The following is a 115343-nucleotide window of genomic DNA, read 5'->3' as shown; positions in this document are numbered from 1 at the left end:
TTCAGCCCTACAGCACCGAGCAGCTCATGGCAACCGACCACTGGCACCGGATGGCCGCGGAAAAAGGCGTCTGGATCACCCTCGACGGCGAGCATATGGGCGTCGGCGGCGATGACTCGTGGACACCAAGCGTGCTGCCGCAGTGGCTGCTGCTCGGGACCCGGTGGCAGTACCAGCTCTCACTGTCTTTACGCTAAACCCTCAACGGGGGCTCTCGCCCCTTTTAAAACGGCTATACCCGCATATTCGGGATGCACCGTGGCGGAAATGGGCAGAATTCGGGCCGAAGCCCAGGGATGGCGAGTATCACCAAGGGAACAGCGTGCCGCCAGGATCAGGCAGCTGGAATGATGACGAGTATAATAACACTGGAACATCTCTATGAAATTCTCTGAACTGGCGCCACGCGAACGGCATAATTTTATTTATTTCCTGCTGTTCTTTTTCTTTTACTACTTCATTATGTCGGCCTACTTCCCGTTTTTCCCGGTATGGCTGGCGGACGTAAACCATTTAACTAAAACGGAAACCGGGGTTGTCTTCTCTGCTATTTCGCTGTTCGCCATTATTTGCCAACCGATATTTGGCTTGATATCCGATAAGCTAGGGCTGCGTAAACACCTGCTGTGGACCATCACCATCTTATTAATTCTGTTTGCCCCGTTCTTTATATTTGTCTTCTCACCGCTGTTGCAGGTCAATATTATCGCCGGGGCGCTGGTGGGTGGACTCTATCTGGGCATTGTCTTCTCCAGCGGTTCCGGCGCGGTCGAAGCCTATATCGAGCGAGTCAGTCGCGCCAACCGTTTCGAATACGGCAAGGTCCGCGTTGCTGGCTGTGTCGGCTGGGCGCTCTGCGCCTCAATCACCGGCATCTTGTTTGGCATTGATCCCAATATCACCTTCTGGATCGCCTCCGGCTTTGCACTGGTGCTCGGGGTACTGCTGTGGTTCTCCCGTCCGGAAAGCAGCAACAGCGCCCAGGTTATGGATGCCTTAGGCGCAAACCGTCAGGCGTTTTCTCTGCGCGTCGCCGCCGAGCTGCTGCGAATGCCGCGATTCTGGGGATTTATTATCTATGTGGTCGGCGTTGCCAGCGTCTATGACGTATTTGACCAGCAGTTTGCCAATTTTTTTAAAGGCTTTTTTGCCGACCCGCGGCGCGGAACCGAAGTCTTTGGCTTCGTCACCACCGGCGGCGAATTGCTGAATGCGCTGATCATGTTCTGCGCCCCGGCTATTGTGAACCGTATCGGGGCGAAAAATGCGCTGCTAACCGCCGGGATGATTATGTCCGTACGTATTCTCGGATCTTCATTCGCCACGACGGCGGTCGAGGTGGTTATCTTAAAAATGCTGCATATGTTTGAAGTTCCGTTCCTGCTGGTCGGCACCTTTAAATATATTTCCTCAGCATTTAACCCGAAACTGTCCGCTACCCTGTTCCTGATCGGTTTTAACTTATCGAAGCAGCTCTCTGGCGTCGTGCTGTCGGCATGGGTTGGCCGCATGTACGACACCGTCGGCTTCCATCAGGCTTATCTGATTCTGGGTTCGATTACCCTGGGCTTTACCGTTATCTCGCTGTTCACCTTGAAAGGCAGTAAAACGCTGCTGCCGACCGCCGGCTATAACAACGCCGCGTAAACCGCAAATTCGCGGCCCGTTGCGTAAGACGGGCCGCGAACATTATCCGGACGCTGCGGCTTTGATTCGCGTCTCGCCGTCGCTGTTTTCCAGCTCGTATATCCGGCTCTCGGCCTGTGAGGAGATAAGCGCCGCCAGCTCGGCAGAGTGGCTGGTCAACCAGATTTGACTATAGCGGGAGGCCTCGACAATCAGCCGGGCCAGCGCCGGAAACATCTGTCGATGCAGGCTGTTTTCCGGTTCGTTAATTGCCAGGAATGCCGGCGGGCGCGGGCTCAACAGCGCTACCGCCAGACATAAAAAACGCAGCGTGCCGTCAGACATTTCCGCCGCCAGCAGCGGGCGAAACACGCCGTTGCGCCGCATCTTAATCGAGAAACGCGAGTTTTCATTTTCGCAGAAGAACGCGCACTCCGGAAAAGCGGCGGCCAGAATCTCGTGCAGCAACTCTTCGGCGCCAATTTCGACAATCGTCTGAAAAGCGGCGGCAAGATTATGCCCGTCGCTGTCGAGGACCGGTGAACGATAACCTACCGTCGGATGCCGCAGCGCCGAATGTCGGCTGATGTTAAATTCGTGGTAGAAACGCCACTGGCGCATAGTTTCCCGAACGCGAGAAACTTCCGGGAAGCGGTGCGGCTCGCCCAACTGGCCAAAGATCGACTCGTTTTCATAAATCGTATCGGTGAAGGTATTTTTCTCGCCGTTGACATCGAGCAGGAACGCGGCCTGGTTTTTGCGCTGCAAAACCCTGGCGGAAGGTCGACGGGAGAATCCCGCCAGCCAGATGGACTCCTCTTTGACAATCGGGTCGAGCATAAACTGGGTGGGATAAGGCAGCTTTTCCGGGAAACCCACCTGGAGCTCGTAGTCAAACTCGGCGGTCAGACAGGAAATTTGCAGCCGACGCGGGTGGCGCGCCGTCGCGGCCGTTCGCCCTGACCACATCACATTTTCCAGGCCGCCCTCCTCACTGATATAGCCTGAGAACTTGCCGTCCGCGGAGGCGGTTAACAGGTGAATGGCTTTGTAAATGTTGGACTTGCCGCAGCCATTCGGCCCAAACACGATGTTGAGCGCGCCCAGTTCCAGCTCGATATCCCTGACCGATCTGAAATTTTGTATGCGGATATGGTGAATCATGGTGCTCCCGATGAAAAAACTCCGCGCTGCGGCAGTGGTAAACAAGGGGAATGATAACACGGTCAGGCCGGACGAAGGTCAATCGTCCGGCAAGGACGCACTCAGCGGAGAGACTTTTTCATGCCTCGGGTCAGGGCCACGCGTTTGAGCTTGTCGGCATCGTCATGGGTTTCGCTAAACACGCCGAAAAAATAGCGTTCGTCATCGATCGTTTGCGAAACAATCCGATAGCTCAGCGGATTGCCAGATTTCGCGCCATACTGCGCGGCGGTGACGGACAGTTCCGTCGCCGTGCCGGCGACGCTGACCAACAGGCCATCCGCCTTTCCCCCCACCAGCATGACCTTGATTAGCGGGTCCACCATGTTCCTCCCGGATGGATCAATGGTTAATATGTGATCGCCGACGGCGTAGAGCATTTACACAACCTTCAGTACATTCTTATAGTTCATACCAGCCCGAATGAAAAAAACTCTTTCATATACTGAGCTAAGCATTGATTATTACTGGTAAAAGCTGGCAGATGATGAAGGAAAAAAGAGAAATTGTGAATCTTCATAACTCTTATTTGTCTTTATTTTTTTGTTTATTTTCCGCGACGTCCACAAAACCCGCCAGATCGACTTGTGTACCACAACCCCAGGGAACCATTCCGCTATGCGTCAATATCGATTCGCCCTTCTCCCATTGTTAGCCGCCCTGGCGCTCCCCGGTTGGGCGCATCAAGCTACGGTGACGACGGTTAAACAAGCCGAAAGCCAGCTTCAGGGTCGGGTCGGCTACGCCGAACTGGATTTAGCTTCCGGGCAACTGCTGGCCGGCTATCGTTCTGACGAACGGTTCCCGATGATGAGCACTTTTAAAGTTCTGCTCTGCGGCGCAGTCTTGTCGCGTGTCGATGCCGGTGAAGAACAGCTCGATCGCCGTATCCATTACCGGCAGCAGGATCTGGTGGAATATTCGCCGGTGACGGAAAAGCATCTTACCGATGGGCTCACCGTGGGCGAACTGTGCGCTGCCGCCATTACCCTGAGCGATAATACGGCGGCAAACCTGCTGTTGACCACTCTCGGCGGCCCGCAGGGGCTGACCAGCTTCCTGCACCACAGCGGCGACCAGACTTCGCGGCTTGACCGTTGGGAAACGGAACTCAATGAAGCGCGGCCGGGCGACGTGCGAGATACCACAACTCCGCAAGCGATGGCCAGGACACTGCGAAATCTGTTGACCGGTCGCGTGCTTTCCAGCGCCTCGCAGCAGCAGTTGCAACGCTGGATGGTAGAGGACAAAGTTGCGGGGCCGCTGTTGCGATCGGTGCTGCCGGCGGGCTGGTTTATTGCCGATAAGACCGGAGCCGGCAATCGCGGCTCGCGCGGGATCATCGCGGCTCTCGGTCCGGACGGTAAAGCTGCGCGCATCGTGGTGATTTATTTGACCGGGACCCCCGCCACAATGGATGAACGCAATAAACAGATTGCGGCCATCGGCGCAACGCTGGTCACGCACTGGTCCGCAGACGAGAACAGACCCTAGCCGCGCCGCGGGCGGTCTCGAACAGGAACTCCCCGGACAATGCCTCCCGGACGTAAAAAAGCCTCGCAAACGCGAGGCCTGACGTGGAGACAGCGCAGCGATGGAGGATTAGTTTTCTTCGTAACCTTCGAGAGCATCCTGAATGGCATCGGCTAAGGAAGCGACTTCCTGAGCCACATTACGTAAATCCATCTGGCTACGAATACCGGAATTTGCGGTTGATGAAGAGACGGCGGCTTTTGAAATTTCTAATGCTGCCTGAACTGCGAGCAAACGTTTATGTTTCTCGATAGCCGCGTCGCCACTATCACCATCAAATTGAAAGTATTTTTCTAACATAGCGGATCCTTTTCAGCCATTTCATTATCGGGGAGGATATTCTCGTCTAAGCGGAGGCAAATAAACAGCAAAAAAAATATTAATTACAAAGAGTTAATATTTACCTGTTTAACAACGCCGTTCCGGGCGCAGGGTGTCACTGAGGACAACGCCGGAAGAGGTCTGCAGGTTGGAAAGAGAAAAGCCGGGCGATTTTCTTTGCAGACATCGGGATACGTTTAAACATCGGGTCTTTTGCTGATGAACTGTTTGACGGTTACGCGAGCGGCGCACGAGAAACAATCGCGGCATCGCACGATTGACCTTCACGGCGTCCACTCAACTTGATACTGTATGCAACCACAGTAAAAATATCGTCAACAATTAACGCAGAGGGATGAAATATGTTTGTGGAACTGATTTATGACAAGCGGAACTTTGAGGGACTACCCGGTGCGAAAGAGACGATTGCAGCTGAATTATCGAAGCGAATTCACCGTATATTTCCCGATGCCGATGTGCGTGTAAAGCCGATGATGACCTTACCGGCAATTAACACCGATGCCAGCAAGCACGAAAAAGAACAAATCAGCCGTGCTGTGCAGGAGATGTTTGAGGAGGCTGATATGTGGATGGTAGAGGACTGATGGAGAGAGAAAGTGTCATTGCCTCTGGCGTGTGAAGCTATCCGCCTCCGGACAACATTTTACCGCCGCCGCCGACATTCAGCAGAGATTTTGGGGAAGGAAAAACTGATAAAAAAACCGGGCCGCAAGCCCGGTTCTGTTTCCGACACAAAGTTGCCCTACTCACTCAGCCCGCGGTTTTCCAGCATCGGCTCAATCTGTGGATCATGCCCGCGCCACTGGCGATAAAGTTCTGCTAAATCAGTGCTATTGCCGCGAGATAAAATCGCCTCGCGGAAGCGTTGACCGTTTTCGCGGGTCAGGCCGCCGTGCTCAACGAACCATTGGTAGCCGTCGTCCGCCAGCATCTGGGTCCACAGGTAGGCGTAATAGCCCGCGGCATAGCCGCCGCCAAAAATATGTGAGAAGTAGCTGCTACGGTAGCGCGGCGGCACCGCGGCCAGGTCCATCTGCTCCTGACGCAACGCCAGCGCTTCGAAGCTATCGACATCGCGCGGAATATCTGCCGACGAGAGGCTATGCCAGTGCATATCCAACAGCGCCGCCGCCAGCAGCTCGCTCATGTCATAACCCTTATTAAACTTCGCCGCGCGTAACATACGCTCACGCAGCGTATCCGGCATCGCTTCCCCGGTCTGATAATGGCGCGCATAGTGGGCGAACACCTGCGGTTGACTGGCCCAGTGCTCATAGATCTGCGACGGAAACTCGACAAAATCACGCGGCGTATTGGTCCCCGACAGACTGGCATAACGCTGACTGGCAAACAGCCCGTGCAGCGCGTGACCAAATTCATGGAATAAGGTGATGACCTCATCCCAGGAGAGCAGCGCGCTGTGGCCGGCCTTCGGTTTCTGGTAATTGCAAACGTTGTAAATCACCGGATGCTGCGCGAGCAGCGTGGATTGTTCAACGAAGACGTCCATCCACGCCCCGCCGCTTTTCGAATCCCGGGAAAAGTAGTCGCCGTAAAACAGCGCCAGACCTTCCCCGTTGGCGTCAAAGATTTCCCATACCCGGACGTCCGGGTGGTAAACCGGAATATCAAACCGTTCGACAAAGCGCAGGCCAAACAACTGCGATGCCGTCCAGAACACGCCATCCTCTAAAACGCGGTCGAGGGAGAAATAGGGTTTTAACTGTGCTTCATCGATGGCGAATGTCGCCCGGCGCACCTGTTCGCCGTAGTATAACCAGTCCCAGGCCTCGGCTTTAAAGCCGCCGCCCTCGCTATCAATCAGCTGTTGGATATCCGCCAGCTCGCGTTCCGCTCTTGCCCGGGCGGCCGGGGCTATCCGGCGCATGAACGCAAATGCCGCCTCGGGCGTTGCCGCCATTTGGTCGGCCATCGACCAGCTGGCGTAATCCGTCACGCCCAGCAGTTCGGCTTTACGGGCGCGAATCTCCGCCAGGCGAAGCACCAGCTCGCGAGTATCATTCGCATCGCCTTTCTGATTGCGTTTCCAGCCGGCGGCAAACAGATTCTCACGCGTCTGGCGACGGCGTAAGGCGAGTAACGCCGGCTGTTGAGTGGTGTTCAACAAAGGCAACAGCCAGCGGTCGCTTAGCCCTTTTTCCCGCGCGGCATCTGCGGCTTCAGCAATCTCTTCATCGCTGAGTCCCGCTAACTGCGCCGGGTCGTCAACCACCAGACCGCCGGATTTAACCGCCGCCAGCAGGCGCTGCTGAAACTGACTCTGTAAAGCCGCAGCCTGGGTATTCAAAGCCCGCAGCTCCGTTTTTTGCGCGTCAGCCAGGGTCGCGCCGGCCAGCGTAAAACGCTGCCAGGTGATCTCCAGCAGCCGGCGGGACTCGCTATCTGGCGGCAAGGTGTCACGCTGCTGCCATACCTGCTTCACGCGCTGGAACAGCGCTTCGTTAAGCCAGATATCATTTCCCAGATCCGCCAGCTCAGCAGAGAATTGCTCATCAAGCGCCTGCAGCGTCGGGTTGGTATGCGCCCCGGCCATGGCAAAAAACACCCGGGTGACGCGCGCCAGCAGCTGCCCGCTCTGCTCGAGCGCGACCAGCGTGTTGGCAAAGTCCGCCGGCTGCGGATTATTCACTATCGCGGCGATCTCCTCCCGCTGACGGCGAACGCCTTCATCAAATGCCGGTCGGTAATGGGTATCGTCAATCAGATCAAACTGAGGTGCCTGATAAGGCAACAGACTGACGCGCAAAAAAGGGTTATTGTCGGCCATCATCATCTCCTGGACTCGGTAATCCAGTAAGATTAGGCAACTCATTGATTGACCGCAATCATTTCCGCCGGCTGGCGAGCGGCGCTAGCCGAACACGGTCATAACAAAAAAAAGACAACGCTGGTCAGCAACAGCGCGCCCGTTACGCCAAGAATATCGATTGCCGTGCTGATTATGGTGGCGTGGGTCGGAATGCTCTCTTCTTCTTCCCATTCGTTCATCGGAACCCTCCTCAGGCAAAAAAGCGCCGACGCAAAAGGCCGGCGCGACAAGGATTTAAGTGTCAATCCTGCGCGCATCTATGGTGTGGCGGCAGAATAACAATCCCCATAATGCGTCGATGATCAATTCATGCCATGAATACATTCTTGTTTATTTTTCCACAAGGTTCGCATCATTGGCCAGCCGGCCACCTCTTTTCCCGCTAGCCAAAAGCGCCAGACCGCCCACTCTTGCCATAGCGATGTTTATCCCGGCGGAAGTCGCTTTCCCCCCGCTCACCGTCGCAATTACCTGTTTTGGAAACGTATTGCTTGTTCCACGGAGGTAGACTCTCTTTTCTTTTGTAGCTACAGTGCTGGTAACGAGCGGTTATCGTCATTGCTTAATCTTTTTGTGTTGTCCCCTGGCGCGCAGCAATACGCCGGCGGACCGTTTTTACGAAAAATATTAAGCAAGACGGTATTGAAATCCCCGGCATGAGACGGTTGGGGCATGATGAGAACATTGACAGGAGCGATGATGATTATTCTGATTACCGGTGCAACAGCAGGTTTTGGTGAAAGCATGACTCGCCGTTTTATCGCTAATGGTCACAAGGTGATCGCCACCGGGCGTCGTGAAGAGCGCCTGAAAACATTGCAGGATGAGCTGGGCAACAATCTCTACACCGCGCAACTGGATGTACGCAACCGCGCCGCGATTGAAGAGATGATTGCCGGGCTGCCGGCCGAGTGGCAGGCCATCGATGTGCTGGTCAATAACGCCGGTCTGGCGCTGGGCCTTGAGCCGGCGCATAAAGCCAGCGTTGAAGACTGGGAAGATATGATCGACACCAACAACAAAGGACTGGTCTATATGACCCGTGCCGTACTGCCGGGTATGGTTGAACGCAACCGCGGTCATATTATTAATATCGGTTCCACCGCCGGCAGCTGGCCCTATTCCGGCGGCAACGTTTACGGTGCGACCAAAGCCTTTGTGCGCCAGTTCAGCCTGAACCTGCGGACCGATCTGCACGGTACAGCCATTCGTGTGACCGATGTTGAGCCCGGCCTGGTCGGCGGTACTGAGTTCTCTAACGTGCGTTTTAAAGGCGACGATGCTAAAGCGGGTAAAGCCTACGAGAATACCCAGGCGTTAACACCGGAAGATGTGACCGAAGCGGTATGGTGGGTCGCTAACCTGCCTGCGCATGTCAATATCAACACGCTGGAAATGATGCCGGTCAGCCAAAGCTTTGCTGGTCTGAGCGTCCATCGCGCGGGTTAAAACCGACAGCCTGGCCGCTTTGCGGCCGGGTATGGGCGAATGGACAAATAACGCGTAAAATAGCGCATACCCCCCAATAAAAGTAACCATCAATGGCCGCAGAATTGCAACTTAATCCGACACAGCCTGTAAACCAGCAAATTTATCGTATCCTTCGCCATGATATCGTGCATTGTTTGATCCCGCCGGGTACCCCGCTGTCTGAGAAAGAAGTGTCTGTGCGTTTTAGCGTTTCCCGCCAACCGGTGCGTGAGGCTTTTATCAAACTGGCTGAGAATGGTCTTATTCAAATTCGTCCGCAGCGCGGCAGCTATGTCAATAAGATCTCACTTTCTCAGGTTCGCAACGGATGTTTCGTTCGCCAGGCTATCGAATGCGCCGTGGTGCGTCGTGCCGCCGGGATGATCACCGCCGAACAAATCTATCAGCTTGAGCAAAATCTTAACCAGCAGCGTATTGCCGTTGAGCGTCAGCAATTAAATGATTTTTTTCAGCTGGATGATGAGTTTCACCAAAAACTGTCGCTGATTGCCGACTGTCAGCTGGCGTGGGATACCGTCGAGAATATTAAAGCGACAATTGACCGGGTCCGCTACATGAGCCTCGATCACATTACGCCTCCGGAGATGCTGTTGCGCCAGCACCATCAAATTTTTCAGGCCCTGGAAAACCGTGATGCCGATGCGGTCGGTACCGCGATGAATATTCACCTGCATGAAATCAGTGAATCGGTATTATTAATTCGTCAGGAAAATCGCGACTGGTTTAGTGAAGAGTAAATGATTCCGGCGGCAGCCAAATTAACAGCAACACTGCCGCCCTGATTGATAAATACGCTAACGAACAACCAGCACCGGTATTTTTGCGTAGCGCAGGATAGATTCGGCGTTTGACCCGAGAAGATGGGTGGAAAGGCCCGGCGTGCGTGAGCCCACGACAATCACATCGAACTCGTCGGCATTACCGATAGCCAGTATTTCATCGCGAACATTGCCAAATACTACCCGGGTATGAATTCGCGCAGCGGGAATCGAGAACAGACGAGACAGCGTCTGCATTTTCTTTTCCGATTCCGCTTGCATAAAAGTTTCGAATTTCTGAATATCCGCAGCGAATCCGCGTAAAACCGAACGACTGCTGTTTGGCAATACGTTTAATAACGTAATTTCGCCCTCTTCAGCCGACGCCAGGAACTCAGCATGACGTACCGCTTTATCACTCAAATCCATTTCAAACACATCGACGGGCAAGAGAATTTTCTTGTACATGTTCGACTCCTTTTTTCGAGGCACTTAATTTCACTGCGCACATCATGACATATTTATTTTCAGTTCCACACCGCTAATAACCCTGTAATCTGGCATATTCATTAAAATAAACATCAATTATATATAGTTAACTCTGGATAGCTAAAGTTATGTATATTCAATGTCCTCGATCAATATTTTATAAAATATTCAATAAATATTTTTATATTCCAGAAAAAAAGCGACCCGGATGTTAACAGACGCGGATTGCAAAAAATAAGACACCCAAATGGGTGTCTTAATATCAGGTCGACTGGGCGGGATAATGCTAGTGGGTCTGAGCCCAGGCGGCAACGGTCGCCTTCGCGCCCCGCTCTTTCAACGACAGCCAGGCGTTCGTCACGGCATCGACAAAACGGCCGTTCTGCGGCAAATCGTGGCCAAAGATGGCTTCGATACCCAGCAACGCTTTCACCCGTTCCGGCCCCTCCGCGCTGTTCTGGACCGCCTGCTGAATCACCGGCAGCAGCGGATCGCAGATCTCAATCGCCTGCCCCTGCTCATCAACGCCGCCGACATAGCACATCCAGCCCGCGATCCCCATCGCCAGCAGGCTGAAGTCGGTGCGCTGCGCGAGATGCCAGCGCACGGAATCCAGCATCCGCTGCGGCAGTTTCTGGCTGCCGTCCATCGCAATTTGCCAGGTGCGGTGCTTCAGCGCCGGGTTGCTGTAACGGTCGATGAGAAGCCCGGCGTAATGTTCCAGATCAACCCCCTGGACTTTCAGCGTCGGCGCCTGTTCGTTGAGCATTAAAGTGCGCGCCGCACGGCGGTAATTCTGATCCTGCATACAGTCATTGATATGCTGATAACCGGCCAGATATCCCAGATAGGCGAGGAAAGAGTGGCTGCCGTTGAGCATACGCAGCTTCATCTCTTCAAAAGGCACTACGTCAGCGACCAGTTCGGCCCCCGCCTGTTCCCACGCCGGACGACCCGCCACAAAGTTGTCTTCAATCACCCACTGGCGGAACGGCTCACAGGCTACGCCCGCCGGATCGCGCACCCCGGTCAACTGCTCGATTTTATCCAGCGTGTCGGCCGTCACGGCCGGCACAATGCGGTCAACCATCGTCGACGGGAAGGTCACCTGTTGCGCAATCCAGTCGGCGAGATCGCCGTCAATCGCACGCGCCAGGGCACAAACCACATTGCGCGTGACATGGCCGTTCTCCGGCATATTATCGCAGGACATCACGCTGAATGCCGGTAAGCCTGCGGCTTTGCGCCGAGCAAGGGCTTCAACGATAACGCCTGGCGCAGATTTCGGCTGGTGCGGATTCAGGATATCCGCAGCGATCAGCGGGTGTTCCAGCTGTATCTCGCCGGTGGACGGCGAGTGGCAATAGCCTTTTTCGGTAATCGTCAGGGATACAATCGCCACCTGAGGCTCACACATCTTCGCCAGCACGCTCTCCAGGCCGTCGACCTCTGCATGCATTGCTTGCTTAACCACGCCGACCACGCGGGCCGTCCAGGCATCCGCCGACATTTCGGCAACGGTATACAGGAGAGCCTGTTTCTGCAGATCGGCAATCTGCTGTTCGCCGCCAATCAGGTTAACTTCGGTGTAGCCCCAATCGCTCCCCTGTTCTGCCGCCAGAATATCGGCATAGACCGCCTGGTGTGCGCGATGGAATGCGCCAAAACCCAGATGGACAATGCGCGAAACCAGTTTGCTGCGATCGTAGGAAGGAAGCGTTGCCTTGGCTGTTAAAAGCGTGTTTTCCATGGTGACTCTCATTTTTATGATTACTGATCAACCATTCTCGAGGAGAATGCCTCTGTGAGGTGAACCATCTCATGCAATTGGTATAACATCTTTGATTTCCATCAACTACCATACAAGAAGATTTCACCATTCACAGTCTGTTTCACTAAGCGTGAGTAGAGGAAATAAAAAGCCGGGTTGCGCACCCGGCCAGCTTGCACGTCAGTCAGTCAACCGATCAGGTTAACTGACCGCTTCTCACCGCGCGATGTTGAGGAGTGGCATCCGCCGCATCGTCCAGCAAGCTCAGATCGCGGTCGCGCACTTCCGGCATAAGGAGAGCGGAGAGCAAACCAATAGACGAGTAACAAATCAGCATGGCGACAATCGGCCACCATGACCCCGTCATATTACAGAAAATACCTGCCAGCACCGGGCCAAAACCCACAGCAACTAATCCACCGGTTTCTTTTGAAATCGCCATTCGCGTAAAGCGGTTACGCGAACCAAAGATTTCCGCCATCGTGATATTTTCCAGCGCGAACAGACCCAGCACGGCAATATTATGGATGACAATCAACGATGCCATAATTGCACCGACGCTGTAGCTCTTATCAACAATAATCGAGACCATCGGATATGCCAGTAAAATGGCGGTGATATTCACGATAATATAAGGTACGCGGCGACCGATTTTATCGGATAACCACCCGAGGAGAGGGATGGTGATAAAACCGATCCCGGAACTAATCATTAGGGCATCGGTTGGAATGGCTTTATCAAATAATAAGGTCTGTACCAGATAGCCGGCCAGGAACGTTTGCAATAACCCTGAATTACCCGCCTGACCAAAGCGTAACCCGGTTGCCAGCCAGAAGGATTTACTTTTCAGCATCGCGCCAAAGGTAGCCTCCCGATCCGCAACGCCGGTTTGCAGCTCGCTTCCCTCGTTGACCTGTTCAAATACCGGACTTTCTTTAAGGTTCAGACGCAGCCAGATAGCGAATATCATCACCACTGCGCTGGCCAGGAACGGGATTCGCCATCCCCATGCCACAAGCTCTTCACGGTCAAGAAGGAAAAACATGATTGCCCAGATAGCCGTTGCGCTCAGCGTACCGCAGTTGGTACCCATTGCCACCAGCGACGAAATGATGCCGCGTTTCCCCTTTGGCGCATATTCGGCCAACATGGTACCTGCTCCGGAGATTTCAGCCCCGGCGCCCAGCCCCTGGATAATACGTAAAGTCACCAGCAACACGGGCGCAAAAATGCCTACCTGCGCATAGGTAGGCAACACCCCAATCAGGGTGGTACAAATGCCCATCATCGTAATAGTGATAAAGAGAACTCTTTTACGTCCGATCTTGTCCCCCATCCGGCCAAAGATAAAAGCACCGACGATTCGCGCAATATATCCCGCACCATACGTCCCCATTGCCAGAATGAGCGCCATGGCGGCTGATTGCTCAGGAAAAAAGATTTCATGAAAAACCAGCGCTGCCCCTAAAGAATAGAGTTGAAAGTCCATGAACTCCAGAGCGGTCCCTAACCATCCAGACACAGCCGCACGGATGAGATCGGCCGTTGTTCTCTCATTATTTACTGTAGTCATCATTATTTTCTCTAATTGTTAGAAGTCGAGCTTGCATTTATTATTAGAGTCAAAAGGTCAATAAAACCTTACAACAGCTCTTTCTGTCTTTTTCAAAAATTTCGATAGCGTCAACAATATTCTGATATTCAAAAGCATGGGTAATAAGTGCTTCAGGATCAATTAACCCCTGCTCTAACCATGCTAATACAACGGGGAATTTATGCGCATTCAGCCGCGATGAAAATATAGACAGTTCTTTACCGGTAATACCTTGCTGGGCAACCTGAGAGGGTTCAGTTGAGAATCCCATGAGCACAATTCTGGCCGCCGGAGAGGCCAGCGTCACTGCCTCCTGAAAAATTGACGGGTGACACGCCGCATCAATAATCAGCGTCGGTTTAATACCTTTATCCTGCAGGCATTCAGCTAATGACGTCTGACCGTTGTTGATAGTCCAGTCGGCACCATTGCGCTTCGCCATTTGCAGGCGTTCGTCGATCTGGTCAGTCACAATCACCTGCTTAACCCGATAGACCCGCTTTAGCACCTGAATCGTTGTTAAGCCCATCGGCCCGGCGCCGAATACCAGCGCGATGTCCTGATCCGTCGGTTTAACCTGTCCGGTGACGTTGGCAGCAATGGTGAAAGGCTCAACCATTACCGCGTGCCGATCGGGTACCGTGTCCGGCACTAGCCAGCAATTTTGAGCCGGCACAACCACATACTCGCTAAAACCGCCATCCCGGTGGACACCGAGAACCACCAGAGAAGTGCAGACGTTAGGTTTCCCCACTGAGCAAGGATAGCAATGACCACAGCTAATCACCGGGTCAACGCTCACCCGCTGGCCGACCTTCCTGTCCGTCACCCCATCGCCAACGGCGTCGATAATGCCGTAGAATTCATGGCCAATAACGCGGGGATATTTAGCAAAAGGATTATGCCCGCGGTAGATATGGCTATCGGAACCGCAAATCCCCGCCAGCTTAACCTTTACCCGCACTTCTCCCGGTGCAGGTTCCGGCCGCGCGCGTTCTTCGATGACCAGGTCATCAGGCCGACGAATCACAATACTCTTCACATTTCTCTCCTTACCAGTTCCACAAGTCTTCACTTCCAGTCCGGCCACAGGCAAACAGGCTGGTTCATACGGGATTTCGCAACCCGTTTTTCATCAAACACGATGCCCGGCACGGCTTTCTCCCGCAGACATATAGCCGTCGCAGCAGGTCCATCTGTGTGGTAAATCGCCATCAATTGATCAAAATTAAAACATCAGACCTACTACCATACAAGTATAAAGTTAAAAAAAGACGCGTTGTGTCACACTCTTACGGCGACGTGAAGGAGATGAGTGAGGTCCGCTGTAGCGCCGGAGACGGCAGGAAGCGAGGCGGTGAAATGCGCTTAGCCAGCGGGATTAACGGGACGCCGACGAATCGTCTCACCCACCGCGCTTAGCGAATGAACATCAGCGATATGGCTGTCTGCGTCGATTTTTACCACGCGCGTTAAGCGCGTCCCCAGCCAGCGACAATAATCAACATGCCGCACAGCGCAATCAGCGCCCCCGCCCAGTCATAATGGCTAAGCTTAACGCCATCGACAAAACGCAACCACAGCAGCGCGGTGCAGACATATACGCCGCCGTAAGCGGCATACACCCGCCCGCTTGCTGCCGGATGCAGCGTCAGCAACCAGACAAACATCATCAGCGCCAGACCTGCCGGAATTAACAGCAGCGGCGTTGCGCCGCGTTTTAACCATAGCCAGGGTAAATAACATCCGAGAATTTCACAGAGCGCGGTGGCAAAGAAAAGCAGCGTTGTTTTGAACATTAAAGACACGTAAAGAGAGCAGGTTGTTGGCCCATTTTACGCAATAATCTCCCTCTTCCCCACTCTTTTGTCGGGTATGCCGGCGAAAAGAGATGTAGTAAACTGCCTGCAGATTGCAGGGGCTTCCCCTTTTTATCACTCAAAGGAAACCGTGATGAAAATGACACAGAACACACGTTGCTGCCTGACGGCTATGCTGGCGCTGAGCGCCGTACTTTTTACCGCATCGTCTTTCGCGCAAACCAGCAAGCTGGTGATTGAATCCGGCGATAGCGCACAAAGCCGCCAGCAGGCCACCATGGAAAAAGAGCAGTGGAACGACACTCGCTCTTTGCGTCACAAGGTCAACACCCGCACCGAAAAAGAGTGGGATAAGGCTGACGTCGCTTTTGATGCGCAGGACAACTGCCAGAAGAGCGCGAACGTCAACGCGTACTGGGAACCGAACACCCTGCGCTGCCTCGACCGCCGTACAGGTCGCGCCATTGCGCCCTAATCCGTCACGCATCCATGGCGCCCGCGGGCGCGATATTTAGCTTTTATCGACAGGAACAGCCATGACCGACGCATATTCAATCAAACTTCGTCCGCTCGAGCGTGAAGACTTACGTTTTGTCCACCAGCTCGATAACAATGCCAGCGTGATGCGCTACTGGTTCGAAGAGCCCTACGAAGCCTTCGTTGAGCTCTCCGACCTTTACGATAAACACATTCACGATCAGAGCGAACGCCGGTTTGTTATCGAATGTAATGGTGAAAAAGCCGGGCTGGTGGAGCTGGTTGAGATCAACCACGTCCATCGCCGCGCCGAATTCCAAATCATCATTTCACCGGATTATCAGGGAAAAGGTCTGGCGACACGCGCGGCGAAGCTGGCGATGGACTATGGTTTTACGGTTCTCAATCTGTACAAACTGTATCTCATCGTCGACAGCGAAAATGAAAAAGCCATCCACATCTACCGCAAGCTTGGGTTTATGGTAGAGGGAGAGCTGATTCATGAATTTTTCATCAACGGCGAATATCGCAACACCATTCGTATGTGCCTGTTCCAGCATCAGTATATTAGCGAACACCGCACCCAGGGGCAGTCGCTGCTGAAGCCCACGGCTCAGTAGTATTCGATACTGTTTTTGATGGTATAACGACGGGTCAGCGGCGGCTGAACGCTTTCATCGACCACCTGCAGCTGGCAATCAACCGGGTTATCGTGGCTATCGTAGTCACAGGTTTGACGCACGTTCCCCAGTTGACGATCGTTAAAGGTGCTGGTCGCCGTGTAATCCAGCTTTTTACGCGGATCCGTCGCCGGCGTGGAGACCACCGTAAAACGCTCATTTTTCGCCACGGTGGTTTTACCGGTCGGATACCCCTCGCTGTCATACCGGTAGGTGGCCGTCGTCTCTTTGCCACGCGCGGCCACCACAAAGCCGTTATCATCCGTCTCCCAGGTAATGCCTGCCGACGGCAGTTCCGCAAGCTGGCATTTTCCCTGCAGGCGCAGGCGTTTCTCGCGGGTGCGGGCATCAAGATAGAAGTTGGCATCCAGCATCAGCGTCGCGCCGGTATTATTTTCCCGATCTTCCAGGTCCAACAGATCGAAACAGCCCTCCCTGGACAGGCTTGCACTCACCCGTTTAACCACCTCATCGTGTTCGTCGAACAGCGTCTGGCTAAAATCTTTCACCGGACCACGCAGCGGATCGAACTCGAACTCATTGGAAAAACTCGCCATTTCCGGCGTAAATGCTTCAGGCTTTTTCTGCGCATCGCAGGCGCTGAGCACCATCACCGCCGCTATCAGCAATAACCGTTTTTTCACGCCGAATCCCTTTTGTGTACATTGCAATCATATTAGCAAATACAATTGTTTACACCAGTTCTGCTATGCTTAAATCTGGATAACATTAATAAGGAGTCTATGATGAAACGCTCTCTCTGGCTATGCGCCGCTCTGCTGCTGGGTTCAACCTCGGCGCTGGCCGCTCCCGATTCCTGCGAACGCGTGAAGAACGATATTCAACAAAAGATTGTCAACAACGGCGTGCCGGCCTCAGGCTTTACTTTGGCGATCGTACCCAACGATCAACCCGATCAGCCCGGTGCCCAGGTTGTCGGCCACTGCGCTAACGACACCTTCAAAATTACCTATACGCGCAGCGCCGATTCCGACAGCGAAGTCCGTTAAGCACTTATTTTCATTCGAAGGATATTATCCCTGAGTTGACCAGGGATAATATCCTTCTACCCCACTTTGCGTATGATTGCTCGCCCATACACCGGAAAATGATACCGGCGATCTTTCAGCGGCAACACAACGATGGGGTGAGCCATGTCCAGTCAGGAACATTCTGGCGGCGTCAGCCGACGCACGTTAATCAAATCGTCTGCGATAGGCTCACTGCCGCTCGCCGCCGGTGGACTCTCGCTTCCTTTCAGTCTGCGTTCCGCTGCGGCGGCCGTTCAGCAGGCGACACAAAGTGAAGAGCGCATCGTCTGGGGCGCCTGTTCGGTAAACTGCGGCAGCCGCTGCGCGCTGCGTCTGCACGTTCGCGATAATGAAGTCACCTGGGTAGAAACGGATAATACCGGGATGGATAATTATGGCGATCATCAGGTACGCGCCTGTCTGCGCGGCCGCTCTATTCGCCGGCGAATCAATCACCCGGATCGCCTGAATTACCCGATGAAACGCGTCGGCAAACGCGGTGAAGGCAAGTTTGAGCGCATCAGTTGGCAAGAAGCGCTGGATACTATCGCCGGCAATCTGCAAAGAGTCGTCAAAGACTACGGCAACGAGGCGGTTTACATTAACTATTCGTCGGGGATTGTCGGCGGCAATATGACCCGTTCCTCGCCTTCGGCCTCGCCGGTCACCCGCCTGATGAACTGCTATGGCGGGTCGCTGAATCAGTACGGCACTTACAGTACCGCCCAGATTGCCTGCGCCATGCCCTATACCTACGGCAGTAACGAGGGCAACAGCACCTCAGATATCGAAAACAGCAGACTGGTGGTGATGTTCGGTAATAACCCGGCGGAAACCCGCATGAGCGGCGGCGGCATTACCTGGTATCTCGAGCAGGCCCGCGAACGCTCCAACGCGCGGATGATTGTCATTGACCCCCGCTATACCGATACTGCCGCCGGGCGGGAAGATGAATGGATCCCGATCCGTCCAGGCACCGACGCCGCACTGGTAGCCGGTATCGCCTGGGTACTGATTAACGAGAATCTGGTCGATCAGCCGTTCCTGGATAAATACTGCGTCGGCTACGACGAAACAACCCTTCCCGCCGGCGCCCCGCCAAACGGTCACTACAAAGCCTATATTCTCGGTCACGGCGAGGACGCTACCGCCAAAACGCCGCAGTGGGCGTCGCGGATCACCGGGATCCCCGTCGACCGAATCATTAAGCTGGCCCGCGAAATTGGCACCACCCGACCCGCCTGTATTTGCCAGGGCTGGGGACCGCAGCGCCAGGCTAACGGGGAGCTGGCTTCCCGGGCGATTGCCATGCTGCCGATTCTGACCGGTAACGTCGGCATTAACGGCGGTAACAGCGGCGCGCGCGAATCGACCTATACCCTGACCATTGAGCGCCTGCCGGTGCTGGTCAATCCGGTCAAAACCGCCATCTCCTGCTTTAGCTGGACCGACGCCATCGCGCGCGGCCCGGAGATGACCGCGCTGCGTGACGGCGTCAGAGGCAAAGATAAGCTGGATGTCCCGATTAAGTTTATCTGGAACTACGCCGGGAATACCCTCGTCAACCAGCATTCTGATATCAACAAAACCCACGAAATTCTCAAGGACGAGAAAAAATGCGAGATGATCGTGGTGATCGAAAACTTTATGACCTCTTCGGCGAAGTATGCCGACATTCTGCTGCCGGACCTGATGACCGTCGAACAGGAAGACATTATCCCTAACGACTACGCCGGGAACATGGGCTACCTGATTTTTATTCAGCCCGCGACCCCGGCAAAATTCGAACGCAAACCGATCTACTGGATCCTCAGTGAAGTGGCAAAACGCCTCGGCGATGATATTTATCAACGCTTTACCGAAGGTCGCACCCAGGAGCAGTGGCTCCAGTATCTGTACGCTAAAATGCTGGCCAGAGATCCGGCGCTGCCCTCCTATGAGGCCCTGAAAGCAATAGGGATTTACAAGCGTAAAGATCCGGACGGCCATTTTGTCGCCTATCGCGATTTTCGTGCGGACCCGCTCTCACACCCGTTAAAAACGCCCTCCGGCAAAATTGAGATTTACTCCAGTCAGCTGGCGGATATTGCTGCCCGTTGGCAGTTGCAAACGGATGAAACGATCGACCCGTTGCCGATTTACGCCTCCACTTTCGAAGGCTGGGATGACCCGCTGCGCGACCAGTTCCCGCTGCAGCTTTTCGGTTTTCACTACAAAGCCCGAACCCACTCCAGCTACGGGAACGTCGATGTGCTGCAGGCCGCCTGCCGCCAGGAGGTATGGATCAATCCGCTTGATGCCGGGAAGCGCGGAATTAAAAACGGCGATCTGGTACGCGTCTTCAACCCGCGCGGCGAATTGCATATTCCGGCGAAAGTTACGCCGCGTATCATGCCCGGCGTAGCGGCCATGGGCCAGGGAGCATGGCATGACGCCAGCATGGACGGTGACCGCATCGATCGTGGCGCCTGCATTAATACCCTGACCACCCATCGCCCTTCACCGCTGGCCAAAGGAAATCCACAGCATACGAACCTCGTTGACATCGCCAGAATCGAGGGCCCGGCGTCATGATCTCCCGGAAGCAATGTCACGCAGACGGCCTGACAACACGCAAGGAGATCGTCCATGGGTAGTGGATGGCATGAATGGCCGCTGGTGCTGTTTACGGTGCTCGGTCAATGCGTGGCGGGAGCAACTATCGTCAGCGGCCTGGGATGGCTGTCGCTGACAGATAACTCCGAGGCCCGGCAGCGTCTGGTCAAGCGCATGGTCTTTCTCTGGCTCATGATGGGGGTCGGTTTCCTGGCGTCGGTTATGCATCTGGGATCGCCGCTCCGGGCATTCAACTCTCTTCATCGCATTGGCGCCTCGGCGCTCAGTAATGAAATCGCCAGCGGCGCCCTGTTCTTCGCCGTCGGCGGCTTCTGGTGGTTGCTGGCGAGGCTCGGCAAACTGCCTGCTTCCCTCAGCCGCCCCTGGCTGCTGCTGAGCATGCTGCTGGGCGTCATGTTTGTGCTGGCGATGACCCGGGTGTACCAGATTGAGACCGTCCCGACATGGTATAGTGGCGGCACGACAACATCCTTCTTTCTGACGATGGCGCTGAGCGGGCCGCTGTTCGCCGCGCTATTATTGCGGGCAGCTAACGTCGAGTTCAACGGGCGCTTTTTCGCCTCCTTGAGCGTGCTGGCGCTGTTTGTCAGCGTTGCGCTGGTGATTCAGCAGGGCGTTGAACTCAACGAGATTCAGAGTTCAGTGCAGCGCGCCGGCGCGCTGGTGCCAAATTATGCCGCGTTACAGATCTGGCGCATCGCGCTGCTGGCATCTGGGCTGGGCTGCTGGATCTGCCCGCTTTGCCGGAACCAAACCCCGCGCCCAGGCAGTTTGTTCATCGGACTGCTGCTGGTTCTGGCCGGAGAACTTATTGGCCGCGGTCTGTTTTATGGTCTGCATATGACCGTCGGCGTGGCGATTGCTGGTTAATATTCAGGCGTGGCACCGTCCCGCCTCAGTAAGGAAGCGTACATGATACAAGCTCACTACCGCGACGCCGTCGCGTTGAGCGCCCGCACCCTGGGCGCCCTGTTTTCATTTACCCCGGAAAGCGAGCAGGCCGCACCGCTGGTAGCAGCCCTACGAGACGGCAGCTGGCGGGCGCAATGGCCGTTTCCGGTAGCCGATTCGCTGGCGACCGGGTTCGCCGACGCCAGCGATGAACCGCTCCCCCAGGCCTGGCAACGCCTGTTTATTGGTCCTTGGGCGCTGCCCGCGCCGCCGTGGGGTTCGGTCTGGCTGGATAAAGAGAATGTGCTGTTCGGCGACTCCACTCTGGCATTGCGGGAGTGGATGCGAGCGAACGGAATTGGCCACGCGGCGCAGAGCCAGGAGCCGGAAGATCATTTCGGCACGCTCCTGCTGCTGGCCGCCTGGCTGTGCGAGTCCGGGCAGGAGGAGGCGTTTTCGCAGCTTCTCGCCTGGCACCTGCTTCCCTGGTCCGGCCGCTTCCTCGAGGTGTTTATCGCCGGGGCCGGGCACCCCTTTTATCAATCCCTCGGACAGCTGGCTCAGGTGACCCTCGCCGAATGGCAGCGCCAGCTTCCCATTGCCGTCGCCGACAAACCGCTTTATCGCTAAACGCACCGCCATGTCGGGAAGACTGACATGGCGTTTTTAGTGACAACGTCACGAAGACAGCTTATTTAAGCGCCCGCATCCGCTCGCTGTTTCAGCGTCACCGGCATTTATAGCTTTTGCGTCTAAGCTTATTTCCTATCACAATAAGCTTATGTTTCACGCTAACCGTAACCGCTGATGCACCGTCTGCATAATTATCCTGCTGTTCAGGTCATGTTCCGTCGCCTGCTGATTGCGACTCTGGTCGGTATTCTGGCGGCGCTGGCCGTTGCGTTATTTCACTCGTCGATGGCGATCCTGGAACGGCTCTTTCTCAACGATCATAGCGGGAGTCTGGTTAATGCGGCCGAGGGACTACCCGGCTGGCGACGTCTGCTCACGCCGGCGGCGGGCGGACTGGCAGCCGGCGCCCTGCTCTGGTTCTGGCAATGTCGGACCCGCCAGCGCCCGCATGCGCCCACCGACTACATGGAAGCGCTGGACACCGGAGACGGTCAGTTTGATACCCCCGCCAGCCTGGTTAAATCCCTGGCGTCCTTGTTAGTGGTGACCACCGGCAGCGCGATTGGTCGCGAAGGCGCGATGATTTTGCTGGCCGCCCTGGCCGCGTCGCTGTTCGCCCGCCGCTTTACGCCAAAAACAGAATGGAAGCTGTGGGTCGCCTGTGGGGCCGCCGCCGGGATGGCCAGCGCCTATCACGCACCGCTGGCGGGTAGCCTGTTTATTGCCGAAATTTTATTTGGCACGCTGATGCTTGCGTCACTGGGTCCGGTGGTCATTTCCGCGGTTATCGCCCTGCTGGTCACGCAGTTGATCAACGGTGGCGCATCGCCGCTGTATCAGGTGGAGTTTCATGAGACGCTGACCGCACTCCACTATGCGCTGATGCTCGCTACCGGACTGCTGGCCGGGCTTTGCGGGCCGCTGTTTATCGCGATGATGAGCTACAGCCACCGCTGTTTTTTACGCATGAAGCTCTCACCGCCGTGGCAGCTGGCGCTCGGCGGAATGATTGTCGGCCTGCTGTCGCTGGTCACGCCTGCGGTGTGGGGTAATGGTTACAGCACGGTGCAGCATTATCTGCAGTCACCGCCGCTGTTTAGCGCCATCGCGGTGGTCCTGGTGTGCAAACTGTTCGCGGTGCTGGCCAGCAGCGGATCCGGCGCGCCGGGCGGCGTGTTTACCCCTACGCTGTTCGTCGGGCTGGCGATGGGCATGCTGTTTGCCAGCTTCAGCGGGCTGTGGCTGCATCACGATCAAGAGCTGGCGATTATGATTGGTCTGACCGGAATGGCGACCTTTCTGGCGGCCACGACGCATGCGCCGATTATGTCGACATTGATGATCTGTGAAATGACCGGGCAATACCTGTTACTGCCCGGCTTATTGATTGCCAGCGTACTGGCATCGGTGCTCTCCCGGACGTTACGCCAGGACTCTATCTACCGCCATCACGTCGCCGAGCATGGTTAGGTCTATATACTGGCTCAGCTCACGCTGTTCGGCGCGCGGCAGGTAGGGAAGCTCGCCGATCAGCGGCCCAGGCAGCTTTTTACTCAGCACCTCGATGATTTCGGCGTAATGCGCTAAGCCTGGGTTAATTCGGTTTGCCACCCAGCCAATCATCGGCAGACCGTCGTTGGCAATGGCCTGGGCGGTCAGCAGAGCATGGTTAATGCAGCCTTCCTGGATGCCTACGACCATCACCACCGGAAGCTGCTCCTGCACCACCCATTCCGAAAGCGGACGCAGGTCGTTCATCAGACTCCGCCAGCCGCCGGTCCCCTCAACCACCACATGATCGACCTGCCCGCTCAGGCGCTGAAGACCATCCGACAGCAGCCCATAGTTTATCGGGCAGCTGTGCGCCACGCTGCTCTCATCTTCGCTTAATGCTATGGGATTGACAGCATCATACGGTAACGCCAGCGACGACACGCTTTGTAAAATCAGCGCATCTTTGTTACGCAATCCGTCCGGCGTCTCTTTGCTGCCCTTCGCCACAGGCTTGTATCCCGCGACGCTTTTGCCGCTGGCAGCAAGTGCCTGCAACAGCGCACGAGAAACCACTGTCTTCCCGACAGAGGTGTCAGTACCTGTTATAAAGAAACGCTTAAACATCATTAACCCCACAGTTATGTTGATGATTTATACAGAAGAGAAGGAATAAACTGTGGGAAAAGTCTACGCGAAGCCGCCGGATACCAGCTTGAGATAGCGCAATTTTTGGTGTGACTATGAAAAAATGTTAACCCTGTAACAGTCGAATTAGCAGAGATCCGTTATAGAGGGCATCCTTCACCAGCGCTGCGCCGGCCATCGTTCCACGGTTAGAAAACTGCGTACTTTCAACGGTAATATGCCGGCTGTAGGCAGGCAGGGATTGTTGCCGAATACAATCTGAAATGGCGGGAAATAAGATATCGGCCGCCAGACTAAACGGCGAGCCAATGAGGATTTTTTGCGGGTTGAACAAATTGACCATGATCGCCAGAATCCGCCCGACGTGCTGGCCCACGCCGCTAATAATATCCCGCGCCAGCAAATCGCCCTGCAGCGCCGCCTGGCACAGCCACTCCACGCTCAACGGCTGCTGATGCAGCATCGAACTCATTGATTTCGTCATTCGCACCTGGGCCAGCTCCAGCACGCTTTCGACGCTGGCGATAGTCTCCAGGCAACCGTGGTTACCGCAGTAGCATCGCTTGCCGTAGGGATCGACCTGGGTATGACCGATCTCGACCAGACTGCTGCTGCCCGCATGCAGCAGGCGACCATCGGTAATCACCCCGGCGCCGACGTTATGATCAATCACCACCTGAATAACGTCCCGCGCCCCGCGGGAGGCGCCAAACAGCGACTCCGCCATCGTCCAGGCGCTGATATCATGCTGGATATAGACCGAGACGCCGGTGTGGTTCGCCAGAACCTCGCCAAGGGGCAGATCTTTGACCTCTTCATAAAATGGCATCCGGTGAATCACGCCGTTTTCGGTATCAATGATGCCCGGCATGGTAACGGCGATGGCGGTCAGACGTTCCAGTTTCTTTTGATGGCGGATAAAGAACTGGTCGATATGCTCAACAACACGCGTCAGGAACGGCTGTTCATGCTGGAGCGCCAGCTCAAGCTGCTCCTCAACCACCAGCTTGCTGCTGAGATCGCGTAGCGCAAGGTGAATTTCACCGCGGCTGATTCGCACGGAGAGATAGTGCCAGGCCTCGGTCTCAACCATCAGCCCTACGGCGGGACGCCCGCGACTCCCCGGCTCCTGGATTTCCGTCTCCTGAACCAGATGCGCTTCGAGCATTTCACGCACGATTTTTGTAATGCTGGCCGGCGCCAGTTGCGCAAAACGGGAGAGGTCGATGCGCGACACCGGGCCAAGCTGATCAATCAGGCGATATACTGCTCCTGCATTGGTCTGCTTTATTTGATCGATATGGCCTGGCTGACTGTCCGCTACCACCATTGACTCCCTTTATTTTCGCGCTTCGAAATAAACTTTTAGCTATGGTGAAGCACTTGGGTAGCACTCGTCAAATTTTTACTTAGCCTTGTGATTTACCGCACATTTTTGACTGTTTTTAGTCTTAATTATTCACCGCAGCGGCGGCAAGAAGGTATTCACGAAAGCGTTGCGCCGCCTGGCTCTGTTCATGATGCTTCGACCACACCAGCCACATTTCCGAAACGGCATCCTGTTCTTTGATGGGTAGCCAGCGCATCTCGTTGAGCTGCACCCGCTTAAACGACGCCGGTAATATCGATACCCCCAGTCCGGAAGCCACCAGGCCGATAATCGTCATCGCCTCGCCCACTTCCTGGGCGATCATCGGCGTCTGACCATAGCGTCGCATCAGCCCCAGAATGTCGTCATACAGCCCGGTACCGACGTGCGGGTCAAAAAAGACGAACGGTTCGCGAGCCAGCTCGATCAGGCTTACCGCCTCCTGACGCGCCAGGGGATGGTCGCTCGGCACCATTGCCAGCAGCGGTTCGCGCAGCACCCGTTCCCAGACTAGCGTCTCCGGCAACTGCGTATTGCGCATCAGCCCCAGATCGAGGGCGCCTTCATTCAGCGGCACAATCTGCTCGCGGGTATTGGTTTCCCGGGTCTGGATATGCACGTCCGGGTAACGGCGGCGAAAGGTGGACAGCGTATCGGAAACCGCCTTGATGAACGGCGCGGAGGAGGTAAAGCCGATGTGCAGCTCCCCGGTTTCACCATGATGCAGACGGCTTGCGCGCGCCGCCGCGTCGTCGACCAGGCTGAGGATGTGCCGGCTATCGGCAAGAAACTGCCGGCCCGCCGCCGTCAGGCTCACGCTGCGGTTGGTTCTGGCGAAGAGGCGTGCGCCAATCTGCTGTTCAAGTATCTGAATCTGCTGGCTTAACGGTGGCTGGGAAATGTTCAGCCGTGCCGCAGCCCGACCAAAATGGAGCTCTTCGGCGACGGCAATGAAGTAGCGGAGATGGCGCAGCTCGATATTCATATCTAAAACGTCTTATTTGAGATTATTAATATATTAGACAGAATATTTACATTTTCATACCCTTAAAATGTGATCTGTGATGTTTCCTAACTCTGTGTTCTCAGCAAGGATTTTTCCGTGAGTCGTACAACTACCGTTGACACCGTGCCGGCAAGCGAGGTCAGCGACAATGTTATATCCCAGCCAAATCAGTTTATTAAGCGCGGTACCCCCCAGTTTATTCGGGTCACTCTCGCCCTCTTCTCCGCCGGTCTGGCCACTTTCGCCCTGCTCTACTGCGTCCAGCCGATTCTGCCGGTGCTCTCGAGCGAATTTGGCGTGACTCCCGCCAGCAGCAGCGTTTCGCTGTCGATTTCCACCGCGATGCTCGCCGTTGGCCTGCTGTTTACCGGCCCGCTTTCGGATGCGATCGGCCGTAAACAGGTGATGGTCACCGCGCTGGTGCTGGCCTCATGCTGTTCTTTACTGTCTACGATGATGTCGAGCTGGCACGGTATTTTGATTATGCGGGCGCTGATTGGCCTGTCGTTAAGCGGCGTAGCGGCGGTCGGGATGACCTATCTGAGTGAGGAGATCCACCCCAGCGTCGTCGCCTTTTCCATGGGGCTGTACATCAGCGGCAACTCGATTGGCGGAATGAGCGGTCGTCTGCTGACCGGGGTTTTCACCGACTTTTTCGGCTGGCGCGTGGCGCTGGCGGTGATCAGCTGCTTTGCGCTCGCCTCGGCCATTATGTTCTGGCGAATCCTGCCGGAATCGCGACACTTCCGCCCGAGTTCGCTGCGCCCTAAAACCCTGCTGATTAACCTGCACCTGCACTGGCGCGATCGCGGGCTGCCGCTGCTGTTCCTTGAAGGATTCCTGCTGATGGGGTCTTTTGTCACCCTCTTCAACTACATCGGCTATCGCCTGATGATGTCGCCATGGTCGCTGAATCAGGCGGTGGTTGGCCTGCTCTCCGTCGCCTATCTGACCGGCACCTGGAGTTCCCCAAAGGCCGGAGCGATGACCGCGCGCTACGGCCGCGGCCCGGTGATGCTTGCCTTTACCGCCGTCATGCTGGCCGGGCTGACGCTGACCCTGTTTTCCTCTTTGTGGCTGATATTTGCGGGCATGCTGCTGTTCTCCGCCGGTTTCTTTGCCGCTCACTCGGTAGCCAGCAGCTGGATTGGTCCTCGTGCGCGCCGCGCCCGCGGCCAGGCATCGTCGCTGTACCTGTTCAGCTACTATCTCGGTTCCAGTATTGCGGGGACAGTAGGTGGAGTGTTCTGGCATAACTACGGCTGGAACGGCGTGGGTGGTTTTATCGCGCTGATGCTAATGGCCGCACTGCTTACCGGCGTTTGCCTGCACAAACGTCTGCAATAATCTCTCTTTACGTGGCCTTTATTGGCCACGTCTTTCACCACATGCCCAGTACCGACGACGCACCCAATAACTCTCTGACGGCATCGATAGACAGCAGTGCAATAAACAGCATAGTGAACGGATTCATAATGACTCCCGAACTGCGGCCTGTGCTTCAATAAGTTTAGCTGCTGCTCAAAAAGAATCCGCTATTCTGGCCACATCAATGTGACAATATTGCGATCCTGCCTCCGGCCGGGTGAAAACTGGCGCTATCGTCCGTCATGCCCCGCTCGCGCGTCGGGCCCGCGGCACGGCGCGCCTTGCGTCTCGTGTGGAAGATTAGCGCGGATCAGGATAGTGTAGAGGCCAACGGGCAACGCCTTTCGTTCACTCGCCACAGGCCAAACAAAACATGACTGACAACAAAAACTATCAGCAGCTTACCCGCACTTTCCAGCGTCTTTCTCGCTTCTCGCATCTCGGCGCTATCGCCGGCTGGGATATGTTCGCCATGATGCCGCCGGGCGGCAGCGCCGCGCGAGGAGAGGCGCTGGCAGAACTGGACGTGCTGCAACATCAAATTCTGACGGATAAGAGCGTGGCTGAAGCGTTGCGCAACGCACGCCAGGAAAACCTGAATGACGTTGAACAAGCTAATCTGCGCGAAATGACCCGCCAGTACGAACAGGCGGCGCTGCTGCCGGAAAGTCTGGTTGAGGCCAAATCACTGGCGGGCAGCCGCTGCGAACACGCCTGGCGCAGCCAGCGTCCGGCGAACGACTGGGACGGTTTTGCCGAAAACCTGCGCGCGGTGGTGAAACTGAGCCGTGAAGAAGCGGCGATTCGCGCCGGGGCGAAAGGCGGCTCTCGCTATGATGCCCTGCTGGATATTTTCGAACCGGATATGACCAGCGCGCGGCTTGACGTGTTGTTTGCCGATCTCAAATCCTGGCTGCCGACCCTGCTCGCCAGCGTCGTCGAAAAGCAGTCCCTGAACCCGCCCGTTGCGCCGCAGGGGCCATTCCCGATCGCCGGGCAGCGTGAGCTGGGACTGGAAGCGATGCGGATTCTGGGCTTTGATTTTGATGGCGGGCGTCTGGATATCAGCGCCCATCCGTTCTGCGGCGGCGTGCCGCAGGATGTGCGCATCACCACCCGCTATAACGAAGAGGACCTGCTCAGCGCCCTGTTCGGGGTGATTCATGAAACCGGTCATGCGCGCTATGAACAGAACCTGCCGCGAAAATGGCTCGATCAACCGGTGGCGCTGGCCCGCTCAACGGCGATTCACGAATCGCAAAGCCTGTTCTTCGAAATGCAGCTCGGACGCAGCGATGCTTTCCTGAAACGCCTGCTGCCGGCCGTGCGTCAGCGTTTTGGCGAACAGCAAGCCTTCAGCACTGAGAATTTCATTGCCTGGAACCAGCGCGTTAAGCCGGGTTATATCCGCGTGGATGCTGACGAGGTCAGCTATCCGGCGCATGTTATCCTGCGCTATGAGATTGAACGAGCGCTGATCGATGGTGACATCGAGGTGGAGGATATTCCCGCGCTGTGGGATGAGAAAATGCGCAGCTGGCTGGGACTCTCTACCACCGGCAATTATCGTAATGGCTGTATGCAGGACATTCACTGGACCGATGGCGGGTTTGGTTACTTCCCTTCTTATACCCTCGGCGCCATGTACGCCGCACAGCTGATGGCCGCCGCGAAGCGCGCGTTGCCACAGCTGGAGACCAACATTGCCAACGGTGATTTCTCGACGCTGTTTGCCTGGCTACAGCAGAATATCTGGCAGCACGGCAGCCGGTTTAGCACCTCACAGCTGATCATCAACGCCACCGGGGAAGATCTGAACAGCGACTATTTCCGCCAGCATCTTACCGCGCGCTACCTGTAAAGCCCTCCGTCGCGCCGGGGCACTCCCGGCGCTCAGCGAAATATCCTCGTCTCCGTTTCGGTTGTACATATCGTTACACGCCGATACCAAACACTCACGGAAAGCCAGAAAAGACAGGCATATAGTTCTTTCAACGGCCCCGCAGTGGGGTTCATTGAAAAAACAATTTCGAGGATATCAGAATGAAAAAAGTATTAGCTCTGGTCGTTGCCGCTGCTATGGGTCTGTCTTCTGCTGCTTTCGCTGCTGATGCAGTAAGCACCACTCAGGCTCCGGCTGCTGCAACTCACAGCACCACTGCCAAGACCACCCATCATAAAAAACACCACAAAGCCGCTGCCAAACCAGCCGCTGAACAGAAAGCCCAGGCTGCGAAAAAACACCACAAAGCCGCCGCCAAACCAGCCGCTGAACAGAAAGCTCAGGCCGCGAAAAAACACCACAAAGCCGCTGCCAAACCAGCCGCTGAGCAGAAAGCCCAGGCCGCGAAAAAACACCACAAAGCGGCAACCAAACCCGTTGCTCAGAAAGCCCAGGCAGCGAAAAAGCACCACAAAGCCGCGGCTAAACCGGTAGCGCAGAAAGCTCAGGCAGCAAAAAAACACCACAAAACCACTAAACATCAGGCCGCTAAACCGGCTGCACAACCGGCTGCTTAATTCTTCCGCGAAGTCAGGTTAATCATAAACCGGCGCTGTTTCAGCGCCGTTTTTTTCTGGAGGGCACTTATGCTGCGGCGCTATCGTTTTGAGCTCATCCTGATCCTGTTAATTCTCTGCGCGCTGATTGCGACCCGCTTTTTCCTCTACTGAATAAGACGGCGCGTCATCACGCTGCGCGGCGACTCTCCGGCCCGACGTCTCACCACGCTTTTGCCGTCCACCTTGCTCTCCCTTGCCGTACCGCCTGGATTGAGCGCTGAATACCACATCAAGGCGCTGGTTTTGATCACAAGGCCACTCACTCAGACCGCTGCCCCTCCTGTTGCGGGAAAGCACTAACGAACCGCCAGCAGCCAGCCATGAATCCCCACGCCATACACCCCAAGGATCAGCAAAAAACAGGCGGCAATTGTCGTTAAGCGATGGGTATGCGCCGGGGCCAGCCAGCGTCGAATGGCGAGGATGTAGCACGACAGCACCCCAAGATCGATAGCCACCCAGATGATGCTCAACAGACCAAGGCTCAGGCCGACATCGCTGGTAATGTGGATAAACTGCGGGAAAAACGCGGCAAAGAACAGAATGTCCTTGGGATTACTCAGGGCGGTCACAAATCCGGACCACACGCCGCCTCGCGCGGTCGCCGCGCCAGGCGCCATATGCGGCGCACGCAGCATACTCAGGGCCAGCCACGTAATATAGAGGGACCCCAGCGCCGCCAACAGCAGCAGAATATCGGGATGGATCGCCACGGCGCCGGTCAACATTGCCGCCGCAACGGCCATCAGCACCAGCGACGCGAGATTGCTGCCCATCATCGTACGCAGTGCTGATGAAGTCCCGTCTCTGGCGGCGCAGCCGGTCACCAGGAGCACTACCGGGCCCGGCGTAGCAATCAGCGCCAGCACCGTCATGCTGTATCCCGCCATCAATGCATAGTTCATGATACTGACTCACTCTCTTTTTTTAGGTCAGCGCATTTTCTATTTAGATTTCAGGATTGAAAAACGACAAATGGTGAGTTTGAATGTGAGTTTAACTCAACATAAAAAGCTGACCGCTATGTCGATGCCGCCGCTGTATGCCCTCCGCGCTTTTGAAACCGCCGCCCGCCTTGGCTCCTTTAGCAAAGCCGCCGCCGCGCTGCACGTTACCCCCGGGGCGATCAGCCGTCATATCAGTACGCTCGAGGCCTGGTTTGACTGCCGGTTGTTTACCCGTCAGGGGCCAAAAGTGGAGCTCACCGATGCCGGGAGGCAGCTCGCCAGCGCGCTGGCGGAAAACTTTGCCGCCATCGACAGCGCCTGCCAGACCTTGCGGCATCAGGCGGGCAAACTGCGGCTGAAATCGCCATCGACATTAACCATGCGCTGGCTGCTGGATGTGTTGCAGCGCTTTCGCCAACACCATCCGCGACCGGTAATAGAGATGAGCAGCGTGTGGATGGACAGAGACAGCGTAGACTTCAGCCGTGAGCCTTATGATTGCGCGATTCTGCTCGGCGATGGTCATTTCGGCGAAGAGACCTGTCACCGGCTGTTGTTTGCCGAATGGCTGGTTCCGATCTGCGCCCCGGCCATGGTCGAGGCCGCTCGCCAGGGGTTATCCGCCTGCCCGCTGATTCATCCGACGACCGATCGCCGGGACTGGCGACGTTGGCTACAGCATGCCGGAGCGTTATCGCCGACCGAAATACACCGGGGAATCGTCTTTGATAGTCTGGAACAAGGCACGATGGCCGCCATGAGCGGCCACGGAGTCTCGGTGGGCGATCTCTTTTTGAGTCTGGAAGCCATTCGCAGCGGCCTGCTGGCGCTGCCGTTCCCGCAGGCCGTTGCAACCGGCGAGGGCTATTACCTGGTGTGGCCAAAAAAGACGCTTAATCCACAGCCTGTCGCCCTGCTGTATCAATTTCTACTCGAGCATATCCCGGCGCCGTTCCCTGACGGAATAACCCGCCTGGGCCAGGCGCCAAAGTGACAGCGGCCCTGACGGTTTACATGACATGAACAGCCTGTACCACCAGATATCCCGCCGCGCCCCAGATGAAAACCGACGCGAGAGAAACATAAACTAACGCACGAATACCTTTTTTAGACATACATCCTCCCGAAACCGGAGATAAGAATTAGCTGATATCATCGCCGGGATAACATCTCTGTTTGTTCAACGGCAGAGAGGAATAACAATATTTGCGGTGAGAAAATGTTTCACATTGAAAACAACTGAGAATGATGTAAAGAAGTGCATTTTTCGCAGAGGCGATGTTTACTTTTTATTGTTCATCGTCGCTGTCCACGAAATAAACTCCCGCCCCCTCGGCGCGGCCCTGTCGCTTAATTTTCGTCTGATTTGGTACTTTCCGTAACCCGATTTATGTTGCTTCCGCTAGCGCTTTCTGCGGAAATAACGCTATGGAGAGATGCGCGCTAACCGGTTGAGTTATCTTCATTCTTCCGCATAAAAGAGCCGTTTTGAGGTAATTTTGTCCGCCGTTGGCTTTGATTAAAATTACTCTTAACTTTCATAAACTTAAATCTCCTGCTACTGTCAATATACACAAAATCATCCCGGCGGCTTCACCGCGTGAAGCGTGCGAAAGGATGCAATGTAGAAACATAATTTCTCCCCAGAGAGTGATATGCGTAGAGACGTACTGTTATTGCTGTGTTCATTTTGTTTGTTGTCCCCGTTTGCTCACGCTGATGATGACAGCATGAGTGCGAAAGATATCAAGACGCTTTTTTTCGGTCATGACGATCGCAAACCGGTCAACAATCCGGCGGAGGAACCCTGGGATGCCATTGGCCAATTAGAAACGGCCAGCGGCAATCTGTGTACCGCTACCCTCATTTCGCCGAATCTGGCGCTGACCGCCGGTCACTGTCTGCTGACGCCGCCAAAAGGCAAGCCGGATAAACCCGTTGCGCTGCGCTTTATTTCGCGCAAGGGCGGCTGGGTGTATGAGATTCACGGCATTGAAGGTCGCGTCGACCCGTCGCTGGGCAAACGGCTCAAAGCCGATGGCGACGGCTGGATTGTCCCCTCGGCCGCCGCCCCCTGGGACTTTGGCTTAATCGTTTTACGCTACGCGCCGGGCGGAATCACGCCGATCCCGCTGTTCAGCGGCGATAAGGCCGCTCTCACCGCCGCGCTGAAGGTGTCGGAGAGAAAAGTCACCCAGTCCGGCTACCCGGAAGACCATCTGGATAATTTGTACAGCCATCAGGACTGCATTGTGACCGGCTGGGCGCAGACCACGGTGCTGTCCCATCAGTGCGATACGCTCCCCGGCGACAGCGGTTCGCCGCTGCTGTTGAAAACCGATACCGGCTGGCAGGTCATTGCCGTACAGAGCTCAGCGCCCGGTGCGAAAGATCGCTGGCGGGCGGATAACCGGGCGATTTCGGTGACCGGTTTTCGTGACAAGCTGGAGGCGCTGGCCAGCGAGTAAACCATCAGCCCTGCTGCTGGCGCAGCTGTAGCAATGACGTAATCGGCATCGGTTCGCTGAAGTAAAAACCCTGCAATCGATCGCATCCCGCGCGCCGCAGCAGCGCCAGCTGCTGCTGATTCTCAACCCCTTCGGCCACCACCGTCATTCCCAGCGCTCCGGCGATACGCACGGTCCCGCGAACCAGTTCCGCAGCCTGGGCATCCACATCCACCAGCCCGGCCAGCGATTTATCAATTTTAAGCGTGTCAAAGCGAAAACTGCGCAGATAGCCGATGCTGGAATAGCCAATGCCGAAATCATCCAGCGCCACCGCGGCTCCCAGCGCCTTCAAGTTTTCAATGGCCGCAAGGGCGCGGGCTGGATTTTCCATCACATAGCTCTCGGTCACCTCGATTTGCAAACGGCGGGCCGGAAAATGGCAGCGGGCGAGCACCTGGACGACGCGCGTTTCAAACTCCGGGTCGCGAAACTGTGCGGGCGAGATATTCACCGACAGCATCAATTCCCCGATGGCCTGGAGATCGCAACAGGCCCGATAGAGCGCAAACTGTCCCAGCGCATAGATCAGACCGCTGCTTTCCGCGATGCCGATAAAGACATCCGGCGACAGCGGACCTTCCGGTCGGCGGGGCCAACGCAGCAGCGCTTCGACGCCCTCCATCACCAGGGTATCGGCGTTAACAATCGGCTGGTACCAGACATCAAATTCATCGTTTTCCAGCCCCTGGCGAATGCCGTTTTCGATATTCAGCTGATATTGCCGGGTATCGTTGAGGGTCTCGTCATACCAGGAGGTGCGCCCTTTCCCTGATTTTTTCGAGTGATACATCGCAATATCGGCCCGGCGAAACAGCTCGGTGCTCGAACAGGATGCGGGAGTGCCGCTGGCAATGCCGATGCTGGCGCTGATGTAAATTTTCCGCTCATTGAGCTTCACCGGCGATTTCAGCATCTCCAGCACCGCCCACGCAAAGGCCGATGCGTGATCCACCGCCTGCTCCCCGCTGATGGTCATGGCAAATTCATCGCCGCCCATGCGGGCCAGCAGGCCGTCGCCCGGCACCCGCTCCTGCAGCTCCCGAGCAATATGGGCAATTAGCGCGTCGCCGACATCATGCCCGTAGTTATCGTTGACATCCTTAAACCCGTCGAGATCAATAAACACCACGCACTGGGTCTCATGCTGCGACTTATCGCACTCCTGATTCAACCGCCCGATCAGCGCCCGGCGGTTGGGCAACTGGCTGAGCCAGTCGGTTAGCGCGATTTTGCGCGCCAGCGTCTCTCCACAGGACAGTTTGTACAGCCCGAGGCAGCTGAAGAGAATAAACAGCAGGATCAGGCTGGCGGCCATCAGGGCGATAAGTCGGATACTGCTCGACGCCGCCTCCGCCGCCTCCGCGCCTGGCAGACGCGGCTGCCAGCTGAGATAGCCTATGATCTCCCCGGCATTGGTACGCAGCGGAATACTGTACTCACCGCTCCCCTGCGTCTCATGCAGACCGCTAATCTGAAAAGTATCCCCCAGTTTTTGCAGCATCCCGGCATTGATATGCCGGGTGACCACCAGGTAGCGACGCGTATCATCATGCACCTGTAAGCGCCCCAGCGTCGGGCGAATCAGTCCGATACCAATAAAGGCAATGCCTTCACGGGTGCGGGTAATACCGGCGTAGGCGCCTTTGCCGCTGCGCAACGCTTCAGCATGCCGGGCGATGAGTGATTGCAAGCCGCTGCCAAAAAAGCGCGTGTCGGTTTCGTTAAAGGCCTGGCTGCGAAACGATCCCCACAGCACGCGATAATGCTGATCGAGCACGAAGGTACCGTCGTAAAGATTGTTGATTTTGAAGCCCGAACCCCAGGAGTCATATAGCCAGCCGGCATTCAGCATGGGGGCGTAGGTTTGTTTAACCGCGTCGTCCCAAATCGAGTTATCCAGTACCAGCGACAGGACGCGGTTCACCGATGTTTGCACCGCGCCATCCACGGAAAGAACGGAGCGATGCCTGTCGATTTCATTGGTTTTAATGCTAATCAAATGCTGGGAAAGATAGATTAAAGAAATAACAGAAACAATGAGGCCGATACCGGCAAGGAAGATCATGACCGAAAGCGTTTTGGCCGAGGGAAGATTGCGCCAGCCAGGCAAATTAACCATGCTTTGTCCTCATCACGGCTGAAGGTAAACGCGCCGCCAGTACTCTTTTTTAAAGAATAATACAGAGAACAAATTTTGCCGCCCGCGCAAGCAGGCGGCATCACATTATGCCAGTTTAATCAGCACCATTCCGGTCACCAGCAATATCACGCCGATCCAGCCTTTATGATTTAAGCGTTGGCCGAATAAAATCCATCCTGCCGCAATGGTGGCGGCAATACCGAAACCGCCCCACAGCGCATAGGCCACCGACAGGTCAATTCCCTTCACCGCCTGGGAGAGCGCGCTGAAGGCGCCCAGCACCGCCAGCAGCGACAGTATGCCGTATACTTTACGACGAAAACCGTCTGAAAATTTCAAAAAGACGTTAGCGACAATTTCCAGCACGATGGCCAGCGCCAGCCAGGCGCCGTGAATCCACTCAAACTGTTGCATGGGCCGCCTCCGTTGGCTGCTTCAGCGTTTTTTGGGTACCGGATTTAATTAGTACGATCCCGGCCACCAGCGTCGCCAGTCCCGCCATTTTGACCAACGAAAGCGCTTCATCAAACAGCAGAACGCTGAATAACGTGATCAGTAAAATACCGATACCCTCCCACAGGGCGTAGGCCACGCCGAGGGCGATTTTTTTAACGGCAAAAGCCAGAAATATATAGGAAAGCGCAATCATCACCAGCATTAAAATAAAGCCTGTGTGCCCACCGCTGACGCTGGCCCATTTCATAGAAAGTGTGCCGGTAATTTCAGCAACGATTGCTAAAGCTAATAATATCCAATAAAACATAATCCTTCTCCTGCTAGAGAATATAATCCACCGCGGCTTACAGCGAAGGTAAACCGAAAAAATTCTAAGATTGTTTAGCCGTGCGCAGTGCGCCAGCTCAGGCAGAGAGAAAGGACTAAAGCGCGGAGCGCCAGTGTTGCTCGCCGGCAAAGCGGCAGCCAGGGAAGGAAACTGCAGGGTGAGTCGAAATATACATCCTGAACTGATTGTCCATAAAATTACAATTATCCGCGGTATTGCTTCTCGTCATTGCGGATGAGTATTGTCCTCGGTAGTTATACACAGTAAATTTGTACCATAATGCTACATTATACTCAAAGTCTTTGCACTTCTTTACGTCTGACATTTGATTTTGATTAGCTTTTACTGATGTCAATCGCCATTATGATGGCGCTTCACTATTTTATTTTCGCCACCGGCTTGTTTTCATCACCGTAGACGTTTTAGCAAGGGCGGACATCTTGCCTGAGCGAGGCAATTTTTGCTGATTTTACCCCGGCATTCGGGTCTACACTGTGATGAAAATTCGATCATTTTTTCAGGGACACACATGGCTAAACCCATCATTACGCTTAATGGATTAAAGATTGTCATCATGCTGGGCATGCTGGTCATCATTCTCACCGGTATCCGCTTCGCCGCGGATATTATCGTCCCGTTCATCCTTGCGCTGTTCCTCGCCGTGGTAATTAACCCGGTGGTCCGGCTGATGATGCGCTGCCGGGTGCCGCGCGTGCTGGCCATTTCGTTGTTAATCAGCGCGATTGTCATGCTGGCGGTGGTTTTGCTGGCCTCATTAGGTACCTCGCTGAATGAACTGGCGCGCACGCTGCCGCAATACCGCACCTCGCTCAGCGAGCCGGTGCAAACCGTGACGCCCTGGCTACAGCGATTTGGGTTTACCGTTTCCGTTGTCGAGTTGAATAAATACATCGACCCCAACGCGGTCATGACGATGGTGACCAGCCTGCTTACCCAGCTGTCGAACGCGATGTCCTCAATCTTCCTCTTGCTGCTGACGGTGGTCTTTATGCTGCTGGAAGTGCCCCAGCTGCCGGCCAAGCTGCAACAATTGATGTCCAGACCGGTGGAAGGTATGGGCGCCATACAGCGCGCGATCGACAGCGTCTCTCACTATCTGGTGCTAAAAACCGCCATCAGTCTGGTGACCGGGATGGTGGTCTGGGGCATGCTGGTGCTACTGGACGTTCGCTTCGCCTTTATGTGGGGGCTGCTGGCCTTTGCCCTCAACTATATTCCGAATATTGGCTCGGTCCTGGCCGCCATTCCGCCTATTTTGCAGGTGCTGGTGTTCGGCGGCCTGTACGACGCGCTGGTGGTGCTGGCAGGCTACCTGGTGATTAACCTGGTCTTCGGGAATATTCTTGAGCCGCGGATCATGGGGCGCGGTCTGGGGCTATCGACGCTGGTGGTATTTCTGTCGTTGATTTTCTGGGGATGGCTGCTGGGACCGGTAGGTATGCTGCTTTCCGTCCCCTTGACGATCATTGTTAAAATCGCGCTTGAGGAGAGTCCCGGCGGACGCAGTATTGCCATACTGCTGAGCGATTTAAGTAAATAGGCTTCGTTACGCCGGCGGCGCAATGCCGCCAGCGGCAGGTTCCTCTTCGTCTATGCTTAAACACTCTGTTGCCTGCGGATTTCTCATGACCAACGATCCCGACCTCAAGGTGTTTCTGACATTTGGCACCCCGCCTCTTCCCCCCGCTGTCGAGCAAGGATGGCTGGTACATGACGGGGCGCGCATCTGGTATACCGTCTGTGGCGATGGCCCTGCGGTGATCTTACTGCACGGCGGACTGGGCCACTCGGGTAACTGGAGCTATCAGGCGGTAAGGCTGGTGGAGGAAGGTTATCGCGTGGTGCTGATCGACAGCCGCGGTCATGGCCGCAGCACACGTGACCAACGGCCCTACACCTACGAGAGGATGGCGTCGGACGTACTGGCCGTGATGAACAAACTGGCGCTGGACAAGGCCCGCTTTATCGGCTGGAGCGACGGAGCCTGCACGGCACTCATCTTTGCGGCCCGGCATCCGCAGCGGACTACCGGCGTGCTTTTCTTTGCCTGCAATATGGATCCCAGCGGGACGAAAGAATTTCAGTCTGATCCAACGATAGAACGCTGCTTTTCCCGCCACCGACAGGACTACATGGCGCTGTCGCCCACGCCTGCAGGCTTTGACCAGTTCGTCGCAGCCGTAACGGAAATGATGAGCACCCAACCCAATTACTCTGCCAACGATCTGAAAAAAATCAAGGTGCCGGTCAACGTGGTCCTGGGTGAGCATGACGAATTTATCAAACCCGAGCATGCCATCTATCTGGCCGCCACGCTCCCGAACGCCACGCTGACGATTCTGCCCGGGGTGAGTCATTTCGCGCCGTTACAGCAGCCAGGACTTTTTAATGCCGAGGTGCTTAAGTTTTTGCTCAGAGTGCAGGACGATTAAGCAGCGCCCTGTCTCGGTTCAGGCCCCGGCGTTTACGCCGCAAACCCCGTTAAAACGGAACTCTCCGACCGCCGGGGAGGATTGCTGAAGAGGGATCGGCGGTTTATTGAGACCCGGGTCGGCCCGGCGGCGCTTTGATGTGCTTCATTGGCCGGCGTAAGGCGTAGCCGGCATTTGCGCGTTATCAACGGTGTTCACGCTCATGCCATAAGCTCGATTAACCCGCGCAGCAATGCATGACATCTCCTGCCGTCACGCCATCTCATTTCTGGATATTCCCCTTTATTCCTCTCCTTCCGGCCCCCCTGTAGCCGACACAGCGAACGTCCGCTTCGATCGCCGTCACATAATTGCCCTTACAATTATTACTCTCAGGCTAACAATCCTTTAGCGGGCTTAATTGATGCGCTGCCCGGCGCGTCGCACACTAACTTCCACACCAGGACAATCAAAACGATCTGTCGAATCAGGAGGTTAATAATGAATGCCGAACAAACGCCGGGGCGCGTCTGGAACCGTCGCCGTACGGAAAAGCAGCGGCGACTGGCCGTCGCGAACGTCTCCGGTAAGGTTATCCCCACCGACCAGCTGGTCGATGCGCTGGAACATCTGCTGGCACCGGGCGACCGCGTCGTACTGGAGGGCAATAACCAGAAACAGGCCGATTTTCTCTCCCGCATGTTGGCGGAAGTGAACCCGCAAACTGTCCACGACCTGCATATGATCATGCCCAGCGTCGGGCGCAGCGAACATCTGGATCTCTTTGAAAAAGGGATTGCCCGTAAGCTCGACTTCTCGTTCTCCGGTACCCAAAGCCTGCGGATTTCGCAGCTGCTGGAAGATGGTCTGCTGGAAATTGGCGCGATTCACACCTATATCGAGCTTTACTCTCGCCTGTATGTCGACCTGTCACCCAACGTCGCGCTGATCGCCGGGTATAAAGCCGACCGCAAAGGCAACCTTTACACCGGGCCCAGCACCGAAGATACCCCGGCGCTGGTCGAAGCCGCCGCCTTCCACGACGGGATCGTTATCGCCCAGGTTAACGAACTGGTTGACGACGAGTGCGATCTCCCGCGCGTCGATATCCCCGGCTCGTGGATAGACTACGTGGTGGTGGCCGACAAGCCGTTCTTTATTGAACCTCTCTTTACCCGCGACCCACGCCTGATTAAGCAAGAACATATTCTGATGGCGATGATGGCGATTAAAGGCATCTACGCGGAACATCAGGTGCAGTCTCTCAACCACGGGATCGGCTTTAACACCGCCGCCATTGAGCTGCTGCTCCCGACCTATGGTGAACAGCTGGGGCTGAGAGGCAAAATCTGTCAGCACTGGACGCTTAACCCGCATCCGACGCTCATCCCGGCCATTGAAAGCGGCTGGGTGGAAAGCGTCCACTGTTTTGGCGGCGAACTGGGAATGGAAGAGTACATCCGCGCCCGTCCGGACATTTTCTTTACCGGCGCCGATGGCTCTATGCGTTCTAATCGCGCCTTCTGCCAGCTGGCGGGTCAGTACGCGGTCGATATGTTTATCGGCTCCACCCTACAGGTTGATGGCCTTGCCAACTCCTCTACCGTCACCCGCGGCCGGCTTTCCGGATTCGGCGGCGCGCCGAATATGGGGCATGACCCGCACGGTCGCCGCCATGCGACCCCGGCCTGGCTGAACATGATCACCGAACCGGATCCGATGCAACGCGGCAAAAAGCTGGTGGTGCAGATGGTCGAAACCTTCCAGGCCGGCGTGAAGCCGACCTTTGTGGAAAAACTTGATGCGGTAGAGGTGGCGAAAGCCTCCGGCATGCCTTTGGCCCCGGTGATGATTTACGGCGATGACGTCACCCACGTGCTGACCGAAGAGGGTATCGCCTATCTCTACCGGGCGGAAAGCCTCGAAGAGCGGCGGGCGATGGTAGCCGCAGTCGCCGGCATCACCGACATCGGTCTGGGCGTCGATGCCAGACGCGTCGCCGAACTACGCCATAGCGGCAAAGTGGTCTATCCGGAAGATATCGGTATTCGCCGCAGCGATGCGACCCGTTCCCTGCTCGCCGCCGGCAGCGTTGCCGACCTGGTCGAATGGTCCGACGGTCTTTACAACCCACCTGCCAAATTCCGGAGCTGGTAATGAAACTCCTGTCACAGACTCATGCCGGGCTACAGACCGAGAAGCTGGCGTCGATCGCCCGCGACTGCCTGATCGACGAAGCGCGATTAAGCCCGAAGCCGGGTCTGGTGGACAGCCGGGGAAACGGCGCCCATCACGACCTGTCGTTAGATCTGATGGAGCGCTCGGCGCACAGCCTGACCCCGACGTTTCTGCAACTGGCCCAGCACAGCTGGCTGCGCCCTGCCGACATCGCCCTGCGCGAAACCGTTGGCCGTTTAGGACGTGAAGGCGAACGGCAGATGATGGCGGCCACCGACGGCGTGAATACCCACCGCGGCGCGATTTGGGCGCTGGGATTACTGGTGAGCGCAAGCGCGATGTTAAGCGTCAACGCCAGCGCGCAGCAGATCGCGGACACCGCCGCCCTGCTCGCCCGTCTGCCGGACAGCGCCGCGCCGAAGGTCTTCAGCAAAGGCCTGAAGGCGACGCACCGCTACCGGGTTCCAGGCGCGCGTGAAGAGGCGCAGCAGGGGTTCCCGCACGTGATGAAACTGGCACTGCCCCAGCTCTTGCGCAGCCGCGCCCAGGGCGCGGATGAAAATGCGGCTCGTATTGACGCGCTGATGGCAGTCATGACCTCGCTCAGCGATACCTGCGTTCTTTCACGCGCCGGAATGACCGGCCTCAACGCGATGCAGGCCGGCGCACGCGCCGTGCTGAGTGCCGGCGGCAGCGCCACGGTTCAGGGCAGCAAAGCGCTCGCCGAACTCGACACGCAGCTGCTCACCCTCAACGCTTCGCCCGGCGGCGCCGCCGATTTGCTCGCCGCCACGCTGTTTCTCGACAGGGTCAGCCAGCCCGCGTCTTGCTCAATTTAAAGAGGATGTTATGGAACACATTACATTGTCATTTCCTGCCAGCCGCACCTTCAGCGGTCAAGCCCTGGCAGGCGTCGTTGGCTCCGGTGATATGGAAGTGCTGTTCACCGCGGCAGTCGGCGACACGCTCAACATCGATATCACCACCTCCGTGGACAACAGCACTCACCGCTGGAACGCGCTGTTTGACCGTCTGAATCTGATCAACGGCCTGCCGGCCGGCACGCTGATTATTCACGATTTCGGCGCGACGCCGGGCGTGGCGCGCATTCGCATCGAACAGGTTTTTGAGGAGGTTTCCCATGCGTAACGACCGCAGCTTTATTGAATTACGCGCCCGTGAACGCGCCCGGACGCTGCTGGATGAAGGCAGCTACCGCGAACTGCTCGATCCGTTCGCCGGCATGATGTCGCCGTGGCTCGCGCCGCAGGGCGTCGTGCCGCAGTCTGACGATGGCATGGTGGTCGCTCGCGGCACCATCAACGGCCAGTCCGCGGTGGCGATCGCCATCGAAGGTACCTTTCAGGGCGGCAGTATGGGCGAAGTCTCCGGCGCGAAAATGGCGGCGGCGCTGGAGCTGGCGGCAGAAGACAACCGCAACGGCATCCCGACGCTGGCGGTACTGTGCCTGGAAACCGGCGGCGTGCGTCTGCAGGAGGCCAACCTCGGTCTCGCCGCCATCGCCGACATTCATGCGGCGATTGTCGACCTGCGTCGCTACACCCCGGTGGTCGGCATTATCGCCGGCACCGTCGGCTGTTTCGGCGGGATGTCCATCGCCGCCGCGCTGTGCAGCTATCTGATTGTCACCCGCGAGGCGCGTCTGGGCCTCAACGGCCCGCAGGTCATCGAGCAGGAAGCCGGCATTGACGAGTACGACTCTCGCGATCGCCCGTTTATCTGGAGCATGACCGGCGGCGAAATCCGTTATGCAAGCGGGCTGGTCGATGCGTTGGTCGGCGACGGCATCAACGCGGTGAAATCAGCGATGAATGAGGCCATTGCCAGGGGCGTACCGGCACAAAACCGCAGCGATAAATATGCGGATTACCTGGCCCGCCTGACCCACTTCGATACCCGCCAGCAGGCGGATACCGCGCAGATCAAACAGCTTTTTGCCCGGGAGGAGAAATGATGACTCAGTCCAATAGCCGTGGGGCCGTATGGCTGGAAAAACTGGCGCCGAACGCGCCGCGCATGCACGGCCTGTGCGCCTCCGTACAAGTCGCCGACGGACAGCTGAATGGCGAAAGCGTGCGCTTCATCGCCGTGGTGCCGGATGCCAACAACCACTACCCGCGCGCCGCCCAAGGCGAAGTGGGTCTGCTGGAAGGCTGGACGCTGGCGAAAGTGGTCAATGAAACCCTCGCAGCCGACGCCAACAGCGAGGTGAAACGCCCGATTGTGGCGATCATCGACGTCCCAAGCCAGGCCTATGGCCGCCGCGAAGAGGCGTTCGGTATCCACCAGGCGCTGGCCGGTGCCGCGGGCGCTTATGCGAAAGCGCGCCTGGCGGGCCATCCGGTGATTGGCCTGATTGTCGGCAAGGCGATGTCCGGAGCGTTTCTGGCGCACGGCTACCAGGCCAACCGCCTGATTGCCATCAACGACCAGGGCGTGCTGGTGCATGCGATGGGCAAAGCGTCCGCCGCACGTATCACTCTGCGCACCGTCGAGGCGCTGGAAAAACTGGCGGCGACCATTCCACCCATGGCCTACGACGTCAGCAACTACGCGACGCTCGGTCTGCTCTCCGACCTGCTCAATCTCAGCAATCCGGATGCCCCGTCGGATGCTGACCTGGCGCTGGTGGAGATTACCGTGCAAAAGGCCATTTCCGATGCGCGCAAAGACCCAACGCTGAAAAACCGTCTCGGCGCGGAAAATCGCCGGAGCTCTACCCTGGTCCGCGAACGAATGCGCGCCAGCTGGTAACGAGCAACATCAGAAGTACGTAAAAAAAGACCTGCCGAAAGCGGCTACCGTCGGGCGCAGCATAGCGCCCACGGCTCGCTGCTTTTAGAAAATCAAAAACATCGCAATGAGCCCAATACGCTCAATCATTCACGCAGCCTCAAGGCGGCAACGGAGTCAATCCCCATGAGTTTGCTGGAGTCAGCGACCGGGGGCCGGGAAGCCAGCCAGCGCAGAGGCAGCTTGAAGGACGACGCGTATTTCTTTTTTTATCTACAGGTGATTACTCTATGACTTATGTAATTGTTCATGCCCTGGCGCCGATTTTTCTCATCATGCTGCTGGGCTTCTGGGCCGGCAAGGCCAAAATGGTCGACAACAAAAATGTGTCGCTGCTGAATATCTTTGTGATGGACTTTGCCCTGCCCGCCGCGCTGTTCAGCGCCACCGTACAGACGCCGTGGGCGGGAATCGTCGCGCAGTCCCCGCTGATAGTGGTGCTGACCGGCGCCATGTGGGTGACCTATGCGGCAATCTACTTCCTGGCCACCGGCGTCTTTAAAAAATCACCGCAGGACGCGGCGGTACTGACCCTCACCGTGGCGCTGCCAAACTATGCCGCACTCGGCCTGCCCATTCTCGGCAGCGTGCTGGGCGAGAGCCCGGCCACCTCGCTGTCCGTGGCGGTGTCCATTGCCTGCGGTTCGGTACTGATGACCCCGTTCTGCCTGCTGATCCTTGAGCGTGAAAAAGCGCGCGCCGCCGGTGAAAACAGCGGTTCTACCCTGGCAATGCTGCCGGTGCTGATGTGGCGCTCGCTGAAAAAACCGATCGTCATGGGCCCACTGCTCGGCGTGATCCTTTCGGCTATCGGCATCACCATGCCGGACCTGCTGCTGGCGGCGATCAAACCGCTGGGCCTGTCTGCCACCGCGGCCGCACTGTTCCTGACCGGGGTGATCCTCTCTGCCCGCAAGCTGAAGCTGAACGCGATGGTCGGTATCGCCACCATTGCCAAACTGCTCATCCAGCCGTTTATCGCCTGGGGCATCGTTCTGGCCTTCGGTCTGCACGGTTCGGTGGCGATCACCGCTATCCTGATGATTGCCCTGTCTGCCGGTTTCTTCGGCGTGGTGTTCGGCAACCGCTTTGGCGTCCAGTCGCCGGATGCCGAAGCCGTGCTGCTGTTGAGCTCCGTTCTGTGTATCCTGTCGTTACCGCTATTTATTACTCTGACTTCCGGACTCTGATATGACCTTTACTCCGCGCCCGCACGATTTACTGTGGCTGAACAACGCTAACGCCTTACTGACCGTTGAGGAGCCGTGGGTGGCAACCCAGTGGCACCCCGGTTTGCCGGTGGTAGTGCGCCGCGATGTAAATGAAAACCATGATATTGCGGTGGGCGTGCGCGGCATGAAGCGCGAACAGCGCGCCGCCGGATGGGTGAAGGCAGAGGCGGTTTCCCGCGTGGTGACGCCGGAAGCGCTTACCGAACGTGAACGTCTGCTGCACTCGCCGTTTGTTTCCCAGCCGCCGGTTCAGGCGGCTATTTTACTGACGACCTTTGCGTGGCCGTGGCTGTGGGGCATCACCGGCAGCACCGGCTATGCGCTGGCCAGCGAAATTCCCGTTCTGCACGCCGACAGCGATCTCGATTTGCTGATCCGCGCCCCTATGCCGCTAAGCGAAGAAGAGCTACGCCAGTGGCAGGCGCAGGTTGCGAAGCTGCCGTGTCGGGCCGACACCCAGATTGAAACGCCATTCGGCGCCTTTGCGTTGAATGAATGGCTGCGCGATGGCCGCGTATTGCTGAAAACGTCCCGGGGCGCGCGCCTGACCCACACGCCCTGGCACAGGGAGGAAGCATGAAAATTCTCTTTACCTTTCCCGGTCAGGGAAACCAGCGTCCGGGTATGCTCGGCGTCATCCCCAACCGTGAGGCGATCCTCGCCGAGGCCCGCAGCGTACTCGGCGAGGAGCTCGTCACCTTAGATAGCGTCGAGGCGCTCAGCCACACCCGGGCGGTGCAACTGTGCCTGCTCATCACCGGCGTCGCCTGGGCACGGGAACTCCAGCGCCTGGGTGTCCAGCCGGATATCGTCAGCGGGTTGTCGATCGGCGCCTTTCCTGCCGCAGTTATCGCCGGGGCGTTAGATTTCGCCAGCGCACTGCGCCTGGTGGCGCTACGCGGCGATTTAATGGAACAGGCCTATCCGCACGGTTACGGCCTGACCGCGATTATGGGGCTGACGCGGGATCGGGTGGAGGCCCTGCTGATCGAGGGAGAGACCTACATCGCTAACCTCAATGCCGACACGCAGATTGTCATTGCCGGTACCGATGAAGCGATGGCGCGCGTAGCGCAGAAAGCGCTGGCCATCGGCGCCACTAAAGCACAGCGGCTGGCGGTCAGCGTTCCATCGCACTGCGCGCTGCTGGACGCCCCGGCGGCAGCGCTGGCGCAGGCGTTCACCCCCGCGTCTTTGCAGCGCCCGCGCTGCGCTTATTTGAGCGGTTCTAGCGCGCGGGTGCTGTGGGATCCGCAGCGGATCGCCGACGATCTGGCGATGAATATGGCGCGGACGGTGCGCTGGCAGGATGCTGTCGTCGCCGCCCAGGAGCGCGATGCCCGACTGGCGATAGAGATGCCGCCCGGCGGTGTACTGACCTGCCTCACCCGTCAGGCGGGCTGGCAGGGAGAGAGTCTTGCGCTTGAGAGCAGCGGCGTGGAGGTCGCCCGTCATCTGGCACAGCGGCTTAACGGTTAAGGCTCCGGGCGTACATTCGCCCTTCTGCCGCCAGCGCCAGCAGATCGGCGTCACGTTCACGATGGTGGGCATAGACGATAGAGATCAGCTGGCGCATCTGGTAGGGTTCCGCCAGCTTTAACAGCTGCACATCGTTTTCATACACTTTCTTCATGCGCCCTGGCAGCAGCGCAAAACCGACGCCGGCCTGTACCAGGCTAATCATTGAGAAGATATCGTTTACCCGGGTCACAATTTCGGGTTCGAATGCCGCCACCTGAAAGGCTTCCTGGAACCCGGCATAGGTGGCAAATCCTTCGGCCAGCGAGACAAATTTGCGGTCGGCATAATCGCGCAGGTCGGCAGGCAGTACGGTATCGAGTTTTTCCGTCGCCGGTGCGGCGAGGAAAATATCGTCTTCAAACAGCGGTACCACATCAAAAGCAGAATTGCTGAACTCCCCTTCATTGGTCGCAATCAGAATGGCGTCAAGGGCATCGTCTTCCAGCATATCCAGCAGCATCTGGTTGGATCCCATGGTCAAATCGAGCTCCAGTTCGGGCCGTCGTAGCTTCATCCCCATAATAATTCGCGGCACCGTCTCAAGAGTCAGCGAGTAGAGCGTACCCATGCGCAGACGTCCCTGGCCAACGCCGGCCACCTTGCGCGTCGCTTCCAGCCCGCGGGTCATTAGGCTGGTGACGTCCTGGCAGTACTCCAGCAGCGTCCAGGCCGCCGGTAGCGGCAGTAAATTTCGCCCCTTATGCACAAACAGCGAGCAGCCCACCCCCTCTTCAAGGGTATGCAGCGCCCGATGAACGCTCACTCCGCTGAGCTCCATGGCTTCGGCGGTTCTGGCAATATTTCCCTTAACCATAAACATCATAAATATCGACAGTTTGCGGAAGGTTATCTCCTGATTAATGTCGTCTTTCATCGTTTGCGCCCCGCATTTCCGCTTTTTCTTGTTAATTCAAGCCAGTATAACCACATTCTACGGCGAAAGTTTTAACGGGGCGCACGTTCAGCCACCTGTTCCGTGGTCCCGCGACGAGAACCGCCGCCGGTGAGAAACCTGAACCGACCTGAGGCTATGCGTTTAGTTCATCAAGCCGCGGTGCCGACGGCGTCCAGGCCAGCAGCAGGCTGACAAGCGTAAAGGCCCCCATAATCCATGTCATCGTCCAGGGCGTACCATCATGTAACCCGGCCAGCAGCAGTGAAGAGACGATTCCGCTGCCATATTGCAGTGAGCCGATGAAGGCCGATGCCGAACCGGCAAACTCCCCCGCCTCATCCAGCGCTGCCGCCGTTGAGGTGGCGGCAATCACGCCGTTCATGGAGAAAAAGAGAAACACGCACAGGGCGATCCCGACCAGACCACCGTGATGCAATTTGACGCTGAATGCCATCGCCACCATCGCCAGAGAGGCCACTACCAGCGCCACTTTAAGCAGATCCCCCAATGCGTAACGCTGAACCAGACGGCGGTTAACCAGGCTCATGGTCATCAAGCCGAGAATATTGACCGCAAATAGCCAGCCATAGTGCTGCGGTTCAACGCCGAAATAGCGAATATAGACATCCGGCGAACCGGTAATAAAGGCGTAAGCGGCGACGTAATAACAGGTCAGACTCAGGGTATAACGGATGAAAATGCGGTTTCGCAGCAACTGCCCGTAGTGATGAAACGCCTTCAGCGGCGATCCCTGCTGGCGCCGCTCCGGCGGCAGCGTTTCCGGCAGCCAACGTAGCGCCAGCAGCATCAGCAGGCCAATGCCCGCCAGCAGCCAGAAAATGGCATGCCAGCTGGTGACGCTGATCAGCTGCCCGCCCAGCAGCGGCCCGATAATCGGTGCAATGGCCATGACAATGGTCAGCGTGGAGAGCATCTGCGCGGCGCGGGTCCGGGCAAAGAGATCGCGTACCATCGCTCGCGCCAGCATGGGCCCGGTACAGGCCCCCAGAGCCTGAAAAACGCGCCAGAAAATAATCTGATCGATGCTGACGGAGAGCGCGCACCCCACGGAGCCGATGATAAACAGCACCATACCGATAAACAGCGGCGTGCGACGACCAAGGCGGTCGCCGATCGGCCCCCAGATGAGCTGAGCCACGGCAAAACCGATTAAAAAACCGGTAATCGTCAGTTCGGCGTCCCCCTGCAATTCCGCCGCCATCACCGGCATGGCGGGTAGATAAATATCGGTGGATAACGAAGCGAACGCCATCAGCCCGCTTAAAATCAAAATAAACAGCGGCCCGCTGGCGGCGTTTTTTTGCGGCAAAGTCATGTGAGATATCCGTCAGGAGAGAGTGTTACAGAGCGAGGTATGTTAACGAGAAAGCGCTGACGGATAATCCCCTGTAACCGTATCGAGGTTATGAGTCGCATTCATGAATAGACGGCGCAGAGGGCGCGCAACGAGGATGGCAGGCACAGCCGACGAAAAAAATGCCAGTCGGCGATAAACCAACTGGCATGCTCTGTGGCGGACGTTATGTCAGATTACAGCGCCATATCGTGCTGTGCCGACTCCGCGGGTTTTGCCTCGGCCGGCTTCGCGGTGGTCACCGCAGGCTGAGTTTTGCTCATGTCGATGACCGGCGGTTTCACCAGCTGCAGCGTCGCAGCGGTATCATCCCACACCTGCTGCGTCAGCGCCGGGTTATCGTTCAGCTTCTGTCCGTAGCTCGGGACGATAGCATGAATGCGGCTCTGCCACTGCGCGGAAGCAAACTGCTCCGGGAACATCTGCTTCAGGACGTTAAGGGTGATCGGTGCCGCGGTGGATGCACCCGGTGATGCCCCCAGCAGCGCCGAGATGGTTTTCTGTTGATCGACCACCACTTCGGTACCCAGCTTCAGGACTCCGCCCTTGTCAGCATCTTTCTTGATAATCTGCACGCGCTGGCCGGCCTGGATCAGTTTCCAGTCTTCTTTACGCGCGTCCGGATAGTACTCTTTCAGCGCCGCAAAACGGTCATCATCGTTCAACATCACCTGGCTAATCAGGTATTTCACCAGATCGAAGTTGTCGAGACCCACGTGGGTCATCGGCAGCACGTTATCGGTAGTGGTGGTGCTCAGCAGGTCCATAAATGAACCATTTTTGAGGAATTTGGTAGAGAAGGTCGCAAACGGCCCGAACAGCACCACGCGCTTACCATCGATGAAACGGGCATCCAGGTGCGGAACCGACATCGGCGGTGCGCCAACGGAGGCCTGACCGTACACTTTTTCCAGATGCTGCTGGGTCACGGCTGGATTTTCCGTCATCAGGAAGGAGCCGCCAACCGGGAAGCCCGCATAATTATCCGCTTCCGGAATGCCGGTTTTTTGCAGTAATTTCAGCGCGCCGCCGCCGGCACCGATAAAGACATATTTCGCATCGACCGCCTGCTCCTGACCGCTATTGACGTTTTTAATCGTCACGTGCCATGAATTATCGGCATTACGCTTAAAGCCGGTGACTTCAGAAGAGGTTTGCAGCGAGAAGTTATTATTTTTCTTCAGGCTGCCGATCAGCTGACGGGTTATTTCGCCGTAGTTGACATCGGTACCGACCGGAGTCCAGGTCGCCGCCACTTTTTGTTGCGGATCGCGCCCTTCCATCACCAGCGGCGCCCATTGTTTAATTTGCGCGTGATCGGTGGAGAATTTCATGCCCTGGAATAAAGTGGTCTGCTGCAATGCGGCATAACGTTTTTGCAGATACTCCACATTATCACCCCAGACGAAACTCATATGCGGAGTGGAATTAATAAAGGCGTGCGGATCGTGCAAAATGCCGCGTTTGACCTGCGCCGTCCAGAACTGGCGGGAGATCATAAACTGCTCGTTAATATCCAGCGCTTTGCTGACATCAATGGAACCGTCCGGACGCTCCGGCGTATAGTTCAGCTCCATGTTCGCTGAGTGGCCGGTCCCGGCGTTGTTCCAGCCGTTAGAGGATTCCAGCGCAACGCCATCCAGCTTCTCGACCATCACCTGTTTCCAGTCCGGCTGTAATTCCTGCAGCCAGGTGCCAAGGGAGGCACTCATAATTCCGCCGCCAATCAGCAGGAAATCGGTTTTTTGAGCGGCATCGGTATTCGCATACGACGCGGTGCTGACAAACATCGCCAGTGCGGTCACAGATAAGAGAGATTTTTTTATTGCAGGCATAATAGAATTATCGCATAGCACAATGAAATAAGTGCAAACATGTTAACGCATTTCTATTATATTTTAAAATATCATTTACATTTTCCGCACAGTTAATCAATTTCTGATAAATACTTTTTTAACTTAAAAAAGTAAAATATCGCGTGCGAAACTAAAAGTCAGAAAATAACGGCGGGAATGAAGGGGTTAAATAGTTCTCGCCGGTTAATTTAGTTATTTATCACCACATCACGCTCGCAGCATAACGGCGCGCTATTGCGCGCCGCATCATTCAATTTACGCGACTCAGCGTCGAACGCTTTGTCTCCTGCAGCGCGAGACGCAAACGATCGTTATTTTCCGCCAGCAGATCTCGCGCCTGCCAGGCGTCGAGCCCGGTCATCAGCATCAGGATTGCCGTCCGCACATGCTGATTGCAGCTGGCCAGCGCGGCTTTGGCCTCGCTGCGCGAGCAGTCGGTGGCCGTCATGACGATGGCAATCTGGCGTTCAGTCCAGCGCGGGCTGGTGGCCTGCAGATCGACCCGCAGGTTGCTGTAAACCCTGCCGCTGCGAATCGCCAGCCCGGTGGTCAACATCGTGAGGATCTGCCGCTGCGCCAGCTGCGCTTTCGGGTTACCGAACCCCGCCACCGCTTCTGGCCCGGTTTGCGGCGCAATAATGATATCCGCCAGCTGGGCGGCTTCACTCTCCGCTTGCTGCGTCAGCACCGCAATTGGCGCGCCGAGCGACCAGGCGTGACGCATCGCGCCCCAGACCCACGGCGTTTGTCCGCTAACCGTCAGCGCCAGCAGCATATCGTTGCTGCTGAAACGGATAGCCTGCAGCTCAAGCGTACCGAGATCGTAATCGTTAGCGGCCGTTTCCATCTCCTGTAGCGCGGCTGCCGGGCCACCGGCAATGAGCCCAACCAGCGAATGTTTCTCTTCCGGCGTATACTCGCTGACCGTCTGTAGCGCCGCGCGGCCGGATGCTCCGGCGCCGACAATCACCAGCCGCCCTCCCCGACTCAGGGCTGCGGCGGCATTATCAACGAGACGGGCAACCTCCGGTAAACAGGCCCCGACGGCGTCGGCAATTTGCCGATTGTCTTTGTGCAACAGGGTCAGCATATCGAGGGTGGCGAGCGTGTCGATGTGACGAGTTTCAGGGTGGCGTCGTTCCATCATTGATGCGGTTGGCTTACTGCTCATAAAAACCTCCTTTTAAATAACTCCCTATTCACTATAAGGATATTTATTGCGAGGTCCTGCGAGTGGGGTCACGCTTCCCGGTTCTTTCAGCGTCTTTTTGCTTTTTTACATAGCTTTAAGAAATGGTTACCTTCAGCGATAATGGCCCTTCGCCGAACAGTTCAGGGGATGGTATGAAGGATATCGCGGAGTCAATTCCGCCCGCGCGCAAACGTCTGATGAGGATGAAGCTGAGTACCGCCGTGACGCTCATGATTAGCAGCGTGATTGGTTCGGTACTGCTGCTGGTCTACGCGCTGTGGTTTATACAGATCAGCGACACCACCCGCGACGGCGTAAAAGATACGGCGCTGGCGGTCGCACGCACCTTCTCCGATATGCCGGAAGTGAAACAGGCCCTGGCGCTGCCGCCGCAGAGCGGGCTTATCCAGCCCCTGGCGCTGGCCATCACCCGACGTAACGATCTGCTGTATGCCGTGGTGACCGATATGCATGGCGTGCGCTATTCGCATCCCAACGCCCGGCTTATCGGTAAACGATTTATCGGCGAGGATATTCAGCCTGCCTTTGCCGGCAAAGAGAATGTCGCCGTCAATCACGGGGTGTTGGCTCCGGCGCTGCGCGTCTTTACGCCGGTATTCAACGACCGGCAGCAGCAAATTGGCGTGGTGGTGGTCGGGATTTCACTCAGTAAAGTGGATGAGCAGATCGCCAAAGGCCGCTGGGATGTGCTGTTAACCGTGCTGTTCAGCGCCCTGGTCTGCGGAATCGGTACCTGGAGTCTGGTGCGCGGACTCAAGCGCGTGCTGCTGGGACTGGAGCCGCAGGAGATCTCCACGCAGTTTCAGCAGCGGCAGGCGATGCTCCATTCGTTAAAAGAAGGGGTTGTCGCGGTGGATGTCGAAGGTCGCGTCACGCTGATCAACCCGGCGGCCAGCGAGATCCTGCTTAGCGGCCCCGGCAAAGAGATTGCCCACACCCCGCTGCTGGCGGATCTGCACGAGGTCTTGCAAACCGGCGAGCCGATTTACGACCGCGAGCTCGGCTGCAACGGCTTCCTGCTGATCAGCAACACCGTGCCGGTGCGCAGTCAGAATGCTATCGTCGGCGCCATCAGTACTTTCCGTGATAAAACGGAGGTCAGCCAGCTGTTGCAGCGGCTGGACGGTATGGTTAACTATGTCGATGCGCTGCGCACCACCTCGCATGAATTTATGAATAAGCTGCATGTGATCCTTGGCCTGTTAAACATGAAAAGTTATGACAAGCTGGAGGAGTACGTGCTGCAAACCGCCCATACTTATCAGGCGGACATAGGTGAAATTCAGCACCGTATCAAATCACCGGTGGTCGCGGGCTTCCTGATTGGTAAAATCCAGCGCGCCAAAGAGCGCGGCTTCACGCTTAACTTAGCCGAAGAGAGCCTGGTGCCCGATTGCCCAAATGAAAAGCAGGTGACCGTGCTGGTCACCGTGCTGGGTAATTTGATTGAGAATGCGCTGGATGCCATGAGCGGCCAAAGCGAGGGGGAAGTCGGTCTGCTGCTGCACTATCAGAACGGCTGGCTGAGCGGCGAAGTCAGCGATGACGGGCCGGGCATCCCGCCTGCTAATATTGATGCCATCTTTAATAAAGGCTTCTCGACCAAGGGTGAGAATCGCGGCGTTGGCCTGTTTCTCGCCAGCCAGCAGCTCCGTGAACTGGGCGGCACGCTCGCCGTCGAGTCTGAGCCTGGCGTCTTTACCCAATTTTTTGTTCATCTTCCCTGGGATAGTAAAAGGAAACGTGCGTGATAAATGTATTAATTGTTGACGATGATGCCATGGTCGCCGAACTGAATCGCCTGTATGTGGCGAGAATTCCCGGCTTCCGCTGCTGTGGCACGGCGTCTACGCTAAGCAAGGCCCAGGAGATGATTAACGATAGCGGACAGGAGATCGATCTGGTGCTGCTGGATGTCTACATGCAGCATGACAGCGGACTGGATCTGCTGCCGACCATTCGCGCCTCTGGCCGCCCTATCGACGTGATTATGATTACCTCCGCCGCCGATGCCGCCACCGTGCAAACCTCGATGCACTACGGCGTCGTCGATTATCTGATCAAACCGTTCCAGTTCCCGCGCTTCGAAGAGGCGCTGACCGCCTGGCGCGAAAAACGCAAACTGATGACCGGACAGCCCTATTATGAGCAGGCCGATGTTGACCGCCTGCTCCACGGCAACGCGCCGGAAGCCAGCGACGCGCGCAAGCTGCCGAAAGGCTTAACCGCCCAGACGCTGCGCACGCTGTGTCAGTGGATTGACGCCCATCCGGGTACCGAGTTTTCCACCGATGAACTGGCGGTGGCAGTCAATATTTCCCGCGTCTCCTGCCGGAAATACCTGATCTGGCTGGCGCAGATTAATATCCTCTACACCAGCATTCACTACGGCGCTACCGGGCGTCCCGTCTACCGCTACCGGCTGGTCGCCGAGCAGTACAGCCTGCTCAAGCAGTACAGTCAGTAAGCCGGTAGCTGTCGTCGAGTAAGTGAAAACGAAAGCGGCGCTGTGATGAGAGGATAATGTCGCGATTTTTGGTGACGAAAATCGCCTCGATGTCTTCGCGATGGCGCAGCGCCGCGCAGCCCTTTTCTACGCCAAGACCGAAGATCAACGTGGTCCAGATATCTCCGTCGAGCGAGTCATCTGCAACAATGGTTACGCTCTCCAGCTCGTTATCGAGCGGATAGCCTGTGCGCGGGTCGAGGATATGGTGCCAACGCCGCCCATCCTGCTCAAAATAGCGCTCGTAAATGCCGGACGTCACCACCGACTGGCCGACGACGTCAATACTGCCCACCAGCGCATTATCGGCCGCGAACGGTTTTTTCAGCCCAATCGACCACGCCCCCAGAGTATGCACGTTGCCACCGAGGTTGATCAGCGCCGCGTCCACTCCCTGGCGCTGCAGGTCATCGCGGACCCGGTCCGCTATGTAGCCTTTGGCAATCGCCCCAAGATCGATCTCCATGCCCGGCCGGGCGAGAAAAACGCTGCCGGCGGCGTCATCCAGGATCACATCCTGCGGGCGGGTCAGCGCTAAGCGCGCGGCGATATCCGTCGCCGCCGGAACGCTGTGGCCGTTAAAACCGATGCGCCATAGCTTCACCAGCGGGCCGATGGCCAGATTAAAGGCGCTCTCCTGCACCATGCTGGCCGCTTTCGCGCATTTAATAAGCTGATATACCGGACGGCTGACGCTGACCGGATGGCGACCGGCGGCATGATTAATCGCCATCACCTCCGAGTGTGCGCGGTTGACGGTGAACAGGTCTTCGTAGCGTTTAATCAGTTGAAACGTGCGGGAAGCCAGGGCTTCATCGTGGGAGAACAGTTTGAGCAGGATGGGAGACCCCATCAAAACAGCGGAGTAGCTATAGAGGCGTTGGTCGCCAGAGATGCCAGACATCATTAAAGCTCCTCTGTGTCACCCGGGCAGGCAGACGCCGCCGGGAATGAGCCGGGCGAACCCGGCCTGTTATCACTGAGCGTTAGCCTCTGGCGCGTTTTGCCGCCTGGTGGCCCGCCAGGGTGCCAAAGATAATAATATCCGCTACGGCATTGCCGCCGATACGGTTACCGCCGTGGATACCCCCGACCACTTCACCCGCGGCATAAGCGCCGGCAATCGGCTGATGATGAGTATCCAGTACCGCGGTGTCAGTATTAATGGTCACACCGCCCATAGTGTGGTGAACCCCCGGCGCGATGCGGATAGCATGGAACGGCCCTTCGTTAACCGGCGCGCGCAGCGCGGTGGTACGACCAAACTCTTCATCACGCTGATTTTCAACAAACCCGTTGTAGCGTTCCAGCGTGGCGAGGAAGGCATGGTAATCCATCCCCAGTTTCTCCGCCAGTTCGCGCGGCGAGCTGGCGCTGGTCACCAGACCTTTGGCGATATATTCGTCGGCCGCTTTGTTTTTCGCCCGGACATGTTCATCAAAGACGATGTAAGCATAATGCTCCGGCAGCGCGATGATCGCCGCAGACACTTTATCGCGGGTCTCCATTTCGTTGAAGAAGCGGTTCCCCTGTTGATTGACCAGAATGGCGCCGCCGCCGCGAATCGATTCGGAAATCAGGTACGAGGTGTTCTGCTCAACGGTCGGGTGAATTTGAATTTCGCCCATGTCGACGGTGCCGGCGCCAATCCGTTCCAGCAGCGCAATACCGCCGCCGGTGGCCCCTTTATGGTTGGTGGTGACAAACCCCGCCAGATCCGGACGATATTTTACCACCATCGCGCTATTGGCGCTGAAACCGCCGGTCGCCATCACGATACTTTTGGTTTGCACCTCGATACTTTCCTGCTCATCATTCAGCAGACGTACGCCGCTCACCTGGTCGTGGGTCATCAGGATCTCTTCCACCGACGTATCCAGCATCACATCGATGCCGCGACGAGTGATATTACGCACCAGGCCGCTAATCAGGTATCCTCCGACGGCGGATCCGTCACGCGGACGGTGAGTACGGTCGATACTCATCCCGCCGGTGGTGGTGATGTCATTAAGCATGATCCCGCGACGCGCCAGCCATTCGATGGCCTCCGGGGCATTTTCCACGAACCGACGCAGCAATTGCGGATTGTTTTTATTGTGTCCGCCTTTTAAGGTTTCCTGATAGAACAGCTCTTTGCTGTCCTCAATACCTTTTACCCGCTGGAAGCGTGTTTGCGCGGCGTTCATTCCGGCAGAGGCTTTAATCGTATTACCGCCGATGGTCGGCATTTTCTCAACGATCAGGACGCTTGCGCCTTCATCGTGTGCCTGAATGGCGGCGGCCAGCCCGGCGCCGCCGCTGCCGACCACCACCACGTCATAGCTTTTCGGCGTCAGATCTGCGCCGCCCTCTTCCAGCGCCAGCGCTTTACTTGATTTCAGCATCGCTTTCGACACCGCTTTTTTCACCGCTTCACTTTGGCTGGTGGCGCCAGAAATCGCGTCCACGTGCGGCGTATTGGCGGTCAAAATGCGTTCACGGATCTCTTCGAAGCTGGTAGTGAACTCCACGTTCTGCTGCGGGCCGGCAGCCAGTTCGATATCGGCGATGCGGTCATTTTCCAGACTAACGTTAATCACCAGTTCGTTGGCATCGTCCTGGACGGTTTCCACAAACAGGCCGGGTTTAAACTTCGCATCGCCCATGCTCATATCGCGGATCATGGCTTCAACCAGCGAGAAGCGCCACAGCGGCTGCGGAATATTCAGCGCTTCGCGCTGGGTGCTGTCGATAAACAGCTCGAGATGTTCTCCGCCAGCAATCCGCGCCGCCCAGTCCGGATAAGCAATGCAGGCGCGGCCCACGGCCATCAGATCGTAACCATGATCCAGCCCCTGCTCCGCATCCGCCGCGTTGACCACGCCGCCAACGCCCATCACCGGGATCTGAGCCAGGGTATCAGAGCGCAGCGCACAATATTTTTCAATCAGCGGCGTCGGATCGCTGGTATCGACAATCGAGGGACGCAGAGATGCGCCGACGGAGAAGTGCAGATAGTCGAGACCCCGCGCCGCCAGTTTTTCCAGCAGGTACAGGGTGTCATCAAAACGGATACCCGGCTCTTCCAGCTCTTCCGGGGAGAAGCGATAGCCGATAATAAAGGCATCATCGGCGTACTGGCTCGCCATTTTATGGGTAATGTCGAGGACCGCCAGCGGGAAACGCGCACGGTTATCGCGGCTGCCGCCCCACTGATCATCGCGTTGGTTAGAATTCGGGGAATAGAACTGCTGGATAAGATAGGTGTTAGCGCCGTGAATTTCCACGCCATCAAAACCGGCCAGAATGGCGCGACGTACACCGTCGCCGAATTTGGCAATCATTCCCTCAACTTCTTCGCCGCTCAGCGCACGCGGCATCGCAGCGCCTTCGCGCGGTGCGGCCAGCGCGCTCGGCGCCACCGGTTGACGGCCGCCGATCAGCTGCGGATCGACCATACGTCCGCCGTGATAGATCTGCAGAATGGCTTTTGATCCTTCGGCTTTGATGGCGTCGGCGATTTTAGCCAGACCGGCAATTTTCTCGTCATTATCGATGCCGATGGCGCCCGGGAAAGCCAGACCGTAATCATCAATAAAACAGCACTCAACGATAATGGTGCCAATGCTGCCGGCGCGAGCGCGATAGTATTCCACCAGTTCGCTGGTGACGCTGCCGTCAAAATAGCCGGTGCAGGTGGTCATCGGTGCCATTAACAAACGGTTTTTTAACTCAGTACCATTCGGTAAGGTAAAAGGACGCAATATACGTGGGCTACTGGTCATATTAACACTCCAGATTTTAAATATTGAAAATTCAGAATTGGGTGACGGAATTGTTTTTGGTTGTGTTTCTTAATTCCTGTTGCCATGCCCATAATATATCGCTATTTTTAGTTACCAAACCAATTACGTTAGTTAAAAAACTATTTAATACCACCAATAACATCAATACCTCTATTGTATTATTAATTAAAAATACAATTTTCACACAAAGCAAAAAACCGATAACATGCCAGCCACCTTTGTTAAAAAACAACACATATCAATCACAATACAAAACTCATTAATATCATATACATACAAACATAAAAATCTTGATGTACGTTTGTAAGCCAATTATTTATTAACATTTATCGATATTTTAATCAAATAAGCACCTCACCCGGCAGGGTTATTTTAAAAATAAATAAATACCTCCACACACCGCATTTATTGATCCTGATCAATTGCAATAAAGCAACAAAGCGCAATATATAAATAACCAACGAATTAAATTTAACGCACAGCAAAATGCGTTAAATAACCGTCACGAAAACCAGAAAAACCAAAGATTAATAAGTAAAGAAAGTTTTGAAATTAAAAAAATCACTGGTTATGGCGTGACGCATCGTATTTTCAACTACTCGCAGATACTCATTATGAAAGAGAAACAGACAACCATACCGCCTGCCGGTGCCGCCAGTCCCAAGGCTGCAAATAAAAACCGCCTGCTGATGATGGCGCTGCCCATTATTGTTGCAGTTCTTTTACTCTTCGTGCCGGTGCCTGACGGGTTACCGCCTTATGCCTGGCACTACTTTGCTATCTTCGTTGGCGTCATTGTCGGGCTGATTTTTGAACCCCTGCCGGGCGCCGTGATCGGCATTACCGGGGTGGTGGTCATCGCCCTGTGCAGCCAGTGGCTGCTCTTCAACCCAGCGCAGCTGGCCGACCCCAAATTCAAACTGGCCGGCGCCTCATTTAAATGGGCGGTCAGCGGTTTTGGTAACTCCACCGTATGGTTGATTTTCGGCGCCTTCATGTTCGCCGCTGGCTACGATAAAACCCAGTTTGGTCGCCGTCTGGCGCTGATCCTGGTGAAATATCTGGGCCGCCGCAGCCTGACGCTGGGTTATGCCATTACCTTTGCTGACCTGCTGCTGGCACCGTTTACCCCGTCCAATACCGCGCGCAGCGGCGGGACCATCTACCCCATTATCGCCAACCTGCCGCCGCTATACGGTTCTAAACCGAACGATCCCAGCGCGCGTCGTATCGGCTCCTACCTGATGTGGGTGGCCATTACCGCAGCTTGTATCACCAGTTCGATGTTCCTCTCCGCGCTGGCGCCAAACCTGCTGGCCCTCGCGCTGGTCAAAAGCATCGTCGGCATCAATATCTCGTGGGGTACCTGGTTTATCGCCTTCCTGCCGCTGGGTATCCTGCTGATTCTGGCGATGCCGCTGCTGGCTTACTGGTTCTATCCGCCGGAAGTGAAAGTCAACAATGAAGTGCCGCTGTGGGCCGCTCGCGAGCTGGAAAAGCTGGGCAAGCTGTCACGCAATGAGATCCTGCTGCTGGTGTTCGTCTGCTTCGCCCTGGCCATGTGGATTTTCGCCGCCGAGTGGATTGAACCGGCGCTGGCCGCCCTGCTGGTCATTGTGCTGATGCTATGGACCGGCGTACTTTCGTGGAGCGATATCACCAACAATAAAGCGGCATGGAACACCTTCGTCTGGTTCGCCACCCTGGTGGCGCTGGCCGACGGCCTCTCCTCTACCGGCTTTATCGCCTGGCTGGGTAAAGAAGGCGGAGCGCTGATGAGCGGCATCTCCCCGGGCGTCGCCACTATCGTGCTGCTGCTGGCGTTCTACCTGCTGCACTACCTGTTCGCCAGCACCACCGCGCACACCACCGCGCTGCTGCCGGCGATGCTGACTATCGCATCCACCATTCCGGGTATGAATATGCAGGTCTTCGTCCTGCTGATGGTGACCTCGCTCGGCGTGATGGGCATCATCACGCCGTACGGTACCGGTCCAAGCCCGATTTACTACGGCAGCGGCTACCTGCCGACCAAAGACTACTGGCGCCTCGGCACCATCTTCGGCGCCATCTTCCTGGCCGCCCTGCTGCTGATTGGCTATCCGTGGATGTCCATGATGTTCTGATTCATAACCGCCGGAGGCTCTCCTCCGGCGGTTTTACTCTTAGGGAGCTAAGCTATGTCGACTAAACCGTTTGTTTACCAGGAAGCCTTTCCGCTGGCAAAAGATGAGACTGAATACTATCTGCTGAGCAAAGAACATGTTTCCGTGGCCGAATTTGCCGGCCAGGAGATACTGAAAGTTGCCCCTGAAGCCCTGACCCTGCTGGCCCAGCAGGCCTTCCACGATGCGGCCTTTATGCTGCGCGTTTCCCATCAAAAGCAGGTTGCGTCAATCCTGCTCGACCCGGAAGCCAGCGAAAACGACAAATACGTCGCCCTGCAGTTCCTGCGCAACTCGGAAATCGCGGCGAAAGGCGTGCTGCCGACCTGCCAGGACACTGGTACCGCGATCATCATGGGTAAAAAAGGTCAGCGCGTCTGGACCGGCGGCGGCGATGAAGCGGCGCTGGCCCGCGGCGTTTACAACACCTATACCGAAGATAACCTGCGCTACTCGCAAAATGCCGCGCTGGATATGTACAAAGAGGTCAACACCGGGACTAACCTGCCGGCGCAGATCGATCTTTATGCTACTGACGGCGACGAGTACAAATTCCTGTGCATGGCGAAAGGCGGCGGTTCAGCCAACAAAACCTACCTGTATCAGGAAACCAAAGCGCTGATTACTCCGGCGAAGCTGAAAAACTACCTGGTTGAGAAGATGCGCACCCTCGGCACCGCGGCCTGTCCGCCGTACCATATCGCCTTCGTGATTGGCGGCACCTCAGCGGAATCGACGCTGAAAACCGTGAAGCTGGCCTCCACGCGCTACTACGATGGCCTGCCCACCGAAGGTAACGAGCACGGCCAGGCGTTCCGCGATATTCAGCTGGAGCAAGAGCTGCTGCTGGAAGCGCAGAATCTCGGCCTTGGCGCGCAGTTCGGCGGCAAATACTTCGCCCACGACATCCGCGTGATTCGCCTGCCGCGTCATGGAGCCTCCTGCCCGGTCGGCATGGGCGTCTCCTGCTCCGCTGACCGCAATATCAAGGCCAAAATCAACCGCCACGGTATCTGGATTGAAAAACTGGAGAGCAACCCGGGCCAGTACATCCCGGAAGCACTGCGTGAACAAGGTGAAGGCAAGGTGGTCAGTATTAACCTGAATCAGCCGATGAGCGAGATCCTGGCGCAGCTGTCCGCCCATCCGGTATCCACTCGTCTGACGCTGAACGGCACCATCATTGTGGCGCGCGATATCGCCCACGCGAAGCTCAAAGAGCTACTGGATAACGGCGAAGCGCTACCGCAGTACGTCAAAGATCACCCGATCTACTACGCCGGTCCGGCGAAAACGCCGGAAGGTTACGCGTCAGGTTCACTCGGCCCAACCACCGCCGGGCGCATGGACTCCTATGTCGATCTGCTGCAGTCCCACGGCGCCAGCATGGTGATGCTGGCGAAAGGCAACCGCAGCCAGCAGGTGACCGACGCCTGCCACAAACACGGTGGATTCTATCTCGGCAGCATTGGCGGTCCGGCGGCGGTACTGGCGCAGCAGAGTATTAAGAGCCTGGAGTGCGTGGCGTATCCGGAACTGGGGATGGAAGCTATCTGGAAAATCGAAGTGGAAAATTTCCCGGCCTTCATCCTGGTGGATGACAAAGGCAACGACTTCTTCCAGCAGATTCAGAACAAACAGTGTGCGGGTTGTTCACAGCGCTAATTTTGGCTGATTAACCCTGTTCGGGGCCGTAACGCTGTGCGTTACGGCCTTTTTTACGCTCGCCGCCAGAAGACTAATGGCCGGCTGACGGCGCCCCTGGCCCCCCTGCGCGGCTGAACGGCGGACGGGCAAACCAGATAACCGCGATCAGCGCCATAAAGCCCCAGCCCAGTAGCCAGAAATAGTCGATGGTCGACATCATGTAGGCCTGCTGCTCGATGCTCTTATCAATCAGCGCCATATGCTGCTGCGTGGCGCCGCCCATCTTGTTGATATAGTCCACCGCCGCGGGATTGTAGGCGGAGACGCTTTCGGTCAGGTTGGCATGGTGGAAAACTTCCCGACGCGACCAGATCCAGGTGGTGAGCGACGACGCAAAAGAGCCGCCCAGCACGCGGAAAAAGGTCGCCAGCCCGGAGCCTTCGGCCACTTCCGCGCCGTTCAGGTTTGACAGCACAATCGTGGTAATGGGCATGAAGAAAAACGCCACGCCGATCCCCATAAATAGCTGCACTTCTGCAATGGTGCGGAAATCGACGTCGGTATTGAACTGCGCGCGAATCAGGCAGGAGGCCCCCATCGTCAAAAATGAGAGCGAGGCCAGGATCCGCAGGTCAAACTTGTTGGCGTAGCGGCCGATAATCGGCGTCATCATCAGCGGCAGGATCCCCATCGGCGCGGCGGCCAGTCCGGCCCAGATCGCCGTGTAGCCCATCTGCGTTTGCAGCCACTGCGGCAGAATAATATTGATAGCAAAAAAAGCCGCGTACCCCAGGGTCAGCGAGAGCGTACCAATCGCAAAATTGCGATCTTTGAACAAGCGCAGGTTCACGATCGGATGACGCTCGCCCAGTTCCCAGATAACGAACGACACCAGCGAGATGGCGGAAATCGTCGACATCACAACGATCTGCGAAGAGGCAAACCAGTCTAGATCGTTGCCTTTATCAAGCACCACCTGCAGCAACCCAACCCCGAGCACCAGCAGCGCAATCCCGATGTAATCAATGGGGGCGTGGGTGGTGGTCTCTTCCCGTTCACGCATCTGCGTCCAGACCACGATAGTGGCGAAGATGCCGATCGGTACGTTGATGTAGAAGATCCACGGCCACGAGTAGTTGTCCGTTATCCAGCCGCCGGTAATCGGCCCGACAATCGGCGCCACGACCGTCACCATCGACAGCAGCGCCAGCGCCATACTGCGTTTACTGGCGGGAAAGATAACCAGCAGCAGCGTCTGACACATCGGGAACATAGGGCCGGCGAAAAAGCCCTGTAGCGCGCGGAAGATAATCAGCTCGGTCATACTGTGGGCAAATCCGCACAGGAATGAGGTCAGCGTAAACATCATCACCGAGCCAATAAAGAGCTTTAACTGCCCGAAGCGGCGCGTAAACCAACCGGTCAGCGGCAGCGCGATGGCGTTACACACCGCAAATGAGGTGATCACCCATGTCCCCTGATCCGCGCTGACCCCGAGGTTGCCGGCAATCGTCGGCAACGCCACGTTGGCGATAGTGGAATCCAGCACCTGCATAAACGTGGCCAGAGACAGCGCAAGCACCGCCAGCCACATATTGGGCGGTGTAAAGGCAGCCTTATCGTGCATAACGTCTCTCTTAACGGGTGCCGGCGGCTACCGTTTTGCTGTTGTCATGAAGGATTTTAGCCACCAGTTTGTCCGCTTCTGCCAGCGGGTTTTGATACACGTCCGTGGTGAAACGCGGGCTGCTAACGGTTTGCTGCGGCAGCAGGTGGCCGTCGGCGTCGCGAATATCGACGCTGACGTTCATCGACAGGCCGACGCGCAGCGGGTTTTTCTGCATATCATGGGGATCGAGTACAATACGGACCGGCAGACGCTGGACAATTTTGATCCAGTTGCCGCTGGCGTTCTGTGCCGGCAGCAGCGAGAACGCGCTACCGGTGCCAATGCCCAGGCTTTCGATGGTGCCGTGATACTCGACATCATCGCCGTACAGATCGGCGTTGAGGGTGACTTTTTGTCCGAGACGCATCCCCTTCATCTGGCTCTCTTTGAAGTTGGCATCTACCCAGACTTCGTTCAGCGGCACGATAGCCATCAGCGTGGTGCCGGAATCAACGCGCATGCCGAGCTGTACCGCGCGCTTCGCCACATAGCCGCTGACCGGGGCCACGATGGTGCTGCGGGAATTGTCGAGATAGCGCTGACGGAGGGTGGCGACGGCACTTTTAATTTCCGGGTGGCTGTCGATTACGGTGTCATCCACCATGGCCATATTGGTACGCAACGCTTCCTGTGCGGCCAGAAGATCGCTTTGCGCGCTGGTGACCGCATCGCGATAATGCGCCAGGTCTTCCGCGGCGATCGCCCCGCTCTGGAAGATTTTCTGCCGCCGCGCATAGTCGTTTTGCGCCGTTTGTAACGCCACTTTTTTCGCGGCGACCTGCGCGCGGTAGTTATCCGCGGTGCTGTACAGCCCGCGAACCTGGCGAACCGTATTCGCCAGACTGGCTTCCGCCTGCTGCAGCGCAATTTCGGTATCGCTGGGGTCGAGCAGCACCAGCGGCTGCCCCTTCTGTACGAAGTCGCCTTCATCCACCGTCACCTGAGTGACCGTACCGCCAATCTGCGGAGTGAGCGTCACCTGGTTGCCATTGACATAAGCATCGTCGGTCGTTTCATAGTAGCGGGCGTACAGCAAATACCACGCCACCCCGCCACCGGCGGCCAGAAGCAGAATAATCAATAAAATAATAAAGTTACGTTTGCGCTTGCTGCCGCGCTCAGCCTGTTGTACCGCAGTGGTTTCCATCTTGTCAGGACCTTTTTGAATGCATTAGCGATGAGGGGCGACGATCTCGTCTGGCAACATTTTTGTCATCAGATCGACCAGCTGTCGGGATTCATCGGGAGTGAGTCGGGCGGTGAGTTCGCTGATGATCGATACCAGCGCTTCATTGACAAAGCGCTCGCAAATCAGCAGCCCTTTGTCGGTCAATGCCAGAATCACCTGGCGTTTATCCTGTGGATTGGGGGAGCGACTGATCAACTCACGCTTGACCATTCGATCCACCATTCGGCTCATGGCGCCGGCGTCCATGACCAGGTTTTTACTGATCTCGACCGGACTGTTAAAGCCTTTATAAATACTGATCAGCACCTTGAACTGCGCGGCGGTAATGTCCATGCCGGAGAAGTGCTGGCTAATCAGCTGGTCCTTGAACTGGTTAGCCAGATGGATCAACAAACCTAAGTGAAATTTATTGTTAATAATACCCGGATGGTTATTCATGATATTTGCCTGGTCAGTAATTACAAATGAAACTACTGACCAGGCATCTATTTGTCAACGCAGTGTCAAGAAGATCGCACGTTTTGTCAGCGCAGCGAGACGCCGCGCCCGAGGTTGTTTGCCGGCCCCGCCCTCGATATTCGCGACCTCTCCGCCGCGCTTGTATTCGCTTATCGCTGGTCTATGCTCAAAGCAAGGCCTGGTCAGAAAATGCTGTTGACCACCTGAAAAATAACGATAATTCTCTTTTTTTGGGTGCTGCATATGAACAAAATACAGGCGTTATTTTTGGCCGGCCTCGCGCTATGCCTGGCGTTCCCCCTTTCGGCGGCGGAACCGCGCCAACAGCCCACAGAACGTGAACAGGCCCGTACGGTGAAAATTTTCCACCAGCCGATTGTGATGTTACAGGCGACCTTCGGTCAGACGACGCCCGAAGAGCGGGTGCTGCGAATTCGCAATACGCTACGCGCTTTTACCGAGGCGGATATCAGCCAGCCGCTGCAGGTTGTTCCGGTCACGCGCTACAACCTGCCGGGTCGTTTGTTCCTTATGAACGGTAAACCCATTATGTTACTGAGCCAGGCCGACCTCGACGAAGGTGACGACCTGACCCTCGACCAGGCCAGCCAGCGGGTTCTCGCCCGAATGGAGGCGCAGCGCACCGCGCTTCGTGAACAGTTCAATACATCCTATCTGACGCTGGCGGTCGTTAAAGTGGGGGGTGGCGCGCTGCTGCTGGCGGCCTTTTATTACGCCGCCTGGCGCTCCTGGCGTCGGGTTCGCCGCTATTTTCTGCTGCGTATTCTGCAAAAGCGCGGCTGGATCCCCCAGAACTGGCGGCGGTTTCTCGGCAATATCGAAACCAGACTCTATGCCCTGCTGATGGTTTTGCTGGGCATAGTGGCGCTTTATGCCTGGCTAAGCTGGGCCTTCGGCCTGTTTCCCTGGACGCGCGTGTGGAGCGAATCGTTGGGAGAGTGGTCGGTACGCGTCCTGCAGGAGATTGCCCTGGCAATAGTTTCGGCGCTACCCGGCCTGCTGATTGTTCTGATTATCTTGCTGATCACCTGGTTTATTATCCGTCTGGTAAAGCTGCTGCTCAGTCAGGTGGAAGCCGGTCGTCTGCAAATTCCGGGTCTGCATCCCGAAACGGTAGGCGCAACGCGCAAACTTATCTCGGTGGTCATCTGGCTCTTCGCCCTCTCCGCCGCTTACCCCTTTTTACCTGGCGCCAACTCGCTGGCGTTCAAAGGGATTAGCGTCTTTTTCGGTCTGATGTTAACCCTGGGATCGGCAGGAGTCATGAACCATGCCATGAGCGGTCTGGTGCTGATTTACTCGCGCGCGCTGCGCAAAGGCGATGTGATTCGGATTGCCGACAATGAGGGTGAGGTCAGTGAAATTGGGATGCTGGCCACCAAAATCGTCACCCGGGAAAACTATATCGTGACGGTGCCAAACGCCGTGGTAGTGAGCGGGAAAATCACCAACCTCAGCGCACAAAGCAGCGAAAGCGGCCTTAACCTGACCACCGGCGTCACCATCGGCTACGACACGCCGTGGCGACAGGTTCAGGCGCTGCTGGAACTGGCGGCGCGGCGCGCGCCGGGTATCGACCACCGCCAGCCGCCGCAGGTGCGTCAGCTTGGGCTGATGGACTGGTACGTCGCCTATGAGCTGCAGGTCCTGCTACTGGCGGAAACCTCGCTGGCCGACGGACGAACCGCGCTACACAGCAACATTCAGGATGTCTTTAATGAATTTGGCGTGCAGATCATGTCGCCGAACTTTGTTATGCAGCCGAAGGGAGCCGTGATGGTGGCAAAAGAGGACTGGTACGCCGCGCCGGCGGCGAAAGACCCACAGATAACAGAGAGATAAGTCACGATGCTGGCCGGCGAAAACCGGCCAGCACAACCGCATCAGGCCGGTTTCCCGTCCAGCTCATCAAACACCTGCTGCGCAAGATGCATCGTGGCATTGGCGGCAGGCAGCCCGCAGTACAGCGCGGAGTGCATAATCAACTCTTTCAGCTCATCGCGGGTCACGCCATTATTAAACGCCGCGCGCAGATGCATTTTCAGCTCCGCTTCGCGGTTGAGCGCAATCAGCATGGCGATTGTTATCATGCTGCGGGTATGGTGATCGAGCCCCGGCCGGGTCCAGGTCTCTCCCCACGCATAGCGGGTAATAAAATCCTGAAACTCGTCATTGAGCGGCGTCAGATTGTGCAGCGTGCGCTCCACATGGGCATCGCCCAGCACTTTGCGCCGAACGTTCATGCCCTGCTGGTAACGGGTTTTATCGTCCACGATCGTCCCCTTGCAAAAAAGCCAACAGCGCCGCGCTAAAGGCCTCCGGCGACTCGATACTGGACAGATGGGACGCGGGAACCACCACCACCTGCGAAGAGGAGATCTGCTGATGTAAAAAATGCGCATCGGCAACGGTAGTGACAGGGTCACTTTCACCGGCAATGATCAGCGTCGGCACGCTAATTTGTCCGACTTCGCTGCGCAAATCGGCCGCCGCCAGGGCTTCACAGCACTCGGCATACCCTTCGGCATTGCTATGGGTCAGCTGATGGCACAGCGCCTCGACCACCTCCGGCGCCTTCTGACGGAAAGCGTGCGTGAACCAGCGGTCCGCCGCACCGGCGGCCACTACGTCCATTCCTTCCTGACGCACGGCCCGCGAGCGGGAGAGCCAGCTGGCCTGATCGCCAATCCGCGCCGCCGTGTTGGCCACCGCGATACCGTAAAAACGATCCGCGGCAAAACGCCCCAGCCATAGCCCGGTCAGGCCGCCCATCGAGATACCGCAAAACCAGGCTTTGGCGATATTGAGATGATCGAGCAGCGCAATAACATCTTCACCAAGCTGCGCCAGCGTCACCTTGCCTGACTTTTGGGTTTTACCATGGCCGTGGGTGTCATAGCGCAGCACGCGGAACCGTTGGGTTAAGGCCGCCATCTGCGGCTGCCACATTGCGCGGGTGGTCCCGAGCGAGTTAGAAAGCACAATGACCGGCGCGCCTTCCGGCCCGTCCAGCTGATAATCAAGGTTCATCACGTTGCTCCTTGTAACGCGCCACGACCTGGCGCACAAAACGTTCGGCGCTGCCGGTGGCCGTGGCCGGGTCCAGCAGCTGCGTTAAACGGGGTGGCGAAAGATGCTGGCTGACCAGCGGGTCGTTCTCCAGCAGCGCCTGCAGCGGGCGAGATTCGTCGATCGCCTGGCGGCACAGCGCCTCAATACGGTGATGGGCATCGGCTTTGCCAATAAACGCCGCCAGCGCCAGCGTCACCGCCTCGGCCATAATCAGTCCGTGAGTGATCTCCAGATCGGCCCGCATTTTCTGCGGGAAGACCTGCATCTCGCGAACCAGCGCATCGCTTTGCGCCAGCGCCCCTCCCACCAGCATAATCAGCTCTGGCAGAGTCTCCCATTCCGCCTGCCAGCCGCCAAGGGCGCGTTCATGCTGCTGAATCTGGCTGGCGTAAAGCGTCGCCACCAGTCCTGGCGTGCGCTGGGCTGCGGTTAAAATCGCGCTACAGGCGATGGGGTTGCGTTTGTGCGGCATGGTCGACGATCCGCCGCGCCCTTCCGCAACCGGTTCGCTGACTTCCGCCACTTCGGTTTGCATCAGCAGGGAAAAATCGTTAGCAAATTTGCCCAGCGTGCCGCACAGGCCAGCAAACCAGGCCCCCACTTCCAGCAGCCGGTCACGCTGGCTGTGCCACGGCGTATCCGGCAGAGTCAGCCCGAGCAGGCTGGCCAGCGCCGCAGCAACCGGCGATGCATCGGCTTTCAGCGAATCCAGGGTGCCCGCCGCGCCGCCAAACTGCAGCACCAGCACCCGCGGTCGCATCTCCCGCAAACGCTGCTGCCAGCGCAGCAGCGCATCAAGCGTGCCCGCCAGCTTCAGGCCAAAGGTGACCGGCAGCGCGTGCTGCATCCAGGTACGACCGGGCATGACCGTGTTCTGATAGCGTTCAGCCTGCATGGCGAAGCCGTCAATCAGCTGTTGCAACAGCCGTTCCGTTTCGTCCAGCGCGCCGCGCAGCTGCAAGACCAGCCCGCTGTCGATAGCATCCTGGCTGGTCGCCCCCCAGTGAACATAGCGTGCCGCCCCGGCATCCTGCGTCTTCACCCGGGCGGTGAGCTGTTTCACCAACGGAATCGCCAGGTTGCCCGCGCTGGCGGCGGCCAGCCCCAGGGCCGGAAAATCGATGGCCGAATGCTGGCAGGCGCTGACGATGGGGGCGACGGCATCCGGCGGCACCGTGCCGCAGGATGCCTGCGCGCGGACCAGCGCCGCTTCAAAATCCAGCATCCCCTGCACCCGCTGCGCATCGCTAAACCAGGCGGTCAGCGGACTGCTGCGCAGCATGGGGGTCAACAAACTCATGTTGGCTCCTTAAACACGTTCAATAATCAGCGCAATGCCCTGACCGACGCCAATACACATGGTACACAGCGCATAGCGCCCACCGGTGCGACGTAGTTGATACGCGGCGGTCATCGCCAGACGCCCGCCCGACGCCCCCAGAGGATGGCCCAGCGCAATGGCGCCGCCGTTGGGATTGACGTGGGGCGCATCGTCGGCCAGCCCTAAATCGCGGGTCACCGCCAGCGCCTGTGCGGCGAACGCTTCATTCAATTCAATCACATCCATTTGCTCCAGCGTCAGCCCGGTCTGCGCCAGCACTTTACGTACCGCCGGAGCCGGTCCGAAGCCCATAATCCGAGGCGCCACACCCGCCGTCGCCACGCCGACAACCCGGGCCAGGGGGTGCAGATCGTTGGCCCTCAGCGCCGATTCGCTGGCCAACAGCAAGGCACAGGCGCCATCGTTCACCCCGGAGGCGTTCCCCGCGGTCACCGAGCCGTCCGGGCGCACCACCCCCTTGAGTTTCGCCAGCGCTTCCGCAGAAGTGCTGCGCGGGTGTTCATCGCGGGTAAACAGCAGCGGATCACCTTTTCGCTGGGCGATAGAGACCGTTATCAGCTCATCAGCAAACCGGCCGGCCTCCTGCGCCGCGGCGGTACGCATCTGGCTACGCAGCGCAAAGGCGTCCTGATCGGCACGCGAAACGGCAAAATCAGCGGCGACGTTCTCGGCGGTCTCCGGCATCGAATCCACGCCGTACAATGCTTTCATCCGGGCGTTGATAAAGCGCCAGCCGATCGTCGTATCTTCAATCTGCATGTTGCGGCTGAAGGCATTCTCCGCCTTGCCCATCACAAACGGCGCGCGCGACATGCTCTCCACGCCGCCGGCGATCATCAGCTGAGTTTCGCCGCTTTTGATGGCGCGCGCTGCGACGCCGATCGCATCAAGACTGGAGCCGCACAGCCGGTTAATGGTACTGCCCGGCACCGTTTGCGGTAGCCCGGCCAGCAGCAGCGCCATGCGGGCAACGTTGCGGTTATCTTCCCCGGCCTGGTTTGCGCAGCCGTAAATCACATCATCAATGCGCGCGGGATCCAGCCCCGGGTTACGCGCCAGCAGCGCTTTCAGCGGCAGAGCGGCCAAATCATCGGCGCGCATCGTCGCCAGCGTACCACCAAAACGTCCGAACGGTGTACGCACCGCATCACAGATAAATGCCTGATTCATCATAGGTTCCTTATGCGCTTTCCGCCAGATGTTCGAAGGTCAACGCCACCGGAGTGATGCGCTGCAGCTCCTCAAAAGAGAGGCCGTTGAAAATTTCGCGTACCACCGGGCCGGCCGGCGTGATGTCGATGACTGCCAGGTCCGTGTAGATCCGGCTGACGCAGCCCACTCCGGTGAGCGGGTAGCTGCACTGTTCAACCAGCTTACACTCGCCGTCGCGGGTCAGATGATCCATCATCACAAACACCTGACGGGCGCCGATGGCGAGATCCATCGCCCCCCCCACCGCCGGGATCGCGTCCGGCGCGCCGGTGCTCCAGTTGGCGAGATCGCCGCTGGCGGAGACCTGATACGCCCCCAGTACGCAAATGTCGAGGTGGCCGCCGCGCATCATGGCGAATGAGTCGCCATGATGGAAAAAGCAGCCGCCTTTAAGCAGGGTCACGTACTCTTTACCGGCATTAATCAGCTCGGGGTCTTCTTCGCCCTGCTGCGGCTTGCCCCCCATCCCCAGCAGGCCATTTTCACTGTGCAGAAACACTTCTTTGTCGGTCGGCAGATAGTTGGCGATGCGCGTAGGTAAACCGATGCCCAGATTGACATAGGCCCCTTCAGGAATATCGCGCGCCACTCGCTGGGCCATTTCATCGCGGGTTAGTTTTTGCATGGCTGGCTCCTCAGGCGCGTTGTGCGGTGGTCAGGTGTTCCAGCGAGAACACCCGCTGGACGAAAATCCCCGGCGTGATCACATTTTCCGGGTCAAGGTCGCCAAGACTCACCAGACGGGAGACTTCAACGATGGTGGTTTTTGCGGCGGTGGCCATAATAGGGCCGAAGTTGCGCGCCGCTTTGCGGTACACCAGATTGCCCCAGCGGTCAGCCTGATGCGCTTTGATCAGGGCAAAATCGGCCTTGATCGGGTATTCGAGGACGTAATGACGACCATCGATTTCGCGGCTCTCTTTACCTTCAGCCAGCGGCGTGCCGTAGCCGGTCGGCGTAAAAATCGCGCCCAGACCGGCGCCGGCGGCCTGGATTCGCGCCGCGAGATTACCCTGCGGGACCAGTTCGAGCTCCACTTTGCCGCGACGATAAAGATCGTCAAAAATCTGTGAGTCGACCTGGCGCGGGAAAGAACAGATCATCTTTCTCACGCGTCCGGCCTTCAGCAGTGCCGCCAGGCCAACTTCACCGTTGCCCGCATTGTTGTTGATAATGGTGAGTTCGCGGGCACCCTGTTCAATCAGGGCATCAATCAGGTACGTTGGCTGACCGGCAGGACCAAAACCGCCGATCATGATGGTCGCCCCGTCGTGAATCCCGGCGATGGCATCACTTAGCGTCGACACGCTTTTATCAATCATCAGGTCGCTCCTTTACGTGCGGTAATCGCACTTTTATGCGTTGTTCGCACAAAATGTGACCCGCTTAACGATGTTGGTCAAGGGCGATAATCGAAATATGGTGCGATAATCGAACATCGTATATCTTTAGCGAAAGAATGTGATCGATGGCAAATATGGAGAAGAAAATGGAGAAGCATCCAGACGATTTACTGACGGGCGACAGCGATCCGTTTAAAGGCGATCCGAACTTTATGGCCTCGCTGGCCCGCGGGCTGGAAGTGATTCAGGCCTTCACCCCGCAGCGCCCGGTTCTGTCTATCTCGCAAATCAGTCAGAAGACCGGCATTCCGCGCGCGGCGGTGCGCCGCTGCCTGTATACGCTGGGGAAACTGGGGTTCGTCTATGCGGAAGATGGCAAAAACTTTCAGCTGCGCCCGCGCATTCTGGCTCTCGGCCACGCATGGCTAGCCTCCACGCCGCTGGCGCGTTCGGCGCAGCCTGTTCTTAAACATCTGAGTGAAATGTTGAACGAGTCCTGCTCGATAGCCACCCTCGATGGCGACGATATTCTCTATATTGCCCGCGCCTCCAGTTCGCGGATTATGACCATCGATCTGGATATCGGCAGCCGCCTGCCGGCCTGGGCGACCTCGATGGGGCGCGTGCTGTTAAGCCATCTGCCGGAAGAGAAGCTGAACGATATGCTGGCGCGGGTCACGATGATTCGCTACACCCCGCAAACGGTGGATTCAGTGAACAAGCTGCGCGCGGAGCTGAAGCGCGTCCAGCAGCAGGGTTACGCGCTCAACGATCAGGAGCTGGAAATGGGGCTCCGCTCGCTGGCGGTGCCTTTGTTCAACCCGCAGGGCCAGATACAGGCCGCGCTGAACGTCGGCGTGCATGCCGGGCAGGTCTCCACCCGCGAAATGCTGGAACGGGTACTGCCCGAGCTGCAAAAAGCGGCTCGCGAGCTGACGCTGCTGCTGCGCTAGCGGCTACGTTTGGCGTGGCGCTCCCAGTTTTCCTGTTTCGCCTCGGCGGATTTACGCAACGCGACGTAACACGCTCCGCTGCCGCCATGCGGTGCCGAGGCCACGCAGAACGCCTGCACCTCGGGCAGTTCGACCAGCCAGCGCGCCAGATAGCTACGCACGATATTGGCGTGGGCGTTATCATCCCGCCCTTTCCCGTGGACGATCAGCAGATTGCGCAACCCCTCTTTTTGCGCCTGCACGACAAAGGCAAACAGCATTTGCCGGCACTGTTCGACCGGACGGCGCAACAGATTCAGGCTCGCCTGCGGGTCATATTTCCCCAGCCGCAGCTTATCCAGCACACCGTTTTGCAGCCCTTCGCGTTTAAATTCCAGCGGCGTCGTCAGCGGCAGAATATCGAGATAGCCGGTGGTGAGAAAATTATCGAGCTGCAGGACATCAAGACGCTGCGTCGGGCGCGGGTTGCGTTCAGGATGCCAATGCACGTCATTGCCACGCTTGAGAGGCTGAACGTCCTCCATGGCGCCAAGAAATAGCGATTTGTCGTCAAGATTCATGTGCACTCCTCCGGCTGCTACCGGAGGCTACTATATCCGCCGCGCCCCGCCTCCTCAATGCGTTTGTCGACAACCGGCGACAATTTACCCTCCCGGCTCAGGCGGGAAACTGCTGGCGACTTTGTCGGCGAAACTGGGTGATTAGCGAGGCCGTTAGCGGCGTCTGGCGCGAGTCGCGACGCTGGATCAGGTAATAGGTCGCTTTCGGTAACGTTTCGCTCACCTTGATCATCACCAGCTTGTCGGCAATCATCGGGTCGCTGCCCAGCTCAACCGGTAAGATACTCAGAAAATCACTCTGTACCACCAGACTGATGCAGGAAGAGAAGGTTTCGCACACGATGCCGACATGCGGGATCTGCGCACGGTGGCTAAACAGATCCTGGAGCTGCTTAAAGTAGCTGCCGCGCGGCGTCGGCATGGTCCAGCTGTAAGGCAGCAGTTGTTCAATCGAGGTCGCCTGGGTTGCGGGATGCCCGACGCGGGCGAAGACCGCAAACGGCTTTTCGAACAGCTTCTCAAAGCTGAACTCATGATCGTAAGGGCCGGGATAATAGGTATTGATGGTGAAGTCGAGCTCACCCTGCCGCAGCTCGTTGATCATCGACAGCAGCTGACCTTCCATGATACGCACCTTCACCAGCGGGTGCTGCTGATGAAAACGCCCAATCACCGAGGGCATCAGCGAGCGCGCCACGCTGGCTCCAAGGCCAATATTGATCTGCCCGGTCAACGCCCCCTGGCGCTGTAACAGATCCTCCTGCGCCGCCCGCAGCTCCTCAAGAATCAAACTGGCGTGCTGATAAAAACTTTCGCCATTTTCGGTTAACGATACCCCCTGGCTACGGCGCACGAACAGCTGGGCGGACAGCCCCTCTTCCAGCTCTTTAATCGCCTTGGTCAAGGCCGGTTGCGATAACGCCAGCGTCCGGCTGGCACCGCGAATGCTGCCCTGACGCGCCACTTCGACGAAGGCGCGAATTTGGTGAAATTTGATCTGAAAAGACATCGCCGTAGTGATAACCATTGTTTATCAAACAGAAGAAAATGGCATCTACTGTAATGCAAAGCGTTGTGGCAACGTAAGAATGCGCTGCTGAAAAACCCGTCAGCGATAAGTAAAAGCTATCACACCGTGAACCTCATCACATTTTTAAATATGACAGGACAGGTTATGCCGTTACTCAATGAATACATCCGTCAACTGCTGCCAGAGATGACGCAATGGCGTCGCGATTTACACCATTATGCCGAGTCCGGCTGGGTCGAGTTCCGTACCGCCAGTAAAGTTGCAGAACGATTGCACCAGCTGGGCTACGACCTGACGCTGGGCCGCGACGCGATCGATGCCGATAGCCGGATGGGATTACCGGATGAGGCCACCCTGGCCAAAGCTTTTCAGCGCGCCCGCGAGCAAGGGGCGCCAGAACCGTGGCTGAGCGCGTTTGAAGGCGGCTTCACCGGTATCGTCGCGACGCTGGATACCGGGCGTCCCGGCCCCACGCTGGCCTTTCGGGTCGATATGGATGCCCTCGATCTGAATGAACATAGCGACGGCCACCACCGCCCGTTCCGCGAGAACTTTGCCTCCTGTAACCCTGGGATGATGCACGCCTGCGGACATGATGGTCATACGGCTATCGGCCTTGGTCTGGCCCACGTTCTGAAACAGTATGCCGATCGGCTGCACGGCGTGATCAAGCTGATTTTCCAGCCTGCGGAGGAAGGTACCCGCGGCGCGCGGGCCATGGTCGCCGCTGGCGTGGTGGATGATGTCGATTACTTTACCGCTATTCATATCGGTACCGGCGTACCGGCCGGTACGGTGGTATGCGGCAGCGATAATTTTATGGCTACCACCAAATTCGACGCGGTATTCACCGGCGTCGCCGCCCACGCCGGAGGTAAACCGGAAGACGGACGCAATGCTCTGCTCGCCGCGGCGCAGGCGGCAATTGGTCTGCACGCCATCGCGCCGCATAGCGCCGGCGCGTCGCGGGTCAACGTCGGCGTCATGCAGGCGGGCACCGGGCGGAACGTTGTCCCTTCCGGCGCGCTATTGAAGGTGGAAACCCGTGGTGACACGGAAGACATTAATCGCTATGTGTTTGAACGCGCACAAGAGGTTATCCAGGGGGCTGCCGCGATGTACGGTGCCAGCGTCGACGTGCGTTTGATGGGCGCGGCGACCTCCAGCGCCCCCTCCCCGGCGTGGGTAAACTATCTGCGCGAGCAGGCGGCCCGGGTGCCCGGCGTGGAACAGGCTATCGACCGTATTGCCGCGCCTGCCGGCTCAGAAGATGCCACCCTGATGATGGTCCGGGTTCAACAGCATAATGGTCTGGCCTCATATATGGTTTTTGGCACGCAACTCAGCGCCGGCCACCACAACGAACAATTCGACTTTGATGAGAACGTGATGGCCATCGCCGTTGAAACCCTGGCCCGCACCGCGCTCAATTTCCCCTGGCAACGAGGTGTGTAATGGAGACTCTCTACCGCTACGTTGATGAGGCGATTGCCGCCCGCGCCGGGGAGTTGACCGCCATCGCCGATGCAATCTGGGATCATCCGGAAACACGGTTTGAGGAGTACTGGTCAGCCGAACGGCTGGCGCTGGCCCTTGAAGCAGAAGATTTTCAGGTCTGCCGTGAAGCCGGCGGGATCCCGAACGCCTTTGTCGCCAGCTACGGCAGCGGAAAGCCGGTGATTGCCCTGCTGGGTGAATATGATGCGCTGGCCGGGCTCAGTCAGCAGGCGCACTGCGCGCATCCTGCTGCCGCAACCCCAGGGGCGAACGGCCACGGCTGTGGTCACAATCTGCTGGGCACCGCGGCGCTGGCCGCCGCCATTGCCTGCCGGAGCTGGCTGGCGCAGCACGGCGGTGGTGGGACGATTCGTTTCTACGGCTGTCCGGGTGAAGAAGGCGGTTCCGGCAAAACGTTTATGGTGCGCGAAGGATTGTTTGACGATGTGGACGCCGCGCTGACCTGGCACCCGGAAGCCTACGCCGGTATGTTCAGCACCAGCACGCTGGCCAACATTCAGGCCGCCTGGCGGTTCAGCGGCACCGCCGCCCACGCCGCCAACTCGCCGCATCTGGGCCGCAGCGCTCTGGATGCCGTTACGCTGATGACCACCGGCAGCAACTTCCTCAATGAGCACATTATTGAGAAAGCGCGGGTCCACTATGCCATTACCGACAGCGGCGGTATTTCCCCCAACGTGGTCCAGGCGCAGGCGGAAGTGCTCTATTTAATCCGCGCGCCGGAGATGGCGGATGCGCAGCAAATCTATGCCCGCATCGAGAAAATCGCCCAGGGCGCGGCGCTGATGACGGAAACCTCGGTCACCTGTCGTTTCGAGAAGGCCTGCTCCAGCTATTTACCAAATCGCACGCTGGAGGCGGCGATGTATCAGGCCGTTTGCCACTACGGCACGCCCTCATGGAGTAAGGAAGATCGCGCGTTTGCCGACCAAATTCGTGCAACGTTAAGCGAGAACGACCTCAACAACAGCCTGAAAAATATCGCCGGCACCGGCGGCGAAGAGGGAAAAAACTTCGCCCGCCGCCACCGGGACACGGTGCTGATCGATGAAGTCGCTCCCTGGGCCGCGACGGATAATATCCTGGCAGGGTCAACCGATGTGGGCGACGTCAGCTGGAAAACCCCGGTCGCCCAATGTTTCAGCCCCTGTTTTGCCGTCGGAACACCGCTGCATACCTGGCAGCTGGTGAGCCAGGGCCGCACGGCCATCGCCCACAAGGGGATGCTGCTGGCCGGAAAAGTGCTCGGCGCCACGGCGATCCGCCTGCTCACCGACGGCGCGCTGCTGCAAGCCAGTCAACAAGAACTGGCGCAACAGCTGGCGGAAAGGCCATATCATTGCCCGATCCCGCAAGACGTGACACCGTCACCTTTAAAATAAAAACAATAGCTCACGCAATAAACACCACAACTAACACAACAACGACTGAGGAATGCCCATGAGTATGTCATCCATACCGTCGCCTTCCCCCAACGGGAAGCTGTACAGCTGGGTTGAAAAGATCGGCAACAAGGTTCCACACCCTTTTTTGCTGTTTATTTATCTGATCGTGGTGCTGGCGGTAGCCACCGCCGCACTGTCGGCCTTTGGCGTGGGGGTGATCAACCCGACAGACGGCTCCACCGTGGTAGTCAAAAACCTGCTCAGCATCGAAGGACTACACTGGTTTCTGCCGAACGTCATCAAGAACTTCAGCGGATTTGCCCCGCTGGGGGCGATTCTGGCGCTGGTGCTCGGCGCGGGACTGGCCGAACGGGTGGGTCTGCTGCCGGCGCTGATGGTCAAAATGGCCTCGCACGTCAGCGCGCGCTACGCCAGCTATATGGTGCTGTTTATCGCCTTTTTTAGCCATATCTCATCCGACGCCGCTCTGGTGATCATGCCGCCGTTAGGCGCCCTGATGTTTCTCGCCGTCGGCCGCCACCCGGTGGCGGGATTACTGGCGGCGATTGCCGGCGTCGGCTGCGGGTTCACCGCTAATTTGCTGATTGTCACAACCGATGTGCTGCTCTCGGGCATCAGTACCGAGGCGGCAAAGACGCTGGATGGCTCGCTGCATGTCAGCGTTATCGACAACTGGTATTTCATGGCTTGTTCGGTCATCGTTCTGACCCTGGTAGGCGGGCTTATCACCGATAAGTTGATTGAACCGCGGCTGGGAACATGGGAAGGCCGCAGTGAGGACAGACTTGCGGCGCTGACGCCAGAGCAACGCTTCGGGCTGCGGGTAGCCGGTATCGCGTCATTGGTTTTTATCGCTCTGGTCGCCATCATGGTCGTGCCGCAGAACGGGATTCTGCGCGATCCGGTCACTCATACGGTGATGCCCTCACCCTTTATTAAAGGCATTGTGCCGCTGATTATTTTTTTCTTCTGCTTCGTCTCGCTGGCCTACGGTATTGCCACCGGAAAAATTCGCCGTCAGGCAGATTTGCCGCCGTTAATGATCGAACCGATGAAAGAGATGGCCGGGTTTATCGTTATGGTGTTCCCGTTGGCCCAGTTTGTTGCCATTTTTAACTGGAGCAATATGGGTAAATTTATGGCCGTGGGGCTGACTGATTTACTGGAGCAGGCGGGAATGAACGGGGTGCCGGCTTTTGTTGGCCTGGCGTTACTGTCGGCATTTCTCTGTATGTTCATCGCCAGCGGCTCGGCAATCTGGTCCATTCTGGCGCCGATCTTTGTGCCGATGTTTATGCTACTCGGGTTTCATCCGGCCTTTGCACAGATACTGTTCCGCATCGCGGATTCGTCGGTCCTGCCGCTGGCGCCGGTATCGCCGTTTGTCCCGCTGTTTCTGGGCTTCCTGCAACGCTATCGTTCAGATGCGAAACTCGGCACCTATTATTCTCTCGTCCTGCCCTATCCCCTGATATTCCTCGGCGTGTGGCTTCTGATGCTGGTGATATGGTACTGGCTGGGGTTACCCATCGGCCCAGGAATTTACCCACGCCTGTCCTGACAAAGCCGGGTGGCCAGAATCTGGCCACCCTCCGCTGCGCGCGTGACGACACTTGTCACCACGCGAAGAGGATCTTCGTCTCCAGACCTGCTTTGATTATATCAGCCTTGTCTGAGACGCATTTTTTCGGCATCCAGGGTTGTCTTGCGACATTCTTAAAGATGCCGTTTTTTTAAATGCATCTCTTTCAGCATCTTATATACAGACTCAAGCACAAGAGAGACAGCGTTTAACAATAACCCACTGATAATCAAGATTAAAAGTCCTGTCAGCATATATTGCATATCGATACCTCTAGTGGTTGTAAAAAAAAGCCAACACCGGGGTGCTGGCAAAATAATTGACTCAAGGAATGCCTGTATATTTATTCGCGGCGCCGGGTGCCTCCCGATGAATTAGCCAGTTCTTACTAATCCGCGTGCGTATGACAAACTGCAGAGAAAAACGAACTGAACGCTCCTCCGCACAGGGGAATTCGCCGCCGAATAAAAGTAACAAAAACCCGTCGCCCCCGCGCGGCGCAATTAATACAAAAATAAACATCTCCGCAGACGATATGTCGGCGATTTTATCCGTATCAGCAGCCGTACGCAGATTGAAATCGCGCGTCATTTCTTTCCCCTGTTCCCGGCCTTTATCCGCACAGCGGTGGATTATCTTTCAGGAGTATAGTTGCCAGAACGGCGTGCGTGATATCTTGTCAATAGAGCGCAATAGTTATCTTGCTAATCAGGTAACAAGGAGAAACGATGCTGGTACTGCTTCAGGACAAAATCGACACCCCGCTGGGGCCATTATGGATTCTTTGCGACGAGCAGTTTCGCCTGCGCGCCGTTGAGTGGGAGGAGCATAGCGACCGTATGACGCAACTGCTTGATCTGCACTATCGGCATGAAGGTTATCAACGCATCGATGCCCGCGATCCCGGCGGGCTGAGTCGCCAACTTGACGCCTACTTCGCCGGCGATCTCAGCATCATCGAGACGCTGCCGACGGCAACGGCAGGCACCCCCTTTCAGCGTGAAGTCTGGCAAGCCCTGCGCACCATTCCCTGCGGTCAGGTGATGCATTACGGCCAGCTGGCGGAAACACTGGGGCGTCCGGGCGCGGCGCGTGCGGTCGGCGCGGCCAACGGTTCAAACCCGGTCAGCATTGTCGTGCCCTGCCACCGCGTGATTGGGCGAAATGGCACCATGACCGGCTATGCCGGCGGCGTGCAGCGGAAAGAGTGGTTATTGCGCCATGAGGGGTATCTGCTTCTTTGACGCTACGTGCCTTTTATCGGAAGCATCAGGTAACTTTACAATAAGCTTCCGACCAACATTGTATTGTTTATCAATGAGATAAAAGTGATAAAAGCTTTACCCTTTTAATATTACGTGTTTCACGGGTTCGAGACTTACCTGCTCACCAAAAAGATGTTAAAATTGACCAATATCAATTAAGGCTTGAGCAGACTTATGATCCCGGAAAAGAGAATTATACGACGCATTCAGTCTGGCGGTTGCGCAATCCATTGTCAGGATTGCAGCATTAGTCAGCTTTGCATCCCTTTTACTCTGAACGAGCACGAGCTTGATCAGCTGGATAATATCATCGAGCGTAAAAAGCCAATCCAGAAAGGGCAAACCTTATTCAAAGCGGGTGATGAGCTGAAATCGCTGTATGCGATTCGTTCTGGCACCATTAAAAGCTATACCATTACCGAACAAGGTGACGAGCAGATTACCGGCTTCCACCTGGCGGGTGATTTGGTTGGTTTTGATGCCATTGGTACCGCGCTACATCCGAGCTTTGCGCAAGCGCTGGAAACCTCAATGGTCTGCGAAATCCCTTTCGAAACGCTGGACGATCTTTCCGGTAAAATGCCAAATCTGCGCCAGCAGATGATGCGTCTGATGAGTGGCGAGATCAAAGGCGACCAGGACATGATCCTGCTGCTTTCTAAAAAGAATGCGGAAGAGCGTCTGGCGGCCTTTATTTATAATTTGTCTCGTCGTTTCGCGCAGCGCGGTTTCTCGCCTCGCGAATTCCGCCTGACGATGACCCGCGGTGATATCGGCAACTATCTCGGTCTGACCGTCGAAACCATCAGCCGTCTGCTGGGGCGTTTTCAGAAAAGCGGCATGCTGGCGGTAAAAGGCAAATACATCACCATCGAAAATAGCGACCTGCTCGCTCAGCTCGCTGGTCAGGCCCGCAACGTCGCCTGATCCTCTTTGTCCCTCCGCCAGATCGCTCATTTTTTTCTGATTTGTTGATCTGGCCAGGGTCATCCCTTGTTTCATTTCATCCATATAGGTTATCTTTTAATTACAGACTGTGGTTACAGTTGTAAGGAGACCCTGTATGGCCAAGTATCAGAACATGCTGGTAGTAATCGACCCCAATCAGGACGACCAGCCTGCATTGCGGCGTGCGGTGTATCTACACCAACGGATTGGTGGACGCATCAAAGCCTTTTTGCCGATCTACGATTTTTCCTATGAGATGACAACCCTGCTGTCGCCCGATGAGCGGACGGCAATGCGCCAGGGCGTTATCAGCCAACGTAGCGCCTGGATCAAAGAACAGGCCCGGTTTTATATTGAGTCCGGCGTTCCCATTGAGATTAAGGTGGTGTGGCACAATCGCCCCTTCGAAGCCATTATTCAGGAAATCCTCAGCGACAAACACGATTTGCTGCTGAAAATGGCGCACCAGCATGACAAGCTGGAAGCCGTGATTTTCACCCCGACCGACTGGCATCTGCTGCGTAAATGTCCATGTCCGGTCTGGATGGTAAAAGATCAGCCGTGGCCGGAAGGCGGCAAAGCGCTGGTGGCCGTCAATCTGGCCAGCGAAGAAAATTACCACGACGCGTTAAACGAAAAACTGGTTAAAGAAACCCTCGAGCTGGCGGACCAGGTCAACCATACCGAAGTCCATCTGGTGGGCGCCTACCCGGTCACACCGATTAATATCGCCATCGAACTCCCCGATTTTGACCCCAGTATCTACAACGACGCCATTCGCGGTCAGCATTTGCTGGCCATGAAGGCGCTGCGGCAAAAATTCGGCATTGATGAGAACCGCACCCACGTTGAAAAAGGCCTACCGGAAGAGGTCATTCCTGACCTCTCTGAACACCTGCAGGCGGGGATTGTGGTGCTGGGCACCGTCGGGCGCACCGGACTGTCGGCGGCCTTTCTCGGCAATACCGCCGAGCAGGTCATCGACCATTTGCGCTGCGACCTGCTGGTCCTCAAACCTGAGCAGTACAAAACGCCGGTTGAAATGGATGACGAGGATGACGATTAATCCACCGCGGGTTAATGCTGCGTAAAACACGCTCCCCTGCTTCGGCGGGGGATTTTTTTGTGTTGCCTCCCCGGCAACGGAAAAAACAAAGGGCCTTTCGGCCCCGTCATCGACAACACATATACAGCAACAATGCTTTTAATGGATACCTAAGCGCCAGGCATGATCGATTTCTTCTTTCAGCTCGCTGGAGGAGAGCGACATCAAATCCGCAAATTCCAGCTCAAGAAGTTTGAATTTTTTCAGATACTGCGCGGGGGTTAACGCTGTTGGGTCACGACGCAGAAACTCGATTGCCATTTGCGCCGGGGTTAATTCGGTATCCATAATATCCTCAGAGTGATGAAAAAACAGGCTTAGTATAGCACTCCAGGCTGACGACTTTATGAGCAATTCATGACCTTGCTGTATATATAAAAAAGCCGTCTCAGCAGAGACGGCTTCAGAAGCAAACATTATTTAGGATCGCAAACCATTACAACGCTTTCAGAATTGCGTCGACGCTGGCTTTCGCATCACCAAACAGCATATGGGTGTTCTCTTTGAAGAACAGCGGGTTCTGAACACCGGCATAACCTGTATTCATCGAACGCTTAAAGACCACCACATTTTGCGCTTTCCACACTTCCAGCACCGGCATCCCGGCGATCGGACTCTTCGGATCGTCCTGCGCCGCCGGGTTAACGGTGTCGTTGGCGCCGATAACCAGCACGGTATCAGTATCGGTGAAATCGTCGTTGATCTCATCCATTTCCAGCACCACGTCGTACGGCACTTTCGCTTCCGCCAGCAGTACGTTCATGTGCCCAGGCAAACGCCCGGCAACCGGATGAATACCAAAGCGCACCTTGATGCCGCGGGCACGCAATCTTTCGGTGATTTCCGCCACCGGATACTGCGCCTGTGCGACCGCCATACCGTAGCCCGGGGTGATGATCACGGAGTGCGAGTTTTTCAGCATTTCCGCGGTATCTTCGGCGCTGATTTCGCGGTGTTCACCCACTTCTTCATCGCTGCCGGTAGAGGAACCATCGGTACCAAAACCGCCGGCAATCACGCTGAAGAATGAACGGTTCATCGCCTTACACATGATGTAAGACAGAATCGCACCCGACGAGCCCACCAGCGCCCCGGTGACAATCAGCAGGTCGTTACTGAGCATAAAGCCCGCCGCCGCTGCCGCCCAGCCCGAGTAGGAGTTCAGCATTGAGACCACGACTGGCATATCTGCCCCGCCGATCGAAGCCACCAGATGCCAGCCAAAGGCCAGGGCAATGACCGTCATCACCAGCAGCGCCAGAACCTGAGTTCCTGTGCTGTCGGTGCGAACAAAGGCCACCAGCAGCAGGAAGGATACCACCAGCGCCGCCAGGTTCAGCTTATGGCGATGTGGCAGCATCAGCGGTTTAGACGAAATTTTGCCGCGCAGTTTGCCAAAGGCCACAATCGAGCCGGTGAAGGTCACCGCACCGATAAAGATGCCGAGGAACACTTCCGTCAGGTGAATATTCACCAGGATCTGTTCCATTCCCGCTTCGTGATACAGGTAGCTGTTAAAGCCGACCAGCACCGCGGCCAGGCCCACAAAGCTGTGCAGCACGGCAACCAGTTCCGGCATTTCGGTCATTTCGACTTTCTTGGCCAGGCGAATACCAATCGCGCCGCCGATAACCATCGCCAGGATGATCCACGCCACGTTGCCGGTATCCGGCCCGAGAATGGTTGCCAGCAGCGCGATAGCCATCCCGGCCATGCCGAACAGGTTACCCTGCTTCGAGGTTTCGTGCTTTGACAGCCCCGCAAGGCTAAAAATAAACAGAATAGCGGCAACAATGTATGCAGCTGTAACTAATCCTCCAGACATGTGCTACCCCTTAGTTCTTGCGGAACATTTTCAGCATGCGCTGAGTAACGGTGAAACCACCAAAAATATTAATGCTGGCGATCAGCACCGCGATAAAACTCAGGAAACTGACCCAGCCACCGTGGCCGATCTGCAATAACGCTCCGACAACGATAATCCCTGAAATTGCGTTGGTCACCGACATCAGCGGCGTATGGAGCGCATGAGAAACGTTCCATACCACGTAATAACCCACCACGCAGGAGAGCGCGAAGACGGTAAAGTGACCGAGGAACTCCTTCGGCGCCACGTTGGCAAGCCAGCCAAAGAGAATAATCGCCAGCGCCATCAGCGCGTATTTACGCCACGGGGAGGTCGGTTTTTCAGCTTCTTTCGGCGCATCAACGGGCTTCGCCGCAGCCTGCGGCTGGGCAGAAACCTGAATCGGCGGCGCCGGCCAGGTCACTTCACCTTCACGAACCACCGTCACGCCGCGAACCACTACGTCGTCAAAATCGATGGTGATATTGCCGTCTTTCTCTTTGCACAGCAGCTTCAGCAGGTTGACCAGGTTGGTTCCGTACAGCTGCGAGGACTGCGTCGGCAGACGGCCCGGGAGGTCGGTATAGCCGATGATCTTCACGCCGTTGGCGGTCGTCACCACTTCGCCAGGAACGGTGTACTCACAGTTGCCGCCGTTCTGCGAGGCCAGGTCGACCACCACGCTGCCCGCCGTCATGGAGTCCACCATTTCACGGGTAATCAGCTTCGGCGCCGGTTTGCCCGGGATCAGGGCCGTGGTGACGATGATGTCCACCTCTTTGGCCTGCGCGGCAAACAGCGCCATTTCGGCTTTGATAAAGGCTTCGGACATCACTTTGGCATAGCCGTCGCCGCTGCCCGCCTCTTCTTTAAAGTCCAGTTCCAGGAACTCGGCGCCCATACTCTGCACCTGTTCTTTCACTTCCGGACGCGTATCGAAGGCGCGGACAATCGCGCCGAGGCTGTTCGCCGCGCCGATGGCCGCCAGTCCGGCGACGCCGGCACCAATGACCATGACCTTCGCCGGCGGAACTTTCCCGGCAGCGGTGATCTGACCGGTGAAGAAACGACCAAATTCGTGGGCCGCTTCAACAATCGCCCGGTAGCCGGCAATGTTGGCCATCGAGCTGAGCGCATCCAGCGACTGGGCGCGAGAAATACGCGGCACCGAATCCATCGCCATGACGTTGATGTTGCGAGCCGCTAATTTCTGCATCAGCTCAGGATTTTGCGCAGGCCAGATAAAGCTCACCAGCGTGGTGCCCGGATTGAGTAATGCAATTTCATGTTCTTCTGGTGCGTTCACCTTCAGAATAATGGATGACTGCCAGACTTCAGCGGTGTCTACGACTTCTGCCCCCGCCTGGACAAAGGCTTCGTCATCGAAACTTGCCAGATGACCCGCGCCGCTTTCAACGGCAACGGTAAACCCGAGTTTTAGCAGCTGCTCCACCGTTTTCGGCGTGGCAGCGACGCGGGTTTCATTGGCAAACCGTTCTTTTGGTACCCCGATACGCATAGTTTTCCCTTCCATCGGTTTTTGATGATGGTTTTTCTTTTCTTACAGACGACGGTTAAGCGGCAAAACATGCCGTTTCTTTTCCATTGACTGAAAAAATGAAACAGTAACAAACTTTTTATAACCTACTGAAAATAGCGATTGTGATCTACTGCGATAAAACAGAAATTTTGATTTTATTGGTAAAACGCATCGCGAACCGTGTCAGGCAGCAATATTTACCTTAAATTTATGGTCAGGCCTGATAAATCGCTTAGCTGATGCAGTTATACGCCATTAATCGCCTGCAAGAACATAACATTAACATTACGTTAACTTATAAAAGTGGTATTGATTATCAATTTTGCTGGTCAAGCGGCTGTTTTTTCAACATATCAGAAATTGTTATATTATTGTGACGCACGTTTCGGGCGGTAAGCAAAAAATGACGCAGACAGTTACGCCTTTTAAATGCAATAATCGAGCGTTATCAGTCAACAACAATACCAGTACATGGTTTGCGCAAGGCAAAGGATTATTTTTATGAAGCTTAAGAACTCACTCCTGGCGTCTGCTCTCCTGGCTACGACAGCGTTGTCAGCCCATGCAGCGACCGAGCTGACTCCGGAGCAGGCGGCGGCGCTAAAACCCTACGATCGCGTCGTGATCACGGGCCGTTTTAATGCCATCGGCGATGCGGTAAAAGCTATGTCCCGTAAAGCGGACAAAGATGGCGCGGCCTCATTTTATGTTGTCGACACTTCTGATTATGGCAACAGCGGCAACTGGCGCGTCACGGCGGATTTGTATAAAGACAATGCTCCGCAGGCGGATGCCCCGAAAAATCGCGTCATCAATGGCGTCATGGAGTTGCCAAAGGATCAGGCCGTCGAGCTGGAGCCTTTTGATACCGTGACCGTCCAGGGCTTTTATCGCAGTCAGCCGGAAGTGAATGATGCGATCACCAAAGCGGCGAAAGCCAAAGGTGCCGCCTCCTTCTTCATCGTCCGTCAGGTTGATGCTAACCAGGGCGGCAACCAGCGTATCACGGCTTATATCTATAAAGCCGATGCCCGGAAACGCGTTCTGCAGAGCCCGGATGCGATCCCGGCCGATTCTGAAGCCGGGCGCGCAGCGCTGGCTGAAGGCGGTACCGCTGCGAAAAACGTCGAAATTCCAGGCGTTGCCACCACGGCAGCCGTCGGTTCCGGTACCGGCGTAGGTCGTTTCTTCGAAACGCAGTCATCAAAAGGCGGACGTTACACCGTCACGCTGCCGGATGGCACCAAAGTTGAAGAAGTGAACAAGATCACCGCGGCCCAGATGGCGCCGTTTGACAGCATCAAGTTCACCGGTAATTACGGCAACATGACCGAAATTTCTTACCAGACCGCCAAACGCGCGGCGAAGAAAGGGGCGAAGTACTACCACATTACCCGCCAGTGGCAGGAACGTGGCGGTAACATCACCATCAGCGCAGATCTGTATAAATAATCGCATCGGCACTGAGTAAAAAGGCGGCAATATGCCGCCTTTTTGTTTTTTTTCATCCGCCACCATTGCATGCGCACAAGACACTCCGTAAAATCCCGCGCCTTAGCGTAATCCTCCATTTTTATGCGATTTCGCCAAATAAATATTCTTGATTCACTGCCGTCACCTCGGGAATACAATGGAAAAGAAACTGGGCCTCAGCGCCTTGACCGCACTGGTACTGAGCTCAATGCTGGGCGCAGGCGTGTTCAGCTTGCCGCAAAATATGGCGGCCGTCGCCAGCCCGTCGGCCCTGCTGATTGGCTGGGCGATCACCGGCGTGGGGATTTTATTCCTCGCCTTCGCCATGCTGCTGTTGACCCGCATTCGCGCCGATCTTGACGGCGGTATCTTCACCTATGCCCGCGAAGGTTTCGGTGAACTCGTCGGTTTTTGCTCCGCCTGGGGCTACTGGCTGTGCGCGGTGATCGCCAACGTCTCGTATCTGGTGATTGTCTTTGCCGCGCTCAGCTTCTTTACCGACACTCCGGATACCATTATTTTCGGCAACGGGAATACCTGGCAGGCGATCGTGGGCGCGTCGCTCCTGCTGTGGGTGGTGCACTTTCTGGTCCTGCGCGGCGTCCAGACCGCGGCAGGCATTAACCTGATCGCGACCCTGGCCAAGTTAATCCCCCTCGGCGCATTTGTTATCCTCGCCGTCATCGCTTTTCGCCTGGAGACATTCCGCCTTGATTTTAGCGGGCTGGCGCTCGGGGTACCGGTCTGGGAGCAGGTGAAGAACACCATGTTGATCACCCTGTGGGTGTTTATCGGCGTGGAAGGTGCGGTCGTGGTTTCCGCACGGGCGCGCAATAAACAGGATGTCGGCCGCGCCACGCTGCTGGCAGTCCTTTCCGCGCTGGTGGTTTATCTGCTGGTGACCCTGCTCTCTTTAGGCGTGGTCGCCCGTCCGGAACTGGCCGAAATGCGTAATCCGTCGATGGCTGGCCTGATGGTGAAAATGATGGGCTCATGGGGCGAAGTGGTGATCGCGGCCGGGCTGATTATTTCCGTGTGCGGTGCCTACCTGAGCTGGACCATTATGGCGGCAGAAGTCCCCTGGCTGGCCGCGACGCATAAAGCATTTCCGCGCCGCTTCGCCCGGCAGAATAAAAACAACGCTCCGTCGGCCTCGCTGTGGCTAACCAATATCAGTGTTCAGGTGTCGCTGGTGCTGATCTGGCTGACAAAGTCTGATTACAATACGTTATTGACCATCGCGTCCGAGATGATTCTGGTGCCCTATTTCCTCGTGGGCGCCTTCCTGCTGAAGATTGCTGTACGCCCGCTGCATAAGGCGGTAGGTGTCGGCGCATGTATTTATGGCTTATGGTTATTATATGCATCCGGCCCTGTGCATTTATTGTTGTCAGTGGTACTTTACGCTCCGGGTCTTCTGGTTTTCCTGTACGCTCGCCGTACGCACCAGCACGATCGCATGCTCAAACGCCGTGAATTAGCCTTAATTGGTTTTTTGCTGGTTGCCGCTGTACCGGCAACGTGGATGCTGGTGGGGTAAGCGGTCGCCCTGCTGCTGAACTCAAAGGAGATACCCATGACTGTCCGACAGCCTCGTCCGATTCTCATCACCGGTGGAGGCCGCCGCATCGGCCTCGCGCTGGCGCACCATTTTCTGGATCAGCAGCAGCCGGTTATCGTCAGCTATCGCACGCACTACCCGGCCATTGACGCACTGCGCGACGCCGGGGCCGTCTGTCTTGCCGCCGACTTTAGTACCGATGAACAGATACTGGCCTTCGCCGAAGCGGTAAAACACCACGCCGCCGACGGCCTGCGCGCGATCGTCCATAACGCCAGCGACTGGATGGCTGAAAAGCCGGGCGTTCCGCTCACCACCGTGCTGGCCAGCATGATGCAGATCCACGTTCATGTCCCCTATTTGCTCAACCATGCGCTGGAAACGCTCCTGCGCGGGCACGGGCACGCCGCCAGCGACATTATTCATATCACTGACTATGTCGTTGAACGCGGCAGCGATAAACATATTGCCTACGCGGCCAGTAAAGCGGCGCTGGATAATATGACCCGCTCATTTGCCCGCAAACTGGCGCCGGAGATTAAGGTCAACGCCGTTGCCCCTTCGCTGATCATGTTTAATGAGGGCGATGACGCCGAATATCGCCAGCAGGCGCTGGATAAATCGCTTATGAAAAGCGTGGCGGGCGAAAAAGAGATAGTCGACCTGCTCGATTATCTGTTCACCAGCCGGTTTGTTACGGGCCGCTCTTTTGCCGTGGATGGCGGCAGACACCTGCGTTAGTGGAAGCGGCTCCAGCCGAGGATCAACAGCCAGGCACACAGCCCCCAGCACCCGACTGCGCCCGCCAACGCCAACGGCAGGCGCATCATTCCGGTGAAGTACCAGAGCGACAGCAGATAGACGAAATAGGGAATGATTGACCACATCCCAAAGACGATCGTGGTCCGCAGCGCCTCAAGCCCGCGCTCGCTGGCCACAATATAATGCGCAATCAAAGCAAAGGTCGGAAATAGCGGAATTAAACCAGCAATATAATAATTTTTGCTTTTCGACAGTACGCCAATCAGTATCACCACCAGCGCGCCGATCAGCCCTTTAATCAACAACCCCATTCCTTTAGCCTTAACATATAAACAACCCGTTGATGTAGCATAACGGAAGTACATATATTCACAATATCATTCGAATCCCCCCTGAGCGGCGTAAGGGCGAATGCTCTAAGCCTGGATAACCGGCTGGCCGTTCAGCGCGCGAAGCAAACGCCGGGGCCGCTTGAAGGATGACCCCTTTTTTTATAAAAGAGTAATGGCAGGTAGTCTGGTGGCGGTGTATGTTAATTCTTTTTCCAGTACAAGTAAGATATGAATAAGATCGTTTTTGTTGAGGATGATCCGGAAGTGGGCGCCCTGATTGCCGCTTATCTCGGAAAGCACGATATGGAAGTGGTGGTTGAACCACGAGGCGACCGGGCAGAAGAGGTTATCGCGCGGGAAAAACCCGACCTGGTGTTGTTGGATATTATGCTGCCTGGCAAAGACGGCATGACCCTGTGCCGCGATCTGCGTGGCCAGTGGCAAGGTCCGATTGTGTTGCTCACCTCGCTCGACAGCGATATGAACCATATTTTGTCCCTGGAAATGGGCGCCAGCGATTACATTCTGAAGACCACGCCGCCGGCGGTATTGCTGGCACGTCTGCGTCTGCATTTGCGCCAGCACATCGCCTCTCCCGTGACCAATGCCCCGGCGTCGCTCACGCCGCATAAATCGATTACATTCGGTTCACTGCTCATCGACCCGGTTAACCGTCAGGTATTGCTCGGTGGCGAGAGCGTGGCGCTCTCAACGGCTGATTTTGAGCTGTTGTGGGAACTGGCCACCCACGCCGGACAGATTATGGATCGTGATGCGCTGCTAAAAAATCTGCGCGGCGTCAGTTACGATGGTATGGATCGCAGTGTGGATGTGGCGATTTCGCGCCTGCGGAAAAAACTGCTCGACAGCGCGACCGAGCCTTATCGCATCAAGACGGTGCGCAATAAAGGATATCTGTTCGCCCCTCACGCCTGGGACAATTAACTTACCGTCCGGCCGTCGAGCGCGACAAAAAACCACCTGCGGGTGGTTTTTTGTCGGCGGCGCTCTGTCCCTCCGTCGCCTGCCGCGCATAAGGGGAAAAATCGGCCTCCCCTGGCGCCCGACTTTTCATTTGTCAATCTCTCCCTGTGATCAATCATTTTCCCGCCAGGCAAGACGGTATCCCTGGTCCGCCTTGAGCACGTTGGCAAAACCCAAACTGTCTAAATGCATTCCTGCAACCAGCAGTTTTTCACTTGCCGCCTGGGCCAGGACTTTTTTACGTGTCTCTTCAGCCTGAAGGGGGTCACAGTCAAAAATAATGGAAACGTCCGGCCGTGCTGCCTGGATATGCGGGAAATGGACGATGTCACCCCAGATCAATAAGCATTGATCCCCGGAAGTGATGCGAAATCCAGTATGACCTGGCGTATGTCCTGGCAACCATACCGGGAGAATACCCTCAGTTATCTCCCCTTCGTCAAGCAAGCGCAGCTGCCGGAAGTACGCGTTTAACGTCCGGCGAGCCAGATTAAAATTTCGCTGCCCGCGCTCATTCGCGACGTTAAATCGTTCATCATCGTGCCAGTATTGTGCTTCAAGCGGGTGCAGATGAAGTTCGGCCCGTTGAAAAACAGGTAGCCCTTCTGCATCTAAAAGACCACCAATATGGTCAGGATGGCCGTGCGTCAGTAACACGGTATCGACGTCATTGGGGCTGATACCTGCCGCGCCAAGATTATCCTGGAGCTGCCCGCCGACGTTATTCAGCCCTCCGGCACCGGCATCGACGAGGATAGTCCGCCCCCGCCCCTGAATTAGATAGCCGTTGATATGGATATTGCCGGGTTCAGCGACCCGGGCGTTGCGTTGAATAACCGTTGCTTCAGCTGTTTCAATGCCTGACAGCAAATCCAGGCTGGCGGACATCGTGCCATCGCTAAGCGCGGTCACCAGAAAATCCCCAATCCGACGGGTTGAAAAAGACCGATGGTTCATCGTTACCTCTGGTTAATTACGCGCAAACAGGTGTGATGCAGCAGAGCCAAAACAGCGAATACGCGCCGTAAGGCCCGAGGCTTCTCGAATGGTTCGTTCTAACTCGCGCATAAACTCCGCCATGACTTCTGGCGTACGCTCGCTTGTCAGACGATAAAAAAGTTCGGCATATACCGGATGTCCGCATCCGGGTTTCACCTCAACATAGATGATATGAACATTTTCCGACTCCGCCGCGAGAATGCCGGTGCAGAGCGCACTGCAGGCACGCGTTAAACCGTGGAGGTCAGTCAACCTGCCAGCATGTTGTTGAGAAATATAAAACGTCAGATTCGGCATGTTATAAACTCGCCTCCCATCAGGCTTGAGCTGGATTCGTCAACTGCGGTGTCAGCGGCGCATAGAGGCAGGCGCCGGGCATGTCAGCTAACTGCGCGGCAATTTCCCGCGTCACCACATAGGCAATGCGCCGGGCGGGCATTTTTTCTAGCCCTGACGCCTGCATCTGCAGCGCCGGGTATCCCAGCCCCTCAATAAAGCTCAATGGCTGGGTGCTGAGCAGTAGGATTTCACCACTGGCTACCGCGGGAGCGGTGCCTTTACACTCATACAAGTTACGGTGCCAGTCGGTGATGTGATTTTGCCAGCGTGAAAAATTACCGCCCCCTTTCAGCTGGTACTCCTCACTGGTAAGCACCTCTGCGTACTTCACCGTATGAATGGCGAGATACCGGGGGCCGCCCGGCTTCAGGGCCTTAAAACGCTGGGAAGAGCTAAACCCGGTGACCGAGATAAGCGCAGGCAGCTTTTCCAGGCTGTAAAACGCATTCCACTCCTGCTCGCTTTCAGGGTCGGTATAGTTGCACTCCACGGTATAGAACATCGGTTCACCTCTGCATGAATAAAACGCAGGGCCTGCATGGCCTTGCTTAGTGACTTTTAGTCATGCTATATGCTGTTAATTCGCCAATGAATCGATATTAATTCAAGTATTAGTGACATTATGTCACTAGCGACTCACATCCCCGTCGAATAAGGCAATTTTAATGCGCAGAAAAATTCCCAGCAGTGCTTCACTTCAGGCGTTTGAGGCCGCTGCCAGGCACGGTAATTTTGCCCGTGCTGCCGCGGAGCTATCGCTGACGGAAGGCGCCATCAGTAGACAGATTGCCCGCCTGGAGACTCTGCTCGGGTGCAGACTGTTTGACCGTGCGGGAACCCGGGTCAAGCTTAATCCGGTGGGTTCACGCTATGCCCATCACGTGCGGGAAATGCTCGAGCGCTTAGAGCGGGATACTCAGTACGTGATGGGCATGCCTGAGGGCAGCAGAAGTCTGGAAATTGCTGTCCTGCCAACGTTTTGCAGTCGCTGGTTAATTCCCCGGCTCAGCAGCTTCCAGTCTTTATACCCGGACATCACATTGAATATCGCGGCGAGAACCGATCCTTTCATTCTCACCGGGAGCGGATTTGACGCGGCGATTCATTTCGAGCATCCCGCATGGGCAGGTATGCGCACGCAGGTTCTGTTTGAGGAGAAACTGGTGCCGGTTTGTCGTCCTGACCTGTTAAGCGACAGGAATATCTTTGAACAGTTGAATACACTGCCCCGCATTCACCGGCGGCAGAACCCAGAGGCCTGGCTGCATTATGCCGGGCAAAGTGGGATAGTCCTTGATAACCCGGCACAGGGAGTCCGCTATGATCTGCATGAAATGGCGATAGCTGCCGTACTGGCGGGACAAGGTGTGGCCATGGTGCCGCGCATATACGTAGAAAAAGAGTTAAACCAGGGATTGCTTGTTGCGCCCTGGCCGGACGCCGAACAACTGAGCAAGACATTTTGTTTGGTTAAACCGGTGGAAACAGGAATAAATGAACCCGCTCTGCAAGATTTTGAGCGCTGGTTGCAGGCGGAACCGATGCGCGTGACATGACATAGCGGTTGTCTGCTTTCTGCCAAAAGCGGTAAATAAGCATTACAAGAATCTGCTGCAGTTTAATATTTATAATCCATAAAAGAGCTGTATATGATTAAATATATTGTGTCATTTTCAATTATGATTATGCTGGTCATTATTTTTTTGTTCAGTCGGTTATCTGATTTCGAGCTTGCCGGATACGGGCAGCTGCGTACCCTATCTTTTACGCATCATCAGGATCTCCTCCAGGGTACATTAATTCTGCCGCCAGATAAGGTATATCCTCCGTTCGTGCTTTTAATTCATGGCGACGGGCCTCAGGATCGCTGGTCAGACGGCGGATATATTCCTCTGGTTAACTTCCTTGTATCACAGGGAATAGCTGTTTTTTCATGGGATAAACCGGGCGTTGGTGAAAGTACCGGAAACTGGCTGGCGCAGACGATGTCAGATCGCGCCAGGGAGGCCGTTCTGGCGTTACAAAAATTAAGAGAGCAACCAGAACTGAAAGAAAGTCGCGGAGGTTATCTTGGTTTCTCACAAGCTGGTTGGGTCGTACCCCAGGCAAGCCAATTAACAACAACTGACTTTATTGTGCTGATAGGTCCAGCGATAAACTGGCGGAATCAGGGCATTTACTATACCGAGCAACGGCTTAAAGCCGAGGGTCGCTCCATGTCTGCTCTTCTGGATGCGAAAAAACATGAAGCCGCAGTTTTTGACAGGCAGTTTACAGAAGAAGCGGCTAATCGCCCCTGCAACACCCCATGTACGCGACAGGACTTCGAGCGCAGGAATTCCCGGGCTGATGCGACGAAAGAGATTTCAGGTATAGATACTCCGGTATTCATTCTCATGGGAAAAGATGACCGGAATGTAGATCCTGATGAAACAGTCGCAGTCTGGCGCAAAGCACTACCGGTGGGTACAGCGCGTTGTATCAGGCAGTTGCCGGGGGCAACTCACGGGCTTTTACGCAGCGAATGGTTTGATTATCAACTTGCCTCTCAGTGGCCTTTGTGGAAACAGGGATTGTTTCTGCTGACCGGGCAACACGCCTATTCGCCCGGGGCACTTAATTCTGTCTCATCATGGATCCTTAAGCAGCAATGTGGGAACTGAACTGCCTTCTTACTACCTGCCGAAAGCCAAACAGGGAGTCACAAAAAAAAGCCCCCTGTTTCATAAAACCCGGTGCGTTCATCAAGTCGTGGTCTACCGTTAGAGTTAACCTGACCAGCCATTGTGGATAGCTGTTTTTGTTCAGGAGACACGTCTTCGCTCCTGGCCGTTATCAGTTCTACAATCGCGACGGGAAGCCACTGTACGTAGGGCAAGTATTCGCCGCCGTGCCAATCAACTGCGGCATACTTACGCATGCCAGGTGTTGTCAGCCGGTGCGAACCCTGCTTTTATAGCGAATCAAATCGGGCATTTATCCACGCAGAAATGCTTTTTCACGTATATTCTGCCGGGATAAATGCCCTTGCTAACGATCGGGTTCGTGGCGGAATCAGCGCTCTGGCGGTTATACCAATGCCCATCGTGCCCATGAAGGTAAAAGACAGGTAGTTAACTTTTTGATTTTTAGGTGAGATTTGATGAAAAAGCTGTTTGTGCAGTTTTACCTTCTGCTGTTCGTCTGCTTCCTGGTGATGACCATGCTGGTAGGGCTGGTGTATAAATTCACCGCCGAACGTGCGGGCCGGCAGTCGCTGGACGATCTGATGAAAAGCTCGCTGTATCTGATGCGTAGCGAGCTGCGGGAAATCCCACCGCGCGACTGGAGCAAAACGCTAAAGGAGCTGGATCTTAATCTGTCGTTCGATCTGCATATTGAGCCGCTGAGTAAATTTAAGCTCTCGGAAAACTCGATGCAGCATCTGCGCGCCGGGGATATTGTCGCCCTCGATGATGAATACACCTTTATTCAACGCATCCCGCGGAGCCACTACGTTCTGTCGGTAGGCCCCGTCCCCTATCTCTACTTCCTCCACGAGATGCGTTTGCTGGATGTCGCCCTGATGGCTTTCATCGCCATTTCGCTGGCCTTTCCCGTGTTTATCTGGATGCGCCCCCACTGGCAGGATATGTTGCGTCTTGAGACCGCGGCACAACGCTTTGGCGAGGGGCATTTTACCGAACGCATTCATTTCGACAGTATGTCCAGCTTCGAACGCCTGGGCGTCGCCTTTAACCAGATGGCCGACAATATCAACGCGCTCATCGCCAGCAAGAAGCTGCTGATCGACGGAATTGCCCACGAACTGCGTACTCCGCTGGTGCGCCTGCGCTATCGTCTGGAGATGAGTGAAAACCTGACCGAAGCGGAATCTCAGGCGCTGAACCGCGATATTGGTCAGTTGGAAGCCTTAATCGAGGAGCTGTTGACCTACGCCCGCCTGGACCGACCGCAGAATGAACTGCATCTGACAACACCTGATTTTCCCGCCTGGATAGCGGCGCACGTTGAAGAGATTCAAATGGTTAACCCCCAACGTGATGTGACGTTACAGGAAGTGGTGGCCGGGGATTACGGCGCGCTTGATATGCGTCTGATGGAACGCGTGCTGGATAATCTCGTCAATAACGCTTTGCGCTACAGCAACCGGCAAATTCAGGTCAGGCTCACGCTACAGGGTTCGCGAGCAACCTTGCAGGTTGAAGATGACGGCCCGGGCATCGACCCGGAGGAGCGCGAACGGGTGTTTGAGCCCTTTGTCCGTCTCGACCCTAGCCGCGACCGGGCCACCGGCGGTTGCGGACTTGGGCTGGCGATTGTCCACAGTATCGCCCAGGCCATGTCCGGCGAGGTAAGCTGCGGCGCCAGCTCTCTGGGCGGCGCTCGTTTTTGTTTCAGCTGGCCAATCTATCATCAGCTGCCCAATTTGAGCGCTGCCTGACCCACTTGCGCAGGTGCTGCGGCCTGCGTATAGTTAAAAACCAAACAGTATGTTGTAACTAAGATGGGTGCTATGGCCAGCTACGATCTCGTTGAACGTCTGAATGACACCTTTCGCCAGCTGGAACGCGAGCTACAGATGCTCCAGCAGCGCCTGCGCGCCTGCCGCCTGTTGGCCGCCCGGGTGTTCGAGCTGCCGGCCGTCAGTAAAGAGACGGAACACGACCCGCTGGAGACTATTCAGGTGGTTCAGCACACCGGTCAACCGGCGCTGGAGATGGCGCTGAAACACTACAGCCATCTGTTCATTCAGCAGCAATCAGAAAGCCGCAGCAGTAAAGCTGCAGTCCGCCTCCCCGGCGCCATCTGCCTGCAAACCGATGGCGAGGAACAGGCGGCGTTACTGCAGAGTATTGCCCGCATTAACGCGCTGAAAGCCGCTTTCGAAAAGATTGTCACCGTTGATTCCGGCCTGCCCGCCGCGGCGCGTTTTGAATGGGTCCACCGTCATCTGCCGGGGCTTATCACCCTCAGCGCCTACCGCACCTTAACGGTGCTATGCGACCCGAGCACCCTCCGCTTTGGCTGGGCTAATAAGCACGTGATTAAAAATCTCACTCGTGATCAGGTGCTGCAGCAGCTGGAAAAAAGCCTGCAATCGCCGCGCGCGGTGCCGCCCTGGACGCGTGAGCAGTGGCAAAGCAAGCTGGAGCGAGAATATCAGGATATCGCCGCTCTGCCGCAGCGGGCAAAGCTGAAGATCAAGCGGCCGGTGAAGGTCCAGCCTATCGCACGAGTCTGGTACGCCGGTGAGCAGAAACAGGTGCAGTACGCCTGCCCAGGCCCGCTTATCACGCTGATATCCGGCACTCAGGGGGTGAGCGTGCCGGATATCGGCGAGTTACTGAACTACGATGCGGATAATGTGCAGTATCGCTATAAGCCGCAGGCGCAGTCGCTCAGGCTACTTATCCCGCGGCTGCATCTGTGGCTGGCTAACGAGTAGCCATGCTGCCCACCATCTCTTCCGGACGCACCCAGCTGTCAAATTCCGCCTCCGTCAGATAGCCCAGCGCTAACGCGGAGGCTTTGAGCGTCAGCCCCTCTTTATGCGCCTTTTTGGCAATCTCCGCCGCTTTGTCATAGCCAATATGGGTATTCAGCGCCGTGACCAGCATCAGTGACTCATTGAGCAACTGAGCGATCCGTTCACGGTTCGGTTCAATGCCGGTCGCGCAGTGTTCATTAAAACTCTCCATACCATCCGCCAGCAGGCGCACCGATTGCAGAAAGTTATGAATCACCATCGGACGGTAGACGTTCAGTTCGAAGTTACCGGACGCCCCGCCGATATTGACCGCCACATCATTCCCCATGACCTGACAGCACAGCATCGTCAGCGCTTCGCACTGCGTCGGGTTAACCTTGCCAGGCATAATTGATGAGCCGGGTTCATTTTCCGGAATCGCAATTTCACCAATCCCGCAACGCGGACCGGAAGCCAGCCAGCGCACATCGTTGGCAATCTTCATCAACGAAGCCGCCAGCCCCTTCAGTGCCCCGTGGGCGTGGACCAGCGCATCGCAGGTCGCCAGCGCCTCAAACTTGTTCGGCGCAGTGACGAACGGCTGACCGCTGAGGGCCGCTAGCTCCTCCGCTACCCGTACGGCATATTGCGGATGGGTGTTCAGACCGGTGCCAACGGCCGTACCGCCCAACGCCAGCTCGCTCAGGTGCGGCAGACTCAGCTCCAGATGGCGGAGATTGTGTTCCAGCATCGCTACCCAGCCGGAGAACTCCTGTCCCAGCGTTAACGGCGTCGCATCCTGCAGATGCGTACGGCCAATTTTAACGATGTCGTTGAAGGCAGTAGCTTTGTCGCTCAGCGTCTGTTTCAGCACCCTGAGTCGGGGGATGAGCGCCTCACGCAGGGCGATAATCGCCGCGACATGCATCGCGGTCGGGAAGACATCGTTGGAACTCTGGCTTTTATTAACGTCATCGTTAGGATGAACCTTGCGCTCCATGCCGCGCACGCCGCCCAGCAGTTCACTGGCGCGGTTGGCCAACACCTCGTTCATGTTCATGTTGCTTTGCGTGCCGGAACCGGTCTGCCAGATGGCCAGCGGAAATTCATCGGGATGGTTGCCGGCCAGCACTTCATCGGCGGCTTGAATAATCGCCTCGGCCTTCTCTGCGGTCAGTAACCCCAGATCCTGGTTAACCTTTGCCGCCGCCCGTTTGGTCAGCGCCAGCGCATAAATCAGTTCGCCCGGCATTTTTTCCGTCGAGATGCGGAAATGTTCCAGCGAACGCTGGGTCTGCGCGCCCCATAGCTTATCGGCAGGCACCTCGATAGCGCCCATAGAGTCTCTTTCACTGCGATGCGTTGTCATTACTTTCTCCTTGAATACAAAGTACGTAATTACGACAAAGCTCACCTGCTATAAAGGGTTAAGTATTGGTCAAATTTTTAAGATTATATTGCTCGTTCGTGCCGCTAAACGACATAAAAAAACCGCCCCGGAGGGCGGCTTCGATTATTTCACACAGCGTGTGCACTGCGAGGTCTGGATCTGCTGGAAGAAATCGTTGCCTTTATCATCCACCAGGATGAAGGCCGGGAAATCTTCCACTTCGATTTTCCAGATAGCTTCCATCCCCAGTTCCGGATACGCCACGCACTCCAGGCTGCGGATACTCTGCTGCGCCAGCACCGCCGCCGGGCCGCCAATGCTGCCAAGATAGAATCCGCCGTGTTTGTGGCAGGCGTCGGTCACCTGCTGGCTACGGTTGCCTTTCGCCAGCATCACCATGCTGGCGCCGTGGGACTGCAGCAGATCGACATAAGAGTCCATGCGCCCTGCGGTGGTCGGACCGAGCGAGCCTGAAGCATAGCCATCGGGTGTTTTCGCCGGACCGGCGTAGTAGATCGGGTGATCTTTGACGTACTGCGGCAGCGCTTCGCCGTTATCCAGCAGCTCTTTGAGCTTCGCGTGGGCGATATCGCGCGCCACGATGATGGTGCCGCTGAGCGACAGCCGGGTCGATACCGGGTACTGCGACAGCAGTGCCAGAATCTCGCTCATCGGCTGATTGAGATTAACCTTCACCGCTTCACCTTCACCGGCCTGACGCAACGACTCGGGAATGTATTTGCCCGGGTTGCTTTCCAGCTTCTCCAGCCAGATCCCTTCCCGGTTGATTTTGGCCTTGATATTGCGGTCAGCGGAACAGGAGACGCCCATGCCGACCGGGCAGGAGGCCCCGTGGCGCGGCAGACGCACTACGCGGATGTCGTGGGCGAAGTATTTGCCGCCGAACTGCGCGCCGAGGCCGAGATTCTGCGCTTCCAGCAGCAGCTCTTGCTCCAGTTGAATGTCGCGGAACGCCTGACCGTGTTCGTTACCTTCGGTCGGCAGGCCATCATAATATTTGGTCGATGCCAGCTTCACGGTTTTCAGCGTCGATTCCGCCGAGGTGCCGCCAATCACGAAGGCGATATGGTACGGCGGACAGGCCGCGGTGCCGAGAGTGCGCATCTTCTCAACCAGGTAGCTTTTCAGCTTCGCCGGGGTAATCAGCGCTTTGGTTTCCTGATACAGATAGGTCTTGTTGGCCGAACCGCCGCCCTTGGCGATACAGAGGAATTTGTATTCGTCACCGTCGGTAGCATAAAGATCGATCTGCGCCGGCAGGTTAGTCCCGGTGTTGACCTCTTTATACATATCCAGGGCCGCGTTCTGCGAGTAGCGCAGGTTATCCTGGATATAGGTGTTATAGACCCCCTGCGCCAGCGCCGCTTCATCGCCGCCGCCGGTCCAGACGCGCTGGCCCTTTTTACCGGTGATGATTGCGGTACCGGTATCCTGGCAGGTCGGCAAAATGCCTTTGGCCGCGATATCGGAGTTACGCAGGAACTGCAGGGCGACGTATTTGTCGTTTTCGCTGGCTTCCGGGTCGTTAAGGATATCGGCGACCTGCTGCTGGTGCGCCGGGCGCAACATGAAGGAAGCATCGTGAAAAGCGTGTTGTGCCAGAAGGGTCAGCGCCTGAGGTTCAACCTTCAGGACTTCCTGGCCGGCGAATTCGGCGACAGAGACGTAGTCACGACTGAGGAGATAATACTCGGTGTCATCCTTTTTAAGGGGGAAAGGATCCTGATAAACAAACGGTTTATTCGACATTGTGCTCTCACTTACTGCTGGGCTGATTATATTTCAGGCAGACACTCCATTTGCCTGTAGAAAAGCGAGTCGATCAATTTTACACAAAATTTTAACAAAAACTGAGACAAGGACGACTTTTTCTTTCAGCAGTTGCTTCTCGGCGGTTTGCTGGTTTAATAGAGCGATTATTATCATGTGGAAACAGGGATTGAGAATGCAAAAGCTCATTAACTCAGTGCAGAACTACGCCTGGGGAAGTCACACCGCATTAACGGAACTTTATGGTATCGCCAACCCGGACAACCTGCCAATGGCGGAGCTATGGATGGGCGCGCACCCGAAAAGCAGTTCGCAGATTCTCGATGCCGACGGTCGCCCGCACGCGCTGCGCCAGATCATCGACGGCGACAAGTCCGCGCTGCTCGGCGACAAGGTTGCACAGCGTTTTGGCGAGCTGCCGTTCCTGTTTAAAGTGCTCTGCGCCGCCCAGCCGCTCTCCATTCAGGTTCATCCGAACAAGCAGGCCTCAGAAATTGGCTTTGCCAAAGAGAACGCCGCCGGCATTCCGCTGGATGCCGCTGAACGTAATTATAAAGATCCTAACCACAAGCCGGAGCTGGTCTTTGCGCTGACGCCATTCCTGGCGATGAACGCGTTCCGCGAATTTAACGAGATTGCCGCCCTGCTGCAGCCGGTTGTCAGCGCGCACCCGGCCATCGGTGAATTTCTCAGCCAGCCGGATGCTGAACATTTAAGCCAGCTGTTCGCCGGCCTGCTCAATATGCAAGGTGAAGAAAAAGCGCAGGCTCTGCGTGTGCTGCAAACCGCGCTGGATAACCAACAGGGCGAACCGTGGCAGACCATCCGCCTGATCGCCGAATTCTATCCCGACGACAGCGGCCTGTTCTCTCCGCTGCTGCTTAACGTGGTGAAGCTGAATCCAGGCGAAGCGATGTTCCTGTTCGCCGAAACGCCGCATGCCTACCTGCAGGGCGTGGCGCTGGAGGTGATGGCCAACTCGGATAACGTGCTGCGTGCCGGCCTGACGCCGAAGTACATCGATATCCCGGAGCTGGTTGCCAACGTGAAGTTCGTTGCCAAACCGGCAGGCGAGCTGCTGACTCAGCCGGTGAAACATGCCGCGGAGCTGGATTTCCCGATTCCGGTCGATGATTTCGCCTTCTCCCTGCACGATCTTTCGGCACAGCAATCCACCCTCGACCAGCAGAGCGCGGCCATCATTTTCTGCGTGGAAGGCGAAGCGGTTCTGCGTAAAGGTGAACAGCATCTGACCCTGAAAGCCGGTGAGTCGGCCTTTATTGGCTGTAACGAGTCGCCGGTTGCGGTCAGCGGCAGCGGTCGTCTGGCGCGCGTTTTTAATAAGCTCAAGTAAGTTACTGAACTTTTTAGCCGCGCTTGCTAGACTTTCCCTCATCATGACAACATGACCAGGCGGCTCGATCCGCCTGGTTTTATTTATGGACAAATGCTATGAAGAAATCGCTGGTCGCAGCAGGAATTATCGTGGCGCTGGGCGTCATCTGGACAGGTGGTGCCTGGTACACAGGGAAACAGCTGGAAAGTCACCTCGCCGAGGTGGTGCAACAGGCCAATGCGCAGCTACAGAGCAGCGCGCCGGAAGCGGGCGTCGAGCTGTCATGGCAAAACTACCAGCGCGGCGTGTTCAGTAGCCACCTGCAGCTGGTAGTGAAGCCGGTTGCCGGTAAAGAGAACAGCTGGCTTGCCGACGGGCAGTCACTGGTGTTTGATGAAGCGGTCGATCACGGCCCCTTCCCGGCAGCAGCGCTGAAATCCGGCCAGCTTGCCCCGGCGATGGCGTCCGTCAGAACCACGCTGGTTAATAACGACGCCAGCAAAGGGCTGTTTGATATCGCCAAAGGCGAATCCCCGTTTACTATCAATACCCGCATTGCCTACAGCGGCGACAGCCGGTCGGCTATCGATCTAAAACCACTCGACTACGCGAAAGGCGATGAGAAAGTCACCTTCAGCGGCGGTCAGTTCCAGCTCGATGCGGATGCGGAAGGCAAATCCGTGAGTCTGAGCGGTGAAGCGAGCAGCGGCCAGATCAACGCGCTCAATGAATACAACCAGAAAGTCCAGCTGAACTTCAATAATCTGAAAACCGACGGCGCCACCGAGATGACCAGCTTTAATGAGCGCATCGGTAAGCAAAAAATCTCCCTGGAGAAGCTGTCGATTGGCGTTGAAGGGAAAGAGCTGGCCCTGCTGGAAGGGATGAACATCGATGGCCAGTCTTCGCTGACTGAAGACGGTAAAGGGATTAACAGCCAGCTGGACTACACCGTCAACAGCCTGAAGCTGCAAAACCAGGATATCGGCAGCGGTAAACTGACCATCAAGCTGGCGAATCTTGATGGCCAGGCCTGGCATCAGTTCAGCCAGCAGTACAATGCCGAAGCTCAGGCGCTGATGGCGAAGCCGGAGCTGACGCAGAATCCTGAGCTGTATCAGCAGGCGCTGACGGAAACCTTCTTTAAAGCGCTACCGATTTTACTGAAGGGCAACCCGTCTCTGACTATCGCCCCGCTGAGCTGGCGCAATGCCAAAGGGGAAAGCACCTTCAATATGTCTGTTTTGCTGAAAGACCCTGCGCTGACCACCGCTGAGCCGCAAACCCTGGCGGATGAAGTGGATCGCAGCGTCAAGTCGCTCGACAGCAAGCTGGTGATTCCGGTCGATATGGCCACCGCATTTATGACTCAGATTGCCGGTCTCGAAGGTTACCAGCCGGAAGATGCGGCGAAACTGGCAGACCAGCAGGTGAAAGGTCTCGCCGCCATGGGACAGATGTTCCGCATTACCGCGATGGAAGACAACGCGATCACCTCCAGTCTGCAATACGCCGAAGGTCAGGTCACCCTGAACGGGCAGAAAATGCCGCTGGATGAGTTCGCGGGAATGTTTGGCTTTACTCTGCCGGCAGCCCCTGGCGCCGAACCGCAGGAAACCCTGCCTGAAGAAGTGGCGCCGCCGGTCGCGCCGCAGCAGTAATCTCGCGATTAGCCCCTTTCGAGGGGCTATTTTCGGGTCACCAGCCGCGGGGGCATAATTTGATTTCTCGCGCTCATCTGCCCCTTCTCCAGACGCCGTAGAATACATTCCGCCAGGCTCTGGCCCATCTCGCGCGCAGGCGTGGTGACCCAGGTCAACGGCACATCATCCAGCGCGCTTTCCGGGACTTCGGCAAACGCCGCCAGCGCCACGCGCTGTTCAAAATAGCTCTCCACGCTGTCTTCACCGCTCTGACGTCCCGCCCGCATCAGGCCGAACCAGGCGCCGGTGGCAATCACGTTGTTGTAACACAGCACGGCGGTAATGGTCGGATTGTGCCGCAGCAGCGAGGCCATTGCTTCGGCCGCTAGCTTTTGGCTCGATTCGCACTCCACGACCCATTCGCTGTGAAACGGCAGCCCGTACTTCAGCAGCGTCGCGCAGTATCCGCCTACCCGCTCCGCACGCGTCAACGAAGCGCTTTGTCCGCCGAGCCAGGCGATGCGCTGGTGCCCGCGGCGGATCAGGTGCTCGGTGACGATCTGCGCGGCCTGCATATTATCCGGACGGATAAGATCGATATCATCGAGATAGCTGGCGCGGGAGGCAAACACCAACGGCATGCCGACCTCCGCTGCGCGATCGCGCAGTTCGCTGCCTTTATCGATAGCGCCGGCGATAATCACCCCATCTACGCCCTGCGAAATCAGGGTTTCAAAGCGTTGACGCATTTTTTCTCCACCGTCGCCGCCCTGGGTGAGAAAGACCATTTTCCCCTCGGCCTCAAGCGCGTCGGTCAGTCCGGCGGTAAGCTCCGCGTAAAAGGGTTTGGAGAGGTCGCTCACGATAAGACCAATCACCCCGCTCTGCCCGCCGCGCAGTGAAGCCGCCTGGCGGTTACGCACAAAACCCAGCTGTTCAATCGCCTGATTGACGCGCTCGCCGGTAGCCGACGATATCCGGCCTTTGCCGCTCAGCACCAGTGAAACCGTACTCACCGACACCCCTGCCACCTGCGCAACGTCGTTAATGGTGATCTTTTTTGCGATAGCCATAACTGCAACCGTCTCCCTGTGGCGGTCGATAAAACGTTTTATCAATGAGTTACCTTTATAAACGTTATCTTCGCCTGATTATGTGATTTTTATCGCACTAAAAAGTGATAAAACGTTTTATCTTGCCGTAGCGTTACACCCTACCCATAACTTAAAAAATCAGGATTCGTGTTAATGACGGCAAAAACGACACCAAAAATTACCTTGTGGGAGTTTTTCCAGCAGTTAGGAAAAACGTTTATGTTGCCCGTGGCGTTGCTTTCTTTTTGCGGGATCATGCTCGGGATCGGCAGCTCTTTAAGCAGTCATGATGTGCTCACCCTGCTGCCGTGGCTCGATATTCCGCTGCTGCAGGCCGTGTTTGTCTGGATGAGCAAAGTCGGCTCCTTTGCCTTTAGCTTCCTGCCGGTCATGTTCTGTATCGCGATTCCGCTGGGGCTGGCGCGCGAAAATAAAGGCGTGGCGGCTTTCGCCGGCTTCGTTGGCTATGCGGTCATGAACCTGGCGGTGAACTTCTGGCTCACCGCGAAAGGAATTCTGCCCACGACCGATGCGGCGGTGCTGAAAGCCAACAATATCCAGAACATCATCGGTATTCAGTCGATCGATACCGGGATTCTGGGGGCGGTGATCGCCGGGATCATTGTCTGGATGCTGCACGAGCGTTTTCATAATATCCGCCTGCCTGACGCATTAGCTTTCTTTGGCGGCACGCGTTTTGTGCCGATTATCACCACCGTGGTGCTCGGGCTGGTCGGCCTGGTTATCCCCCTCGTCTGGCCGGTCTTTGCCATGGGGATTAACGCCCTCGGTCACGTGATTAACAGCGCCGGCGACTTCGGACCGATGATCTTCGGTACCGGCGAACGTTTGCTGCTGCCGTTCGGTCTGCACCACATTCTGGTGGCCCTGATTCGCTTTACCGAAGCGGGCGGAACCCTGGATGTGTGCGGTCATACCGTTAGCGGCGCGCTGACTATCTTCCAGGCGCAGCTGAGCTGCCCGGAAACTCACGGCTTCTCAGAAAGTGCCACCCGCTTCCTGTCGCAGGGTAAAATGCCGGCATTCCTCGGCGGCCTGCCGGGGGCGGCGCTGGCGATGTACCACTGCGCGCGTCCGGAAAACCGTCATAAAATTAAAGGCCTGCTGATCTCCGGCGTGATTGCCTGCGTCGTCGGCGGCACCACGGAACCGCTGGAGTTCCTGTTCCTGTTCGTCGCCCCGGTACTGTATGTTATTCACGCCCTGCTGACCGGCCTCGGCTTCACCATCATGGCGGTGCTGGGCGTCACTATCGGCAACACCGACGGGAACGTCATTGACTTCGTGGTCTTCGGCATCCTGCACGGCCTGTCAACCAAGTGGTATCTGGTACCGGTGGTTGCCGCTATCTGGTTTGCGGTGTATTACGGCATCTTCCGCTTCGCCATTACCCGCTTTAACCTGAAAACGCCGGGCCGCGATATCGAAACCCAGACCGCCTTTGACAAAGCCGTGAGCGGCGTCACCGGTAAATCCGGTTACAACGTACCGGCCATTCTGGCCGCGCTGGGTGGGGCCGACAATATCGTTTCCCTGGATAACTGCATTACCCGCCTGCGGTTGTCGGTGCACGACATGAGTAAAGTGGATAGCGCCGCGCTGAAAGCCAACCGCGCCATCGGCGTAGTACAGCTGAATCAGCATAACCTGCAGGTGGTTATCGGCCCTCAGGTTCAGTCGGTGAAAGATGAAATGAGCGTACTGATGAATACCGTCCAGGCATAAACGCCCGCCCCCTCCTGACCCGGAGGGGGCTTTGATAAAGGAAGTGTCAATGTTTGATTTTGCAACGCCTGTCGATCGCCACGGCACCTGGTGTACGCAATGGGACTACGTAGCCGACCGCTTCGGTGCCGCCGACCTGCTCCCCTTTACTATCTCCGATATGGATTTCGCCACCGCCCCCTGCATTCTTGATGCCGTCAGTCGGCGCCTGGCGCACGGCGTGTTCGGTTACAGCCGCTGGAAAAACGATGAGTTTCTGGGCGCGGTCGCCCACTGGTACGCCAGCCGTTTTCAGTGCCCCGTTAACCGCGATGCAATCGTGTATGGCCCGTCGGTCATTTACATGGTGGCGGAGATGATTCGCCAGTGGTCTGACGAAGGCGATGGTGTGGTGGTCCATACGCCGGCCTATGACGCTTTTTATAAAACCATTGCCGGAAACCGCCGTCGCGTTGCGCCGGTCCCGCTGACGCATCGGGATAATCAGTGGCATTGCGATATGGCGCAGCTTGAACGCACGCTGGCGAAGCCGCGCAACACGCTGCTGCTGCTGTGCAGCCCGCATAACCCGACCGGGAGAGTGTGGAGCCGCGAAGAGCTTGAAACCATGGCCCTGCTGTGCGAAAAGCACGGCGTGAAGGTCATCAGCGATGAGATTCATATGGATATGGTCTGGGGTGAGCATCGTCATACGCCGTGGTGCGACGTCGCTCGCGGGCCGTGGGCGCTGTTCACCTCCGGCTCGAAAAGCTTCAATATTCCCGCGTTTACCGGGGCTTACGGCCTGATTGACGATGCCGCATCCCGCGAAGCTTATCTCACGGCTCTGAAGAGTCGCGATGGACTCTCTTCCCCCTCCGTGCCGGCGCTGGTCGCCCATATTGCCGCCTACCGTGAAGGCGCCCCGTGGCTCGATGCGCTACGGGCCTATTTGCAGGATAACATGCGCTATATTGCTCAGGCGCTCAATCAGGCCTTCCCGCAGCTGAACTGGCAGCCGCCGCAGGCCACCTATCTCGCCTGGATCGATCTGCGCCCGCTCGGCGTGGACGACCGCGCGCTGCAAAAAACGCTCATTGAGGTACAGAAGGTCGCCATTATGCCCGGGTATACCTACGGCGAAGAAGGCGTGGGTTTTGTGCGCCTCAATGCCGGCTGTCCCCGGGAGAAACTGGAAAGAGGCGTCAACGGATTGATTGCCGCCCTGCGTGCTTTAGCATAGCCACACCGCGGCGTTCAGCACGGCGTCAGCCGTGTTAAACGCTGCGGGCAAGCCTGCACAGCTCCCCGGCTCACAAATCGTCCCGCCGCCGGAAGGCCAGATAACCGGCCCCAAGGGTAAATCCCCCGACGAGCAGCACCAGCAGGATAAACCCGTGATGATTGGTCGAAAGCGGAATCCCCCCGACGTTCATGCCGAAGAACCCCGCCACAATATTGATCGGTAACGCCAGCACGGTAATGACCGTCAAGGTATATAGCGTGCGGTTGCTTTTTTCCATTTGCCGGGCGCTGATCTCCTCCTGCAGCAGGCTGATACGCTCGGTCAGCCCGGAGAGGTCGTTGAGCACTACGGTAAACTCCTCGGTGAACTGGCGAAACTCCTGAACTACGGAGCGGTCGATCCACGCCGGAGGCCGGTTGAGGAGCCGAAACATGGCTGCCGGTTCGGGAGCCAACAGCCGCTGAAAGCGCAGGAGCATCCGCCGCAGGCGCGCCAGATCGGCGCGGTTACGCTGGACATGGTTACTGAGCAGCCGCTCTTCGATGGCATCAACGTGGCGGCTTGCCTGGCGCACCACCTGTTCCAGCACCTCCTCCTGCTCTTCGAGCAAAAAGGCCAACAGCGCGGTGGAGGATGTCACGTTCAATGTCGCCAGCCGTGGCAACATCCATTCAATAAAGCGCAGCGGTTTATAGCGGGCCGTTACCACCAGCTTCTGACTGCAGTACAGCCACAGCGTCGATGTTTCTGCGGTGGTCTCTTTAGGATGAAAAATGACGTCGTTCAGCACGGCAAACAAATTGTCGCCCTGCCGCTCAATGCGGGTGGTGTGAGAACCGTCGCGGATCTCCTCAAAGAAAAAATCGGCAACGGGGAAATGGTTCATCAGCCACTTCTCGGCGGTTGCGTGGTTGAGATTAAGATGCAGCCAGACGAAATCATTTTCACCGTCCAGCTCGTGAAAGCGGGAGCACACTTGCTGGGAGGTGATTTGCAGCGGCTGATGCCCTTCACGAAAAAGAAAACCGTACACCAGCCCAGAGACTTCCATATCAAAATCGGGCTTTAACATCTTTCCTGCGACATCTTGACTCATATATCCCTCAGGATTTTATTGCATGCTGTTCGGACCCGAATAAAGTCATCTTTCGCTATTTTTCAGAGCCTGGCAAGGTTAATGATTTGTTCATCAAACGGAAACCTGGCTGACATCTGCGTTTTATAAGTTCAGCGCTGTCACCCGTAATAATTTACCCTGTCTGACGTTTAGAGGAAGGTTCCTGATGAGCGATAACAGCAGCTCGCAACGCGTTGCGCCGGGCCTTAGCCCGCAAATCATCCAGTCAAAGATTTACCAAAAGAACAGTAAAAAAACTGTTCTTTTTTTTGTCTTTTTATTAGCTATCGGCATCGCATTTTCCGGCGTGAGCTTATTTAACGATGTCGCCCGTTCAGGAACGGTATATACCAGCTACCTGCCTTTTCTTTTATTAGGACTGGCTTTATTGATTGCACTCGGCTTTGAATTTGTTAACGGCTTCCATGATACCGCCAACGCCGTGGCCACCGTCATCTATACCCATTCTCTGCCGCCCACCGTCGCGGTCATGTGGTCCGGCTTTTTTAATTTCCTCGGCGTTTTGCTCTCCAGCGGCGTGGTGGCCTTCGGTATCATCTCATTACTCCCGGTCGAACTCATTCTGCAGGCCGGTACCGGCAACGGGTTTGCCATGGTGTATGCCCTGCTGTTTTCAGCCATTATCTGGAACCTGGGGACCTGGTGGTTCGGCCTGCCGTCCTCTTCGTCGCACACGCTGATCGGCTCGATCATTGGCGTTGGCGTTTCCAACGCGCTGATCCACGGACGCAACGGCACCAGCGGCGTCGACTGGGGCCAGGCGGTCAATGTCGGATATTCCCTGCTGCTCTCGCCGGTGGTCGGTTTTGTCTGCGCCGCCGTCCTGCTGCTGCTGTTAAAGCGCTTCGTCAAAAACAGACAGCTCTACGCCGCACCGAAAAATGACGCGCCGCCGCCGCTGTGGATCCGTAGTCTGCTGATCCTCACCTGTACCGGCGTTTCGTTTGCCCACGGCTCCAACGACGGGCAAAAGGGAATGGGGCTAATTATGCTGATTCTGGTGGGGACCATGCCCATCGCCTATGCGCTCAACCGCACTCTGCCGCCGGAACAGGCACCGCGGGTCGCGGCGCTGGCCGAAGTCACCGAAAACAGGCTGCTCCAACAATTCCCGGGGAACCTCCCCAGCGATCCTCGTGAAGTGTTGACCCAGTATGTGCGCGACAGCCAGCTGACGCCGGACGTATTACCGGCGCTGGCGCATCTTTCCGGCATTATTGGCGACCAGATTCGCCAGTACGGTTCGGTAGATAAGATCCCGGCCCAGGCGGTATCCAACACCCGTAACGATATGTATCTGGCGTCGGAAACGATCAAGCATTTGAAGAACAACCCCGATGTCCAACTGCCGCGGGAGACGTCCCAGAACCTCGATGCGCTGAAAAAAGAGCTCGATAACGCCACCCGTTTCATTCCGTTCTGGGTCAAAGTGGCCGTCGCTCTGGCGCTCGGGCTGGGCACCATGGTCGGCTGGCGGCGTATTGTCGTCACCATTGGTGAGAAGATCGGCAAAACGCACCTGACCTACGCTCAGGGCGCCAGCGCGGAACTGGTGGCGATGAGCACCATCGGCGCCGCCGATGCCTTTGGTCTTCCCGTCTCCACCACCCACGTCCTCTCTTCCGGTATCGCCGGAACCATGGCGGCAAATCGCTCAGGACTGCAGTTTTCTACCGTGCGTAATCTGCTGATGGCATGGGTACTCACACTGCCCGCCTCGGTGATACTCTCCGCGGTGCTGTACTGGATGTTCGCGAAAGTATCCTAGCCCGCGGCGCGGAATAGCCCGTAAGTCCCCCGTCGCCATGAAGGGGGACTTACGGGTAAAAACAGGCATGATTTTGATAAAGCTCAAAAAAATTCACCGGTAAAAGGTGTATTAAAAAAAGCCGCTAACCATCCCGTTCAGATATTTGATAAGAGGAGGAAACCATGAAAACTTACGATCGTAACCGTAACGCTATCTCAACAGGCAGCATGGTTATGGTGGCAGGAAATGGCGTGACGGGCGTTATTAAGGCCATCCACGGCGAAGGTAAAACGGCGGAACAATTACGCCGCGCGGACTGCGTGGAAATAGAAGGCTGCGAAGGACTATATTGCCCGATGAGCCTTATTCGGCTGGGCTTTCATTAATTGCCTCCCGACGATGACTCATCGACCTGCGCAAAGAGAATAAAAGAGAATAAAGGCCGCTACGCGGCCTTTATTTTTGTGGCCGGATCGATTCATATTGATCCCATCGAGCGTTTTCTCGCTATAAGCGGCGTATTATCCCGCCTTCTTGCACCCCGCCTGGGGTCATTTACCTTCTGAGTTCAGAGGCATCTTTCATGACATGGCAACAGTTCAAACAGGCCTACCTGATTAAATTCTGGGCGCCGGCCCCCGCGGTTATCGCAGCCGGTATTCTCTCCACCTATTATTTCGGTATTACCGGCACGTTCTGGGCCGTGACCGGGGAATTTACCCGCTGGGGCGGGCAGTTATTGCAACTTGCCGGCGTTCATACCGAGCAGTGGGGTTATTTCAAACTGATTCATCTCGAAGGGACGCCGTTAACCCGCATTGACGGCATGATGATTATCGGTATGTTTGGCGGCTGTTTCGCCGCCGCGCTGTGGGCAAACAATATCAAATTACGCCTGCCACGCAGCCGGATCCGTATTATTCAGGCCGTGGCGGGCGGGATCATTGCCGGCTTTGGCGCACGCCTGGCGATGGGCTGCAACCTGGCAGCCTTTTTTACCGGTATTCCTCAGTTTTCCCTCCACGCCTGGTTCTTTGCTATCGCGACGGCGATCGGAACCTGGTTTGGCGCGCGCTTTACGCTGCTGCCCCTGTTCCGTATCCCGGTCAGGATACAAAAAGTTTCGGCGGCCTCGCCGCTAACGCAAAAACCGGCGCAGGCGCGGCGTCGTTTTCGCGCAGGGATGCTGGTGTTCTTCGCCATGATCGCCTGGGGATTACTGACCGCGCTCAATCAGCCTAAACTGGGACTGGCGATGCTGTTCGGGGTCGGTTTTGGTCTGCTGATTGAACGTGCGCAGATCTGCTTTACTTCGGCGTTCCGCGATATGTGGATCACCGGACGCACCTATATGGCCAAAGCGATTATCTTCGGGATGGCGGCGAGCGCGATTGGCATTTTCAGCTATGTGCAGCTGGGCATGGAGCCCAAAATCATGTGGGCTGGCCCGAATGCGGTCATCGGCGGCCTGCTGTTTGGTTTCGGTATTGTGCTGGCCGGCGGCTGTGAAACCGGCTGGATGTACCGCGCCGTTGAAGGTCAGGTCCACTACTGGTGGGTAGGGCTGGGCAACGTCATTGGTTCGACGATTCTGGCCTATTTCTGGGATGATTTATCCCCAACGCTGGCTACCAACTGGGATAAAGTCAATCTGCTGGCCACCTTCGGACCGTTTGGCGGCCTGCTGGTGACCTATCTGCTATTATTTATCGCGCTGATGCTGGTCATTGCCTGGGAGAAACATTTTTTCCAGCAGAAATCCGCCGCCATGGCCAATGTTAAGGAAACCGCATGAAAACTATCGTTCCCGATTATCGTCTCGACATGGTAGGCGAACCCTGTCCCTACCCGGCCGTTGCCACCCTGGAAGCGATGCCTTCGCTTAAGAAAGGGGAGATTCTGGAAGTGGTCAGCGATTGTCCCCAGTCGATTAATAACATTCCGCAGGACGCCCGCAACTACGGTTATACGGTGCTGGATATTCAACAAGACGGGCCAACTATCCGCTATTTGATCCAGAAGTAATCCCTGGCGCCCAGGCCGGTGACGCACTCCCGCCGCCGGCCTGATGCCATACCGATTACCAGCCTTTTACCGCATCGCCTTTGTACAGCTCCGCTGCGGCAGCGGCGACTTCATCACTTTGATACGCTTTCACCAGGTTTTTCACCTTTGCACTGTCTTTGTTATCAATCCGGCTGGCGAAGATATTGACGTAGGGTGAATTTTTATCTTCGATGAAAAGCCCGTTACGGGTAGGCGAGAGCCCTACCTGACTGGAAAATGTCGTATTAATCACGGCAAGCGCAATTTGCCGATCGTCAAGCGCGCGAGTTAACTGCGGCGCCTCAATCTCGACGATTTTCAGCTTCTTCGGGTTGTTCACAATATCTAATGACGTTGGCAGCAGCCCCACCCCATCTTTAAGGGTAATCAGTCCCTGCTTTTGCAGCAAAAGCAGGGAACGTCCGAGGTTGGTCGGGTCGTTTGGCACGGCTACCTGAGCCCCTTCAGGTAGCTCATTAATGGCGTGTATTTTCTTCGAGTAGGCGGCGATCGGATAGACGAATGTCGTTCCTACCGCAACCAGCTTGTAACCGCGCTCCTGGATCTGTTTATCCAGGTACGGTTTGTGCTGGAAAGCGTTGATATCCAGATCGCCATTATTCAGCGCTTCATTTGGCAAAACGAAATCGTTAAAGGTGACGACTTCGACATCAAGGTTATATTTCTCTTTCGCCACCTTCTGCGCCACCGCCCATACCTGCTGATCGACCCCCGCACTGATACCCACTTTGATATGGTTCGGGTCCTGCCCGGCGGGGCCACAGGCGGCAAGCAGCGAGGTGCTGGCGACAAGCAATGAAACAGCAAACTTCTTCAGCGTGAAAACCATAATCCCAGAGTCCTTTTTAAAATAGCCTGCCGCTCATAGCAGGAAAATTAGCGTCTGAGACTATAGAAAATATCATTGACGATATTAAAGACTGATTCACTATGATTTATAGCGATTGGCTATGAGCCCGTCTCATGGTTAAGGATGGCGAGGAGTCGCCTGGCGCAGCAGGCGCGATATTATGGATTAAGTCACTGGTAAAAAAGGCTAATGCAGATTAAAATTTCAGGCGGAGGTCACGGATTTCCATGCAAGATAATACCAACGAACCCGGGTAGAACAGTGTTGCATCCGCTGCGCGGGCGCGGGTATGCGCAACAGGCGATGGTAATGCCAGCGCCGCGAGGCTGACGCATGAATATTAAACCCGGTAGGCAGCAATATTTCCGATGTCTTCCCTTTCTCGTTACTGTTCTCATTTATTGAGCCATTGACATTCGGGTTCGTTGCCAGCGATTGCGCGCTATTGAGCCTGGGTTATCACGACTGCAGGTTTACAGGTCATTGAGAATGCACACCAACACGCTTTCCATGCGTTTCAGGTATATCAATACGTTGATCGTGATTCTGACCACGGCGATCTTCATCGGTTTCATCATCCGTGAATACCGCGATCTGGAAAGATATATGAGCTACGTGGTTGAAAATGGGAAATCTGCACTCTCCCATGCGGAATACATCAATCAGAATATGGCGTTTCAGCTTTCCAGAGCTTTTTCTGCTGCCCCCTCATCGTCAGACGAGCAAAGGATTCAGCGGGACGACATTTGCGCACATCTTGAATCGGTGAATGGCGTACTGGGATTAAACCTTACCAGGCAGACATTTCATGGTTTAAACGGGACCTTGCAAACCCGGAATCCGGACTGTCGTAGCTGGGTCAGGGATGTTCCATCGCTTTCGGTTATTCAAAACGATCGCCACCTCCCGGCGTCAAAATATACTTTCTCCAGCTATCGCGGGTATATTTTCAACAACCTCAGGTATTATATCGATCTGGATAATGACTATATTTACATTAAGGAAGGTGCGAACAAGTTCCTGATATGAGATCATCATATTCATCCGGAGCGCATCCCAGAGGGACATCATGAGCCATCAACTCACCTTCGCCGATAGTGAATT

At 56.4% G+C, this 115343-nt stretch carries 108 protein-coding genes and 1 pseudogene (1 of these 109 running past the window's edge); 59 read left to right on the top strand and 50 right to left on the bottom strand.

From position 1 onward, the window contains the following. Positions 1-197: the final stretch of a beta-galactosidase gene (locus tag BV390_RS10725; protein WP_085396912.1), read on the top strand. It extends 2911 nt beyond the left edge of the window; only the last 197 of its 3108 coding nucleotides appear in the window; its start codon lies off the left edge, out of view; the stop codon is at positions 195-197. A gap of 184 nt (positions 198-381) precedes the next feature. Continuing rightward, positions 382-1647, top strand: a complete 1266-nt coding sequence (locus BV390_RS10720) for an MFS transporter (protein ID WP_032696111.1) — start codon at positions 382-384, stop codon at positions 1645-1647. 42 nt (positions 1648-1689) lie between these two features. On the opposite strand, the gene BV390_RS10715 is transcribed toward BV390_RS10720, so the two are convergent. Continuing rightward, positions 1690-2790: an AAA family ATPase gene (locus BV390_RS10715; RefSeq protein WP_085396910.1), complete on the bottom strand. Its 1101-nt coding sequence runs from the start codon at positions 2788-2790 to the stop codon at positions 1690-1692. Positions 2791-2891: 101 nt separating this feature from the next. After that, positions 2892-3155, bottom strand: a complete 264-nt coding sequence (locus tag BV390_RS10710; protein ID WP_015584254.1) for a hypothetical protein — start codon at positions 3153-3155, stop codon at positions 2892-2894. 292 nt (positions 3156-3447) lie between these two features. Between BV390_RS10710 and blaPLA the strand changes: the two genes are divergently transcribed. Continuing rightward, complete coding sequence (gene blaPLA, locus BV390_RS10705; RefSeq protein WP_085396909.1) at positions 3448-4323, top strand: PLA family class A beta-lactamase; 876 nt, start codon at positions 3448-3450, stop codon at positions 4321-4323. Positions 4324-4431: 108 nt separating this feature from the next. Here blaPLA and BV390_RS10700 read toward each other — a convergent pair whose 3' ends face one another. Further along, positions 4432-4662, bottom strand: a complete 231-nt coding sequence (locus BV390_RS10700) for a hypothetical protein (RefSeq protein WP_004862401.1) — start codon at positions 4660-4662, stop codon at positions 4432-4434. A gap of 383 nt (positions 4663-5045) precedes the next feature. Between BV390_RS10700 and BV390_RS10695 the strand changes: the two genes are divergently transcribed. After that, on the top strand, positions 5046-5288 hold the full coding sequence (locus tag BV390_RS10695; protein WP_032687533.1) for a DinI family protein: 243 nt from the start codon (positions 5046-5048) through the stop codon (positions 5286-5288). Positions 5289-5446: 158 nt separating this feature from the next. Here BV390_RS10695 and dcp read toward each other — a convergent pair whose 3' ends face one another. Both dcp and BV390_RS31805 read right to left on the bottom strand, forming a co-directional pair. Beyond that, positions 5447-7492 carry a peptidyl-dipeptidase Dcp gene (dcp, locus tag BV390_RS10690; protein WP_085396907.1) on the bottom strand — a complete coding sequence of 682 codons (2046 nt, stop codon included), beginning with the start codon at positions 7490-7492 and terminating at the stop codon, positions 5447-5449. A 98-nt stretch (positions 7493-7590) separates the two neighbouring features. Then, on the bottom strand, positions 7591-7713 hold the full coding sequence (locus BV390_RS31805; protein ID WP_255379489.1) for a hypothetical protein: 123 nt from the start codon (positions 7711-7713) through the stop codon (positions 7591-7593). Positions 7714-8233: 520 nt separating this feature from the next. Between BV390_RS31805 and ydfG the strand changes: the two genes are divergently transcribed. Continuing rightward, positions 8234-8983: a bifunctional NADP-dependent 3-hydroxy acid dehydrogenase/3-hydroxypropionate dehydrogenase YdfG gene (gene ydfG, locus BV390_RS10685; protein WP_032687530.1), complete on the top strand. Its 750-nt coding sequence runs from the start codon at positions 8234-8236 to the stop codon at positions 8981-8983. A gap of 92 nt (positions 8984-9075) precedes the next feature. Further along, the gene (locus BV390_RS10680; protein WP_032687529.1) at positions 9076-9762 is read left to right on the top strand and encodes a GntR family transcriptional regulator; all 687 of its coding nucleotides are present in this window, start codon (positions 9076-9078) and stop codon (positions 9760-9762) included. A gap of 57 nt (positions 9763-9819) precedes the next feature. Here the strand turns inward: BV390_RS10680 and BV390_RS10675 are convergent, their stop codons facing one another. From BV390_RS10675 to BV390_RS10655, 5 genes are all read right to left on the bottom strand, one after another. Beyond that, entirely contained in the window at positions 9820-10251 is a 432-nt protein-coding gene (locus BV390_RS10675; protein WP_032687528.1) for a universal stress protein, read from the bottom strand. Between the two features lie 307 nt (positions 10252-10558). Then, positions 10559-12022 (bottom strand): mannitol dehydrogenase family protein, encoded by a 1464-nt coding sequence (locus BV390_RS10670; RefSeq protein WP_032687527.1) that lies wholly within the window; start codon positions 12020-12022, stop codon positions 10559-10561. A gap of 217 nt (positions 12023-12239) precedes the next feature. Further along, the gene (locus BV390_RS10665; RefSeq protein WP_085396905.1) at positions 12240-13616 is read right to left on the bottom strand and encodes an MFS transporter; all 1377 of its coding nucleotides are present in this window, start codon (positions 13614-13616) and stop codon (positions 12240-12242) included. 49 nt (positions 13617-13665) lie between these two features. Further along, positions 13666-14679 (bottom strand): Zn-dependent oxidoreductase, encoded by a 1014-nt coding sequence (locus tag BV390_RS10660; RefSeq protein ID WP_085396904.1) that lies wholly within the window; start codon positions 14677-14679, stop codon positions 13666-13668. A 430-nt stretch (positions 14680-15109) separates the two neighbouring features. Then, complete coding sequence (locus BV390_RS10655) at positions 15110-15436, bottom strand: YnfA family protein (RefSeq protein WP_004862432.1); 327 nt, start codon at positions 15434-15436, stop codon at positions 15110-15112. Positions 15437-15590: 154 nt separating this feature from the next. On the opposite strand from BV390_RS10655, the gene BV390_RS10650 reads away from it, so the two are divergent. Together BV390_RS10650 and speG are read left to right on the top strand one after the other, a co-directional pair. Then, positions 15591-15932, top strand: coding sequence for a DUF1283 family protein (locus tag BV390_RS10650; RefSeq protein ID WP_032687521.1), 342 nt, complete (start codon positions 15591-15593; stop codon positions 15930-15932). A 61-nt stretch (positions 15933-15993) separates the two neighbouring features. Continuing rightward, on the top strand, positions 15994-16554 hold the full coding sequence (speG, locus tag BV390_RS10645; protein WP_004862437.1) for a spermidine N1-acetyltransferase: 561 nt from the start codon (positions 15994-15996) through the stop codon (positions 16552-16554). Here speG and BV390_RS10640 read toward each other — a convergent pair. Then, positions 16548-17225, bottom strand: coding sequence for a YnfC family lipoprotein (locus tag BV390_RS10640; RefSeq protein ID WP_155032412.1), 678 nt, complete (start codon positions 17223-17225; stop codon positions 16548-16550). The genes speG and BV390_RS10640 overlap by 7 nt on opposite strands. A 135-nt stretch (positions 17226-17360) precedes the next feature. Between BV390_RS10640 and BV390_RS10635 the strand changes: the two genes are divergently transcribed. From BV390_RS10635 to clcB, 5 genes are all read left to right on the top strand, one after another. Further along, positions 17361-17624, top strand: a complete 264-nt coding sequence (locus BV390_RS10635; RefSeq protein ID WP_032687519.1) for a DUF1161 domain-containing protein — start codon at positions 17361-17363, stop codon at positions 17622-17624. A 144-nt stretch (positions 17625-17768) separates the two neighbouring features. Further along, positions 17769-20219, top strand: coding sequence for a selenate/tellurate reductase subunit YnfE (gene ynfE / locus BV390_RS10630; protein WP_085396902.1), 2451 nt, complete (start codon positions 17769-17771; stop codon positions 20217-20219). A gap of 54 nt (positions 20220-20273) precedes the next feature. Then, positions 20274-21131 carry a dimethyl sulfoxide reductase anchor subunit family protein gene (locus BV390_RS10625; protein ID WP_032696097.1) on the top strand — a complete coding sequence of 286 codons (858 nt, stop codon included), beginning with the start codon at positions 20274-20276 and terminating at the stop codon, positions 21129-21131. A 42-nt stretch (positions 21132-21173) separates the two neighbouring features. After that, positions 21174-21782 (top strand): Tat proofreading chaperone DmsD, encoded by a 609-nt coding sequence (gene dmsD / locus BV390_RS10620; protein ID WP_032696096.1) that lies wholly within the window; start codon positions 21174-21176, stop codon positions 21780-21782. A 177-nt stretch (positions 21783-21959) separates the two neighbouring features. Further along, a complete protein-coding gene (clcB, locus tag BV390_RS10615; RefSeq protein WP_032696095.1) occupies positions 21960-23255 on the top strand; it encodes a voltage-gated ClC-type chloride channel ClcB in 1296 nt (431 codons plus the stop codon). Here the strand turns inward: clcB and bioD are convergent. From bioD to BV390_RS10600, 3 genes are all read right to left on the bottom strand, one after another. Then, complete coding sequence (gene bioD, locus BV390_RS10610; protein WP_032687514.1) at positions 23208-23903, bottom strand: dethiobiotin synthase; 696 nt, start codon at positions 23901-23903, stop codon at positions 23208-23210. The two genes, clcB and bioD, sit on opposite strands and share 48 nt — an antisense overlap. 127 nt (positions 23904-24030) lie before the next feature. After that, entirely contained in the window at positions 24031-25251 is a 1221-nt protein-coding gene (gene mlc / locus BV390_RS10605) for a sugar metabolism global transcriptional regulator Mlc (RefSeq protein ID WP_032687686.1), read from the bottom strand. Positions 25252-25375: 124 nt separating this feature from the next. Then, positions 25376-26278 (bottom strand): LysR family transcriptional regulator, encoded by a 903-nt coding sequence (locus tag BV390_RS10600; RefSeq protein ID WP_004862447.1) that lies wholly within the window; start codon positions 26276-26278, stop codon positions 25376-25378. 117 nt (positions 26279-26395) lie between these two features. Here BV390_RS10600 and BV390_RS10595 point away from each other — a divergent pair, with 117 nt between their 5' ends. After that, positions 26396-27646 carry an MFS transporter gene (locus BV390_RS10595; RefSeq protein ID WP_032687512.1) on the top strand — a complete coding sequence of 417 codons (1251 nt, stop codon included), beginning with the start codon at positions 26396-26398 and terminating at the stop codon, positions 27644-27646. A gap of 34 nt (positions 27647-27680) precedes the next feature. Here the strand turns inward: BV390_RS10595 and BV390_RS31470 are convergent, their stop codons facing one another. Then, complete coding sequence (locus BV390_RS31470; protein WP_004862449.1) at positions 27681-27773, bottom strand: KPN_01571 family protein; 93 nt, start codon at positions 27771-27773, stop codon at positions 27681-27683. A gap of 267 nt (positions 27774-28040) precedes the next feature. On the opposite strand from BV390_RS31470, the gene BV390_RS10590 reads away from it, so the two are divergent. The 3 genes from BV390_RS10590 to ydgU all read left to right on the top strand — a co-directional run bounded on the left by BV390_RS10590 (position 28041) and on the right by ydgU (position 30340). Then, complete coding sequence (locus tag BV390_RS10590) at positions 28041-29528, top strand: carboxypeptidase M32 (RefSeq protein WP_085396900.1); 1488 nt, start codon at positions 28041-28043, stop codon at positions 29526-29528. 182 nt (positions 29529-29710) lie between these two features. Then, positions 29711-30187: an acid resistance repetitive basic protein Asr gene (asr, locus tag BV390_RS10585; protein WP_071887178.1), complete on the top strand. Its 477-nt coding sequence runs from the start codon at positions 29711-29713 to the stop codon at positions 30185-30187. Between the two features lie 69 nt (positions 30188-30256). Next, positions 30257-30340 (top strand): small membrane protein YdgU, encoded by an 84-nt coding sequence (gene ydgU / locus BV390_RS32090; protein ID WP_099130682.1) that lies wholly within the window; start codon positions 30257-30259, stop codon positions 30338-30340. On the opposite strand, the gene BV390_RS31135 is transcribed toward ydgU, so the two are convergent. Together BV390_RS31135 and BV390_RS10580 are read right to left on the bottom strand one after the other, a co-directional pair. After that, positions 30334-30492: a hypothetical protein gene (locus tag BV390_RS31135; RefSeq protein ID WP_155417118.1), complete on the bottom strand. Its 159-nt coding sequence runs from the start codon at positions 30490-30492 to the stop codon at positions 30334-30336. The genes ydgU and BV390_RS31135 overlap by 7 nt on opposite strands. Positions 30493-30525: 33 nt before the next feature. Next, entirely contained in the window at positions 30526-31134 is a 609-nt protein-coding gene (locus BV390_RS10580; protein ID WP_032696092.1) for a LysE family translocator, read from the bottom strand. Between the two features lie 118 nt (positions 31135-31252). Between BV390_RS10580 and BV390_RS10575 the strand changes: the two genes are divergently transcribed. Beyond that, entirely contained in the window at positions 31253-32170 is a 918-nt protein-coding gene (locus BV390_RS10575) for a LysR substrate-binding domain-containing protein (RefSeq protein ID WP_032699728.1), read from the top strand. 661 nt (positions 32171-32831) lie between these two features. Beyond that, complete coding sequence (locus tag BV390_RS10570; RefSeq protein ID WP_032687493.1) at positions 32832-33644, top strand: trypsin-like serine peptidase; 813 nt, start codon at positions 32832-32834, stop codon at positions 33642-33644. Positions 33645-33648: 4 nt separating this feature from the next. On the opposite strand, the gene BV390_RS10565 is transcribed toward BV390_RS10570, so the two are convergent. The 3 genes from BV390_RS10565 to mdtJ form a co-directional block, all read right to left on the bottom strand. Next, positions 33649-35805, bottom strand: a complete 2157-nt coding sequence (locus BV390_RS10565) for a putative bifunctional diguanylate cyclase/phosphodiesterase (protein WP_085396899.1) — start codon at positions 35803-35805, stop codon at positions 33649-33651. Positions 35806-35910: 105 nt separating this feature from the next. Beyond that, positions 35911-36240, bottom strand: coding sequence for a multidrug/spermidine efflux SMR transporter subunit MdtI (gene mdtI / locus BV390_RS10560; RefSeq protein WP_004862469.1), 330 nt, complete (start codon positions 36238-36240; stop codon positions 35911-35913). After that, on the bottom strand, positions 36227-36589 hold the full coding sequence (gene mdtJ, locus BV390_RS10555; protein WP_032687490.1) for a multidrug/spermidine efflux SMR transporter subunit MdtJ: 363 nt from the start codon (positions 36587-36589) through the stop codon (positions 36227-36229). The genes mdtI and mdtJ overlap by 14 nt, the downstream gene beginning before the upstream one ends. A 550-nt stretch (positions 36590-37139) precedes the next feature. Here mdtJ and BV390_RS10550 point away from each other — a divergent pair. From BV390_RS10550 to mdcH, 10 genes are all read left to right on the top strand, one after another. Next, on the top strand, positions 37140-38171 hold the full coding sequence (locus BV390_RS10550; RefSeq protein WP_032687489.1) for an AI-2E family transporter: 1032 nt from the start codon (positions 37140-37142) through the stop codon (positions 38169-38171). Between the two features lie 85 nt (positions 38172-38256). Next, positions 38257-39063 carry an alpha/beta fold hydrolase gene (locus BV390_RS10545; RefSeq protein ID WP_032696089.1) on the top strand — a complete coding sequence of 269 codons (807 nt, stop codon included), beginning with the start codon at positions 38257-38259 and terminating at the stop codon, positions 39061-39063. A 480-nt stretch (positions 39064-39543) separates the two neighbouring features. Beyond that, positions 39544-41199, top strand: coding sequence for a malonate decarboxylase subunit alpha (gene mdcA / locus BV390_RS10540; protein ID WP_085396897.1), 1656 nt, complete (start codon positions 39544-39546; stop codon positions 41197-41199). Next, positions 41199-42059: a triphosphoribosyl-dephospho-CoA synthase gene (locus BV390_RS10535; protein ID WP_085396896.1), complete on the top strand. Its 861-nt coding sequence runs from the start codon at positions 41199-41201 to the stop codon at positions 42057-42059. The genes mdcA and BV390_RS10535 overlap by 1 nt, the downstream gene beginning before the upstream one ends. A gap of 10 nt (positions 42060-42069) precedes the next feature. Further along, a complete protein-coding gene (gene mdcC, locus BV390_RS10530; protein ID WP_032696086.1) occupies positions 42070-42369 on the top strand; it encodes a malonate decarboxylase acyl carrier protein in 300 nt (99 codons plus the stop codon). Beyond that, positions 42362-43195, top strand: coding sequence for a biotin-independent malonate decarboxylase subunit beta (locus BV390_RS10525; protein ID WP_064385709.1), 834 nt, complete (start codon positions 42362-42364; stop codon positions 43193-43195). Before mdcC ends, BV390_RS10525 begins: the two co-directional genes overlap by 8 nt. Further along, on the top strand, positions 43195-43995 hold the full coding sequence (mdcE, locus tag BV390_RS10520) for a biotin-independent malonate decarboxylase subunit gamma (protein WP_032687505.1): 801 nt from the start codon (positions 43195-43197) through the stop codon (positions 43993-43995). The genes BV390_RS10525 and mdcE overlap by 1 nt, the downstream gene beginning before the upstream one ends. 269 nt (positions 43996-44264) lie before the next feature. After that, positions 44265-45224 (top strand): AEC family transporter, encoded by a 960-nt coding sequence (locus tag BV390_RS10515; RefSeq protein WP_032687481.1) that lies wholly within the window; start codon positions 44265-44267, stop codon positions 45222-45224. Position 45225: 1 nt separating this feature from the next. Continuing rightward, entirely contained in the window at positions 45226-45846 is a 621-nt protein-coding gene (locus BV390_RS10510) for a malonate decarboxylase holo-ACP synthase (protein ID WP_085396895.1), read from the top strand. Continuing rightward, positions 45843-46745, top strand: coding sequence for a malonate decarboxylase subunit epsilon (gene mdcH / locus BV390_RS10505; RefSeq protein ID WP_032699719.1), 903 nt, complete (start codon positions 45843-45845; stop codon positions 46743-46745). The genes BV390_RS10510 and mdcH overlap by 4 nt, the downstream gene beginning before the upstream one ends. Here mdcH and BV390_RS10500 read toward each other — a convergent pair. The 4 genes from BV390_RS10500 to BV390_RS10485 all read right to left on the bottom strand — a co-directional run bounded on the left by BV390_RS10500 (position 46735) and on the right by BV390_RS10485 (position 52084). Further along, complete coding sequence (locus tag BV390_RS10500; protein WP_032696083.1) at positions 46735-47661, bottom strand: LysR family transcriptional regulator; 927 nt, start codon at positions 47659-47661, stop codon at positions 46735-46737. The genes mdcH and BV390_RS10500 overlap by 11 nt on opposite strands. 154 nt (positions 47662-47815) lie before the next feature. Next, positions 47816-49018 (bottom strand): multidrug effflux MFS transporter, encoded by a 1203-nt coding sequence (locus BV390_RS10495; RefSeq protein WP_047664991.1) that lies wholly within the window; start codon positions 49016-49018, stop codon positions 47816-47818. Between the two features lie 215 nt (positions 49019-49233). After that, on the bottom strand, positions 49234-50892 hold the full coding sequence (gene mqo / locus BV390_RS10490) for a malate dehydrogenase (quinone) (protein ID WP_032696081.1): 1659 nt from the start codon (positions 50890-50892) through the stop codon (positions 49234-49236). Positions 50893-51163: 271 nt separating this feature from the next. Continuing rightward, positions 51164-52084 (bottom strand): N-acetylmuramic acid 6-phosphate etherase, encoded by a 921-nt coding sequence (locus BV390_RS10485; RefSeq protein WP_032687474.1) that lies wholly within the window; start codon positions 52082-52084, stop codon positions 51164-51166. A gap of 173 nt (positions 52085-52257) precedes the next feature. Between BV390_RS10485 and BV390_RS10480 the strand changes: the two genes are divergently transcribed. Together BV390_RS10480 and dcuR are read left to right on the top strand one after the other, a co-directional pair. Beyond that, a complete protein-coding gene (locus BV390_RS10480) occupies positions 52258-53877 on the top strand; it encodes a sensor histidine kinase (RefSeq protein ID WP_032696079.1) in 1620 nt (539 codons plus the stop codon). Further along, entirely contained in the window at positions 53874-54593 is a 720-nt protein-coding gene (dcuR, locus tag BV390_RS10475) for a two-component system response regulator DcuR (RefSeq protein ID WP_032687473.1), read from the top strand. Before BV390_RS10480 ends, dcuR begins: the two co-directional genes overlap by 4 nt. On the opposite strand, the gene BV390_RS10470 is transcribed toward dcuR, so the two are convergent. Beyond that, positions 54574-55536, bottom strand: a complete 963-nt coding sequence (locus BV390_RS10470) for an FAD:protein FMN transferase (RefSeq protein WP_046852389.1) — start codon at positions 55534-55536, stop codon at positions 54574-54576. The genes dcuR and BV390_RS10470 overlap by 20 nt on opposite strands. An 82-nt stretch (positions 55537-55618) precedes the next feature. After that, entirely contained in the window at positions 55619-58396 is a 2778-nt protein-coding gene (locus tag BV390_RS10465) for a flavocytochrome c (protein WP_085396891.1), read from the bottom strand. A 635-nt stretch (positions 58397-59031) separates the two neighbouring features. Here BV390_RS10465 and BV390_RS10455 point away from each other — a divergent pair. Both BV390_RS10455 and fumA (BV390_RS10450) read left to right on the top strand, forming a co-directional pair. After that, complete coding sequence (locus BV390_RS10455; RefSeq protein ID WP_032687499.1) at positions 59032-60543, top strand: anion permease; 1512 nt, start codon at positions 59032-59034, stop codon at positions 60541-60543. Between the two features lie 54 nt (positions 60544-60597). Then, entirely contained in the window at positions 60598-62247 is a 1650-nt protein-coding gene (gene fumA, locus BV390_RS10450; protein ID WP_032687470.1) for a class I fumarate hydratase FumA, read from the top strand. 73 nt (positions 62248-62320) lie between these two features. On the opposite strand, the gene BV390_RS10445 is transcribed toward fumA (BV390_RS10450), so the two are convergent. The 3 genes from BV390_RS10445 to BV390_RS10435 are packed head-to-tail and all read right to left on the bottom strand — an operon-like array spanning position 62321 to position 65525. Next, on the bottom strand, positions 62321-63856 hold the full coding sequence (locus BV390_RS10445) for a DHA2 family efflux MFS transporter permease subunit (RefSeq protein WP_046852378.1): 1536 nt from the start codon (positions 63854-63856) through the stop codon (positions 62321-62323). A gap of 10 nt (positions 63857-63866) precedes the next feature. Further along, positions 63867-65045 carry an efflux RND transporter periplasmic adaptor subunit gene (locus tag BV390_RS10440; protein ID WP_049268156.1) on the bottom strand — a complete coding sequence of 393 codons (1179 nt, stop codon included), beginning with the start codon at positions 65043-65045 and terminating at the stop codon, positions 63867-63869. 24 nt (positions 65046-65069) lie between these two features. Continuing rightward, positions 65070-65525 (bottom strand): MarR family transcriptional regulator, encoded by a 456-nt coding sequence (locus BV390_RS10435; RefSeq protein ID WP_032687465.1) that lies wholly within the window; start codon positions 65523-65525, stop codon positions 65070-65072. Positions 65526-65789: 264 nt separating this feature from the next. Here BV390_RS10435 and BV390_RS10430 point away from each other — a divergent pair, with 264 nt between their 5' ends. After that, entirely contained in the window at positions 65790-67409 is a 1620-nt protein-coding gene (locus BV390_RS10430; RefSeq protein ID WP_085396888.1) for a mechanosensitive ion channel family protein, read from the top strand. 41 nt (positions 67410-67450) lie between these two features. Here the strand turns inward: BV390_RS10430 and pcaC are convergent, their stop codons facing one another. Genes pcaC through BV390_RS10400 form a run of 6 tightly spaced genes read right to left on the bottom strand, consistent with a single transcriptional unit; the run spans position 67451 to position 72515 of the window. Continuing rightward, positions 67451-67840: a 4-carboxymuconolactone decarboxylase gene (gene pcaC / locus BV390_RS10425; protein ID WP_004862525.1), complete on the bottom strand. Its 390-nt coding sequence runs from the start codon at positions 67838-67840 to the stop codon at positions 67451-67453. Beyond that, a complete protein-coding gene (gene pcaD / locus BV390_RS10420; RefSeq protein ID WP_032699707.1) occupies positions 67830-68597 on the bottom strand; it encodes a 3-oxoadipate enol-lactonase in 768 nt (255 codons plus the stop codon). Before pcaD ends, pcaC begins: the two co-directional genes overlap by 11 nt. Then, a complete protein-coding gene (locus BV390_RS10415; RefSeq protein WP_064385719.1) occupies positions 68587-69939 on the bottom strand; it encodes a 3-carboxy-cis,cis-muconate cycloisomerase in 1353 nt (450 codons plus the stop codon). Before BV390_RS10415 ends, pcaD begins: the two co-directional genes overlap by 11 nt. 9 nt (positions 69940-69948) lie before the next feature. Beyond that, complete coding sequence (gene pcaF / locus BV390_RS10410) at positions 69949-71151, bottom strand: 3-oxoadipyl-CoA thiolase (protein WP_032687459.1); 1203 nt, start codon at positions 71149-71151, stop codon at positions 69949-69951. Positions 71152-71161: 10 nt separating this feature from the next. Continuing rightward, complete coding sequence (locus BV390_RS10405) at positions 71162-71818, bottom strand: 3-oxoacid CoA-transferase subunit B (protein WP_085396886.1); 657 nt, start codon at positions 71816-71818, stop codon at positions 71162-71164. A 10-nt stretch (positions 71819-71828) separates the two neighbouring features. Next, positions 71829-72515: a 3-oxoacid CoA-transferase subunit A gene (locus BV390_RS10400; protein ID WP_032687457.1), complete on the bottom strand. Its 687-nt coding sequence runs from the start codon at positions 72513-72515 to the stop codon at positions 71829-71831. A gap of 167 nt (positions 72516-72682) precedes the next feature. On the opposite strand from BV390_RS10400, the gene BV390_RS10395 reads away from it, so the two are divergent. Next, positions 72683-73489 (top strand): IclR family transcriptional regulator domain-containing protein, encoded by an 807-nt coding sequence (locus BV390_RS10395; RefSeq protein ID WP_032696070.1) that lies wholly within the window; start codon positions 72683-72685, stop codon positions 73487-73489. Here the strand turns inward: BV390_RS10395 and smrA are convergent. Together smrA and BV390_RS10385 are read right to left on the bottom strand one after the other, a co-directional pair. Then, positions 73486-74049, bottom strand: a complete 564-nt coding sequence (gene smrA / locus BV390_RS10390; RefSeq protein ID WP_032687455.1) for a DNA endonuclease SmrA — start codon at positions 74047-74049, stop codon at positions 73486-73488. The two genes, BV390_RS10395 and smrA, sit on opposite strands and share 4 nt — an antisense overlap. 97 nt (positions 74050-74146) lie before the next feature. Beyond that, positions 74147-75058, bottom strand: a complete 912-nt coding sequence (locus tag BV390_RS10385) for a LysR family transcriptional regulator (protein ID WP_032687454.1) — start codon at positions 75056-75058, stop codon at positions 74147-74149. Positions 75059-75223: 165 nt separating this feature from the next. On the opposite strand from BV390_RS10385, the gene BV390_RS10380 reads away from it, so the two are divergent. The 3 genes from BV390_RS10380 to abgT are packed head-to-tail and all read left to right on the top strand — an operon-like array spanning position 75224 to position 79564. Next, positions 75224-76534, top strand: coding sequence for a M20 family metallo-hydrolase (locus BV390_RS10380; RefSeq protein WP_085396938.1), 1311 nt, complete (start codon positions 75224-75226; stop codon positions 76532-76534). After that, positions 76534-77979, top strand: coding sequence for a M20 family metallopeptidase (locus BV390_RS10375; protein WP_049268152.1), 1446 nt, complete (start codon positions 76534-76536; stop codon positions 77977-77979). The genes BV390_RS10380 and BV390_RS10375 overlap by 1 nt, the downstream gene beginning before the upstream one ends. A 58-nt stretch (positions 77980-78037) precedes the next feature. After that, positions 78038-79564, top strand: a complete 1527-nt coding sequence (abgT, locus tag BV390_RS10370) for a p-aminobenzoyl-glutamate transporter (RefSeq protein WP_032687449.1) — start codon at positions 78038-78040, stop codon at positions 79562-79564. 345 nt (positions 79565-79909) lie between these two features. Here the strand turns inward: abgT and BV390_RS10365 are convergent, their stop codons facing one another. After that, complete coding sequence (locus BV390_RS10365) at positions 79910-80176, bottom strand: hypothetical protein (protein ID WP_032687448.1); 267 nt, start codon at positions 80174-80176, stop codon at positions 79910-79912. A 137-nt stretch (positions 80177-80313) separates the two neighbouring features. On the opposite strand from BV390_RS10365, the gene ogt reads away from it, so the two are divergent. The 3 genes from ogt to uspE all read left to right on the top strand — a co-directional run bounded on the left by ogt (position 80314) and on the right by uspE (position 82864). Beyond that, a complete protein-coding gene (gene ogt, locus BV390_RS10360; protein ID WP_032696064.1) occupies positions 80314-80829 on the top strand; it encodes a methylated-DNA--[protein]-cysteine S-methyltransferase in 516 nt (171 codons plus the stop codon). 195 nt (positions 80830-81024) lie between these two features. Continuing rightward, a complete protein-coding gene (gene fnr / locus BV390_RS10355) occupies positions 81025-81777 on the top strand; it encodes a fumarate/nitrate reduction transcriptional regulator Fnr (RefSeq protein ID WP_004862555.1) in 753 nt (250 codons plus the stop codon). 136 nt (positions 81778-81913) lie between these two features. Beyond that, complete coding sequence (gene uspE, locus BV390_RS10350) at positions 81914-82864, top strand: universal stress protein UspE (protein WP_004862557.1); 951 nt, start codon at positions 81914-81916, stop codon at positions 82862-82864. A gap of 138 nt (positions 82865-83002) precedes the next feature. Here uspE and BV390_RS10345 read toward each other — a convergent pair whose 3' ends face one another. From BV390_RS10345 to pntA, 3 genes are all read right to left on the bottom strand, one after another. Next, positions 83003-83191: a YdiH family protein gene (locus BV390_RS10345; RefSeq protein ID WP_004862559.1), complete on the bottom strand. Its 189-nt coding sequence runs from the start codon at positions 83189-83191 to the stop codon at positions 83003-83005. A gap of 148 nt (positions 83192-83339) precedes the next feature. Beyond that, positions 83340-84728 carry a Re/Si-specific NAD(P)(+) transhydrogenase subunit beta gene (pntB, locus tag BV390_RS10340; protein ID WP_004862561.1) on the bottom strand — a complete coding sequence of 463 codons (1389 nt, stop codon included), beginning with the start codon at positions 84726-84728 and terminating at the stop codon, positions 83340-83342. A 10-nt stretch (positions 84729-84738) separates the two neighbouring features. Beyond that, positions 84739-86268 (bottom strand): Re/Si-specific NAD(P)(+) transhydrogenase subunit alpha, encoded by a 1530-nt coding sequence (gene pntA, locus BV390_RS10335; RefSeq protein ID WP_032687446.1) that lies wholly within the window; start codon positions 86266-86268, stop codon positions 84739-84741. 522 nt (positions 86269-86790) lie between these two features. Between pntA and ydgH the strand changes: the two genes are divergently transcribed. The 3 genes from ydgH (at position 86791) to folM (ending at position 90064) form a co-directional block, all read left to right on the top strand. Beyond that, entirely contained in the window at positions 86791-87741 is a 951-nt protein-coding gene (gene ydgH / locus BV390_RS10325) for a DUF1471 family protein YdgH (RefSeq protein ID WP_004862568.1), read from the top strand. A 178-nt stretch (positions 87742-87919) separates the two neighbouring features. Further along, the gene (locus BV390_RS10315) at positions 87920-89302 is read left to right on the top strand and encodes an amino acid permease (RefSeq protein ID WP_032687445.1); all 1383 of its coding nucleotides are present in this window, start codon (positions 87920-87922) and stop codon (positions 89300-89302) included. Positions 89303-89338: 36 nt separating this feature from the next. Beyond that, positions 89339-90064 carry a dihydromonapterin reductase gene (folM, locus tag BV390_RS10310; protein ID WP_032687444.1) on the top strand — a complete coding sequence of 242 codons (726 nt, stop codon included), beginning with the start codon at positions 89339-89341 and terminating at the stop codon, positions 90062-90064. Here folM and BV390_RS10305 read toward each other — a convergent pair. Then, entirely contained in the window at positions 90061-90396 is a 336-nt protein-coding gene (locus BV390_RS10305; RefSeq protein WP_004862575.1) for a GlpM family protein, read from the bottom strand. The two genes, folM and BV390_RS10305, sit on opposite strands and share 4 nt — an antisense overlap. Before the next feature lie 249 nt (positions 90397-90645). Here BV390_RS10305 and rstA point away from each other — a divergent pair, with 249 nt between their 5' ends. After that, positions 90646-91362, top strand: a complete 717-nt coding sequence (gene rstA, locus BV390_RS10300) for a two-component system response regulator RstA (protein WP_032687443.1) — start codon at positions 90646-90648, stop codon at positions 91360-91362. Between the two features lie 150 nt (positions 91363-91512). Here the strand turns inward: rstA and BV390_RS10295 are convergent, their stop codons facing one another. Genes BV390_RS10295 through BV390_RS10285 form a run of 3 tightly spaced genes read right to left on the bottom strand, consistent with a single transcriptional unit; the run spans position 91513 to position 93241 of the window. After that, positions 91513-92358 carry an MBL fold metallo-hydrolase gene (locus BV390_RS10295; RefSeq protein WP_085396885.1) on the bottom strand — a complete coding sequence of 282 codons (846 nt, stop codon included), beginning with the start codon at positions 92356-92358 and terminating at the stop codon, positions 91513-91515. 12 nt (positions 92359-92370) lie between these two features. Continuing rightward, positions 92371-92697, bottom strand: a complete 327-nt coding sequence (locus BV390_RS10290) for a hypothetical protein (protein ID WP_032699701.1) — start codon at positions 92695-92697, stop codon at positions 92371-92373. Between the two features lie 19 nt (positions 92698-92716). Next, positions 92717-93241, bottom strand: coding sequence for a DUF4286 family protein (locus BV390_RS10285; protein ID WP_085396884.1), 525 nt, complete (start codon positions 93239-93241; stop codon positions 92717-92719). A 163-nt stretch (positions 93242-93404) separates the two neighbouring features. Here BV390_RS10285 and BV390_RS10280 point away from each other — a divergent pair, with 163 nt between their 5' ends. The 5 genes and pseudogenes from BV390_RS10280 (at position 93405) to tus (ending at position 98188) form a co-directional block, all read left to right on the top strand. Further along, positions 93405-94295: a LysR substrate-binding domain-containing protein gene (locus tag BV390_RS10280; protein WP_032696056.1), complete on the top strand. Its 891-nt coding sequence runs from the start codon at positions 93405-93407 to the stop codon at positions 94293-94295. 93 nt (positions 94296-94388) lie between these two features. Then, positions 94389-95402 (top strand): alpha/beta hydrolase family protein, encoded by a 1014-nt coding sequence (locus BV390_RS10275; protein WP_085396883.1) that lies wholly within the window; start codon positions 94389-94391, stop codon positions 95400-95402. 193 nt (positions 95403-95595) lie between these two features. Beyond that, positions 95596-95745 (top strand): annotated as a pseudogene (locus BV390_RS31800) (site-specific integrase); the annotation flags it as partial. 136 nt (positions 95746-95881) lie between these two features. Continuing rightward, entirely contained in the window at positions 95882-97183 is a 1302-nt protein-coding gene (gene rstB / locus BV390_RS10265; RefSeq protein ID WP_032687437.1) for a two-component system sensor histidine kinase RstB, read from the top strand. A 72-nt stretch (positions 97184-97255) separates the two neighbouring features. Beyond that, a complete protein-coding gene (gene tus, locus BV390_RS10260) occupies positions 97256-98188 on the top strand; it encodes a DNA replication terminus site-binding protein (RefSeq protein ID WP_032699696.1) in 933 nt (310 codons plus the stop codon). Here tus and fumC read toward each other — a convergent pair. Then, entirely contained in the window at positions 98178-99578 is a 1401-nt protein-coding gene (gene fumC, locus BV390_RS10255; RefSeq protein ID WP_032687436.1) for a class II fumarate hydratase, read from the bottom strand. The genes tus and fumC overlap by 11 nt on opposite strands. A gap of 144 nt (positions 99579-99722) precedes the next feature. Beyond that, a complete protein-coding gene (fumA, locus tag BV390_RS10250; RefSeq protein WP_032687435.1) occupies positions 99723-101369 on the bottom strand; it encodes a class I fumarate hydratase FumA in 1647 nt (548 codons plus the stop codon). 196 nt (positions 101370-101565) lie between these two features. Here fumA (BV390_RS10250) and manA point away from each other — a divergent pair, with 196 nt between their 5' ends. Continuing rightward, complete coding sequence (manA, locus tag BV390_RS10245) at positions 101566-102744, top strand: mannose-6-phosphate isomerase (protein ID WP_085396881.1); 1179 nt, start codon at positions 101566-101568, stop codon at positions 102742-102744. 98 nt (positions 102745-102842) lie between these two features. Further along, positions 102843-104387 (top strand): YdgA family protein, encoded by a 1545-nt coding sequence (locus BV390_RS10240; RefSeq protein ID WP_085396880.1) that lies wholly within the window; start codon positions 102843-102845, stop codon positions 104385-104387. A 26-nt stretch (positions 104388-104413) separates the two neighbouring features. Here BV390_RS10240 and BV390_RS10235 read toward each other — a convergent pair whose 3' ends face one another. After that, positions 104414-105442, bottom strand: coding sequence for a Mal regulon transcriptional regulator MalI (locus tag BV390_RS10235; protein ID WP_032687430.1), 1029 nt, complete (start codon positions 105440-105442; stop codon positions 104414-104416). A 174-nt stretch (positions 105443-105616) separates the two neighbouring features. Here BV390_RS10235 and malX point away from each other — a divergent pair, with 174 nt between their 5' ends. After that, a complete protein-coding gene (malX, locus tag BV390_RS10230; RefSeq protein ID WP_032687429.1) occupies positions 105617-107209 on the top strand; it encodes a maltose/glucose-specific PTS transporter subunit IIBC in 1593 nt (530 codons plus the stop codon). A 49-nt stretch (positions 107210-107258) separates the two neighbouring features. Beyond that, on the top strand, positions 107259-108431 hold the full coding sequence (locus BV390_RS10225) for a MalY/PatB family protein (RefSeq protein WP_085396879.1): 1173 nt from the start codon (positions 107259-107261) through the stop codon (positions 108429-108431). A 70-nt stretch (positions 108432-108501) separates the two neighbouring features. Here BV390_RS10225 and BV390_RS10220 read toward each other — a convergent pair whose 3' ends face one another. Next, positions 108502-109530: a CorA family divalent cation transporter gene (locus tag BV390_RS10220; protein ID WP_032687427.1), complete on the bottom strand. Its 1029-nt coding sequence runs from the start codon at positions 109528-109530 to the stop codon at positions 108502-108504. Positions 109531-109717: 187 nt separating this feature from the next. On the opposite strand from BV390_RS10220, the gene BV390_RS10215 reads away from it, so the two are divergent. The 4 genes from BV390_RS10215 (at position 109718) to yedF (ending at position 113347) form a co-directional block, all read left to right on the top strand. After that, complete coding sequence (locus BV390_RS10215) at positions 109718-111340, top strand: inorganic phosphate transporter (RefSeq protein ID WP_032687426.1); 1623 nt, start codon at positions 109718-109720, stop codon at positions 111338-111340. A gap of 164 nt (positions 111341-111504) precedes the next feature. After that, the gene (ydfZ, locus tag BV390_RS10210) at positions 111505-111708 is read left to right on the top strand and encodes a putative selenium delivery protein YdfZ (RefSeq protein ID WP_004862611.1); all 204 of its coding nucleotides are present in this window, start codon (positions 111505-111507) and stop codon (positions 111706-111708) included. Positions 111709-111905: 197 nt separating this feature from the next. Then, positions 111906-113117: a selenium metabolism membrane protein YedE/FdhT gene (yedE, locus tag BV390_RS10205; RefSeq protein ID WP_085396878.1), complete on the top strand. Its 1212-nt coding sequence runs from the start codon at positions 111906-111908 to the stop codon at positions 113115-113117. Beyond that, positions 113114-113347, top strand: a complete 234-nt coding sequence (gene yedF / locus BV390_RS10200) for a sulfurtransferase-like selenium metabolism protein YedF (protein ID WP_032687424.1) — start codon at positions 113114-113116, stop codon at positions 113345-113347. The genes yedE and yedF overlap by 4 nt, the downstream gene beginning before the upstream one ends. Before the next feature lie 55 nt (positions 113348-113402). Here yedF and metQ read toward each other — a convergent pair whose 3' ends face one another. Continuing rightward, on the bottom strand, positions 113403-114218 hold the full coding sequence (gene metQ / locus BV390_RS10195) for a methionine ABC transporter substrate-binding lipoprotein MetQ (protein WP_032696049.1): 816 nt from the start codon (positions 114216-114218) through the stop codon (positions 113403-113405). Between the two features lie 510 nt (positions 114219-114728). On the opposite strand from metQ, the gene BV390_RS10190 reads away from it, so the two are divergent. Beyond that, positions 114729-115268, top strand: coding sequence for a GAPES1 domain-containing protein (locus tag BV390_RS10190; RefSeq protein WP_085396877.1), 540 nt, complete (start codon positions 114729-114731; stop codon positions 115266-115268). Positions 115269-115343: the final 75 nt, after the last annotated feature.

Source organism: Klebsiella sp. YJ, assembly GCF_002108615.1.
Classification (GTDB): Bacteria; Pseudomonadota; Gammaproteobacteria; order Enterobacterales; family Enterobacteriaceae; genus Klebsiella; species Klebsiella planticola.
The sequence above is the reverse complement of the archived record's forward strand: the minus strand, read 5'-3'. Positions and strand labels throughout refer to the sequence as shown.

What these genes read in the sequence shown, in the direction of transcription:
- BV390_RS10375 (WP_049268152.1), top strand. Translation starts at nt 76,534, where the DNA reads ATGGAGACTCTCTACCGCTACGTTGATGAGGCGATTGCCGCCCGCGCC.
- tus (WP_032699696.1), top strand. Translation starts at nt 97,256, where the DNA reads ATGGCCAGCTACGATCTCGTTGAACGTCTGAATGACACCTTTCGCCAG.
- malX (WP_032687429.1), top strand. Translation starts at nt 105,617, where the DNA reads ATGACGGCAAAAACGACACCAAAAATTACCTTGTGGGAGTTTTTCCAG.
- ydfG (WP_032687530.1), top strand. Translation starts at nt 8,234, where the DNA reads ATGATTATTCTGATTACCGGTGCAACAGCAGGTTTTGGTGAAAGCATG.
- BV390_RS10550 (WP_032687489.1), top strand. Translation starts at nt 37,140, where the DNA reads ATGGCTAAACCCATCATTACGCTTAATGGATTAAAGATTGTCATCATG.
- yedE (WP_085396878.1), top strand. Translation starts at nt 111,906, where the DNA reads ATGACATGGCAACAGTTCAAACAGGCCTACCTGATTAAATTCTGGGCG.
- BV390_RS10580 (WP_032696092.1), bottom strand. Translation starts at nt 31,134, where the DNA reads ATGAACTATGCATTGATGGCGGGATACAGCATGACGGTGCTGGCGCTG.
- BV390_RS10480 (WP_032696079.1), top strand. Translation starts at nt 52,258, where the DNA reads ATGAAGGATATCGCGGAGTCAATTCCGCCCGCGCGCAAACGTCTGATG.
- BV390_RS10380 (WP_085396938.1), top strand. Translation starts at nt 75,224, where the DNA reads ATGCCGTTACTCAATGAATACATCCGTCAACTGCTGCCAGAGATGACG.
- manA (WP_085396881.1), top strand. Translation starts at nt 101,566, where the DNA reads ATGCAAAAGCTCATTAACTCAGTGCAGAACTACGCCTGGGGAAGTCAC.
- BV390_RS10715 (WP_085396910.1), bottom strand. Translation starts at nt 2,790, where the DNA reads ATGATTCACCATATCCGCATACAAAATTTCAGATCGGTCAGGGATATC.
- mdcH (WP_032699719.1), top strand. Translation starts at nt 45,843, where the DNA reads ATGAAAATTCTCTTTACCTTTCCCGGTCAGGGAAACCAGCGTCCGGGT.
- dmsD (WP_032696096.1), top strand. Translation starts at nt 21,174, where the DNA reads ATGATACAAGCTCACTACCGCGACGCCGTCGCGTTGAGCGCCCGCACC.
- dcp (WP_085396907.1), bottom strand. Translation starts at nt 7,492, where the DNA reads ATGGCCGACAATAACCCTTTTTTGCGCGTCAGTCTGTTGCCTTATCAG.
- BV390_RS10485 (WP_032687474.1), bottom strand. Translation starts at nt 52,084, where the DNA reads ATGAGCAGTAAGCCAACCGCATCAATGATGGAACGACGCCACCCTGAA.
- BV390_RS10495 (WP_047664991.1), bottom strand. Translation starts at nt 49,018, where the DNA reads ATGACTTTGCCGCAAAAAAACGCCGCCAGCGGGCCGCTGTTTATTTTG.
- BV390_RS10695 (WP_032687533.1), top strand. Translation starts at nt 5,046, where the DNA reads ATGTTTGTGGAACTGATTTATGACAAGCGGAACTTTGAGGGACTACCC.
- BV390_RS10590 (WP_085396900.1), top strand. Translation starts at nt 28,041, where the DNA reads ATGACTGACAACAAAAACTATCAGCAGCTTACCCGCACTTTCCAGCGT.
- BV390_RS10665 (WP_085396905.1), bottom strand. Translation starts at nt 13,616, where the DNA reads ATGACTACAGTAAATAATGAGAGAACAACGGCCGATCTCATCCGTGCG.
- BV390_RS10190 (WP_085396877.1), top strand. Translation starts at nt 114,729, where the DNA reads ATGCACACCAACACGCTTTCCATGCGTTTCAGGTATATCAATACGTTG.
- BV390_RS10440 (WP_049268156.1), bottom strand. Translation starts at nt 65,045, where the DNA reads ATGGAAACCACTGCGGTACAACAGGCTGAGCGCGGCAGCAAGCGCAAA.
- abgT (WP_032687449.1), top strand. Translation starts at nt 78,038, where the DNA reads ATGAGTATGTCATCCATACCGTCGCCTTCCCCCAACGGGAAGCTGTAC.
- BV390_RS10285 (WP_085396884.1), bottom strand. Translation starts at nt 93,241, where the DNA reads ATGTTCTATACCGTGGAGTGCAACTATACCGACCCTGAAAGCGAGCAG.
- BV390_RS10625 (WP_032696097.1), top strand. Translation starts at nt 20,274, where the DNA reads ATGGGTAGTGGATGGCATGAATGGCCGCTGGTGCTGTTTACGGTGCTC.
- pntB (WP_004862561.1), bottom strand. Translation starts at nt 84,728, where the DNA reads ATGTCTGGAGGATTAGTTACAGCTGCATACATTGTTGCCGCTATTCTG.
- BV390_RS10305 (WP_004862575.1), bottom strand. Translation starts at nt 90,396, where the DNA reads ATGGGGTTGTTGATTAAAGGGCTGATCGGCGCGCTGGTGGTGATACTG.
- rstB (WP_032687437.1), top strand. Translation starts at nt 95,882, where the DNA reads ATGAAAAAGCTGTTTGTGCAGTTTTACCTTCTGCTGTTCGTCTGCTTC.
- BV390_RS10565 (WP_085396899.1), bottom strand. Translation starts at nt 35,805, where the DNA reads ATGGTTAATTTGCCTGGCTGGCGCAATCTTCCCTCGGCCAAAACGCTT.
- BV390_RS10470 (WP_046852389.1), bottom strand. Translation starts at nt 55,536, where the DNA reads ATGTCTGGCATCTCTGGCGACCAACGCCTCTATAGCTACTCCGCTGTT.
- BV390_RS10275 (WP_085396883.1), top strand. Translation starts at nt 94,389, where the DNA reads ATGATTAAATATATTGTGTCATTTTCAATTATGATTATGCTGGTCATT.
- mdcA (WP_085396897.1), top strand. Translation starts at nt 39,544, where the DNA reads ATGAATGCCGAACAAACGCCGGGGCGCGTCTGGAACCGTCGCCGTACG.
- BV390_RS10510 (WP_085396895.1), top strand. Translation starts at nt 45,226, where the DNA reads ATGACCTTTACTCCGCGCCCGCACGATTTACTGTGGCTGAACAACGCT.
- BV390_RS10400 (WP_032687457.1), bottom strand. Translation starts at nt 72,515, where the DNA reads ATGATTGATAAAAGCGTGTCGACGCTAAGTGATGCCATCGCCGGGATT.
- BV390_RS10455 (WP_032687499.1), top strand. Translation starts at nt 59,032, where the DNA reads ATGAAAGAGAAACAGACAACCATACCGCCTGCCGGTGCCGCCAGTCCC.
- mqo (WP_032696081.1), bottom strand. Translation starts at nt 50,892, where the DNA reads ATGCCTGCAATAAAAAAATCTCTCTTATCTGTGACCGCACTGGCGATG.
- BV390_RS10295 (WP_085396885.1), bottom strand. Translation starts at nt 92,358, where the DNA reads ATGAACCATCGGTCTTTTTCAACCCGTCGGATTGGGGATTTTCTGGTG.
- BV390_RS31805 (WP_255379489.1), bottom strand. Translation starts at nt 7,713, where the DNA reads ATGAACGAATGGGAAGAAGAAGAGAGCATTCCGACCCACGCCACCATA.
- BV390_RS10240 (WP_085396880.1), top strand. Translation starts at nt 102,843, where the DNA reads ATGAAGAAATCGCTGGTCGCAGCAGGAATTATCGTGGCGCTGGGCGTC.
- folM (WP_032687444.1), top strand. Translation starts at nt 89,339, where the DNA reads ATGACTGTCCGACAGCCTCGTCCGATTCTCATCACCGGTGGAGGCCGC.
- ydgH (WP_004862568.1), top strand. Translation starts at nt 86,791, where the DNA reads ATGAAGCTTAAGAACTCACTCCTGGCGTCTGCTCTCCTGGCTACGACA.
- BV390_RS10235 (WP_032687430.1), bottom strand. Translation starts at nt 105,442, where the DNA reads ATGGCTATCGCAAAAAAGATCACCATTAACGACGTTGCGCAGGTGGCA.
- mdtI (WP_004862469.1), bottom strand. Translation starts at nt 36,240, where the DNA reads ATGCAACAGTTTGAGTGGATTCACGGCGCCTGGCTGGCGCTGGCCATC.
- mdcC (WP_032696086.1), top strand. Translation starts at nt 42,070, where the DNA reads ATGGAACACATTACATTGTCATTTCCTGCCAGCCGCACCTTCAGCGGT.
- BV390_RS10575 (WP_032699728.1), top strand. Translation starts at nt 31,253, where the DNA reads ATGTCGATGCCGCCGCTGTATGCCCTCCGCGCTTTTGAAACCGCCGCC.
- bioD (WP_032687514.1), bottom strand. Translation starts at nt 23,903, where the DNA reads ATGTTTAAGCGTTTCTTTATAACAGGTACTGACACCTCTGTCGGGAAG.
- BV390_RS10280 (WP_032696056.1), top strand. Translation starts at nt 93,405, where the DNA reads ATGCGCAGAAAAATTCCCAGCAGTGCTTCACTTCAGGCGTTTGAGGCC.
- BV390_RS10465 (WP_085396891.1), bottom strand. Translation starts at nt 58,396, where the DNA reads ATGACCAGTAGCCCACGTATATTGCGTCCTTTTACCTTACCGAATGGT.
- mdtJ (WP_032687490.1), bottom strand. Translation starts at nt 36,589, where the DNA reads ATGTTTTATTGGATATTATTAGCTTTAGCAATCGTTGCTGAAATTACC.
- blaPLA (WP_085396909.1), top strand. Translation starts at nt 3,448, where the DNA reads ATGCGTCAATATCGATTCGCCCTTCTCCCATTGTTAGCCGCCCTGGCG.
- uspE (WP_004862557.1), top strand. Translation starts at nt 81,914, where the DNA reads ATGGCCAAGTATCAGAACATGCTGGTAGTAATCGACCCCAATCAGGAC.
- BV390_RS10315 (WP_032687445.1), top strand. Translation starts at nt 87,920, where the DNA reads ATGGAAAAGAAACTGGGCCTCAGCGCCTTGACCGCACTGGTACTGAGC.
- BV390_RS10365 (WP_032687448.1), bottom strand. Translation starts at nt 80,176, where the DNA reads ATGACGCGCGATTTCAATCTGCGTACGGCTGCTGATACGGATAAAATC.
- mdcE (WP_032687505.1), top strand. Translation starts at nt 43,195, where the DNA reads ATGACTCAGTCCAATAGCCGTGGGGCCGTATGGCTGGAAAAACTGGCG.
- BV390_RS10435 (WP_032687465.1), bottom strand. Translation starts at nt 65,525, where the DNA reads ATGAATAACCATCCGGGTATTATTAACAATAAATTTCACTTAGGTTTG.
- BV390_RS10545 (WP_032696089.1), top strand. Translation starts at nt 38,257, where the DNA reads ATGACCAACGATCCCGACCTCAAGGTGTTTCTGACATTTGGCACCCCG.
- fumC (WP_032687436.1), bottom strand. Translation starts at nt 99,578, where the DNA reads ATGACAACGCATCGCAGTGAAAGAGACTCTATGGGCGCTATCGAGGTG.
- BV390_RS10720 (WP_032696111.1), top strand. Translation starts at nt 382, where the DNA reads ATGAAATTCTCTGAACTGGCGCCACGCGAACGGCATAATTTTATTTAT.
- BV390_RS10385 (WP_032687454.1), bottom strand. Translation starts at nt 75,058, where the DNA reads ATGTCTTTTCAGATCAAATTTCACCAAATTCGCGCCTTCGTCGAAGTG.
- BV390_RS10515 (WP_032687481.1), top strand. Translation starts at nt 44,265, where the DNA reads ATGACTTATGTAATTGTTCATGCCCTGGCGCCGATTTTTCTCATCATG.
- pcaD (WP_032699707.1), bottom strand. Translation starts at nt 68,597, where the DNA reads ATGAACCTTGATTATCAGCTGGACGGGCCGGAAGGCGCGCCGGTCATT.
- BV390_RS31470 (WP_004862449.1), bottom strand. Translation starts at nt 27,773, where the DNA reads ATGAATCCGTTCACTATGCTGTTTATTGCACTGCTGTCTATCGATGCC.
- ydgU (WP_099130682.1), top strand. Translation starts at nt 30,257, where the DNA reads ATGCTGCGGCGCTATCGTTTTGAGCTCATCCTGATCCTGTTAATTCTC.
- metQ (WP_032696049.1), bottom strand. Translation starts at nt 114,218, where the DNA reads ATGGTTTTCACGCTGAAGAAGTTTGCTGTTTCATTGCTTGTCGCCAGC.
- BV390_RS10215 (WP_032687426.1), top strand. Translation starts at nt 109,718, where the DNA reads ATGAGCGATAACAGCAGCTCGCAACGCGTTGCGCCGGGCCTTAGCCCG.
- BV390_RS10405 (WP_085396886.1), bottom strand. Translation starts at nt 71,818, where the DNA reads ATGCAAAAACTAACCCGCGATGAAATGGCCCAGCGAGTGGCGCGCGAT.
- asr (WP_071887178.1), top strand. Translation starts at nt 29,711, where the DNA reads ATGAAAAAAGTATTAGCTCTGGTCGTTGCCGCTGCTATGGGTCTGTCT.
- BV390_RS10675 (WP_032687528.1), bottom strand. Translation starts at nt 10,251, where the DNA reads ATGTACAAGAAAATTCTCTTGCCCGTCGATGTGTTTGAAATGGATTTG.
- BV390_RS10600 (WP_004862447.1), bottom strand. Translation starts at nt 26,278, where the DNA reads ATGAATATCGAGCTGCGCCATCTCCGCTACTTCATTGCCGTCGCCGAA.
- fumA (WP_032687470.1), top strand. Translation starts at nt 60,598, where the DNA reads ATGTCGACTAAACCGTTTGTTTACCAGGAAGCCTTTCCGCTGGCAAAA.
- BV390_RS10500 (WP_032696083.1), bottom strand. Translation starts at nt 47,661, where the DNA reads ATGAAAGACGACATTAATCAGGAGATAACCTTCCGCAAACTGTCGATA.
- ynfE (WP_085396902.1), top strand. Translation starts at nt 17,769, where the DNA reads ATGTCCAGTCAGGAACATTCTGGCGGCGTCAGCCGACGCACGTTAATC.
- BV390_RS10640 (WP_155032412.1), bottom strand. Translation starts at nt 17,225, where the DNA reads ATGGTGCTCAGCGCCTGCGATGCGCAGAAAAAGCCTGAAGCATTTACG.
- BV390_RS10535 (WP_085396896.1), top strand. Translation starts at nt 41,199, where the DNA reads ATGAAACTCCTGTCACAGACTCATGCCGGGCTACAGACCGAGAAGCTG.
- BV390_RS10570 (WP_032687493.1), top strand. Translation starts at nt 32,832, where the DNA reads ATGCGTAGAGACGTACTGTTATTGCTGTGTTCATTTTGTTTGTTGTCC.
- BV390_RS10445 (WP_046852378.1), bottom strand. Translation starts at nt 63,856, where the DNA reads ATGCACGATAAGGCTGCCTTTACACCGCCCAATATGTGGCTGGCGGTG.
- BV390_RS10635 (WP_032687519.1), top strand. Translation starts at nt 17,361, where the DNA reads ATGAAACGCTCTCTCTGGCTATGCGCCGCTCTGCTGCTGGGTTCAACC.
- speG (WP_004862437.1), top strand. Translation starts at nt 15,994, where the DNA reads ATGACCGACGCATATTCAATCAAACTTCGTCCGCTCGAGCGTGAAGAC.
- BV390_RS10670 (WP_032687527.1), bottom strand. Translation starts at nt 12,022, where the DNA reads ATGGAAAACACGCTTTTAACAGCCAAGGCAACGCTTCCTTCCTACGAT.
- ogt (WP_032696064.1), top strand. Translation starts at nt 80,314, where the DNA reads ATGCTGGTACTGCTTCAGGACAAAATCGACACCCCGCTGGGGCCATTA.
- BV390_RS10430 (WP_085396888.1), top strand. Translation starts at nt 65,790, where the DNA reads ATGAACAAAATACAGGCGTTATTTTTGGCCGGCCTCGCGCTATGCCTG.
- BV390_RS10710 (WP_015584254.1), bottom strand. Translation starts at nt 3,155, where the DNA reads ATGGTGGACCCGCTAATCAAGGTCATGCTGGTGGGGGGAAAGGCGGAT.
- rstA (WP_032687443.1), top strand. Translation starts at nt 90,646, where the DNA reads ATGAATAAGATCGTTTTTGTTGAGGATGATCCGGAAGTGGGCGCCCTG.
- BV390_RS10415 (WP_064385719.1), bottom strand. Translation starts at nt 69,939, where the DNA reads ATGAGTTTGTTGACCCCCATGCTGCGCAGCAGTCCGCTGACCGCCTGG.
- BV390_RS10700 (WP_004862401.1), bottom strand. Translation starts at nt 4,662, where the DNA reads ATGTTAGAAAAATACTTTCAATTTGATGGTGATAGTGGCGACGCGGCT.
- fnr (WP_004862555.1), top strand. Translation starts at nt 81,025, where the DNA reads ATGATCCCGGAAAAGAGAATTATACGACGCATTCAGTCTGGCGGTTGC.
- pcaF (WP_032687459.1), bottom strand. Translation starts at nt 71,151, where the DNA reads ATGAATCAGGCATTTATCTGTGATGCGGTGCGTACACCGTTCGGACGT.
- yedF (WP_032687424.1), top strand. Translation starts at nt 113,114, where the DNA reads ATGAAAACTATCGTTCCCGATTATCGTCTCGACATGGTAGGCGAACCC.
- BV390_RS10655 (WP_004862432.1), bottom strand. Translation starts at nt 15,436, where the DNA reads ATGTTCAAAACAACGCTGCTTTTCTTTGCCACCGCGCTCTGTGAAATT.
- pntA (WP_032687446.1), bottom strand. Translation starts at nt 86,268, where the DNA reads ATGCGTATCGGGGTACCAAAAGAACGGTTTGCCAATGAAACCCGCGTC.
- BV390_RS10680 (WP_032687529.1), top strand. Translation starts at nt 9,076, where the DNA reads ATGGCCGCAGAATTGCAACTTAATCCGACACAGCCTGTAAACCAGCAA.
- BV390_RS10290 (WP_032699701.1), bottom strand. Translation starts at nt 92,697, where the DNA reads ATGCCGAATCTGACGTTTTATATTTCTCAACAACATGCTGGCAGGTTG.
- fumA (WP_032687435.1), bottom strand. Translation starts at nt 101,369, where the DNA reads ATGTCGAATAAACCGTTTGTTTATCAGGATCCTTTCCCCCTTAAAAAG.
- BV390_RS10345 (WP_004862559.1), bottom strand. Translation starts at nt 83,191, where the DNA reads ATGGATACCGAATTAACCCCGGCGCAAATGGCAATCGAGTTTCTGCGT.
- smrA (WP_032687455.1), bottom strand. Translation starts at nt 74,049, where the DNA reads ATGAATCTTGACGACAAATCGCTATTTCTTGGCGCCATGGAGGACGTT.
- BV390_RS10225 (WP_085396879.1), top strand. Translation starts at nt 107,259, where the DNA reads ATGTTTGATTTTGCAACGCCTGTCGATCGCCACGGCACCTGGTGTACG.
- BV390_RS10395 (WP_032696070.1), top strand. Translation starts at nt 72,683, where the DNA reads ATGGAGAAGCATCCAGACGATTTACTGACGGGCGACAGCGATCCGTTT.
- clcB (WP_032696095.1), top strand. Translation starts at nt 21,960, where the DNA reads ATGCACCGTCTGCATAATTATCCTGCTGTTCAGGTCATGTTCCGTCGC.
- BV390_RS10220 (WP_032687427.1), bottom strand. Translation starts at nt 109,530, where the DNA reads ATGAGTCAAGATGTCGCAGGAAAGATGTTAAAGCCCGATTTTGATATG.
- BV390_RS10650 (WP_032687521.1), top strand. Translation starts at nt 15,591, where the DNA reads ATGAAAATGACACAGAACACACGTTGCTGCCTGACGGCTATGCTGGCG.
- BV390_RS10525 (WP_064385709.1), top strand. Translation starts at nt 42,362, where the DNA reads ATGCGTAACGACCGCAGCTTTATTGAATTACGCGCCCGTGAACGCGCC.
- ydfZ (WP_004862611.1), top strand. Translation starts at nt 111,505, where the DNA reads ATGAAAACTTACGATCGTAACCGTAACGCTATCTCAACAGGCAGCATG.